This is a genomic window from Scytonema sp. PCC 10023 (assembly GCF_963920835.1).
In the GTDB taxonomy this organism is placed as follows: Bacteria; Cyanobacteriota; Cyanobacteriia; order Cyanobacteriales; family Nostocaceae; genus Kalymmatonema.
In genome coordinates this window covers 1-107,460 of record NZ_CAWUDP010000027.1, presented here as the reverse complement: position 1 = coordinate 107,460, position 107,460 = coordinate 1, and the positions used below count along the sequence as shown (strand labels likewise).

Below are 107,460 nucleotides of genomic sequence, written 5' to 3'. Positions count from 1 at the left end.
TTACGGCGTCTAGTTTCTAAGCAACGAATCGCACCAGCAAGGACCATCCCGCCCACCGCGAGCAGCAAATTCCCACTGTGCTTCTGTCGGCAGCGATTTGCCTGCCCAAGCGGCATAAGCAAGAGCATCTTCATAGGCAATATGCACGACAGGATAATTTTCTCGCCCTTTGATAGAACTTCCAGGTCCTGCTGGATGTCGCCAGTTAGCACCAGGCACATAAACCCACCAGCTACAAGTTTGTAAATTCACTCGATGTTTGGGCTGCTGAAAGACAGCTGAACCTGGTACGAGCAGGTCCGGTATAGCTCCAGGATAATCTTCCGGCTTTGGTGGACGCTCCGCCACTGTCACGTAGCCAGTTGCTTTCACAAAACGTTGGAATTGCTTGTTCGTGACAGCATAGCGATCCATCCAAAAGCCATCGACACGGACGAGATGAGCTGGACCTTCCTCTGGGTAATGATGGTCTGATCCCATCATAAAAGTGCCGCCAGGTATCCAGACCATGTCTCTATCAGGTACTTTACCAGGGCGCTTGGCAGCAATTTGCTTGTCAGATTTACCGGATGATACTTCTTGGCGTAATGTACGTTCCTGCATGAATGATTCCTTAAGGTGGGTAAGGCAGGACTTCTGCATTCCATTCCTCAAAGCGATCGCGCAGCTGCTGCAACACTTTGGGATACGCGTCTTTGAGGTCGGTTTGTTCGGCTTCGTCACTGGCAAGATTAAACAGATATTCGTTCTCTCCTTGCCGCAAGTACTTCCAATCCCCACTCCGGACTGCTACTTGAAGCTGTCCTGAAGGACGCCCAGTGATATTGGATTTATAACGCCAGAACAGCGTTCGAGGGTAAACAGGTTTTTTGCCCACAAGAACAGGAAGCAAATTCTGACCGTCAAGTGGATAGTTTGGATCAGGTTTAGTGCCTGTTGCAGCCAGAATTGTTGCTGTCAAGTCTTGAGTGATAATAGCTTGACTGTTGACTTGCTCTGGTTGAATCACCCCAGGCCAGCGGATAAAACTGGGGACTCGCAAACCGCCTTCATACAAATTGCCTTTTCTGCCTTGGAAAGGTCCAAAATCTGAGTACCTCTCACCCCCGTTATCACTGACAAAAATGACGATGGTATTATCAGCTTGCCCAGACTCATTCAAAGCTTGCAAGACTTTACCAACTCCCTCATCTAGGCTCTTCAGTATTGCAGCATAGGTTTCTTTTGACCCTCCGGCAGTGAAAGGATTTGAATTGTAGAAAGTTCTACTTAACTCTTCATCTTCTGGTCCTTCCCAAGGCCAGTGGGGTGCATTGTAATGAAGGCTGAGATAAAATGGCTTGTTGCGGGGTCTTTTAATGAATTCAACAGCACGCTCAGTGTACAAGTCTGTGGCATAACCTGGTATTTCCACTGCTGACTCACCTTCATAAAAGTCAAGTTTGCCACTTCCATCCTTGTGGGTAAAGTAGTCGATCGCTCCACTGTAGTTGCCAAAGAATTCGTCAAAGCCACTCTTGAGTGGACCGTAGTCGGGAAGAAAGCCAGTGTGCCATTTACCAACCAGCGCTGTCTCATAACCATTGCCTTTCAAAAGAGAAGCGATCGTTGGGTGTTCCGGCGGTAATCCTACAGTCTCGCCCCCAGCTAAGGGTTCCTGAAGACCAACTGGCAATCTTGCTGGATAACGACCTGTAAAGAAGCTTATCCGTGTTGGGGTGCAAACAGTTTGCGCTGCATAGGCATTGGTGAATCGGGTACCTTCCCTTGCCAACAGGTCTAAATTGGGCGTTTGATAGGTGTTTCCATAAATACTAAGATCGCCCCAGCCCAAATCATCCGTCAAAATGAACAGTACATTCGGCCGCTTTCGTTTGGCAGCAACAGCGGAAAAAAAGCTTGAGCCTCCTAATGTCAAGGCTGTACTAGCAACTGCAGCCCCTACAAACTGGCGACGACCAAGTGCTTGCAGTTTGCGTTTATTCATGTCTCTGACTCCTCACTTACTGTTTTGATCGCGTTGGATATAGCCATCCAAGCCTGAGTGATGAAACTTCAGATTAGTTGGACACTTCTGACGTGTTGGCTAAAAATTGATGTGATATCTCCTTCATCAACTACGGCAAATCGGTAAGTTTACAGTATTTACTTGGGAAATGAAGACATAATTGCATATATAGGACGCATGAAGCAAGTGTTTTTTCCAACAAATTGTGTAGGCGATGCCCGTGTGGGGCTATGGAGTTTAGGTGGGCGATTGGCGTAAGCGCAAAGCGCAGGCTCCGCCAACGGGTAGCGTGTCCCTAGGACTCAGCCACTGCCCCGAATCGCGATTGGGTACGAGGGCACTGCGCTCCGCGCAATCGCCTTTCATCGCACCTATAATATCCAAGCTTAAAGCTCTAACTTTGATACTGGACAAAATCCTGACTTACAACAGGTGTACTTCCTACAAATAAAAATTGCCGTAACGACAAAATCGTCAGCGTAGTCCTCCCTGCAATATAAAATCTGCTATTGCTTTTTTCTCTTTAGGTTGTGTCTCATCGGGCGGACTGAGCAAGACAGAACGCTGAGTGAATTTTTCACCCTTGAGGCGACGGGCAACGCGGCTAGGGATACCATAGCCATAAATGATATGTCCCTGTCCAGCTAACACGATAACTTGATAATTTGGGCGAGTTTTAACAAATTTGGCAATTCCTTCTGCCATTGTTTCATCCCACAAAACTTGCGCCTGGAAAAACTTTTCCACGTCTACACTGTTACCATGATTACCAGCTTGATGTTGTTGAAAGGCTGCTTGCAACTGTTGGCGATATTCCTCGTTATCTGTACGAATTTCTGACAAGGGTGGAATCAATTTTTGTTCAGATAATGTTAGACTTTCTAAACCTTCTCGGGCAACTTTGCGGGTAATTTCTGAAGGTGTGTTTAAAGCTATAATGGAAAGTTGTTTTTCTTTAGCAAACTTAATAATTGGCGCGTAATTTTCCCAAGGAAAACCCCAGCGTTTTGCATATTCACTTTTCTCTATGAGTTCTTTTTCAGTAATTTTTCCTGCCAGATATTGATTGATAACCTCTTGATAAGGTCGTTGAAACATTTCCATGGCAATACCAATTTTCGGATTGCGTTTGTAGAGTTCTTGAATTATTTTTAGCTGGTTTTTGTGGTCTTCTGCATTATCATGATTTTCTCCTAAATAGACAACATTTACTGGTTTTAATTCCAAAAGCATCTGTTCAAAGCTAGAGATATAATTTTTCGGGTTTCCACAAGTTTTATCCCAGTCTTTAAAGGTAAAATCTCTATTACTAGGAGTGGTGAAAACCAATTTAGGTGGGCAGGCATTGTTTATTGTTTCAGCATAAGTAGGCAAGGTGGTTAAGAGAAAGTAAAAGGTAAAAGGCAAAACGTAAAAGAATAGTGTTTTCCTTTTTCCTTCTTTGTTTTTCGTTCTTAAATTTCTCTGTTTATGGGCTACTATTTGTACGGATGCCTGTAACTTATTTTTTATATACTTTGTCATTTTTCTGTGTCACGCTGACTTTAAGGATAATAATAAACATCAAATTGCACCACACTGAAGATGTAATATGCAAGGACTCTGGCTCGAAAACAATCAACTGCAACTACGTACCGACATAACTATTCCCGAACCGCCACCAGGAGAAGCTTTGGTGCGTGTTCTCTGTGCTGGTATCTGTAACACTGACTTAGAACTGAAGAGAGGTTATTATCCGTACACTGGCATTTTAGGACATGAGTTTGTCGGTGTTGTCGAACAAGGACCAGAACACCTAGTTAACCAGCGAGTTGTTGGAGAAATCAATGCTGTTTGCGGGCGATGTAGGTTCTGTCGTAGCGGACAACCAACTCATTGCGAAAATCGCACTGTCCTTGGCATTGTCAACCGCAATGGAGCTTTTGCTGAATATCTCTGTTTGCCAATAGAGAATTTGCATCCTGTACCTAACAATATTCCCACAGAAGTCGCAACTTTTACCGAACCTTTAGCAGCGGCGCTGGAAATTCAGCAGCAGCTTAAGTTCCATCCAGATGACCGGGTGCTTGTTATTGGAGATGGTAAGCTGGGAATACTGGTAGCGCAAACAATAGCTTTAACAGGCTGCGACCTTTTGGTTGTGGGGCGTCATCGAGACAAACTCGCTCATTTAGAGGCACGAGGTATCAAAACTGGCTTTGCTGATACAGTGACAGATAGAGCTTTTGATATTTCTGTAGAGTGTACTGGTAACTCAGAAGGCTTTGCACTTGCTCGCCGCGCTTTGCGTCCACGCGGTACTCTGGTGCTTAAAAGTACCTACGCTGGCAACCTCAGCCTTGATGCTTCTTCTTTAGTTGTGGATGAAATTACTCTCATTGGCTCCCGTTGTGGTCCCTTTGCGCCTGCACTAGATCTCCTACAACAAGAAAAGGTGGATGTAAAATCCCTGATTAATGCCCGCTATCCTCTCGCTGATGGGCTTACTGCTTTTGAACGCGCTCAGACAAAGGGGGTTTTAAAGGTATTGTTAGAAATTGGTTATTGAGTTCTTCAGATCCCCGACTTCTTAAAGAAGTCGGGGATCTTGTTTTTTCACAAATCCTCAACGGATTGCTATACTAACAATTCCTAGTAAAGTAAAGGATTCGTCTTTGGTTGATAATCCATACAATTTATCGCTTCTTCTGTATTGGCAATACAGGGACGAACGGTGCATTTAAGATGGTAATCATTGGTAAAATACTGGCAGCCTGTACAAGGTATTTGATGCATTTGCTGCGCTGTAGTGACACTATCTCGTGCTGCCGTCCACATACTCCAGGCAACGAGAATAATGAGTGCCCAAGCAGAGAAAAAGCAAATAGGGATTATCAAAGGCTGAATCAAATGAATGAAATGAAACAGATAATACAGTAGTTGTAACACGGTAAGTCCTGACAAAAGTTACGAGTCTTAATTTTTAAGTTAGGAGTTAGGAGCTTTTCATTTAGACTCCTCACCCAACGGGAGAGCCAGTTGTCTGCGTCGGGAAAGCCCTCATTAGCACTGGTCTCAGTCTTAACTGTTACTTTTTTCCTTACTCCTAACTTCTCACTTTAGAGGTATAAGGTGAAGTACCCATGCTTAGCTATGCCTGACGGCACGCTGCACGAACGCTTGAAGCATGGGCTAAGCGCTAAGGCGCACGCTTCGCGAACGCGTCTCATTCGCCGTTGCTCTGTTGGGTACACTCATTGCTGAATGTTCGTCACTGAAGACGATCTAAGTCTTACACAGCGTCTCTGGTATTACTACCTTTATCCCTGCAGGAGGGAACCCGCGCAGCCGCCCGCCAACCGAGGGCAGTTTGATTTGTGTTCGAGAATTCACATGGAATGTGCTTACGCGTTCCACCGGCAAATTCTTTTCCCCCTTTCTCACGCTAGTTACTTTGGTAAGCGTCGAACCGCTACTTTGACCTGTTGTTTGCAGCCGTGTGGGTGGGTCGCAACCATCTTTATGATAGCATAAATGTGTCTATATTGTGGACATATTTATGAAAACAAAAGAGGTGCACATTCGTATATCCGAAAAGCGTTTCAACAAGTTGAAGAATTATGCCACGTCAAAGGAGAAGACGGTTACTCAATTGATTGAAGATTACATTGACCGACTACCGACCTTGGAAAATCGCAACTCTTCAACCATCCCACTCCCTGTCAATCCTACGGATTGAATTAGTCGGAGATGGTTTCATAGCTGCACAGCACGCCATCCCCACCCTATGAGTACATTGAGGGTGGGGACTTCCGTAATACCGTTAAATACCAGCATGACCAATTGCTAAACCAGCAATGAGCATTCCTATGACTAGGAATGGTTGAGCGCTTGCTTGATATTTGACATCATTTTTCAAGGGATCACGCAGGAAATACATATCTTGGAAGGTGATTTGCGGGATGACGAGTAGTAAGAGAATTGCTGCGTACAAATTCTCGTGAATGTAGATGAGATAAGCAGCGATCGCCACTTGAAACACATCTATCATCACCACACAAATCCATGCCGCAGTGGTGACACCAAACATCACAGGTAATGACTTTAATCCGAACTTGCGATCGCCTTCTACACTCTTGAAGTCATTGACAATGGCAATACCCAAACCAGCCAAACTATAAACCACGGTAAAAACCACAATTTTCCAATTGAGTTCCCCAAACAAAGCATGACCAGTACACCAAGGCAAGGCGATGTAGCTAGCACCAAGGGCATAGCTGCTGAACCAACCGTTCTGTTTTAGCTTCAGAGGTGGTGCCGAATAGATGTATGCTATGAAGGAACCTAGGAAGGCGGTTACCGTAATGGTGGGGAAGTTATGACCTGCCCAAACATCTAGAACAAATGCTAGGACAATACCAGCAACAAGTAATACCCAAATCTGCGTAATTACCTGGGGTAAGGGAATTGCTCCGGAGGGAATTGGGCGATAAGGTTCGTTGATGGCGTCAATTTCGCGATCGTAGTATTCATTCAGGGTTTGCGTGTAACCCGCCAGCAATGGTCCCGACAGCAACATACAAGTTGCTGCCTTCAATACATTTTCCAGCGTCCATGTGTACTCACCAGAGGAAGCCGCACCGCAAACTACCCCCCATATTAGAGGAATCCAGGTAATGGGCTTCATCAGTTGCAGGCGGATTTTCCAAATTGCGGTTTCCCCTGGTGCTGCACCTTTCATTCCTAGGAGTTGCCTAGTTTTGGCACCACGAGTCATAGCAGCTTTGACGGACTCTGTTGGTGCTACCGAGTCTAGTGCTTCAGGTGAATTTGGATCTGGCGTAATCGGAGTTGATTCAGACATAAGGAGTACACGTTAATTGGTCATTGGGAATAAGGAATAGGGAATTGTTAGTTGTACCAGACGTGCCATGGCACGTCTGGTACATTAGTTGTTTGTCAAAAAGTGCCACTCACCCTTCGGGTTCGCCAGTCGCCTGGCTGTCGGGAAACCCTCCTGCAGCGCTGGCTCACCATTAACTATTAACCTTTCCCTATACCCTATTCCTTTCGTAATACCTAAAAGGAGATTATCAAATAATTATTTTGAAACTTTGCTCCAGTGATAGATCTGCCACTTAAGGCAGGAGGTAGGAAGATATTACGCCGTTGGTCTCCTGCTTCCACAGTGACTTCTGGACCATACTGAGTCAGTTTGACCTGCTTTTTGTCAAATCCAGGCAAAAATAGGCGTACCTGACGCGTCTGAACGTCTACTTCTATAGGCTTGGGAGCTTGTACCGCTTGCGCCACAAAGTTAGGTAGGGCATCGATCAGGGGTTGCCAGTCACCCAGTTTTGCGTCTGGAACAACACTCACTGGCAAGGGAGTAAATTCTTCGCCTAGATCAACAGTTGTGTCTTCTGACACAAGGATAACGCCGCCAACAGTGAGACCAACTTGTTGGGCACCACCCCAAAGATAGCGGGTTGTAGCCACTTCCACAGGATCATTGGTAGTGACTAGGAAAGCAGCAATGTGTTTGGGATCAGCAAGGGCGGCTTTTCCCTTGTCCAAAATATTATTAATTTTGTTGGTGGGTTGGGAGAAGTTATCTGATGTCCAGTTGACGTTGAAAAAGGTGCTAATCAGCGGTTGAATCAAGGGCGATTCAGAAATTGTTTTTCCTAAGTCGGAATTGATAAACAATTGGTAAAACCGCCGCACATACCAACTGAGAGACTCTGGCATTCCCAACATCCGCACGGTGGAAGAGTCGCCTGAGCCATCATAGATGATCGCGTCATATTTGCCGCTTTCGTCATACTCTCGAATAGCATTCAAAGCAAGGGCGCTGTCCATCCCCGGCAAGACTGCCAATTCTTGACCATAAATCTCTTTGAGGATAGGCGTGCGGAGGTATTGACTCTCAAGTTTTTTCACTTCCTCCCAGCTGCGTTCTAGCAGCACTGCTGTTTGGAACTGCACAACTTGTAGATTGGGACCAATTTCTTGGGGATCAGGACCAAGAGTTGCTCCCAGCAGGATTGACAATGCTGGTTCTGCTTGTCCAGCCAGGAGAACACGCTTGCCAAGACTAGCCAATAATTTGGCTGCGGCGATCGCAATTTTCGTGCGATCGCTGCCGCCTTTGCCCAAAAATGTCAGTATCAGGGCCATTACTTGATTCCTATGTTTACCGCTGGTTTTTTCAACTCCAACTTAGCACTCGGCTTGTTTTAGTAGCTTCTCCCCTACTGCACGACTTTGAGTTCATCTTCAAAAAACCAAGTGGCAAAATTATCCTCAAACTTGACCACTACGCCAACACCGCTACTATCGGTCATTTTGAAGCCTTCGATGGTGCCGACTTGTCCTAGCTTTTTCACAACAGGAGCAGATACGCGATCGCGCAAACGAACGATTTTAACTTTTTGTCCGATTTCCATGCCAACTTACTACACAACAAACCAAGACTCAGTGTAGCTGAATGTGGGACATGAGAGGGAGTGGGGGATGAGGGAGGGAGGGAGGGAGGGAGTGGGGGAGAATAATTTTTGACTGTTGACTGTTGACTAATGACTAATGACTAATGACTAATGACGACTGACTAGAATGAAATCAATAGGTCAGCAGGTGTAAGCAAATGTTTGTCACAGCGCAACAGCTAGAACAACAGATGCCCGATGCAAGTCGGTTGTTAAGTGATGAGCCAGAAATGGAAAGTTCTTTGCATTATATGCAGCTACTGCTGCTAGTGACTTGTTTGGAGTGGCTGTGGCGAGACCGGAATGATTTCTTTCTCGGCGCGAATCTTACTATATATTTTAGTCGCCAGCAGTTGCGGAATCCCGATTTTAGAGGACCAGACTTTTTCTTAGTGAAGGACACTGAGAAAAGACCCCGTAATTCCTGGGTCGTTTGGCAGGAAGATGGTCGTTATCCAGACTTGATTATTGAATTACTTTCTGAGAGTACAGCTCATGTTGACCGGAATTTGAAGAAAAACCTCTACCAAAATCGGTTTCGTACTCCAGAATATTTTTGGTTTTTGCCGGAAAATTTGGAATTTGTCGGTTTTGAGTTGGTAGGTAATGAATATCAAGAAATTGTAGCGAATGCGCGGGGATGGCGTTGGAGCCAGGTGCTTGGTCTGTATTTGGGTGTCGAGGCAGGTAAACTACGATACTTCACATCAGAAGGGGATTTAGTGCCGACACCAGAGGAGGCGGCGAGAGTTGCACAACAAGCGGCTATTGAGCAAGAGCAACGGGCAACGGAAGCACAGCAACGGGCAACGGAAGCACAGCAACGCGCAACGGATGCAGAATTACTTTTGGAACAAGAACGACAGCGATTGCGCAAAGCGCAGTGCCCTGACGGGCAATCGCAGTTGTTGGCACAGCAGTTGCGATCGTTGGGTATTGATCCAGAAAGTTTGACTTAGTCCATGGATTGAAATTAGAGGTAGCACTTATGTATCAAACTGATCCACCCCGTCCACCCCAGGAAGTCCTACCCACGATGTATGATTTGCCTAGTGAATTAGTGGGAGAACCTGGATTGCCAGATGAATTTCATATTTTTCAACCGAGACTACTCAGCGAAACCTGCCAACCTTCTAACTATTCCGCTGAGGAAATTTTAATTGCTACCGACTTAAATCTTTACTACGACCCCCGTCATCCACTGTGGTACAAGCGCCCTGATTGGTACTTAGTCTTACGGGTTTCTCGTGCCCAACAACAACAAGACTTGCGCTTGAGTTATGTGATTTGGCAAGAGGGAGTTGATCCATTTTTAGTCGTTGAGTTGCTTTCACCTGGTACAGAACAGGAAGACTTAGGACAGACTCTCAGGGAAGTCAACCAGCCCCCAACCAAGTGGCAGGTTTATGAGCAAATTTTACGTATTCCCTATTATGTTGTGTTTGACCGATACAGCAATCGACTGCGAGGTTTTCGCTTAGAGGGGACTCGTTATCAGGAATTGTCTTTACCCAACCAACGTTTGTGGCTTGAAGAGGTGCAGCTAGGCTTAGGAGTTTGGCAAGGTTCCTACGAGAATATAACAGGTTTATGGCTGCGTTGGTACGATGCAAGTCATCAATGGATACCAACACCTGCACAGCAAGTTGAACAAGAACGCCAACGGGCTGAACAAGAACGCCAACGGGCTGAACAAGAACGCCAACGAGCTGAACAAGAACGCCAACGGGCTGAACAAGAACGCCAACGGGCTGAAAGACTGGCGGAATATTTGCGTAATCAGGGAATTGATCCGGATAACTTGCTTTAAACGTGAAGCAATACTTGTTTAATATTTAACACAGAGATTTGCCAACAACCAGCTGTTTGTATAGCAATTGACTTAACAGTGACGATTGTTAGGAATTAATCTTTGAGAGTTTGACTTAGTTCGCCATCTCAGGAAATATCTCAGGAAATAGGAGAGAAAATATGCAGCAAAATATCCAATTAATCGTATAATCTACAAGGTAATTTAAGCGCAATTTTACAAAAAAAATTTATTCTTGCAATACAAGTACGATGGGAACTTTCATAGCTGTTAGACTTCATTGAAACAAATTTGGTGTGTAGGTAGTGAGCGAGGAAGCTGGAATTGTTGCGAACAATGCGAGGAGTTGTCCGAAAGGCAGGGATGCTGAAGCGCATTCTACCAATTAACGAAAATTGGTGGGCAAAGTTCGATTTACTCAGAACTCTAGTGCGACGGGATTTGGATGCACGCTACAAGGGTTCTGTTTTAGGTAATTTATGGCCTTTGTTAAATCAGCTAGCGCAGTTACTGATTTATACTTATGTGTTTTCAATTGTACTAAGGGTAAAGTTGAGCCTTAAAGGTTTACCAGAAAATAATTTTACCTTTGGTTTGTGGCTATTTGCAGGGTTGCTGCCTTGGATCGCATTTAGTGGTGGGTTGATGCAGGCGTCTACTTCGGTGATCGGACAGCCGAATTTAGTCAAGAAGGTTGTGTTTCCTTTAGCTTTGTTACCGCTAGTGCCAATTTTATCAACATTTATTGAGAGTTCCTTTGGTTTGATGGCGTTGATTTTTTTTGTGGCGGTACAAAGTCAGGCTTTACATACAACTTTGGCACTGTTACCGTTGGTTTGGCTACCACAGTTATTGTTGACAGCGGGATTAGGTTATTTAACAGCAGGACTAACGGTATTTCTGCGAGATATACCCCAGACGTTGGGAGTGATCTTACAGCTTTGGTTGTATCTGACACCAATTGTTTATCCAGCATCATCGATCCCACCAGAATTTCGGGATTGGGTGTTTTGGTTAAATCCCTTGACGGCGATCGCCGAAGTTTATCGTGACCTGATTTTAGTCGGGGAAGTGAAACATTGGGGCGAATGGGCAGTGGCTTCCGGAGTTTCTACGATGATCTTTTGTTGTGGTTTCTGGGTTTATAAGCGGTTGAAACCAGCCTTTGCTGATGTATTGTAGCAAAAGACTCCGCTCAATGTCGTAGGATTAATTAGGTATTTAACTTATTAAATTTATAGGAAAAGGAAAGCATGACTCAGCGCAAGCGGGCACTGATTACCGGAATTACAGGGCAAGACGGTTCCTACCTCAGTGAATTCCTTTTGGAAAAAGGTTACGAAGTTCACGGCATCATTCGCCGTACCTCAACCTTCAATACTGACCGCATCGACCACATTTATACTGACCCACACAGTGAGGATGCACGACTATTTTTGCATTATGGCGATTTGACTGATGGAACCACGCTGCGACGAATCCTTGAACAGGTGCAACCGATTGAAATTTATAATCTTGGAGCACAATCTCATGTACGAGTTAGTTTTGACTCGCCTGAGTACACTGTTGACGCCGTAGGTATGGGAACGTTACGGCTATTGGAAGCAGTACGGGATTATCAGCAGCGTACAAAGATTGAAGTACGCTTTTACCAAGCAGGCTCATCTGAGATGTATGGTAAAGCGCAGGCAGTACCGCAGACAGAGACAACCCCATTTTATCCCCGCAGTCCCTATGCTTGTGCAAAAGTATATGCTCACTGGCAGACTGTGAACTATCGCGAATCCTTCCGGTTGTTTGCCTGTAATGGGATTTTGTTCAATCATGAGTCGCCAAGGCGGGGAGAAACTTTTGTTACACGCAAGATTACACAAGCTGTGGCGCGGATTTTAGCAGGCAAGCAGAAAAAGCTCTACATGGGTAACTTGGATGCCAAACGAGATTGGGGATATGCAAAGGATTACGTACAGGCAATGTGGTTGATGTTGCAGCAGAATGAGCCGGATGATTACGTTGTTGCCACAGGCGAAACTCACTCTGTACGCGAGTTTTTAGAGATTGCCTTTGGCTATGTCAATCTCAAGTGGGAAAATTACGTGGAGTTTGATGAGCGGTATTTGCGCCCAGCAGAAGTTGAACTGTTGATTGGAGATGCAAGTAAAGCGAAGCGCAAGCTGGGGTGGGAGCCGACAGTCACATTTGAAGATTTAGTAAAGTTGATGGTTGAGGCAGACTTGCAAGCTTTAGGGCTGACATCTCCCAATGGCAATGGGCACTCTATAGTGCAAGATAACGTTATTACTCGACAAAGCCTGGTGAGTTTTATGGCTTAGTTGATGATTTTTGATTCACAAGATTGTAGAGTTTCGGATGTGCCGAGAGTATGTGTACGTACTATGGGTGAGGAAATTGCAATTTCACTAAAGAATGTCTCGAAGTGCTACAAGCGGTATGCTCGTCCGGTAGATCGGCTCAAGGAAATTTTGCTACCAGGAAAGAGCATCGCTCAAGAGTTTTGGGCATTGCGGGATATTAACCTAGAAATTCCCAAAGGAGAGACTTTGGGAATTATTGGTCAAAATGGCTCTGGCAAAAGTACAATGCTGCAAATTATTGCCAAAACGCTGACACCCACAACAGGGGAAGTACAGGTGAATGGGCGGGTTTCAGCATTGTTGGAGCTTGGTAGTGGATTTAATCCTGAGTTTACAGGGCGGCAAAATGTCTTTTTTAATGGGCGGTTGTTGGGATTAAGCCACGAAGAAATTGAAGACAAATTTGATGAGATTGCTGCGTTTGCAGATATTGGTGATTTTATTGACCAACCTGTAAAAACATACTCTAGTGGTATGTTTGTCCGTTTGGCTTTTGCGGTTGCAGTCAGTGTTAATCCTGACATTCTCATTCTGGATGAAGCATTAGCAGTAGGTGATATTTATTTTCAGCAAAAATGTTTTGAGCAAATTAAAAAACTCAGAGATTTAGGAATAACCTTTTTATTTGTTTCCCACGATTCCATGGCTGTATACAAACTTTGCCATAGAGCCGTGTTAATGGAAGCAGGGCAATTAGTGCTGGATGCAAAACCAAAGCAAGTCATTGATTTATATCAAGCAAAGCTACTGCAAAAAATGGATGTGCAGCCAGAGACATTAGAAATTCAGATGAAATCGAACTCGAATTATGGAATATTACAGGAAAATAAAAAGTTCTCAGTTGCTCAAGAAGAATTAGAAGAAGTTGTTATTAATTTGCCAGAGGTTAGTTTAAAATTTATTAAATTTTTCAATGAAGATGGCCAAGAAACTGAAGCTGTTATTAGTGATAGATCTGTCGAGTTAAGTATAGGACTATTATTTTTAAAATCTTTTGACGATCCACATATCGGTTTTAAAATTAGGGATCGACTTGGAGAGGTTGTGTTTGAAACAAACACTTTCTGTATGGGACAAACAGTAGGTCAAGTGGAAAGCGAGACATTATTGGAGGTTCGCTTTAAGTTTCAAGTTCCTCTTATGGAGGGTGAATACACAATTACGGTAGGTGTTGCTGATAGTGCATTTGGACAAAGTTCGTTCAAGAAAACATTAGTATATGCCCATAATGTGGCTATTTTAAAAGTCCTGAAAAATAAAGAAGCTATACTTTGGTCAGGTATGGTAAATCTTTCTCCTAATATTTTAATTTTACGGCATACTTATGTTTGATTATATAATTCAGCAGGCAAAACAAACAGAATATGATTTTAGAAAAACTGCGAATCCAGATGATCCGCTAGGACACCTGTTTCATGAGTGGGTTGATTACTACAAGTTAAAGTGGGCGATCGCTCATGTCCTAAAACCAGCTTCCATTCTTGAAATAGGAGTACGCTTTGGTTATTCAGCAGCCGCATTTCTCAATGGAAACCCTGCTGCTCACTATGTTGGTATTGATTTAGATACAGACTCCTATGGTGGTGTCAAAGGAGCAATTCATTGGGCAGAAAAAATTACCACTGAATTTTCTAGCGAATTTCTTGTTGCTGACACACAAGCTATGCAACGCTTTCCGGGTGATATCTATGATTTGATTCATGTAGATGGGCAACAAGATGGAGATAGTTCATTTCATGATTTAGAAGTTGCCACTAAGCAGGGACGTTATGTGCTAGTGGATGGGTACTTGTGGACTAGACAAAATTTTATGGCAGTCAGCGATTTTTTATTTCGCTACGCTGACATCCTAGATTGGTATGGGGTAATACCAGGCTATGCTGGAGAGCTATTAATAAAAGTTTCAGAGAATTATTTAAGGCAATATAGTAAAGATAACAACCAGATTGACAACTCTAGTCTAGCGATTCGTCAAACTTACACAACTGAGTATTACACTCAGGATTGTGGCGGCTATGATGTGTACAAAAAAAATCATGGGAAAAAATTAGAAGATCCAAGACTAAAGACTGTTGCCACTATTGCAAGTTTGAAAAAATCAGGACGTGTTCTCGACTTAGGATGTGGTCGGGGTGAACTTAGTTTCTATTTTGCTCGTCAAGGCTTTACAGTGACGGCTATTGACTACTCACAAAATGCAATTGAGTTGGCAAAAAAGTGTTTTGATGGTGAGGCTTCTGTTCAAGCAAACGTAGAATTTATTTGTGATGATGTATGTAATGTATCACTATCACAAAAGTATGATTTAGCAGTTGCATCTGATATAATTGAACACTTATCTAGTCAGGAAGTCGAGAAGTTTTATCACAAAATAGCACAACATTTGAAGTCAGATGGTTTATTTGTTGTCCATACGTTTCCTAACCTTTGGTATTATAAGTACGACTATCAACGTAAGAGAAGGATTGCTGCCTCTGTTGGTGCTTATCTACCAGCACAACCCCGTTCTAGATATGAGATGCTGATGCATATCAATGAACAGTCTCCAAGAGTTTTAAAAAAGCAGTTAAGTCAATATTTTAAGTATGTGTATTTGTGGTTTGGTGATACAGAAAATCCTGGTGGTAGTCTACTGAGAAAATTTTCAATAAGAGAAATTTCGGCTGCTCCCAGCCTGTTTGCAATAGCCTCTCATCGGGAGATAAATCAAGAACAATTGAAAAACACTTTACAAATGTCTCCTGTCCCACCTCTTCCGTCAGGAAAAATCAAAATTTTAGTAGAAGATTGTCCAGCAAAAGTAAGTGTTAATAGTGAATTTGAAATTCAGATAAACCTAGAGAATAATAGCGAATTTAGTTTTCATAGTTATGGTTCTCACCCTGTTCACATTGCTTATCACTGGATGAATCAGCAGGCTAATAATTACATTGTGTTTGATGGAGAACGAACAAAGATATTTCCGCCTTTATATAAAGGTAAGCCTATACTATTGAAATCTTTATTAGGTCAAGTCACAACAGAAACATATACAGCTAAAGTTAAGGCACTACCCGAGAAAGGTAATTACATTTTGAGAGTTACGCTTGTGCAGGAAGGAGTGCGTTGGTTTGATGAAGTGCCAACTCAATTAATGGAGGATGTCTTAATTAGTATGATTTAAGAAAAAGCATAAGATGATGCATATTTATATTCCATAAGCAATTAAGTGTGATTTTTTAGAAATATAAGTAGGCGAAGAAGATGATTAATTCAAGTAATCCTGAAATTAATGTTGATGAATTAATGCAAAGAATCCGGGAAGATGTTGCTAAGCGTTATGGTCAATCTCAATCAAAAAACATAACACCCAAGCCAATAATATCGAGCCCAACTGGAACATTAGATCATATTTTCTACCATATTGAAGCTTTACTTAGGAATGCCGAGACTAGAGCCATTATCCGCACTAAATGGCCAGATAACCTTAATAAATTTCCTTTTAATCTCGGTATCATTAAAATTTTACAAAAAATTGCTTTAAAAATACTTAGTTTTATATTCAAAGACCAACGGGAAGTAAACTTTAATCTGATCCGTGCTTTGAAAGAATCTGTAGGGCTTAATCGACAACTTATAGAACAAATAACAAGTTTAAGAGCGCAGATTGATGAGCGCTTGAATGCTGTGGACACGAGTTTACAAACAATGGATAAGCGCCTAAGCGCTATGGATACTCGCGTGCAAGGAATAGATGAGCGATTGGGTGCTGTATATAGCCACGTTCCAGAGATAGATGACAGTTTGGAAAAGATTCATGCCAACGTAAATAATTGGATGAGTGGAATACAAGAGCGCTTAGATGTTGTAAATAGTCGCAAACAACTGATAGATGAGCATCTAAAGGCGGTTGATACTCATATACAAGGAGTAGATGAGCGCTTAGGTAGTGTGGATACTTGCCTGCAAGCAATTAATCAACGTTTGGGTACTATCAATATTAGGGTGGAAGATCTAGATGAGCGTTATTTGAAAAACGATAGCTACCTCAAAAACGACCTAATACAGCAAAAGCGCCTAATAACCATGTTTTTGGAACAAGCGCAGCGGCAGTTACCAGAACCATTTAGCCAAGAACAGTTGCAAACTTTTGCTGAAGAAGAACAACATTCACTAGATGCCTTTTATGTGGCTTTTGAAGACCAATTTCGGGGTAGCCGTGAAGTTATTTTTAACAGGTTAAAAGTCTACCTACCCATCATTCAAGAAGCAAAGGTAGGTACACCGGATTTACCGATTCTAGATGTGGGCTGTGGGCGCGGCGAATGGTTGGAGTTACTGCGTGAGTCTGGATATACAGCAAGGGGTATAGATATCAATAGGGTGATGTTAGAGAAGTGTAAAGATAGGGGACTGGAGGTGATGGAATCAGATGTCATTGCATATTTGCAGTCTTTACCAGATGCAAGCTTAGGTGTAGTCACTGGATTTCATATTATCGAACATCTGCCATTTTCTATGTTAATAAGATTGGTAGATGAAACAGTCAGGGTACTTCATAGTGGTGGCTTAGCTATCTTTGAAACGCCAAACCCAGAAAACATAGTGGTTGGTGCGTGTAATTTTTACTCAGATCCGACTCATCGTAACCCGCTCTTTCCACCAACTGTTAAGTTTTTATTCAAGCAACGTGGATTTTTGGATGTAGAATTACTACGTCTGAGAGAAGATCGACTCGAAGATCCACTACAGCTGCTTGAAGCTGATAACCCAATAGCATCTCAACTAAATCCCTTAATTGAAATTGCTAAGTCCAACTTTTATGCACCACCAGATTTTGCAGTAGTAGCCAAGAAAGGATGAGTAACATTTCAATTACATTCGTAACTCCCTGGTACGGCACTTTTGCGGGGGGAGCAGAAGTAGCTGCCAGAACCTTAGCAGAACAATTAAGCAAGCGGGGTTTTGATGTCCAAGTTCTCACCACTTGTTGCCGTTCCCCTTTTGATAATTGGTGGCAGAATACGCTGCCTCCTAGTGTTGAGAAGATTAATGGTGTCGTAGTACGTCGGTTTCCTGTGAAACAGGAGAGTGAACACCTATATCATGAAGTGAACTATAGAATTATTCATAACATGGAGGTAGATGAAAATTTTCAACGTCAATTCATTGAAAATAGTATTAATAGTCAGGCACTTGTTGACTATGCCAAAGCCAATACAGATGGACATTTAGTGATTGGTATGCCCTACACACAAGGGCTAATTTATTCGCTCATTCAATCACTAGAAGGTAGAGCCAGTATCATGCCTTGTTTTCATGATGAGCCTCAGTTTAAATGGATGACTACAGCAGAAATGCTGGCTCGTAGCCGCCATATTTTCTTTTTAACAGAAGAAGAAAAAACACTAGCAATCAAATATTATGGGCATACTATTGGTCGTAGACTAGTAGAAAGTTCTGTCATTGGGGTAGGGGTAGAATTACCTATTGATGTTGATAGAATTCAAAAAACAAATTTCTGTCTTTTAAAAGATATTAAGCTGCGTTACAATCTTCCTGACAAATTTTTTGTATCTGTTGGTCGAAAAGATGTTGGAAAGAATGTTCTTACGTTAATAGATTATTTTAAAAATTATCAGTCACATGGTGGTGACGCTACTCTTGTTTTCTTAGGTGGAGGTGATGCGAACCTTGTACCAACGAATAAAGGCTTTTTAGATTTAGGATTTGTTTCAGAAGAAGACAAATATTTAATTATTTCCCAGGCATTGGGGTTAATCAATCTGTCTCAAAATGAAAGCTTCTCGCTAGTACTTATGGAAGCTTGGTTGTGCGAAGTTCCGGTTATTGTTCATCGAAATGGTGAAGTTACTACTGCACATTGTAGAAAAAGTCAGGGAGGTATACCAATTTCATCAAGCGAAGAATTTGAAGCTGCTTTAGAAATTTTAAGTAGCCTAGATAAGGGTAAAATTTTCGCAAAGTCTGGCAAGCGTTACGTGCAGTCTAACTATTCTTGGGATTGTGTCATCAACCATTTTTTGAGAGGTGCTTATTAAAAATGAAAATTTTAATTGATGGTCAAACATTATCGACACCCGAAATAAATCGTGGGATTGGTGTCGTTTTTAAGCAAATTTGTGAAGAGCTACTAGTTAAAGACATTAGCAAAGAATGGTTTATTACGGTTCGTGATAGTTCAGAGTTGAGGCATTTCAGTCCAGCAGTACAAAGATGGCTGATACCGATTACAGTAAATGAGCCATTGAATCAAGATGGCTATACAAACCAGACTAAGCACTACAGTCAAGTATTGAACAAAGTAGTAACTGAGTTGCAAATAGATGCTTACTGGATTCCTAACCCATTGATGCTCAATGTCGTTTTGCCTACGGGTCTATCTAATGTAACTATTTTTGCAACAATATATGATTTAATACCAGTGGTCATGCCTGATTATTACCTTTCAAAATGGCCAGAACACATCAAAGCAGAGTATAAGCGCCGGATTGAAACGCTCCCTAGTTGGGCAGATAAATTAATATTTATTTCGGAAAGCGCAAAAAGCGATTTTGAAAAAATAGACCCTCGTGTTGCTGATAAATCAATAGCAATACCTTTAGCAGTAGATCATACAAAGTTTTGGTCACATATTTCACCCAAAGACAAATCTAAAGAGCCTTATATTTTATTTACAGGTGGCTTCGATCCCAGAAAAAATATGAATGCGGCGCTCGAAGCTTTTTCGTATCTCATCAAAGACAACTATCAAGAATTTGCCAATATTAAGTTTTACGTAGTCTGTGCCTATAGTGATGAAGAGAGGCAAAAATACGAAAACCTAGCAGCAAAACTTGGTGTTTTAGATCAACTTGTCCTTACTGGTTATATCGAAGAAGAGGATCTCATCGCTCTTTATCGAGGAGCGAGCATCTTTTTCTTTCCTTCACGCTATGAAGGCTTCGGGTTACCTGTACTAGAAGCTTTAGCATGCGGATTGCCAGTAGTCACTACCAAAGTTTCATCTATTCCAGAAGTTGTAGGAGATTTAGCCTACTACTGTTCACCAGATGATCCCAGGGATATGGCTGTTGCTTTAAAAGCAGCTCTTCACGATTATGCAAATTATCAAAGCAAGCAAGAAGAGTCAATCAGACGCGCTAGATCATTTACTTGGGCGAAAACTGCAGCAAGCTACTTCAAACTATTTACTAACACTTTGTGTGATACAAATAGTTCAGCAAAGCTACAGCGCCACAAAATTGCATATGTATCACCTTGGCCACCTCAGCGCACAGGTATTGCAAACTATAGTTATGAGATTGTCCGTTACCTAAAAGAGTATGTAGATATTACTCTCTATGTAGAGAATACAAAAGAGTGTAGTGACGATACTTTTGAATTATCAGTCAAGAGTCTTTCTACACTGCCTAAAGACATAGGAAAATATGATTGTATTGTTTACCATATTGGTAACAATAGTAAATTTCATAAAGCAATATATCAGATAGCATGGCAACATCCTGGTATTGTTGTACTTCATGAATTTAATATTCACCCATTTTTAGCAGATTCATTTTTAGGAACAGATAAAGAGTATTTGTATGCAGAGGCTCTGAGCGAGGCATATGGTGAGCAAGGGAAGTCTAGTTATGAAGCAGTGAAATTTAGATGTGATTACCCTGAGATATGGAAATTTCCCATGTCTCATGCTTTAGTAAAACGAAGTCTTGCCACTATTGTTCATAGTCGGTGGGTAAAAGACCAACTGCAAGAGATTGGTAATGTTTCAGTCGTTCCTCTTGGTTGTGTTGTTAATACAGCAGTGGATACGGAAGATGATGGAAGTGCGTTAACAAGACGTTTTGGTATTTCTGACAAGAATTTTCTGATATCCACTTTTGGGTTTGTTAATACACTTAAACGTATACCCACCATTTTAGAAGCTATTAAAATACTGATTGAACAAGGCTATCCCGTTCAATATTTAATAGGCGGTGATTTAATAGAACCGTCACTGAAGATAGAAGAAAAAATTCAATCATTGGGTCTTTCAAAAAACGTAATCATCAGTGGTTATTTGAGTGATGAAGATTTTGAGCGCTGTATCAAGATGAGTGATGTTGTTCTCAATCTTAGATATCCCAGTCTAGGTGAGTCTTCTGCTGCTTTAATGACAGTCTTAAGCTATGGTAAAGCTTGTATTGTTAGTAACTACCAGCAATTTGCAGAGTTGCCAAATTCTGTATGTTGGAAGGTAGATATAGGTGATTTAGAAGTCCCACAACTAGTCGCTTATTTAGAGGAATTGATGCGTAATTCAGCGGCTCGGAAGCAACTAGGTAAGAATGCAGCCTTTTTTGCTGCCAATTATTCTTCATATGAAATGACAGCAAAGCTATATGCTGGCATAATCGAGAAAGCTGTAAATTCCAGTCATTTGATGATGCCAAAGCAAAGACAATTGAAGTAAATTTGTTCAGATCACCTGCGTTATTATTTTCAACTCGACTTTCAAACTTTATGAAAATGCATATCTTGAGTTCAAAGCTAACTGTATAGCTAGTTTAGAAAACTATAGTTGCCTCAGTACTTCCAAAATAATGTAGAAAATTTTTTCATCTCGAAAGCATTTCATAGGAATGTATTTTGTATTCACTTAATATAAAAATAAAAAATAAAAAATTGTAAATAATGACTAAAAAAGCCCTCATTACTGGATTAACCGGACAAGACGGTTCTTATCTTGCCGAACTACTACTAGCCAAAGGGTACCAAGTATTTGGCTTAGTGCGTCGCTCTAGCACAAGTAACTTGGAGCGTGTTAGCCATCTGTTCAATCAGATCCAAATTGTATCCGGCGACCTTTTGGATCAAACTTCCTTAATGGATGTTGTTAGTGAAACACAACCGGATGAAATTTACAACCTCGCCTCCCAAAGCTACGTCCCCCTCTCCTGGACACAACCAGCACTTACCGCAGAATATACAGCTTTGGGCGTCTCTCGCTTACTAGAATCCATCCGTCGCTGCAAACCAGATGCCAAATTCTACCAAGCTTCCAGTAGCGAGGTTTTTGGTCAACCGGACGAATCACCTCAAACCGAACGCACCGCCTTTCGTCCCCGTAACCCCTACGGTGTCGCCAAAGCATACGCTCATTGGATGACAATCAACTATCGCCAACAATACAAGCTTTACGCTTGCTGTGGCATCACTTATACCCACGAATCTGCACGACGTGGTGCAGAATTCGTATTTCGGAAAATCACCCAAGCAGCTGCCAAGATAAAACTTGGTCTAGCTAACGAAATAAAATTAGGCAACCTTGATGCTCGTCGTGACTGGTGCTATGCCAAAGATGCCGTCTATGCTATGTGGATGATGTTGCAGCAAGAGCAACCCGACGATTATATCATCGCCAGTGGTGAAACGCACTCGGTTAGAGAACTGGTTGAATGTGCTTTCAACAGTGTTGGACTCGATTGGCAAAATTATGTTTCAGTTGACCCTGCATTCTACCGCCCTGATGAACCAGTACAATTGGTTGGTTGCATTGATAAAATTAAGACCAATTTGAGTTGGAAACCTCAGTACTCATTTAAGGAATTGGTAGAGTTAATGGTTGACTATGACCTTAAACAACTGAGCGAAAATAAGTAATTGCCTAGTAGGCATTTAAAAGCATGTGTTTATCAAAAATAATTTACGTGGTGTAAAATCGACGATTCATTTAGAATTTTAATTAATATCTAGTGGGAGGTGATGAAAAAACTCATTAATGAGTGTGAGGACAATTTTATGAGTCTACAAGTTTATGAGTCTACAAGAATTTTTTTTACTGCTAATGTCTATTTTGACAAGTGTAGGAGGGCAATTTTTTTTAAAGATGGGCGCGCTTAAGTTAGGAAGAGTGAATGCAGCAAATACGGTTAGTCACATTCTTAGCATTGCTACCACACCTGAATTAATAACTGGGCTAGCCTGCTATGGTTTCGGCGCTCTAGCTTATATACTGCTTTTAACGAGAGTAAACCTGAGCATTGCAGATCCATCCGTTTCGCTAGTTTCTGTTTTCTCAGTCTTGTTAGGTTCGTTTATATTCAAAGAACCTATTCCGGTGACACGTCTTGTAGGCTTGAGTTTAATTATTAGTGGAGTGATATTAGTAGTCTGGCAAAAATAAAATTAAATAATGATAAAAGATATGTATTCAGAAGGCGACGCTTCATCTTCTACTGCAAAATTTTTCTCTGGTGTTAACGTTGCAGGTTATGTAAATAGTGAATTTGGTCTAGGTGAAGGCGTTAGAGCAACTATTAGAGCAATTGAGGCATCTGACATTCCTTTTGTCATTAATAATTGCACTTTTAATACAATTCATAGGAAGTTAGATTCTACTTACACAAATTTTTCTGCAGATAATCCCTATCCAGCCAATATTGTTCATGTAAATGGAGATATGATAAATAATTTCATCTCCTCTGTAGGAATTGAATACTTTAAAAATAAGTATAATATTGGATTTTGGGCATGGGAACTTCCAAATTTTCCCAAAGAATGGCTACCTGCATTTAATCTTTTTAATGAAATATGGACTTATAGCAGTTATTGTGTAGAAGCAATTGCACCTGTATCACCTATACCAGTGATTAAGATAATGCCCTGTATATCGCTTCCACAACCATCAATTAGTAAAGAAGCACTAGGGTTACCAGATAACAAATTTATTTTTCTCTTTGTATTTGATTTTTACAGCGTATTTGAACGCAAAAATCCCATAGCAGTTGTTGAAGCTTTTGAGCGAGCTTTCGGCAAAGATAATGAACAAGTATTACTAGTTCTCAAGTTTTCCAATGCCAACAAATTTCCGGAAAAATATAAACAGTTCAAAGATTTAGTGAAAAACTTTAAGAATATTAAATTCATTGACAAATATTTACTAAAAGACGAGCTTCATGCACTCATTTATCATTGTGACTGCTACGTATCTTTACATCGTTCGGAAGGGTTTGGCTTGACAATTGCTGAGGCAATGTTCTATGAAAAACCCGTCATAGCAACTGCTTACTCAGGAAACACTGACTTTATGAATGTTAATAATAGTTTTCCTGTCAAGTACTCTTTAATTAGCTTAGCAGAAGATTACGCGCATTACAAAAAAGGAAATATATGGGCAGAACCAGATGTTGACCATGCTGCATACCTAATGCAATACGTATTTAATAATTATGAAGAAGCAAAGCAGATAGGAAAAAAAGCTTCTGAACAAATTAAACTGTTGTTAAACCCTAAAATAATTGGACAAAAAATTAAAAATAGATTGGAATATATAACGCAAATAACTAACAAAAATCTAAATAGCTCTCAATTAGAGACAGAATTAAAACATAAAGATGCAGAAATTCAACGATTACAAGCTTTAGTTGAATATATGGAAAAAAGTAGATTCTGGCAACTGAGAAACCAGTGGTTTAAACTCAAAGAAATGTTGCAATCAAAATTTCATTAATGCCTGAATTGGAAAATGTTAAAACTCGCCCACGTTTGCTGATTGTCAGCAATGATGTGGTAGATACTAAAATGGCAGGTCCTGGGATGCGTTACCTGGAATTAGCGCGTGTCCTCAGTCAGGAGTTGGATGTAACTCTCGCTATTCCTTCTGAAACGACTCTCGAAGTCGCAAATATAAAATTAGTGCGTTACTGGGATGAGCGTCCAAAAAGTTTGCAAGTCCTGGTGGAAAACAGCGATATTGCCTTGGTGTCCGGTTACATGGTAGAAAAATTCGCCTTTTTGCACCAGACACAGAAACGCATCGTCGTTGACCTTTACGACCCGTTTATTCTAGAGAATTTACACTACCACCTCAACAAGCCACTCGCCGCACAGGAAAGCTTGAATAACCGTGCAGTAGATGTGACGAATAGCCTAGCGCGTTTAGGTGATTTTTTTATTTGTGGAAGCGATCGCCAGCGAGATTTGTGGATCGGTGTACTAGCTTCCAATGGACGCATTAACCCCCGCAATTTTGCCAAAGATACTAGCCTGCGTTCTTTGATTGACGTAGTAGGAATCGGCTTTCTTAACCGAGAACCTCGTCCAAATCCTACATTACGCGGTATACATCCAGGATTTCCAGAAGATGCTCGTATTGTACTATGGGGCGGCGGCATTTGGGACTGGCTCGATCCTCTCACCCTTGTGAAAGCTTGGACTCAAGTTGTAGCTAATAACCCGCAAGCACGGCTGGTATTTTTAGGAACACGTCATCCTAATCCTCAGGTTCCTCCTCACAAAATGGCAGAACAAGCACAAGCACTTGCTGCTGAAATTGGCGAGAAAGACCGTACCATTTTCTTTTATGAGTGGATACCATACGAACAAAGAGAAGCGCTGTTATGTGAAGCTGATATTGGCGTGACTCTTCATCCCCCACACATAGAAACCCGTTATTCTATTCGCACACGAGTATTAGATTACCTTTGGGCGCGTTTACCAGTCCTTGTGAGTGAAGGCGATGTCACGAGTGAATGGGTAAAACAGTATGGTGTTGGTAGAGCTGTAGCACCATTGGATGTAGAAGCAGTAGCGCAGGCGATCGCCCAAATCTTAGAACGTCCAAAATCATCTTGGGCTTCAGCATTTGAACCGTTGCGAGAATCTTTGAGTTGGTCACAAGTCGTTGAACCTCTCCGACGCTACTGCTTACATGCAGAGTACGCACCTGACCGACAGATACGTAAACTAGTTACACCGACCGTGGTAAAACGTGGCAAATTGGCGCGACTCATTGAAATTTGGCGTACTGAGGGAAGCCGCGAACTTCTGCAACGTATTCGGCAAAAGTTTCGGTAACTATAGACAAGATTGCATAAATATTATTTTGTCTCGCGCTCTACGCTCTAGACGCAAAGAAGAACACTAAGAAAAAGTTCGGGAGTGCAAGAAGTCTAATATATAGCAATCCTAAATCATTTGTGTTGGCGAAGCCTGCGCTTGCGCTTAACTCTCTGTTGTCTCTTTTCTTGGCGTTCTTGGCGTCTTGGCGGTTGGTTTAAAGGTAATTTTCACAAATTAGATAGGACTGGTATATATGAAAATCCTGCACGTTACCCAAGGTTATACTCCAGCAATTGGGGGTACAGAATTGCTCATTCAACGCGTTTCTGAAGAGTTGGTTCGGCAATTTGGCGATGAAGTCACTGTCTTCACCACAAATTGCTTTAATGGTGAAGGTTTTTTCAATCCAAAACTACCACGCTTGCAAGCAGGTGACGAGGAAATCAACGGTGTCAAAGTGCGACGGTTTGCAGTTCACAGCCGAATGAGCCAAATGGTACGATTTCCTCAAAAAGTCGCTTATCGTTTGCGCTTACCATTCAACGAGCATTTAAGGACAATAGCAGGAGGACCGATTATTCCTGGCTTGAAAAAAGCTATCCAAGAATTTCCCGCTGATATTATTGCTGCTTCATCTTTTCCATTACTGCATATGTATGCGGCGCTGAACGGTGCTAAAGAGTCTGGAAGACCTTGTGTTTTACATGGAGGTATACATCCGCAAGATGATTGGGCATTTCAACGTTCCAGAATCTATCGTGCTATTGGGCAATCTACCTACTATTTATCTAATACAAAATACGAAGCAGATTACGTTATTCAACGGGGAGCATCACCTGAACGTGTCGTTGTCGTAGGAGTTGGAGTTGATCCAGAACCATTTGAACAAATTTCCGCAACGCAAGCGAAACAGTATTTCGGTTTTGGAGAGCAACCAGTCGTAGGTTTTATTGGACAGTTGGGGGGACACAAAGGAGTAGACACACTTGTACGAGCAATGCCCCTTGTTTGGCAAATTTTCCCTGATGTGCAGCTCTTTATTGCTGGAGCAAAGACAATGTTTGCAGAGAAAGTGGAAAATATTATCTCTCAATTACCAGAGACATACAAAAAGCAAGTAAAGCTTTACTATAACTTTTCTAATGAGGAAAAACCCTTATTATTTTCTGCCGTAGATGTGTTTGCTTACCCTTCTGGTTTTGAGTCTTTTGGCATTGCATTTCTAGAAGCTTGGGCAGCAGGTAAACCTGTTATTGGTTGTCATTCTGGAGCAATACCTTGGGTTATAGATGAGGGAAGAGATGGGCTGTTAGTTGACTATAAAAACCAGGAAATGCTAGCAGAGGCAATTGTAAAGTTATTGAAAAATACTCATTTGGCTGAGACTCTGGGTAATGCTGGTCGGCAGAAAGTTTTATCAAGATACACTTGGAGTAAAGTTGCTCAAAACTTTAGAAAAGTTTATGTTGAAGCTATTAAACGCAATACGGTTCAGATAAGACCAAAACCCTTGTGAATACGTCAATGTAGAGACGTTGCATCCGAAAGTTTTACACGTGTGCAATGTATAACACATTCGTGCCACCCGCTCGTCCCTAAGTCCTTACAAATGTGTAGTAAGGACTTTAGTCCTCTTCCACGGAAACAAGGACTGAAGTCCTTACTACATACAAGTTTTATTATGGGTAATTTGCCGAACATCATATCAACCGTATTGCTATTAAACGACATGATATCAATTAGATAAAATTAGTATTGTTACATTACGTTAATTGAACATAGCCAAGCAAACTTAAGTTCACAAAAATTTAGATAATTTTGTTTACAATAAATCGACAAAAATATTTACAAAAAATAGGCAAGAATCATAGTTATCTAGACAGATAATTGCAACAAATAACAATAACTACAGGTTAGCATCAGGAGTGGCTTATACTCTAAGTACACATCACCATAAAAGAGGTTCGGAACGGGCTTGAGGGATAATTGACTTCCCTGTTTTGGCATAATCTTTGATTTGGGACCTCTATTTAATAACGGGTAGTACTAAATAATCCGTGTTGGAAACGATTATGACAATTGTATGTAGAAATGGGCACCCAGTTCCAGCAGGGTCAAAATTCTGTAACCAGTGTGGTGAGCCTGTGTCAACAATAGAATCCCAGCCAGTAGGTGCAGTTTCGTCAACAGAAAACGAAGTTGAACCGTTGCAACCTGGGACATACCTCCGTGAACGTTACATCATCCAGCGACAACTGGGGCAAGGGGGATTCGGTAGAACTTATCTAGCAGAAGACACAGGGCGGTTTCGTGAAAAATTTGTCATTAAAGAGTTTATGCCTTTAATGAAGAACACTGCCGCCCTCAAAAAAGCAGAGGAATTATTTCAACGAGAAGCAGCAACCCTGCACCAGCTTGAACACCCACAGATTCCTCGATTCTGGGAGATATTTCGGCAAGAGAAGCGAGTTTTCCTAGTTGTAGATTATATCGAGGGACCAACTTATAAGGAGCTACTTGAGCAACGCTTAAAGCAAGGTCAATGCTTTAGTGAAACAGAAATTTTGGAGCTCTTCCAAAGCCTGTTACCAATTCTTAGTTATCTTCACCACCGAGGGGTAATTCACCGAGATATCTCACCTGACAACATCATACTCCGTACCCAGGATCATCTTCCTGTTTTGATTGACATGGGGGGAGTTAAACAAGTCGCGATCGAAGTCGGTACAGAAACACAAATAGGGCAAGATCCTACCAATGTTTCGTTCACTTGTTTGGGAAAAGTGGGTTATGCGCCAGATGAACAACTCCAGCTGGGATTAGTAGCTCCTCATAGCGATTTGTATGCTTTAGCAGTCACAGCCCTTGTGCTGATGACGGGGAAAAAGCCCCAGCAGTTGCTAAACCAAAATACGCTGCAGTGGAATTGGGAGCAATATCTGAAGCTGAACCCACTGCTGACAAGAACCATTAACCAGATGTTGGCACCAAAGCCTATTTATCGTTTTCAATCAGCAGACGAAATTTTAGAGGTTTTAGACCCTATTTTCCCTATCACTCTTTCAAAGAGATACTCAGGGCAGTCACAGATCGCTTCTCCTGTCTCCAGATCCTTCAGACAACTGGGAATGTCTGCCGCTCCCACCCAACCCCCTAATGGAAGTCAGTCTACTTTCCTGAAACAAAAGTTGCCCGCTATTCCAGGTGCTGTGAAGTTTCTAGTTCCGGCACTTCTAGTTATTCCTGGGGGACTTGTCTATTTGTCCTCGAAAAATGACTTATTTTTAACGTCGCAACCAGTACCAACAGAAATCAGTCGTGTTTCTGATTTGCAACTGCGTGATTCAATGCGGGAGGTGCAAAATGTGCCAGCTGGTCTGTTCAACTACGGCGGAGCTCATACCTTTGCAGCTCTGACTGCTCATGGCATGAACGATGCTATCAGCAAGGCTCACCCAGAATTTCGCCTGCGCTACACTGAGCCGTTTAATGAGCAGCCTGGTTCCGGTACGGGTATCAAAATGCTGCTTGAAGGTGAATTAAGTTTTGCTCAGAGTGCTCGACCCCTTGAAGAAAATGACCACAAAAAAGCTAAACCCCTCGGTTTTTCCTTAGAACAGGTACCAATAGGCATTGACGGAGTGACCTTTTACACTCATCCAGACCTAACTATCCCTGGGCTTTCTATAGACCAACTCCAGGCAATCTTTAGAGGCAAAGTGACCAACTGGCAGCAGGTGGGAGGACCAAACCTGCCGGTTGTACCTGTCGCTTTGGATCCCAAAATTACCAGCGTACTCAAGTTACTGTTGGGCGGTGAGGGCGATGATATCGGTTCCAATGTGCAGATCGTTCGCGATTACACTACAGCTATTCGTAAGGTTGCCGCGACACCAGGCGGAATCTCTTACGGTTCGGCTCCAATCTTTGCTACCCAAAAGTCAATCCGTCCGATTGCGTTGGCTAAAGCCAACACTAAGCAATATGTGTCACCTTATACAGAAAAGAGGCAGGTCAATGCAAAAGCGTTTCTAGATGGCACTTACCCAATGACTCGCCGCCTGTTTATAGTACTCCGCCGCGATCGCTCTGTCGATGAGAAGGCTGCAATTGCCTATTCCAGTATGTTGCTATCGAAAGAAGGTCAGAAAATTGTTGAGCAAGCTGGGTTCGTTCCCATCCGTTAAAGTCAACGCTCAAGATTAACTCTTAACTTTTGACTACCTAAACAAATATTTTTCCTGTATACATTTTAATAATACATAATAATACAGTCTGTATCTTTGACAATTTAGACTTCAGTACCAATTGCCAGTCGCACTCCCCAAAATAAGATTAGAATTGCGATCGCCACCCAATCACCTGTTTTCAGCCGTAAGTCGTGCCATTGCACTCGATGTTCATGAGGACTCGTAAAACCTCGCACCATCATCGCGCTCGCCATTTGCTCTGCTCGAAGTAGCAAATTTTCCAACAGCCGTTGTGCAACCAACAACCAAACCTTGACGGCTCCTTTCAATCCCAGCTTTTTCCAATTAATCGCCCTTGTCATTACAGAACGAATTAAATTCTGGATTTCTTCTAAAACTAGAGGAATAAACCGCAACGATAAAGTTAAAGTCAAAGTCATCTCAGTGACAGGTAATTTAAACCGTCGCAAGGGTTGCATTAAGCTTTCTAGAGCAGCTGTGATTTCCTCTGGTGCGGTTGTCAGCAAATATAGGTTGGTACTGTAAATCAAGGTAAATACCATCGTACTCACACTGATTGCCAAATCCAACGAACGGCGAGTGACTTTAACTGGACCTTTGTCAATCAGTAGGTATCTGTAGTCTTTTTGGTTGTTTGTTGGGGGCGCTGGAGTTGAAGGAGTCGCAGCTGATTTTTCTGTTAAGACTTGTTGGTTGGTTGGCAGGCGCGGTTGATAACTTATACCAAGCCCATCAGGACTGATAGATATAATCACTAGCACAAAAAAGCATAATGTCAACAGCCAGACCATTTGCTGCCGCCAAACTCGCCGGGGAATACGTGCCATTAAGGTAGCAAGAATCAACACGACTACCAACAGCACGCGCCATAAGTTGTTGGCAAAAATATACGTTGTGAGAAAGCTAATCAACCAAACCAACTTGACTCGCGGATCGAGTTTGTGTAGCCAAGTTTGAGGTTGTTCTAAGTAAAGACCAATGGGCAGCGATCGCAGTAAATCCATTTTTTAGAAGAAAGAACAGTGAAGATTGAAGATTCAAGAAAGAAAAAGTTTCACTCTTCTTTCTTTATTCTTCTATCTTCATTTACACGCGGGTGGCGCGATTGGCACTACCACTTTCGACATCACGACTTTTCTTACTCCGCCATAGTATACGGATCGGAGTTCCTTGAAAGCCCAAGTGTTGCCGAAATTGTCTCTCAATATAGCGACGGTAGTTGTCGTTGAAGCGTTTGCCATCATTGACAAACAATGCTATTGTAGGCGGTTGGGCGCTGACTTGCGTACCATAATAAATCCTGCCCTGACGCCCACCGCGAGAGACTGGCGGGGAATGCCGACCAACCGCTTCTTCCAAGACTTCGTTGATCACAGCTGTGCTGACACGGCGTTTGTGCGATTCGGCTGCTGTTTTCACCAACTCCAAAATCTTTTCCACCCGTTGCCCAGTCAAAGCGCTGACAAAAATGGTTTGCGCCCATTCCGTGAAATGCATCCGTTCTTGCAGATGTTTTTCGTAATCATAAATCGTGTGAGAGTCCTTTTCGATAGCATCCCACTTATTGACCACGATAATGCAAGCTCGACCTTCTTCGACAATCCGCCCAGCTAATTTTTGGTCTTGCTCGGTGACACCATCAAGAGCATCTATCACCATTAAAACCACATCAGCGCGACGAATTGCTTTAAAAGCACGGTTGATGCTAAAGAATTCGGGACCATAATCCACGTTCTTCTTTTTGCGAATCCCTGCTGTGTCAATCAAGCGGTAAATTTGCCCATTTCGTTCCACGACAGTATCAATCGCATCGCGGGTGGTACCAGAAATTGGGCTAACAATTGCCCTTGCTTCTCCCACGAAAGCATTCAATAAACTGGATTTTCCGACATTCGGGCGTCCCACAATTGCCACTTTAATTTCATTAGTTTCTGGGATTTCTTCTGTCGGTGGCAGATGTTTAATTAACTCGTCGAGAAAATCTCCTGTGCCGCTTCCATGAATGGCAGAGATGGGGTAAGGTTCACCCAAGCCCAATTCCCAGAATTCGCTAGCTTGCATTAAACCTTGTTCTGGAGATTCACACTTATTGACAGCCAGCAGGACAGGGACAGGTTGTTGTCGCAACCACTCCGCAACTTCTTGATCAGCAGGTGTTGGTCCAGTTTGACCATCTACCACAAAAATTGCGGCACTTGCTTCTGCAAGGGCTGCCATAGCCTGTTGGCGAATCAGTGGTAAAAATTCTGTATCGTCATTAAATACCAAACCACCAGTATCGACAACGAGAAACTCGCGATCATTCCAGTAGGCGGGTAAATATGTGCGATCGCGTGTCATACCTGGTTCGTCATGAACGATAGCAGATTTTTCCCCGGCAAGGCGATTAACCAGGGTAGATTTGCCCACATTCGGGCGACCAATAATAGCAACAATAGGAAGACCCATAACCGGATGCACAATGCTCCAAATCTCTATTGTAGCGGTTTGTAGTGAGTGCTAAGTGCGTAGACCCGTATCCTTCACGGGAGGCTTTACGACTGGGCGACAATAAAATAGCCCTGATAAAAACGAGGAATAATAGGAAGACTATCAAAATAATTGCTACGGTTACAGCAGATCGGAAAATTACAGTGCAGTTACCACCAGATATCCCAGCAGGTAAGCATAAAGTAGTGGTAGTGATAGATGAACAGCCTTTGGTAGAAAAGCAAGTGACCAAGGAAAAGCGATCGCCTTTAAACTTCCCGGTAGATAATTACGGTTCTTGGGGTGAGAATCTTTCTCTAAGACGTGAGGATATGTACGATGATTGGGGACGGTAACGCCATATTTTACGAGAAATGAGATGAAAGCGATTACGACAATTGCTACAGTTACAACAGATGGAAAAATTACACTCCAGTTACCATCAGATATCCCCGCAGGTGAGCATCAAGTTGTGGTGGTAATTAATGAAAAGCCTTTGGTAGAAAAACCGCAGATAAAGGAGAAGCGTACACCGCTAAAATTTTCCGCTTATCCTGTAGGATTAGTTTCGGAAACCGTTACTTTCCGTAGAGAAGACTGATTGCTGAACTGCTAAACAAACAAAGTGGTCGTACATAGAATAAAATAGCTTTGATAAAAACGAGGAATAATATGAAAACTATTGAAACAATTGCCACCGTTACAGCAGACGGCAAAATCACAGTACAGTTACCACCCGATATTCCAGCAGGTGAGCATAGAGTTGTGGTGATGATTGATGAACAGCCTTTACCCAAAAAAACAGAGACAAAGGAAAAGCGATCGCCGCTAGATTTTCCTGTCCATAATTGTGGTCCTTGGCCTGAAAATCTTTCTCTAAGACGTGAGGATATGTATGATGATTGGGGACGGTAATCCTGTTTTCCTAGACACGAATATCTTGGTATACGCTAGTCAAATTCAATCTCCGTTTCACCAAGCTGCTATGCAGGCTATCCAAGATTTTTTTGATGGAGGAGTTGAATTGTGGATTAACCGACAAGTGTTACGGGAATATTTGACTACCCTCACCCGTCCTCAACAATTTACTGCTGCATTGCCCATTGCGGTAGTAATTCAGGATATCCGCTATTTCCAAAACCGCTTTCGAGTAGCTGAAGATGGTTCTCAGGTGACTGAAAGGTTGTTGACGTTGATGGAAGAAATTACCATCGGTGGCAAGCAGGTGCATGATGCGAATATTGTTGCCACAATGTTAGTTTACGGTATTCCTCAGCTATTAACTCATAACACAGGTGATTTTGCTAGATTTTCTGAGTTGATTACTGTGTTGCCTTTACAACATTAGGTCATAGTAAAAGTACTTTGATAGATTTGTAGTAAGCACTTTAGTGCTTTGGAAAGGGCTAGAACCCTTACTACAAGCCTTCAAAGTAGTAAGCACTTTAGTGCTTTGGAAAGGGCTAAAGCCCTTACTACAAGCCTTCAAAGTTACTGAAACTCGCTTAGGGGGTTTTGGGAGAGTGTAGCCGCGACTTGCAGTCGCCAGATTTTATAACTTACCAGAATCTTCCCCCTCCGTTTCCTCTGGTTCCATCAATTCCCAAACTAAGAATAAAAAATCAATCGCAATTCCCAAACCAGGCATTATCAAGTCTGCAACAAGGGGAATCACAAACACCAAAACTGTCACCAACTTCTTATGATTCTTTGATTTCGCTACCTTCATTTGTTGTTCCTCAACTCTTGAGGCAACGGTAAATTTGGGGTAGTATTTGACAGCAAAACCTCTTTTCTATCTGCTGGAATCGGGTCAAATCAGGAATTTGGAGTTTGGGGTTGGTAGATTAAGATTGGGGAATCCCCAAACTTTGTCGCAAACTTTCTCAAGGTGACTGATGGCGCGTGCTTCCTACGGTGATGATGTCAAAGCGCGGGTAAGGCTGCTTTTAGAGAAGTTTTTGGCTTATGCTAATGACGAGTTAGAGGACTGCCAACGCTATAAAATTGACCTCAACTGGCAAACGCCAAATCAGGTGATTGTCAGAACAAATTTGAGAGAATTGGCAAAACTCGCTGCTTTAGACAAAGAGCAAGTCCGCGAAGCACTAAAGCGACTGCAAGATTTTTTGGGTATTTTGAAAGATGAGCGTGAACATCCGCGCGGTTCGGAGAACTGGCACTTTCAGTTGACGCTGTGGCACAACAAAGACGACAAACAAGCAAATCTGAATAAGTTTGATCAAGAATGGCAACGCCGTCGAGACAATTTACCAGGTGTACAGCGTACTGAAAAAAGAAAACCAAAACCCACTCCTACCCGTTACGATAATCTTCGCCCGAGTGGGGCGACGAACTTCGTTGGACGTGAAAAAGAACTGCAAGACCTCCATCAACTCTTGCAGGAAAATGACCGTGTGGCAATAGCGGCAATTGCTGGTATGGGTGGCGTGGGGAAAACAGAACTGGCGCTGCAATATGCGATCGCACACCGCGAAAGTTACCAAGGTGGAATTTGCTGGTTGCTGGCGTTACAGGATGTAGGGTTAAATTTAGTGAAGTTTGCCCGTACTCACCTTGATTTAAACCCACCAGAAATATCGCCGGATTTTGATTTACTGGCGCAAGTGCAATATTGCTGGCGAAACTGGCGTGAAGGTGAAGTGCTGTTAGTGTTAGATAACGTCACCGACTACAAACAAGTCAAGCCGTACCTACCAACCTCATCGTCTCGGTTTAAAGTTTTGATGACAACGCGCCAACGTTTAGGCGTATCAATAGCGAAATTATCTTTAGATGTGCTGCAACCAGAAGCGGCGCTGGAGTTATTGCAGTCACTGGTTGGGGTAGAAAGGATTGAAAAGGAGAATGACCTAACCCCCCTACCCCCTTCCCTCGTAGGGAAGGGGGAGTTAAATTCCCCTCTCCTACAAGGAGAGGGGTTAGGGGAGAGGTCAAACGGTGAATTGGTGGCGTTGCAACTTTGTGAATGGCTGGGATATTTGCCTTTGGGGTTAGAGTTAGTCGGGCGGTATTTGGCACGAAAAGAGGATTTATCTTTAGCAGAAATGTTGCGGCGGTTGGAGAAAAAGCGACTAGAACAACCAGCCCTTGTTAAGCCAGAAGACGACATGACAGCACAGCAGGGTGTGCAAGCAGCCTTTGAGTTGAGTTGGCAAGAATTAAACGACACCGATAAGCAACTGGCGTGTTTGCTGAGTTTATTTGCCCCTGCGCCGATACCTTGGGAGTTGGTACAATTTTGCTTACCCGATGTAGATGCAGAAGAGTTAGAAGAAAGTCGGGATGATAAGCTGATCAATTTGCATTTGCTACAGCGTAAGGAAAAGGGAATTTATCAACTGCATCCACTCCTGCGGGAATTTTTTCAAGCAAAGTTGACAGAGTTAGATCCCCCCAACCTCCCTTATCAAGGGGGACAGTTAGATTCCCCCCTTTTTAAGGCAGGGCAAGGGGGGGATCTCAAACAAGCTTTTGCCACAGCAATGGTAGCAGTTGCTAAGAAAATTCCTGACAACCCCATCCTTGAGTTAATCACTGCTGTTTCCCCAGGCATACCTCATCTGGCAGAAGTCGCCAACAATCTTATTCAATATGTCAGCGATAAAGATTTTATCTGGGCTTTCGTCGGTAACGCTCGATTTTATGCAGGTCAGGGGTTGTACAATCAGGCAGCACTTTGGTATGAGCAGTGTCTAGAAGTCACTAAAAAGCGCTTGGGAGAAGAACATTTCCATGTCGCACAAAGCCGCAACAACCTGGCAGAGCTCTACCGTTCCCAAGGAAGATACACAGAAGCCGAACCCCTGTACCAAAAAGCATTGGAACTTATGCGACGCCTGCTGGGAGAGGAACATCTCCTTGTTACACTTAGCCTCAACAACCTGGCGTTACTCTACGAATCCCAAGGAAAATACACAGAAGCCGAACCCCTGTACCAAAAAGTATTGGAACTTATGCGAGGCTTGCTGGGAGAGGAACATCTCCATGTTGCACTTAGCCTCAACAACCTGGCGGGACTCTACCGTTCCCAAGGACGGTACACAGAAGCCGAACCCCTGTATCAACAAGCCTTGGAACTTAGGCGACACCACTTGGGAGAGGAACATCCCGATGTCGCCACTAGCCTCAACAACTTAGCGTTACTCTACCACTCCCAAGGACGGTACACAGAAGCCGAACCCCTGTGTCAACAAGCTTTGCAATTAAGGCGATGCCTCTTGGGAGAGGAACATCCCGATGTCGCCATTAGCCTCAACAATCTAGCGTTACTCTACGAGTCCCAAGGGCGGTACACAGAAGCCGAAGCACTGCATCAACAAGCTTTGCTACTAACGCGACGCCTCTTGGGAGAGGAACATCCTGATGTTGCCATTAGCCTTAACAACCTGGCGTTAGTCTACGAGTCCCAGGGACGGTATACAGAAGCCGAAGCGCTGCATCAACAAGCTTTGCTACTAACGCGACGCCTCTTGGGAGAGGAACATCCTTACGTCGCACAAAGCCTCAACAACCTGGCGAAACTCTACCGTTGCCAAGGACGGTACTCACAAGCCGAACTTCTGTGTCAACAAGCTTTGCAACTAAGGCGACGCCTCTTAGGAGAGGAACATCCCGATGTCGCCATTACCCTCAACAACCTAGCGTTACTCTACCGTTGCCAAGGACGGTACTCACAAGCCGAACCCCTCTACCTGCAAGCTTTGGAGATTTCTGAGCGACGGTTAGGGGTGGGACATCCGTTCACAATAACGGTTCGGAGAAATTATGCAATTTGCTTGAGGCGGGGAGATTTTTGATACTACAATAATTAAAATATTACTACATAAATGAACTTCTGAGCCTCAACGATGAAGTTGCAAGCTCGAAGTTTCGAGTTCCAAGCACGAAGTTCCGAGTTCCAAGCTTGAATGATGGTGTTACACAGGCGATGCTCCAAAGGAGCCGCCCTTTGGAGCATCGCTCACCTAAAACTATCAAACCATCAAAGGCGATCGCTCTATTAATGCTATTGATGTTACGCGATCGCCTTCTCAATATCTGTGCATCTTAATTTCTTGGCGTTCTAGCCTTCGGCACGCCGCTTTGCGTCTAAGGCGTCTTGGCGGTTCAAATCTTCACCTTCTCCACAAACGGAGTAAAAATCGGAATCAATTCTTTCCGACTGACAACTAAAGTCGGGAAAGAACGAGTCGTATAATCTTCCCCTGGTATTAAAGGAAAGGGTTCCGACTTTAACGATACCCAGCTTCCCCCAGCAGCTTGGACAATCACCCAAGCAGCCGCTATATCCCAAACTTTTGGTGTAGCTTCAATACCACCTAATGTTGCGCCAGCAGCTACTGTCAAGAAGTTGTAGCTAGCAACACCCAGCATCCGAATTTTGCAGGGAAAGTCTTTCTCTATCGCTGCGGTGCTGCGGGAACAGAGGTTGAAGAAGTGGTTCCCACTTGGATCGTCATTACTGGTATAAATAGGACGGCGATCAAGAAAAGCCCCAGTTGGTGCTTCTAACTCAGGTATACCTCCCCAGTAGCCGTGAAAAGCTTGATTCAATGGCGGCACGTAGACATAGCCAAAAACTGGTGTGCCTTGATACAGCAAACCAAGGGAAATCGACCAAATGGGAATCCCACGAGTAAAGTTAGTTGTACCGTCCAAGGGGTCAATGACCCAGCACCATTCGGTACCAGGAAAAACCTTGTCGCCTTCTTCACTCAAGATACCGTAACCAGCAAAAGTAGATGCTATGGCGTCCCGTATTTCCTGATCCGCCCATTTATCTGCTTGCGTTACCAAACTGCCATCAGCTTTTTGTAACGCTTGCACTTGCCCAAAATCTTGCATTAACTGGTTTCCCACTCTTACGGTAGTGGTTTGGGCAAAATCCAGAATTGTTGTCCAAAATTCAGTCATATTTTTATTTTCGCGCTAAGGACGCCAAGACGCAAAAAGTTTTTGGTGTCTTGGCGCGAAACAAAATTAATCAAGTTCGCTTTGCAAAATAGAGGCGATCGCCTGTTTGGCGTTTGTCTGAAATTCTCTCACATTCAGACGGTTTAGAAACCAAAGAGCAAGCAGCATTAATGCGGCTTCTAAGGCAAACACGAGTCCATAGGCTAGCACTAAGTTGGGCAGCACCTTACGTCCTACATCCAAAATGGCACCACCTGCAGCTACAGCCGTTCCTCTCGCCAGAGATTGCGCTAGTCCCCAAGCACCAATGAACGTTCCTGAGGTTTCAGGCGCTGTCAAATCCAGCATCAAGGTGACTGCGGCAGTCGTTAGAATACCAGTTGCTAAACCGAACAATACCAAAGCGAGCTTGAGTAACGCTGGATTCGCAGAAAATCCTGATATCCCAAGTAATCCTGCACACAGTGCCACTAACATACAACCAAGGCGTATAGTTCTTTGCTTACCTAAACGCGGCACAATCAAAAAGCCCCCGACACCATAGGCAATCAGTATACCTGTGCCGTAGAAAACATTCAGCTTAGTACTTTCTGCTAGAGGCATCCGAAAGACCTGACCCGCATAAGGTTCTAAAATCGGGTCTTGCATAAATAAGCCCAGTGTCATCACCACTAAAAAGGTGAAAAATAGACCTGTTTGCGGACTAGCTGTTAGTATTCGCCAAGCTGCGCCAAGGGTAATGCTGTCTTCTCGGTTGATGACTGTGGAACGAGTGGTGTACTGAGAATACTTTTTTTCAACGCCAAAGGTCGCTATAATCCCCAACGCAAAGACAATTGCCGGAACAACGATAAACAGCTTGTTAACTGATGCCTGTAATGTCGCTGTTGTTGCCTCGGGTGTTAATTGCTTGAGCAAACTGGAACTGATAATTGCCCCGACAATAATCCCCACCATCAGCATCGACCAAACAACACCGACAACTTTGGAACGGTTGTCTTCTTCAGAGATATCCACCAACAAAGCGGCAAAGGCAGTACTGCTTGCACAAATTGCCAGACCGTATAAAGCGAAAACTAAAGCCAGAAGAGCAATCCAGCTGATTGTTTGAGTTGTCCATGTCCAGCCACCAGCACTGCTGACGACACTGTTCAGTTGCCATAACACCTGCACAGCTAAAAATGAGGCGACAGCAAATATTGCCGCTCCCACCCAGACATAAGCTGTGCGGTGATAGCCCCATATCGGCTTGGCATCAGACATTTGCCCAAACCAAATCCGAGAAGGAGAAACAAATAATTGTATTGCTAGCACTGCTCCTACCAGCGTCGCCGGAATGGCTATTTCCTGAATCATGACTCTGTTGAGCACCCCCAGAGTCAGGATAGACATCATGCTTAGCCCCATCTGAAATAAGCCAAGCCGAAACATGGTCAACACATTAACCTTTGGCATCGCCAGGGAATTTCCCTGGGAATCAATCAAATCGCCGCTTGCCATAGCTACTTTCTTACAGGGAATATATAATTTTATTTTTCATCGGTTTTATAACCAAGATAAATCAGGACTTACGCAACTGTCATAAGCGATTGCCCAAGGCTTCGCCGTGAGGCACTGGCAAAGCTTGGGTATTTTAGTGGTTTTTTTGTAGCAGCGTTTCCTAGACAAACGTAAAGACGACTGCTATTATTTATCCTTTCATAAGAAAACCCCAGATTCCTGGGGCTTATTGAACGTTTTCTCTTGTCATATAACCACCCTAGTGACCGTTAGGGAATAGGGAATCTCGCCAAGAAAATGAGTAAAAATTAACCCCAGTTCACCTGGGGTTAATTTTTAGATATCACCCTCAACGCTTGCAAACATTGGATGTAGTGGCATATGTGGGCAAACATATTCGGTGTATCAATATTCTTTTAGTGACTTTAAATAAATTCTTAACATAAAGAATGACAAGTACTAGCATCTTGTGGATGAAGAAAGGTAGACGAAACCCTGATGATCTGTTAATGAAGGGGGTAGATACTCCTTGGTTTTGCGGGTGCTTTGTTATAGAAAACCGCGTTTGCTATCGCAGCAGGTGCGATGGCAAAGGTTTTCCCCTCCATAAAAGTAAAATATAGCCTGTTAGTAAACGGTTGGTAAATATAGAGTTAAGTTTCAGTAGCTGAGCATTCCGGAAAGGTCACTGCACAGAAAGCGATGCGAGGGTGATGGGAGGCGTGTGAGTAGCGATCGCCCAAAAAATAAACCCCTTCCTTATGGAAGAGGTGCAACCAACGGTGTTGTATAGCTTGCAGCCAGACAATAGTTATTAATTGCAGGCAAAGTTGACTTATGCAGTTGGGGCGGTAACTGCGTGTTTAGTCGCCAACCTTTTCCAGATACTGAGAATGAATCCAACCAGGACTAGAAGCAAGCTTTACCCACTCGCGAGAAGATTTGCTAACCCTGACGTTGACATCGTGTTGATAAGGGATGGCACCGATTTTTTCGTAATTAGAACCAGGACCAGAGCGGATGGCAACTCCAATTGGAGCAGTTACCAACACTGTGCAAACAGGTTTAATTCCTTGTCGCAGTTGACATAGCTGTTCTGCTGGGGTTTGATTTTGAGTAGCACCGGCTGGTACGGTTCCGCCAGTTACAATTAGTGTTAAAAAAGCTAAGGCAGCCACTTGTTTGTTGAATTTAAACATAATCTTACTTTTTAAATTTTCAGCTTGTAAGCGTCGTTTCTAATCTTTTATAAGTGTTGGTAAAATCAACTTATGCAACTGCGTGTTGAGAGAGTTTATTAGTTGCTACAAGCGCTGAAGACACAGGGGTAAGGAGAACTACTTTTCACTAGAATTCTTGCCCCAAATCACGCAATGCATTCTTGTCTTAGAACGGTTCAAAACAATCATATGTTCTTTGGCGAACTATTTTCCCATCTTCAAATTCAATGAACTGAGCAAAATAGGCTTTAATCTGTCCTCCAGATGGGGTTTTTCCAATTGTAAGTGCAATTTTTGCCGTCCATATTGTTTCTAAAATTACTGTATCGCCTACAACATAATATTTTTGAATATCATAAATCTGGCTGATTAGCACTTTTTTACCTCTTAATGAGGCTTCCTTTAAATCGTTTAGATTTCTCTTTGCTCCATTAGGTATTAAGAGATTGGGATATTCTACTTGCTCTACTGATTCAGAATAATAAACAGCAAGTTCATCCGCTGTTTTACCTTCTTCTATGGCTTGAAGATAATTTTTTGTAATTGTTAAAATGTCTTGTTTTTCAGTTGCCATAGCTATTTTTGTGAGTTCGTGGTTGGTATTAGTTCAATAATTACTTGAGCCTTTTGACGCTATGCTTAGGGGCTTTTGATGATAAGGACTACAAGGTGATTTGCCAACATTCCGAAAAGCTCACCGCCTTTCGCCCGCCTATTCGTCTTTCAGTACCCCCTACTTAATATCTGGATACCCAAAATTTGTACCAATCAATGTGTACCCAGCTAGCGGTATGATGCTTCCATCTCTATTGAGGGAAGATTATGCCAATCATCTCTCTAAGCTCGTTTAACTGGGCTTTAGACTAAAGCTGGCGACTGCTGGACGGTCACGGCACACAAAAAGCTTGATAAAAAAATAGAGAGACATAAACAACAAGATACCCGACTTCTTAAAGAAGTCGGGTATCTGAGGATGGGTGATTTATGCGCTTAGCGCAGGCACTTTCACACAAATCAAATAGGATTGCTATATGGCATTATTGCTCATAAGGATTTGAAAATTAAAACAGTGAACAGTACCAGCCGCAGTGACGCTTTCTCGGGCTGGTGGGGGATTTAAACCCGCCACCAACGCTTTCGGTCCAATTGGTGGGGGACTTAAACCCTGCGGATGAAACTGATAACTGATAACTGATAACTGGTAACTGTTAAAGGCTAGCGCATCATTTGTCTACATTCTGAGAGATATCTTGAGAAAGATTTTACAATACACTGAAAAGTAAAGAAGTGTAAAGAAATTTAATGTTGTAAACGTGGAAACCATTACAGAAACTATCACACTGGGGCAAAATGGTCCGGCTGTTACACCCCTTTGCATTGGGACTTGGGCATGGGGTGATAAGCTTTTTTGGAATTATGGCAATAACTACGGTGCAGATCAATTGCAAGCAGCTTTTACAGCAGCTTTGGAGGTTGGTGTCACCTTCTTTGATACGGCTGAAATTTACGGATTTGGGCTTTCTGAGGAATTTTTGGGGCAATTCTTGCAGAAAACCGACAAACAGGTGCAGATTGCAACCAAATACGGCCCAGTTCCCTGGCGATTTCTGGGTCAGTCTGTCGCCGATGCCCTCACAGATAGTCTCAAACGCCTACAATTAGAGCGAGTTGCTTTGTATCAAGTGCATTGGCCCTTTACGTTCTTTATGAGCCAAGAAACCTTGATGAATGCTCTTGCAGATGAGGTGAAGCGCGGCAGAATTGAAGCAGTAGGTGTTAGTAATTACTCGGCACAGCAAATGCGGGAAGCGCACCAAATACTAGCTGCGCGTGGAGTCCCTTTGGCTGTGAATCAAGTGCGTTACTCTTTGCTGACTCGCCACATTGAAAGTAATGGTATTCTCCAAACAGCCCGTGAATTAGGTGTAACAATCTTGGCATATAGTCCTTTGGCGCAGGGTTTACTGACTGGCAAATACACTGCTAATAGCGACAACACTCCTAAAGATGGCAGAAGGATAGATTCCCGTTTTAGTAAAGAAGGCTTGCAGAAACTTGAGCCTGTGATCTCTTTGCTACGCCAGTTAGGAGACAAGCACGATCGCACTCCAGCGCAAGTTGCCTTGAGGTGGTTAATTGATCAAGGAAACGTCATTCCTATTGCTGGGGCGAAAACAGCCGAACAGGTACAACAAAATGCAGGCGCTTTGGGTTGGAAATTGGGCGATGATGAGATTAAGCAGTTAGACGAAGTGAGCCGTCGTTATAAGTAAAAAGAACCAAGTAAAAAGTTAAAAAAATTATTTCTTTGTTTTAACTTTTTACTTTTCACTTACAGCGGTTTTCAGCTAAGGTGGGCATTGCTCATCAAAATGTCAAATGTGGATCACATAAGGTTTTATAGGCAATGCCCACCCTACGATTTCTGGTCTTTGTTTTAACTTTTAACTTTTCACTTGATTTACGAGTTGTCCTGACCTGCTAACATTTGTAAAATTTTTTCTACATTATCCAAATCCCCAGCAATTCTCCGTATAGGGTGAGGCCAAACTTTAACGAGGGTGGGAGTTGCAGAAACTTGATCCAATTCTGCTTGTTCTGGATTCGTTAATACGTCAATGACTTTCAGAGTATAAGGGTTGCCAAGATATTTTTCTAAAAGTTCGTGTAAATTCTTTAAAATGCGTTCAGTGGCAGCACTATGTCCTGCAACAAATAAGCGGAGAACATAGCCCTTTGTTTTTGATTGAGGTTGTTGTGCGGATGTGACTGGTTGATAGTACGAAGGAGTTGGCTCACTAAGATCGAGCTGCATAACCAAGTCGTGGTCTTCCCAAAGCTGGGGAAATGTCGAACGATATGTTGTTAATACCAGGCGATCGCACAACCCCTCCTGCCAAGGTGCAGATTGCCATGCTAGCTCCCCTGTACCAAAAATAGCGTTAAGGACTGCTTGATGTCGCATAACTGCCGGATAAGCTTCGGCAAAAGTCTGGATTTGTTGGGTGCGCGGATCTAACCAATGGTCTATGGTCGCTGTGTAACATGGTACTAAAAAGTGAGGCGGTTCTGGTAAGTCCAGGATTTCCTGCAATACAGCGCACAAATGTAAATGCCATCGACCTTGCTTACTGGGGTCGATGCAGTAAATTAAATCTCCTCCAGGTGTAAACAGCGCAATGCCTTTAAACAGTTGGGGTAGAGGTGGTTTGTCGAGTGTCAAGGGCGTGTTCGGAGAAAAATCATGAATTATATATTATGAATTATGAAATTTTTTATCATTCATAATTCATAATTTACAATTCTCAACACTTAAACTCTAGTGTGTCAATATGGTTGTCCAGGGTTTTGGAGAAGGACAATGTGCGTGCGAACTAGCCGTCCGACTCGTTACCGCAAGGTGTTATTGAACCTTTCAATATAGCTTGTCTTACCACTATCTTTGCTCACTGGTTGATGTTGTTTGTTGGGTAAAACCTGTTCGTAGGCTTGCCAAAAAATATGTGTAACAAATTGCACATTTGCGAGAGACAGGTGGTAGAGATTGCCATAACTGTTTTGGCGATCGCGATCATTTGCGATCGCACACTATCCCCACCGCATGGCGGATGGAAAATTCTACGATCATAGGTTAAAATTAAAATAAATATAAAATCATAAAATCTCTATCTCCCCGCTAGGCATACTTGCAGAGTAAACTACCTACCACTGAGAGCCGTACCGTTTCACTGGTAGTCACCTCGAGGTTTTAGATGATTCATTCAGTTGTCATCAATCTGGGATATGGTGATTTATACGAGGGATTTCCTGTTGTGACTGCTGGGTTGTGGACATTAAATAATCCTCGTCCGCAGCAGTTTATCGGTAGTTTACCACCAGCGCCGAATTTAGTAGAGTTGTATCGAAATTGGCAATCGATGTATCAGAGTTTGTGCGCTCGCCTAGCAAGTGGGTCGATTAGGAATTTGGCGAATGATGATGATGAACTAGAAATTGATGAAGGTAATATCACGAATGTCTCTGTAGTAGATTTTAATGATTTGTGTCAACAGTTACAGCTAAGTATTAATAATTGGCTGGAATCACCAGGGATTATCAGTATTAGCCGACAGGTTCGCGCTGCACTTCATCCCGCAGATGAAATACGGGTAATCATCGAAACTCAAGATATTATTATCCGAAAATTACCTTGGCATTGTTGCAGTTTTTTTCAAGATTATCCGCGTTCAGAACTTTCTTTTTCGAGAACTGAATATAAACGCACTCCTGGGTTGCAATTGTCGCAAATTAAGAGAAATCACGTGAGAATTTTGGCAATTTTAGGCAATTCTCAAGGTATTGATTTAGAAAGAGAACAGAGGTTTTTACAAAGTTTACCAGATGCAGAGATACAGTTAGTTGTCAAGCCTTCACGGAAAGAATTTAACGATAAACTTTGGGATTCTCAAGGTTGGGATATGCTCTTTTTTGCTGGGCATAGTCAAACTGAGGAGGAAACAGGAATAATTTATATTAATGAAAATCCGACCAATAATAGTTTGACGATTGAACAATTAGCAGAAGCGTTAAAAGCGGCGATTGAGAACGGTTTGCAACTAGCAATTTTTAATTCTTGCAATGGTTTAGGGTTGGCTCATGGCTTGGAAAAATTAAACCTGCCGACGACAATTGTTATGCGCGAACCAGTGCCAAATTGCGTTGCAGAAGAATTTTTTAATTATTTTTTACAAGCGTTTGCGTTTGAACAAAAATCCTTGTATACGTCAGTACAGCAAGCACGACGCAGACTACAAGGATTAGAAGATGATTTTCCCGGTGCGAGTTGGCTACCTATAATTTTTATTAATCCCGCTGAAGAACCACCAAGTTGGGTGAATCTCAAGGAAAAATTTGCATCTCAAGCTATATTTAATCACACTCAAGTAGAAAGTAAAAAAAAGCGCCAGGATTGGGGAGAGGCGATTGATGTTTCGATATTTTACGGGCGTAATGACGAAATTAACATATTAAAAAAATGGATTGTAACGGATAATTGCCGATTAATTACAATAATTGGCATGGGTGGAATTGGAAAAACAGCTTTATCTGTCAAGTTAGCACAACTGGTGGAAAATGAATTCGATTGTTTAATTTGGCGAAGCTTACGAAACGCGCCACCAGTACAAGAATTATTGAACGATTTAATCAGTTTTTTATCTCAAGAACATCAAATAGTTGTAGCAAATTCGTTAGATAAACAAATATATCAATTAATCGAATGTCTGCGTGCTTCTCGCTGTTTAGTTGTGTTGGATAATCTCGAATCGATTTTACACAGCGATAAACAAGCCGAAAATTACCTTGAAGGATATGCAGGATACAGACAACTTTTGCAATGTGTGGCAGATACTCGCCATCAAAGTTGTGTTTTAGTTACCAGTCGAGAAAAACCTAGAGGACTTGGCGCGAGGGAAGGCGATAATTTCCCAGTGCGATCGCTGACATTAAAAGGGTTAAATTATCGAGAAGGGGAATTAATTTTAGTACAAAAAGGTTTATCGCCGTCAGCAACTCAAATAAACAGCTTAGTTGAGTCTTATGCTGGTAATCCGCTGGCGCTAAAGATTGCAGCAACGACGATTGAAGAATTATTTGCTGGTAGTATTACTGATTTTTTACAAGCAGGTACAATTATCTTCGGCGATATTTTCGATTTACTCAGCCAGCAGTTTCACCGTCTTTCGATTTTAGAAAAGCAAGTCATGTATTGGTTGGCGATTCATCGAGAGTGGGTATCTTTAAAAGAGTTACAAAGCGATATCATTGACATTGTAAAAACGCGAGATTTACTGACAGCTTTAGAGTCTTTACAATCGCGCTGCTTAATTGAAAATAAAGCAGGTAAGTTTAGTCAGCAACCAGTGGTAATGGAGTATGTCATTGAAGAATTAATCGAACAAGTTACCGAAGAGATTTATACGGGAGAAATTCAAAACCTGAATAAATATGCTTTAATTCAAGCCCAAATGCAAGATTACCTCAGAAATGCTCAATTCCAATTTATTCTCAAACCCATTGCTGATAAATTATTAAATTTTTGGGTACAAAAGGAAACTATTCAAAAGCATTTAAATCAAATTTTATCGCAACTCAAATCCTCTACAACCCCAAAACCGGGATATGCTGCAGGTAATATAATTAATCTCTTGCGACAACTTGATATAGAACTAAATAACTATGACTTTTCTAATCTAAATATTTGGCAAGCTTACCTGCAAGGAATCAACTTACAACAAACAAACTTTGCTAATTCCGATTTAAGTAAATCAGTATTTACCCAAACTTTAGGTAGTATCTTAGCAGCCAAATTCAGCCCCACAGGTAAATTATTAGCAACAGCGATTGAGAATGAAATATATCTATGGGAACTTGACAACATCAGACAATTAGTTAAAATTGACGGTCATACAGCTTGGGTGCGATCGCTTGCATTCAGCCAGGATGGTAAAATCCTAGCGAGCGGTAGTCGCGATCGCACTATCAGGTTATGGAACGTCGAAAGCGGACAATGCTTGCAAATACTAACAGGTCATACATCAGATGTACAATCCGTTGCTTTTAGCCACGACGGTAACACTTTAGCTAGTGGTAGCAACGATAAAACTATCAGATTATGGAATATCTCAACCGGACAATGTTTGCAGGTTTTCCGAGGACATACAAATAATCTCACCTTTGTCACTTTCCATCCCCACAAGCAAATATTAATTACTGCAAGTGTCGATAAAACCGTTAGATTGTGGGATATCCCAACTGGGGAATGTTTACAAATCTTCAATATTCCGATTAATTGGGAACTTGCTGTTGCTTTAAGTCACGACGGACAAACATTAGTTACCGGAAGCGATGGTCATACGGTAAAATTCTGGGATATATCCAGTGGTAAATGCATCAAAACTCTACCAGATTACAACAGCTTTGTCTGGACTGTAACTTTTAGTCAGGACGATAAAACCATAGTTACTGGCAGCGAAGATAACACAATCAAAATTTGGGATATAGAGACAGGAGAATGTCTGCAAACCTTACAGGAAGATAACCAGCGGGTTTGGTTAGTTGATTTGCATCCAGACAATCAAACTTTACTGAGTATCAGCGAAGACCAAACTATCAAACTTTGGGATGTGCGATCGCAACGCTGCTTAAAAACATTAAAAGGGTATTGTAACTGGATATTATCTCTCGCTTTTAGTCCAGATGGTCAAACATTAGCCAGCAGTTCCCAAGACCAGAAAATTAGACTATGGGATATAAAAACGGGAAAATGCCACTCTATATTACAAGGACACAATAACTTAATATCTTCAGTCACCTTTGCTCCTCAACATATTAAAGATTGTCTACTAGCTAGCGGTAGTGATGACAACACCATAAAACTGTGGAATCATCAAAGCCAATGCTTGAAAACACTCCGGGGACACGAGGCTTGGGTACATTCGGTTGCTTTTAGTCCCCAGGGGAAAATTTTAGCTAGTGGTAGTCGTGACAGTACTGTAAAACTTTGGGATTGGCGGACTGGTGAATGTTTGTACACTTTAGTCGGACATCAAAATAGAGTCAAATCAGTTGCCTTTAATCCTTTCAGTAACATATTAGCAAGCGCTAGTGATGACACAACCATCAAAATATGGGATGTCAATAATCGAACTTGCTTGCAGACACTAGTAGGACATCAAGATAGGGTTGATTGCGTAGTTTTCAGTCCCAATGCAAACATAATTGCCAGTGCTAGTTGCGACAAAACCATCAAACTATGGGATGTGAATACCGGGGAGTGTCTCCACACATTACAAGCACATACCCACCGTATCCGCATGGTAGCATTTAGTTCAGATGGTCAGATTTTAGCTAGTTGTAGCGACGACCAAACAGTAAAACTATGGGATGCCAGTACAGGTAAACATACTAGAACATTGTCAGGACATGATAAAGCAGTATGGACGGTTGCAATTAGCCCCGATAATTGCATATTAGCCAGCGGTAGCGAAGACCAAACCATCAAACTTTGGCATCTACAAACAGGTGAATGCTGGCAAACCTTAAGATGCAGTAGACCATATGAAGGTATGAATATTAACAATACTACTGGTTTAACAACTGCTCAGAAAACTATCTTAAAATCCTTGGGGGCAGTTGGAGAATAAAACTTTAAAAGACTTTGAGCTTATAAGTATCCGTACAATCCTCAAGCAACTTTTGTTGCCATTACTATTACCATCATGGCTAATATCATATTCGGCTTCCCCATCTCCAAAGCCAAATTAACTCTTAGGAGGGATATGAATGTTGTTAAAAACCATCCAAAATGTGGCTTGGTGTACTGAAAAATATATATAATATTTTCCTTCCAGTATGAATACAGAAAATCAAAAACCAAAAAAATCTGACGCAGAAGACCAAACATCTGATGATTCTCGTTCTCCTGGAGTTACAGACAGAGACCCGAATACTTCAGAAAATACATCTAAAAATAATGAGGCGAAGGAGCCTGAAGAGGAAAGTAAAACAAAGAAAAATTAGGCTTAGTACATAATTGCATAAGTTCATAGTGAAAACTAGAACGATAACTCTGCTTACCTTTGCGTTTACCTCAGCGCTCCTTTGCGTTTAAAAACGTTACGAATTAATGAAATGCTGTACTTAGTCTGATGACTATAGAGTTTCTTGTTCGCCTTTTTGTAACTACTTGTTTACATTGTCACACAGATGGCGATCGCTCGATAATTAATACAGTGGCTACCGAAAAATTAGCTAAATAGCATCCTATTGTGATATAAATCTTCTTTAGTGCAATTGTTTACAAAAGATAACGCTTCTTTTGCTGAATCTCTGATGTGTGTTAGCCTAGTCAAATCATAAATTTTGCTCATAAATAACCATTGCTTCCGCTAAGACTTGCTCACGAAAATAACGGCTTAAATCTGCTGATGTTCTTAAATCTATCTGACAATTTATTATAGTTGACAACTCATCTTCCATAATTATTCAAGATTTCTCTCACTTCAAGTGAAAAGCTAGAAGTGCTACTGTGCAACGTTCAATTTTTTATCTTCAAAGCTGGAAAATTTCTTGGAGGCATTGCCGCTATTTTTTGTCAAACTTAAAGTCTTTTAAAGCAACATAGCCACCCGAACGCTTATGTTCATCACCAGTTAGAACGTATGAAGTAGGTACATTTTTAGAGTAGGCATCCAAAATCTCTCTATAGATAGAGAAGTTAAATACATTCCCGACTACAACAATTCCTAATTTTGATTGCCCAGGAACGTTTCCATATTCTCCACGTACCCACCTACCTCTAGGTACGTCACAAGAGTACTCTAAGTCTATGGCGAATTCAATGTAATAGACTCCTGGCTCTTTTGGTGCAGTTAAGTAAGTCGGCGCTAATATTTCAAGCTATGTTAAGAAATTTAAATGTACGGTGTGTTGTCGCGCAGCGCAACGCACCGTCAAGAATTCAAGGTGCGCAATTCCTACGGCATAACACACCCTACGGACAATTTATATTTCTTCATATACATTGAATTTTTCTCACCGACTTACTTATATTGAAACGCTTTCCCTTTTCGGATTTTTCCCCATCTGGAAGTTGACGAACATCTATGCAATCTTGTGTATTTTTGGGGATACCGAACACAATTTGGTGATTTACGCCTGAACCAAAGGCTCTTTGAGTGGAAGGATTATACGAGAATGTATAGTCTGTAGTTCCTTGAATCTCTTGCCCAGGAGAAGCAAATATGACATTTGGTTTGTTTGTCAAGTTAGACCATACTGTCCCTACAAATGTCGCTGCGGATGCAACAAATGTTGTGATGACTAGCGACACAGTGATCCCAATGCCCCAACGCGAACAGGTATCTCTGTGTTTTTGCCTAATGCTTTGTTGCACAAACTCAGTTTATAACTGGTTGAACCAGTTGTTGTTCTGTGAGTTAAGTACCTCTTTTTGCAACACTCACAAGATACCTCTGATTTCAAGTAATTTTATATACTATTTCTCGTTGGTGCGTGGCGCTACATAGATTATTGATTTGAGATAATATATTTTCGTTGCGTCACACACCCTACATTCTTTATTAGAAGAAACAGCTACGATATCATTGGCTTTCTCTTAGATTCCCATCAACACAGTAGCAAGTGCGGTTAATCCTTCTTGATCGCTGAAGTAACTGATGTGATCGCAACCAACTTGATGAATTTGAGGTTGGGGAATGCGATCGCGTTTCAGCCCCACGAGAGCCAGCTTGTAATCAAGCTTCTGCTAAGCGCAAGTAGAACGACCAAGAATGTCGAGATTGACCAGCGTCAGAGCGATTCTTCTTGCTCTGTTTCATGGTGTCTCGGCATCCTTCTAAGTCCTCAATAGCTACATCAGCTTCGTGGAACTGAGCGAAACGAACGATACGACGGGAGATGGTATGATTAACCGCTTCCATCCATCGCTGTTCTTTCTTGTTCCATTTTTTAAGCGCTCTAAACTTTCTGGCTTCTTGAAGTTGCTTGCGACGTTTTTGGAAGTATCTGCGACGATGCATGACTTCCTTGCCGCTATGAAACGTGCGTTAGCGAAGCGGGACGTAGTCCGGGGGAAATTTTCATCCCCATACCTCTCATGCGAGGGACATTCAATTTCCCCCTCGCGCTCCCCCGATTTTGGTAAGTTATTTCTCTGTACCGAATCAGTAAGTTTTTGTAGTCTTAATAAAGAGTTACTCTATTTTAGATAAGTTAATATTGACATTTAAAAAATCAATTATTTATTTTATTTATAAGTTATCCAGTTTTGCAATTCTTCTACATAATTTTGAGATGCTCATTAATTTTTGTTAGGAAATAAAATGCGTTCCCCCTAGGATCCCCACGTAAGCGCAAAGCGCACACTGAGCGCAGAGGGTGCCGCAGGCATACGTGTTGGCGCAGCCTGTCCGTAAGCCCTGCGGGCAGGCTCCTTCATGTGCGCAGCCTGCCCGCAGGGCTTAGGACATAGTGGGGATTAGGGGCGGGGAAGAAAGAGGTTTGTCGAACTCACGTCTGTTCAAGAGCATTGGTGAATTATGAGAAACGCCCTAGAGTTTGCAAAGAAATGTTAAGCATACGAGAAGTAAACTTGTTGAAATAAACCTTAAGAGTGATTGCTTTTAGCTTATATACCTGAAGGTAGATGCGAGAAACAAGTTTTCTATCAGAATATTCACTAGATTGAATCCCATAATTGCGAAAGATTAACTGTAAAGTTTATTAAATAAATGCTCATCTTCTCAGTTGGTTTTTATATACTGAACTACTAATCGTTGATCCCGCTCATGATGAGCTAGACATTTCTGAATTTAAGTTTTTGTTTCGTTTGTTTTGTATTTGGAGAATTGGAGAAAAAGTTATGGCTTTGTCTCAAACGTCTAATCTAGGGAAGACCTACTCATTGTTGATGATCAAAAGTTTTTTAATATGGACTTTTACATTGGCAGTATGCTTACTGGTTGTCGGTTTTCCTTTAGTTGTTTTGATGGCTACGGTCGGATGTCTGTTGTCAATTGTTTTGGAATCGGTGATGCCTGTTAGTGCGGTTTTGCTTGTTGCAGGTGGTTTAATCATGTTTAATGTGATGGCAGTTGTGATGGCTGCCGGAGTGCTAACTCTTAAAGGAGTCCATCCCAAGGAAGTCCAATGGTTGAGTTGGCTGCATGGAGAAGCAGAAAATATGAAAACGACTACCGTTTACGCTGCTTGTCCGTTAACTTGTGAAATTGAACCGTAACCATCCTGCTTAATTCGACAAACAGTACATCTGCCCGGTTAAGCCGGGTTTTTTCATGCTTTATGAGTCAAGAGTCTAAAATCCATAGTCAAAAGTTTCAGGCTATTGACCATTGACTATGAATTATTAATTGTTAACTATTGACTATTGACCCTTGACTAATGACTCATGACTAAAAAGCAAATTTACATTATATTGGGTACGCGTCCGGAAGCAATCAAACTAGCTCCGGTCATTCAGGTTTTCCAAAACTCCTCAAGTCTTGACACTCAAGTGATTCTCACAGGACAGCATCGCGAGATGGTTGAGCAAGTGATGCGGCTGTTCAACCTCAAAGCTGATCATGACTTGGAGATTATGCAGCCAAAGCAATCTCTTAGTGATATTACCTGCCGCAGTTTACGAGGTTTGGAAGAATTATTCCAACAGAGTCAGCCAGATTTAGTGCTCGTGCAGGGAGATACAACAACGGCTTTTGCCGCGACTTTGGCTGCATTTTACCAAAAAATTCCTGTAGGACATGTAGAAGCTGGATTAAGAACAGATGACCTATTTAATCCTTATCCAGAAGAAGCCAACAGACGGCTGATTTCTCAACTCACTCAATTGCACTTTGCGCCAACTGCTTTAGCGGTGGAAAATCTACAACGTTCTGGCGTTTTGGGTGAAATTCACCTGACAGGTAACACAGTGATTGATGCCTTGTTAACTGTGGCTGCAAGCGTTCCTGTTTGTGATATACCTGGGTTGGAATGGGGGAAATATCGTGTCTTGCTGGCAACAGTTCACCGTCGTGAAAATTGGGGAGAACCGCTGCATGATATTGCCCAAGCCTTTTTGCGCGTGTTGGATAAATTTCCTGATACAGCGTTGCTTTTACCATTGCACCGTAATCCCACAGTGCGAGAACCGTTGCAAGCACTATTGGGGAATCATCCTCGAATTTTTTTAACCGAACCATTAGATTATGCTCAACTGGTGGGAGCAATTATGCGATCGCACCTTTTGCTGACTGACTCCGGTGGCTTGCAGGAAGAAGCACCCAGCCTGGGAAAACCAGTTTTGGTCTTGAGAGAAACCACAGAAAGACCCGAAGCAGTAAATGCGGGTACAGCTCAACTTGTGGGAACTCAACCAGAGAAAATATTCACGACTACTGAGAAATTGCTATCTGACTTAACTGCTTATGAAACGATGGCAAACGCAATTAATCCCTTTGGGGATGGTCATGCAGCAAAGCGAATTTTGCAAATTGTGCAAAATTACTTTGGGCTTTGCTTATAAAACTCATACGGCTTCAGGTAAAACTTTTGGCAGTTTGTCCACTAATTTAATTAAGACATGAGCTACTGAACAAAAAAACAAGGAGGAGCATGAGCAGAAACACAGCAATAAAGTTGGAAGGAACAACAAGAAAAACAAAATAATCCCTTTAATTGTTGAAGCGTAAGGTATAGTACAAGCCCCGATGGTCAAATCTATTTTGTTGCTCATGCACCTGTTGCTACTCCATCATCTCAACCTACCGCTTCTCCTTGTCCTAGCCAAAATTAGGGGATAGGGTTTATAGTTCTGTTACATACTAAAATTAGTAGAAAAAGCCTATAAATGAAAATAGTTTGTATAGATTTTTAGTGAAGTATCCATCTTTTCAAACTCCTACCTTGTAAGCTTTTTGCACTTTTCTAGTGGTCGAAGGAACATCGTTGGTAACAGTTTTCGCTTCTTCAAAAGCTTCTCGACCTGTAATCAATCTAGAGCGACGACTACGAGTGAGATAATTCCATGCCCACTGAAATACTACTAGTAATTTAGTATCGAACTCGATTAAGAAGTAGATATGAACGACTAACCAAAATATCCAAGCAAGGAAACCTTGGAGTTTGATAAAGCTTAAATCTACAACAGCTAAATTTTTGCCAATCATCGCCAAACTACCTACGTCATTGTAACGAAATTGTGGTAGTGTTTGACCTTGAAGGCGTTTTTTAATGAGTTTAGCTACATACTCTCCTTCTTGTTTGGCTACGGGTGCAACACCAGGTAAGGGTTTTCCATCTTGATGAGAGAAGTTGCCTAAATCTCCGATGACAAAGATGTTTTTATAACCCTTAATCGTCAAGTCTGGTTCTACAATTACACGTCCGGAGCGATCGCACTCTACACCTGTGCGGTTTGCTAAAACTTGCCCCAAAGAGGAACCTTTCACACCTGCTGCCCATAATATAGTTTTTGAGGCAATTTCTTGAACTTGATCACCTTGCTTGAAAGTAACGATATCATTTTCAATATTTGTCACTCTGGTATTAGTTTGGGTATCCACACCCAACTTTTGCAAAGATTGTTTTGCTACTTCTGATAACTGTGGTGCCATATGAGGGAGGATGCGATCGCCACCTTGCAATAATAAAATCTTAGTTTCTGTGGTGTCGATGTTGCGGAAATCTTCGTTGAGAGTTTTGTATGCCAATTCTGAGATCGCACCTGCTAACTCTACACCAGTGGGACCCGCTCCGACAATCACAAAAGTCAACCAAGCACGGCGTAGTTCGGGATCAGTTTCTTTTTCTGCTGCTTCAAATGCCGAAAATATCCGGCGACGTATTTCTATGGCGTCTTCAACAATTTTCAAGCCTGGAGCCAATGGTCTCCAGTTATCGTGACCATAATAAGAATGGTTAGCACCTGTAGCAACAACTAATGTATCGTAGGGTATTGTTCTATCACGCAGAATAACTTCTTTGCTTTCTGGATCAATATCATTTACTTCTCCCAACAACACTTTTGTATTCTTACTTTTTCTGAATACAGCTCGTAATGGTGAAGAGATATCAGCAGGTGATAGCGTACCTGTCGCAACTTGATATAAAAGCGGCTGAAATAAATGAAAGTTACGTTTATCGATGAGAGTAACATTGACATTCGCTTTGGCAAGAGTCTTTGCTGTATACAGTCCACCAAAGCCTCCACCAATGATTACAACGTGATGTAATGCATTATTCTCATGTACAACTACCATAATAACTATTTCCTTTCGTTAAGGGATTGTAAACTTTCTTAACAAAGATCTAGCAAAATTAGAATAAAGGCTGCTGTTTATTTGTGGCATTTGAAGAAATACTAAAAGTAGTCTAAAGTACAGCAATTAAAGCAGAAAGTTGATAAACGCGGGCGTGTAAATCTGAGACAGATCTGACTTTTCATGGGATGTGGAAAAGAGAAAGTGGTTCGCGAATTATGTTCGCGAATCAAGGATTATTGTTTTTTGGAAAAATTGGAACCATAATCTTGCCGTCAACCAAAAATGGAATCATAAGCTTGCCATTACGGCAAGCTTATGATTCCACCGACATTTAACTATACGGTTTAGTTTGCCCCTAGTGACAGCCTCGCTAGTTCTATGCCAGATAGGAGGATGTGCGATCGCTCTTTGCGTGCCCTGCATAGCATTGGCACGGAGTGGGAGCCGGAAAGCTCCCGACTTTTTTAGGACTTACGCAGTAATAACGGAAAAACGTAGACGCGTACCCGAAGGGAACGCTGGCGCAAGAGCGACATGCCGCAGGCTACCGCAATTGACTTAGATTTTTTGATCATAGACATACCAAAATTGCTGTCTTCTATGAATGTAGGAGCCGATCGCATACGCGAAATTGTTCGTTAAAACGCAAAATTTCTCCCGTCATGACCAAGCCCAAATGAAGGCGGTGGATATTCATGAGGGACGTGTTGCCATTAGCATTGCTGATAATGGACCTGGAATGAAGCCAGAAGTAAAAGAGCGGCTCTTTGAACCGTTTTTTACTACCAAACCCGCTGGTGTCGGAACAGGCTTAGGATTATTAATTAGTTATCAAATTGTTGTTGAAAAACATGGTGGTCAACTGCTCTGTTTTAGCGAATTGGGTCAAAGTACTGAATTTGTCATTGAAATTCCAATATGTCACTTCAAGAGCTTCTTGGCAATTAACGACCACCAACACTAATACCAGAATACCCAGGATAATCTCGATAATACGATCTGGTAGTCATATTTTCCAATCCCAGATAACTCAGCGTTTGGGGTCCAGCGACTCCATTTGCAGGCAACCCGAGACTTGCTTGGAAGTTTCTGACTGCTCTTTCTGTAGCCGTATTATAGTATCCAGTCACCCGTACGTTACCTAAAGCTCTCTGAAGTTCTGCCACAGCCTCACCTCTAGAACCTCTTCTGAGAGTGAGGGTACCGCTATTGCCATAATTAGCAGAAGGATACTGAGGATCATATACAGATGGACGGGTGGCAAAAGTCCCTAACCCCAGAGAACTGAGAGTTTCTGAATCAGCAACTCCAGTTGGACGCAAGCCTCTTCTTGCCTGGAAGTTTCTCACTGCTCTTTCTGTCGCTGTATCATAGTATCCAGTTACCCGTACATTACCCAAAACTCTCTGAAGTTGTCTGACAGCCTCGCCTCGAGAAGCTGGTCTGAGAGTTATGTCGTCATAATAAGCAGTAGGATATGGAGTATATTCTACTGGTGGTCTGGTAGCAAAATCCCCCAACCCCAGATAACTAAGAGTTTGCGGTCCAGCCACTCCATCAGCAAGCAAGCCGTTTCTTCCTTGGACATTTCTGACTGCTGTTTCAGTTAACGAACCATAGTATCCAGTTACTGGTACATTACCCAAAACTCTCTGAAGTTGTCTGACAGCCTCACCTCGAGAACCTCTTCTTAAAGTGACGCTACCACCAATGCCATTATCAGCAGTAGATCTTGTTGGAGTCAGGCGATTGCGCGGAGCGCAGTGCCCTAAAGCGCAATCGCCAATACCGCGATCATTCGTATATCCCCCATCGGAACTCGTGTTAATCCAATTGGCAGCAACGTAATTACCTGTAGACAACCGAGCAAATCCATTTCTATATCCTACAACCCGTGGCAACTGTGAGCCATTAGAGTAACATCTCACAGAGCGATAGTAGGTGCTTGGACCTGTACGGACATTCAGACAGTTGCCGTTTGTCCTAACAAAGTACCTACCTGCACCAGAGTAAGCTGCCCATCCTGCTTGGGTTTGAGCTATAATTGCCAACGAGGAACTGATGATAGCGAAAGTTAACTTAGCAGATTTAAAATATTTGTGCCAATTGAATCTCAGCTTAAACTCAGGAAGAGAGAATTCGGTATCTGCAGTTACTTTTGCGTAGCTGCTATCCATGAGAGAATAAGCAAGATATTCCACAATATCCTCCTTGTTGTTAACTTTAATTTATTTCTTATCGTGTAGACTTCACATGGCTAGTTCCGCATTCCGGAAAATAGCAAAGATATTGAGATGGGGATTAAAATCCCCATAGCCCTGACGGGACGCTCTTGCAACGGGTTTCATCCCCATCCATAAATGGAGGGGCTTTCACCCTTTGACTTTCGGTAAGGTTTTTCTTTGCTTTTCCCTAAATTTTGTCTAAGAGGATGTTTGAGAAGTATCAAATATTTTAGTTGATCCCCCCTAGCCCCCCTTTTTAACAGTGAACAGTGAACAGTAAACAGTTATCAGTTAAATACGAGTGGTCGCGGGTCCCCCACCAAGAGCACCTCAGGCGTTGGTGGCGCTTCTTTATCCCCCACCATACGCCTGGCTGACTGATAACTGATAACTGATAACTGATAACTGATTTAAGGGGGATTTAGGGGGAGCATCAATAAATTTTGGTACAATACGACACTTTCCAAACATCCTCTAAAATATATCTTTTTTTTAGTGTTCTCTAAGAAATTTTGACAGGCTCTAGAGCCAAATCAAAAATTAAAAAAAATTTCATTTTTTTTTCAAAAACAAAAATCCCTGCCTATTTTTTGCCCCAAACAGACAGGGAAAAACCATTTATCCAGAGAAATAACAGTGCCGCTAACAGCTTCTAGCCCTTCATTCCTTATGTTCAATGCTGCATTACCATCACGATCATGATGAGTATTACATGATGGGCAATACCATTCACGTACGTCGAGCGTTAACTTATCAAGAACATGACTGCAACATGAACACGTTTTGGAGCTAGGGAAGAACCTACCTATTTCTACTAGTTGACCGTCTTTTTGTTTCAACTTGTAGTCCAGGAAGTTAACAAACATTCCCCAACCCACATCGGATATTGACTAAGCTCGTGCTTTCGGTTCCGTACCAGTTCCTTCACAATTTCTGAGTGAAAGCTTACCTATTAATAAAGTCCCAAAGCACCTTGCGTTTCTGGTCCAGCGATTCCATCCACACGTAAACCATTTCTTAGCTGGTAGTTCCGGACTGCACTTCGCGTCCCCGAACCGTAATATCCAGTAGGTGCGACTCCCAGAATTCTTTGAAGTCTTGCAACAGCCGAACCTTCAGAACCCAAACCTAAAGTGGTAGGACCGCCAACACCAGGACCAGGAGTGTACCCTGTCCCTGGTCTGTTGCTAATCCAATTGGCAGCAACGTAATAACCATTGGATAGCCTAGCAAATCCATTCCTGTATCCTACGACTCGTGGAAGCCGTGAGCCATTACGGTAAGCTGTAACAGGAGCATAATTTGCGCTAGGACCTGTGCGAACAGTGAGATCACTGCCGTTTGTCCTGACATAATAGTTGCTTCCTGGACCGTAGTATGCTGCTGAGGCTGTTTGAGCCTGAGCTAAAATTGCAACCAACGCACCGATGCTCGCAAAAGTTAACCAAGCAGATTTGAAATTTCTGTTCCAGTTAAGTTTCAGTTTAATTTCTGGAAGGCTAAACTCCGTATCTTTAGTTGCCTCTGCGTAGGCACTATCCATGAGAGAATAAGCAAGATATTCCACAGTAAGCTCCTTTATACTGGAAAATTCACCAATATCAAAGGGCAGAAGCCCCCAAATTCTATTTATGCGGATCAAGCCCTTAGGGAAATTTATTTCCCTTCTGGCTTATCCGAAAACCCCGTTGCCGGGAACTCCTAAGAGTAATGTTTGCCTCTCCCAAGGGGAGACGCTCTTGCAACGACTTTGTTTAGATCCGGTACTTTCCGAACGACACTGGTTTATTCCCTGTAACCCTGTTTAATCGGCCAGTTTTAGAGCTTGGAACGCTCAAGCATTGTCCTCGGTAAGAACTTAAACGCTTAATCTAAACGATTAGTCTGGTCAGGTAGCAGTATCCTGCAAGCCCCTAGCTTCTAGCTATGGGCTTTGCTCTCAACTAGAAAACCCTGACGAATGCAGAGTTTTACTTCGTTTTTCTCTGAATTTGGTCTAATGTAACTTAGACTACCCTTAATCGTAAAGGATTTTTACCTAGAACATGATTAAGAAAAAATAATTTTTCAAAAAAAATCCGGATAAACACGATTGCTGTTGAAAATACAAGGGCTGAACTTACGGCGATCGCTTCCAGCGGGGCTTTGCCCCGGAGCGTCTTGACCGGGCTTCCCCCATCGCCGAGGGGGTACTCTGTGTCATTGCATAAAGCGCCGCGCCCTTACGGAAATTACATTTGTAGTATTCGTAAGGGCAGATAGCCAACTTTACTGTTGAAACTGCTTTGAAGTGGAAAAAGTATCAGAACGCACTTGCTGACCATTGCGCCAAACTTCCACCTTGTCAGGGCTAACGAGGTAGGAGAAACTACCATTCTCTGCACGATACTGAGAACTGCCAACACTCCAAGCTGGGACACGTACAGGCTGGTTTGGGTCTTGCTTTAATTGTCCGATGTAAAACAGCTGACCATTTTCCTGACAAACTTTGACCAAGACATTTGCTGTTTCACCTTCAATCACTGTAGTGCCATTGCATTTAGTATCAGTTATTACAGAGCCGCCGACAGCCACTGGAATTGGTTGCGAAGGTGAAACTTGCTGCTGTTTCTCTGCTGGCGAGACTTGGCTGATTGATTGACTTGCAAGGGAAGCCACAGAAGCAGGGCTTGTCATCTGGTGTTGTGGGATTTTTCCTGCAATTAAAGACGGTAATGCAGTCATCGGATCAACGGCAAAACGATGATTTTTACGAACTTCAAAGTGTAGGTGAGGTGCCGTACTATTACCTGTAGACCCCATGGAAGAAATAACTTGACCTTGGCTCACCTGTTGACCCTGTTTCACCAACAAGCGACTATTATGACCGTAAACTGTGATACTGCCATCGGTATGCTTAATAACTACGACATTGCCTAATCCCCATTCGTTCCAACCTGCTTTGACTACTGTACCGGATGCGGCAGCAATAATAGGAGTCCCAGATGCTCCTGCGATATCAATTCCTTCATGTTGATATCTGCGAAAACCTTGAGAAAGCATCCCTTGAGTGGGCCAAATCAAGTTAGAAGGAAGAGATTTTTGTGGAGTATTGGACTTTTGTGCTGTCTGAGTCAAAACCTGCGTACTTGTACTTATCACAGCAGTTAAAGACGTTAACCCTATTAAGCCATACGTACATATTTGAGAAACAGTAACTTTTTTCATCAGTTAAAGCCCATTAGAAAAATGGTTTAGGATGTCTTTGGTTATTTGCTGTTACAGTGTTAAGCCTGGAATATCAGGAGTGTCATCTGGATAAATTCGCAACTATGCCTACTATTGGATAACGAAGAGGAAATTTTCTGTAAAAGTACCAGAAGACTGAAATCGCTTGCACTCTCGTAACAGTTTCAGTTCTTGTGCCTTTTGTCAATCAGTTAATGTACTTAAATAGCTCTAGATATCATGGTGTGCTCAAAGCACTACAAAAGTCTCTCCCCAAGCTCGATTTCTCGCCTTTTCCCACTCCCCATTTGACAACAGTGTAGTTTTCTTAACCTGTCACCAGTAAACTCTAATACGCTTCTTTTTTTGAAGAGAATCCTTAGTTAATTTGTTTGAAAAATGATTTCATCAAAAGTTTATAATCTTTTGTCAAAAGTCTACAAAGATTTTACAAAGATTTTGATTATTACTTATAAAGTAAGGGTAATAGACTGTTTACATAGCTATTAAGGCGAACTCGTTAAAATGTAAATCATTTTTGTACATCATGTTTACAATAACAGACTCTAAAAACTGGCTCCAAGAAAGCCGTTATAGTAGTCGGGGAAGTGTGTATTTATTCGCTCCGATGGTCAACTTCAATGTTATGGCTGAAGTTGGCGATACTCCACCCTGATGTACTTGTCATGAGTTGGGAATAATACGAGAAATTCAATAATTATATCTTGATGAAAGTAAGGAAATTTCACTTCTCGATTGGAATAGGTGAAAGAGATATAATTTATTGAAATAACTGTTGGCACAACTTCATAAAATAGGCAGTTAAACCATCTGCTCATCGATAGTTATATTTTGCTCGATGACGTGGCGGAGTCATGGTATTTAGTTGTGAATCAGTTCCGAAGATGGAAGTAGTATCTCGGATTTCCAACAAATGTGAATTTTCAATCTTGAATATTGAATACTAACCACAATATTTGCTTGTGAGCAAATCAATATGGCTCAGATAAAGTTAAATCTCCTTTAACTTTGCCTTGCAAAGGGGGAAAATGTAGCCCCTTTGAAAAGTGTGTTAGGGAATTTTTAAAGATTAATATCACTAACTGAACCGTATTGGTGAGCAATAGCATATTGTTGCGAACAAGACATCTGTTGTACAGCTAAAATTAGCAATTAAATAACATCTGCATTGAATATTTCCTCTGATTAGATCTATTTCCTAATTTGAGAAAATATGCATGATCCATCTGATTTTGTGTTATGAATCTGCTATAAAAAATACAGATTTATAAATTTAGCTGGCACGAGCAGAATGCCGAAAGTTTTTGTAAATCTTTCAGACAAGTATTGCTCTATATAGCTATGAATAACCAACTTTTGTTTCCGAAATAAAGGGAATTTCTGAATTTTTATGGACTAATTTCTTAAGAGCTATGTTGCTGTGGCTGTTTTTACATGAGTCATCATAAACCGGAACATAAAGGAACTTGTGAGGTCTACATAATCTTATGACTGAATTCCATAAAGCCATATGGAATCTATTTACTAGAATGGTGTAGAAAATGTTAAGAAATTATTATAAATGAGGATGGTTAATTATTACTTAAACTTCAATACTACTGCTAAAAAAAGCACAAAATATCTTAAGTAAAAACAGTAGGAAAGAACCTAATGACTAAAGAAATAACAAAAGCTTATGATAAGAAACCCCATCTTCGCTACTTAGATGGGTTACGTGGAATTGCAGCTCTATATGTGGTACTTGTTCACATTGAACCATCGATAGGAGAGCAAGTACCTGCATTGTTGGAATTATTTACGAAAACACTGAAATATGGTCGCATTAGTGTTGTCATTTTCATTGTACTTTCTGGCTATGTTTTGATGTTGCCGGTAGTCCGTAGCGGTTATGTTTCAGGAGGTTTACTTGGTTACATTAAGCGGCGATCGCGACGAATTTTGCCCCCTTTTTATGCTGCTCTTTTTTTCTGCCTGTTTCTAGCGGCAATAATATTTGCACTAGAGCAATTTACCAGTTTCCAGTGGGATAAAGTTGCAGGCGCAGGTCCATTTTCTCCAAAATTTTCCTTGATTGATGTCTTGTGTCACCTGCTACTCATTCACAATCTCAGCCCTCAGACATATATGTCTATTAATCCACCAATGTGGACTGTTGCAACGGAGTGGCAGTTATACTTTTTTCTTCCATTGTTATTGCTACCTATTTGGCGGCGTTTCGGACTGGCTTCAGTTGTCATCGCTGCATTTTTAATTGGAATAGCACCCTTGTATCTCCTGAATGGATTGTTTGAAACAGCTAGTCCTTGGTTTCTCGGCTTATTTGCCTTAGGGATGGCAGCAGCAGATATTGGATTCTCTGAAAAACGCAATCTTATCGCAATGAGGAAATCGTTACCGTGGCGTGCGCTTGCCATTGCATTTACTTGTGTTGGTTTTTTAACAGAATGGCGAAAACTGGGATTAGATATATGGATTAATGAAAGTTTTTTTGGTCTTGCAGCTGCTTGTCTATTTATTGACAGCACTGAGTCTGTAATTAATGGTAAAAAGCCACGATTTATTGTGCGCCTATTTGAGCATCCTTGGGCGATCGCACTTGGAACATTTTCTTACAGTCTGTATCTGATTCACGGACCAGTGTTAGTCCTCGTGCGTTACTTCCTTTTTAGCCTGCGATTGTCTCCAGCGATGTTTGCGGTGATGTCTTACGTGGCGGGTGTGACAATTTCTGTACTAGTTGCCTATCTGTTTTACTTAGTTTTTGAGCGACCATTCATGTCGGGTTTCTTAAAAGCGCGCAAAGTCAAAGACCCTGTAATGTAACAGAAAACAAGGTATAACCTAACTTTTTATGACAAATTTTAATACTTAGAGTTTATTTGCTGCACGGTTGATCTGGTATTTTGTTGTCAGACTATTCACCTTCATCTTCATCCCATAACCCCTATTCCTTAGGTGAACAAAGGAAAAGGGAAACTCGTGAACAGGTATCTACCATTAGGAGGTTGTATTGTGGTCAATTCCGAGGTGCAGAAAAATACTTCCGAAGCGCGATTGCCTGTCCTCGGCTTGCTAGATTTTTGTAAAGGTTTGGCAATTGTTTGGATAGTTCTGATTCATTGGAGACCAGAATGGTTTGGTTGGCAAGGGGTTCATGTCTTTATTGTGTTAAGTGGATTTGGACTCACCTATTCCTCTCTCAAAAGAGATTCAGACATCTCGTGGAAGAAATGGTATGTGAAGCGGTTCAGAAAAGTTCTACCCCCATATTGGATGGTTTGCCTTTGGGGATACCTGATCCTGGCTTGTGTTTACCTGTTTGAAGGTCGCAATCTGCTTCAGGCACTTTCATTACCCTTGGATGTCTTACTCAAGAATGCCCTACTCCTTGACTTGACTTTGTTGAACCCCACTGTCGAAGTTGAGCCTAATGGGTCATTGTGGTTTATTCCTTTCATTGTTAGTTTTTACCTAGCCTTTCCCTGGTTGTATCAGCTGATCGCTAAACACAAAACCGTGAGAGTTGTGCTGTTTGCCCTTTTGGTGGCAATCATAGTTGAGTTTGTCTATAGAGGTATTGCACTTTACTGGTTAGATGGTCGTCCTATCGGATACGCACATTATTCCAAACTGTTTCCAGTGCTAGGTGTACCACTCGATAAACTTCCAACCGAGTTTCGATTCCAGCACGAATATGCCTTTAACTTTTTTCCATCAAGACTCGGTGAGTTTGCGATTGGTATGGTAGCAGCTGTTGCTCTGGTGCGAAACTCTTCCATCTTTCATAAAGTACTCTTAAATCCTTGGATGGGTGTTGTGGGATTCCTCATCTGGCTAGCTGGTAATGCCTTGATATATCAAGGCTTTTGGGGGTGGGTTTTTGCTGATTTTGTAATTGCCGTGGGTATTATTATGTGGTTTGTCAACCTTGGTTCACTTCTCCAGAAAAAGTTGCCTGCCTTTTTTTCCAAAATGAGTCAGTTAGGTGTCTGGTCTTATTACATTTTTTTGACTCACTATCTCTTAGTTTTTATCACCCAAAAGATGGATGACATCTTGACACCTTTGTTCAACAATTCACCGATTGGGATTAAAGTTTTGCGGGTTTCTCTTTTCGGAGCCATCATAGTCGGAACCTGGATAACTTCCAGAATACTACAACGGTTTGATCGCTCTCAATTTTCAGATTTGATGATTCAACAAACTTTTGCAAAAGTTTTGAGGTGATGTGTTTGATAACAAATTATTTCTCTTGCTAGCAAATTGATGTCGTTAAGGTATTAAATAGGTGTTTTTTTTAGCTAATGTCTTTTACGTACTTACGTGGTTCAAGGATAGTTGAAGTCATTTTATAAACTAATCCTTCCGTTTTACTTGGCAGACATCACCAGAGTAAAATTTATTTTTTCCGAAAAACAAATAATGTGTTATGAATAAAGCTTTAAAGTCCGATGATTTACGAATGAATAGGATGGAGCTTATGTCTGTTCAGTCTGATATTCAACCAATTGTTCTTGTCTGTGCTGCAGATAATAACTATGCAATGCCACTTGCTGTTACAGTTTCTTCAGCAGTTGCAAACCTGAGCAAAAATCGCAAAATAGCCTTATTCGTTCTAGATGGGGGAATTAGCGAGTTTAATAAAGGTAAGATTACAAAATCGCTTAACCCAGAACAAATTAGTGTTTCCTGGGTCAAACCAGATAACGCACTCTTTGACAATCTTGTATTAACTAGACATCTAACAGTTACTTGCTATTATCGACTTCTCATTACTGAATTTGTACCGAAAGAATTTGATAAGGCAATTTATCTAGATACCGATATGGTAGTGACAGGAGATTTAGCAGAGTTATGGGACATTGACATTGAAGATAATTATGTATTAGCAGTTCAGGATGACGTAGAGTTAAATATAGGGATGTCCGAGGGTTTAAGAAACTATAAAGAGCTAGGTATTTCTCCAGATGAGAAATACTTTAATTCCGGGCTTTTAGTCATTAATATGAAAAAATGGCGAGATGAGAATATAGGTCAAAAAGTCATCGAATATGTAAAACAAAATAGAGAATATGTGCGTAACGATCAGGATGGTCTCAACGCAGTGCTTGCAGGGAAATGGGGAGAGCTTCACCCGAAATGGAATATAATGCCAAAAATCTATGAGTATAAATCATGGCAAGATAGTCCCTTAGCACCAGAAGTCTATAATGAACTGCTTCAGAATCCTTGCGTTATTCACTATACGAATTCTCCTAAACCCTGGTATGCAGGATTGAAAGAGGAATGTAAACACCCTAAAAAACATTTGTTCTTTCAATATCTTGACATCACAGCTTGGTCAGGATGGCGGGATACTTACTGGAGACGGCTTTGGAGAAAATTTATGAAAGTCACTTCACTAACTACAGCCAAGCTTTAACAGTTACCAGTTATCAGTTACCAGTTACCAGTTATCAGTTTTATCGTTGGGGGAAACACCACACCAAGAGCACCGAAAGCGTTGGTGCGCTGTAACACCACACCATACGCACTGCGGCTGGTACTGTTCACTGTTCACTGATTTAAAAAGGTCGCGTAAATAGATTTTCTGTCGTGTGGTTTCGTGTGTTCTGAATTGAACTGAAGCGGAGGATGATTTGAATACAAAAGTTTTGCAGCGAGAGTGGTTTTCCAATATCAAAGCAGACATATTGTCAGGTACGTTAGTCGCGTTAGCACTCATTCCGGAAGCGATCGCCTTTTCTATCATTGCAGGTGTTGATCCGAAAGTTGGGCTGTACGCTTCTTTCTCTATCGCTGTGATCACAGCCTTTGTAGGTGGACGACCGGCTTTAATCTCAGCTGCTACGGGTGCAATGGCGCTGTTGATGATCACATTAGTTAAACAACACGGACTGGAATATCTATTTGCAGCGACGGTTTTAACTGGTATCTTCCAAGTTATCTTTGGCTGGCTCAAGTTTGATCAAAAGATGAAGTATGTCCCGCGCGCCGTGATGATTGGCTTTGTCAACGCCCTGGCAATTCTCATCTTCATGGCGCAGTTACCTCAGCTTGTAAACGTTCCCTGGCAAGTGTATCCAATGCTTGCGGCAGCTCTTGCCATCATTTATATATTGCCTCGCTTTACCAAAGCCGTACCATCGCCATTGGTTGCCATTGTTGTACTGACAGCTATTTCCATCATCGGTGGTATCGATGTTCCGACTGTAGGTGACATGGGTGAGTTGCCTACAACCCCGCCCTTTTTCAGAATTCCGCAAGTCCCCCTGAACTTAGAGACACTCCAGATTATCTTTCCCTACGCAATCACTTTGTCTATTGTAGGTTTGCTGGAATCATTGCTGACAGCATCACTCGTTGACGAACTCACGGATACTCCTAGTGATAAGAATAGAGAAGCTCGAGGTCAGGGAATTGCCAATATCGTCACGGGATTCTTTGGCGGAATGGCGGGTTGTGCCATGATTGGTCAGTCGGTGATTAATGTTAACTCTGGTGGACGCACCCGTCTTTCAACCTTGTGCGCGGGAGTTCTTTTACTGTTTTTTATCCTAGCATTGGGCAACTGGGTGAAGCAAATCCCAATGGCATCCCTGGTGGCGGTGATGATTATGGTTTCCATCGGCACTTTTAGTTGGGCTTCACTGAAGTCTTTACACTTAGTGCCGAGAAGTGAAACTGCTGTGATGGTGACAACGGTTTTCGTCACTGTATTTAGTCACAACTTAGCACTGGGAGTTGTGGTTGGTATAGTTCTCAGCACAGTCTTCTTTTCACGCAAAATTGCGAAAGTTGTCTTTATTGACTCAGTTCTTAGTGCCGATAGGACTTACCGCATCTATAGCATTGCCGGGCAATTGTTCTTTTTATCAATAGACGACTTTCTGGCGGCGTTTGATTTTCAGGAAGACTTGGAACGGGTCAAGATTGATTTAACCCATGCCCACATTTGGGATCAAGCAGCAGTTGCAGCGATCGATAAAGTCGTGATTAAGTTTCGCCGCCACGGTGCAGAGGTAAACCTGGTGGGACTCAATGAAGCTAGTGCCACTTTGCTAAATAAACTGGGGGTTCACAACAAATCAGAAGCTTTGGACAAGTTAGCTAGTCACTAACTGAGTCAAACAACGCACCGCTGATACAAATGATACAAATCAGTTGGTGCGTGATAGCAAAGTCGTAACTGGAATATCTATTTGCAGCGACCGTTTTAACTCAATAGCGTTCAGTTATAGCGGTTTTCAGCTAAAGTGGGCATTGCTCAGCAATATCTCAAATGTGCACCACATGGGCTTTTATCGGCAATGCCCACCCGAAGATTTGTGGTCTAATTATAAGAATAAGCGCTGTAAGGATTTTTTGTGATAGCGAATCGCGCCGGGCGCGGGCAGGGAGTGCGATCGCATCTTTAACGCAGCAATACATTGACATTGCACGTATAAAAATTATATAAAACTTGCGTAAGAAAAAATACACAGATAACAGACGGCTGGGGTAACTACTGCTTCTAGGGAGGAATGCAATGTTTGCCATGAGTACTCGTTGGGGCTGGATCTTAGGTATCACGATGGGTGGCGCGTATATTTGGAGTGCAAATTGTGCCCTGGCTCAAATCGCCCCAGATAGCACTCTTCCAAATAATTCCATCGTCAATATAAATGGGAACACCTTCAACATCACAGGCGGAACTCAAGCAGGCGGTAATCTGTTCCACAGTTTCCAGCAGTTCTCTGTTTCCACTGGTAACACAGCTTTCTTTAACAATACGGTTGACATTCAAAACATCATTAGTCGCGTAACAGGTGGGTCAGTTGGCGCTGTTGCGGGAGATATTACGCTCAATGCCACAGGGGAAATAAAAGTTGTAGGCACCAGTGGTGCTTTGAACGTTGTGGCACCAACAAGTGTAGGAAAAGCCGGAGAAATCCGTATTACCACTGCTGAACTCTCTCTGACAAATGGCGCTCAACTAGACGCCAGTACTTTTGGACGAGGAGATGCAGGCAAGTTGATTATCGATGCCCGCTCGCGCCTCTCCTTAGATGGAGATAATACTGCCATCTTCAGCAATGTGACAGAAACGGGTATAGGAAAAGGCGGTGAAATCCGTATTACCACTGCTGAACTCTCTCTGACAAATGGCGCTCAATTAGAAGTCAGCACCTTAGGCAAGGGAGATGCAGGTAATGTGGTAATTGTTGCGACGCAGCCTATCATCGTTGCAGGCACAGGGGACAATGCACGCTCCAGCGCTATTTTCTCCACCACAGGTGACAACCCCACTATTCCTGGAACTGGACGCACGATTGTTGGCACTGGCAAAGGCGGTAATATCACGATTACTGCGCCAGCATTGAAGGTCAGTGAGGGTGCTGTGATTGATGCTCGAACCTTTAATGATCAGCGTGGCGGCGACATCAACCTCACCCTCGGCACATTACAACTGCTTAATGGTGGACAAATCTTCACAACCAGCGAAAGCAGTGGGTCTGCTGGTACGGTCACCATCAACGCCAATCAAGGAGTTACAATCGCGGGCAATGATGTTACTTACTCCAGTCGCCTAAGCCAGTTTCCTAACCGCATTGTTCAAATTTCACCGAATAGCAGTCTCTCGGTTCGCTCTAGCGCAACGGGTCCGGCTGGTAATATCATCCTGAATACGCCTCGCCTGACGCTCGACAACCAAGGCACGATTAATGCTCAGTCCAACGCAGTCGATGGCGGCAACATTACCCTCAACTCGGATCTACTCCTGCTGCGTCGCAATAGTTCAATCTCTGCCAGTCCGGGTCTTGCTCAAGGTGCAGGCAATGGCGGCAACATTACGATTAATGCTCCCAATGGATTCATTGTTGCCGTTCCTAATGAAAACAGTGACATCACCGCGAATGCATTCAGTGGCGGAGGTGGTCAAATCGAGATTAACACATCTGGTCTGTTTGGAATCGAGCCTAGCTTTAAGTTCACGCCAAACAATGACATCACTGCTTTTTCTCAAAGTGGAATCAGTGGCGAGATAACAATTAATAGACCAGATGTAGACCAGAGTTTGGGATTGGTGGAACTGCCCATAGTGTTAGCAGATACATCAGAGCTAATAGGAGAGACTAGCTGTGCTGGCATTGCTAGCACAGATGCTGACACAGAAAAAAGCAAATTTACTATCACCGGACGCGGCGGTTTACCTCCCAACCCTTACGACTTTCTTAGCAGTGATGTGATTTGGACAGATAATCGCATACCAACTATCACTACACAACAGCAAGCTTCTGAGAAACCTGCTGCAAAACCACCGTCTAAAGCTGATGCTATGAAGATTGTGCCTGCTACGGGATGGGTGTTCGACGGCAAGGGGCAAGTTACCCTCATTTCCCATACTTCCAATGGCAATAATTTGGGTTCTACTCCTGCTAGTTGTTTGCAACAGTGAGGGGGAAAGGGCGCAGCTTCGCTGATCGCACAACGTTATTTAAAACCTCACAAGAATCATGCCTTGAATTTTTTGGGCGCTCAGGATGCCATACGTGTCAACTTAAGGTGAAAAGCAGTATAGAACAAGCTTTTAGAGATTGCCTCGTTCCCAGCCTCTGGCTGGGGATGCCTATTGGGAGGCTCTGCCTTGCTTAAGAGCGGCAAAGCCGCTTCAAGGGCATTTCCAGGTGGAACCTGGAAACGAGATTTTAGAAGGGTTTTAGCTTAAGTTGACACCAATGGCAGGATGCCTACCCCACAAGAATCATCCCTGGATTCAGCAACGCCAAATTTATTTAGGCTGGTAATTGTTCAATCTCGTCAGCAGTGTGAGTTGCTACTGACTCACTTACTTGCGTTTCCTGCTGTGGCGGTTGCTCTTCTTCCTCAGGCAAGCCATAAATTGACCGATACAGCTTCACGTACTGCTTGGCAGATTGATACCAACTGAAGTCTTGACTCATACCACGTTGCTGTACTGCCTGCCAGTAATCTTTGTAACGGAAACCTTCCCAAGCCCGGATCATACAGGTAAACAGATCCAGTGGTTCATAACGGTCAAAGCAATAACCAGTGCCTGCATGGTTTGTTGGATCATGGTGGGATACGGTGTCAACTAATCCCCCAGTGCGGCGGACAATTGGCACGGAACCGTAGCGCAAAGCCATCATTTGGCTGATACCGCAAGGTTCAAAACGGCTAGGCATAAGGAACGCATCGGTACCTGCGTAGATGCGGCGAGCTAGAGCATCGTTATATAGTAGGTAAGTTGCCATGCGTCCAGGATAGCGCGATGCCAATTGCCACATTTGGCTTTCGTAGTAGCGATCGCCTGTCCCCAACAGCACAAACTGTGCATCTGTATACGCCATAAAGCGATCCAGAATATTCAACACCAAATCAATGCCTTTTTGTTCCACCAACCGCGTCACCATACCAATAAAAAAGGCATTGGAGTTCACTTCTAACCCGACTTCTTCTTGCAAAGCAATTTTGTTAGCTTTGCGTTTGTCCAAACTATCAGCCGTGAAGGTTTGGGCAATGTATTTGTCGGTGGTTGGGTCGTAAACTTCTGTATCGATGCCATTGATAATACCCGACAACTTGCCGCTGATGAAAGACAATAAACCTTCTAAAGTTTCACCATAAGCAGCTGTCTTGATTTGCTCGGCATAAGTTGGGGAAACTGTATTCACCTTGTTGGCAAACTGCACCGCAGCTGCCATCGTGTTGTGTCCTTGCATATACCAAGGACACCAAGTAATTTTCTCTAAGTACCAGCGCCACGGACCTTGATATGCCAAGTTGTGTATCGTAAAAACACTGGTGATATCAGGAGATTGATGCATCCATACAGGAATCATTCCTGTGTGCCAATCGTGACAGTGGACAATTTCCGGCTTCCAATAATTCCAGCAAAACTCAGCTGCTCCGTTGGCGAATAATGTAAACCGCCACTCTTCATCTTCTCCTGAGTAAATTCGACGAGGCGAAAAAGCCGGATGTCCAAATAAGTACAAGGGAACATCAGTACCAGGCAGAACGCTTTCGTAAACTGCAAAGTCTTGGAACATGGCATATCCCCTCCATACTGGTTCTTTGGGAATTTCCATTTTGTCTGGTAGGAAGCCGTAGTAAGGCAAGAATATCCGCACATCATGCCCCATGTTTCTCAAGATTTTGGGTAGTGCTCCGACAACATCACCCATTCCACCAACTTTCGCAACGGGAGCTGCTTCTGCTGCAACAAATAAAATCCGCATGATAGTCTGTGTGTCCCTCGATTCTGCCTAGGTTAGAAGTCTACTAACAGAAAAGACGCGAATTGCATCTTTTCACATTCTGTGCCACAGAAATCAGTAGACGGCTTGCAATAATCCAAGTCTTTGTAACATTTAAAACCACAGAACAACACAGATAAAGCATCTGTGTTTATCTGTGTTTATCTGTGGTTTCATTTAAAAGAAACCGAATGATTGCAAGAGATCTCATTCTTATCTAATCACATCTGTTTGCAGAACAGCTCAGGAACCCCGTTGAATCTGGGTGAAGATTTCATCCAAAATTTCCTGCGCTCCTTGTTTCCGCAAGATTTGTGCTAGTTCTTTGCCTAGCTGTTCAGCATCTTGAGCCGCACCAGTGACTGTGTCTTTGGCAAGCTTTTGACCATCCACGCTTGCAACTATGCCCGTTAAAGTTAAATTATCACCTTTCATTTCAGTATTTACACCTATGGGAACTTGACAACCTCCCTCTAGCTCACGTAAAAAGGAGCGCTCAGCAAGACAGCGATCGCGTGTTTCGGGATGTTCAATCGCTTTGAGGAGTGATAGCAGTTCGGCATCATCAGCACGGCATTCAATCCCTAAAGCTCCTTGCCCAACAGCATGGAGGGAAATTTCTTTTGGTAAGATTTGGTGGACGCGATCGCCCATTCCCAATCGCTCCAAACCAGCAACAGCCAAAATCAGCGCATCGTACTCACCTGCATCCAGCTTTGACATACGGGTGTTTAAATTTCCCCGCACATCTTTAAATTGTAGGTGTGGGAAATGATGCCGCAACTGTGCTAAGCGTCGTAGGGAAGACGTACCGATGACAGCGCCTTCTGAAAGTGTATCAATTTGTTTCCCTTTGTGTTTTTCATGCAACACTAAAGCATCAGCTGGGTTTTCCCGTTCTGTAATTGCTGCGAGGACTAACCCTTCTGGTAAGCGAGTCGGCAAATCCTTGAGGGAGTGAACGGCAAAATCAATCTCCTGATTCAGCATCCCCACTTCGAGTTCTTTAGTGAATAATCCCTTATCGCCAATCTTGGCTAAGGCAACATCGAGGATTTTGTCGCCCTGGGTGGACATGGTGTGGACTTCAAAAGACATCTCTGGAAAGCTTTTCTGGAGTTGTTCTTGTACCCAGTAAGTTTGAACGAGAGCCAGTTGACTTTTGCGAGAACCTATGCGAATTGTGCGAGCAGGACTGGAAATAACTGATGTCATAAAGAAATATGTCAAGCCAAGAGATAAATTCACTTTATCTAGACTACCGCAGTGGGTGACTTATCAGCTTTGTGTCCAATTTGAGTTCAAGATTATTCTTAGTTCTCTTTACATATCTTCACTAAATTTCGTGAACTTCAGTAGTAAGTAGCAATTCAAATTAAAAGTCAAAATTAAAAAGTTACAAAATATTTCTTTTGTTTGACTTTTGACTTTCTGAAGTAGTTTTACAAGGATCATATTAGGCAGATATTTTTGCGGAATAGGGAGTGGTTGAAGGGTAGTACAACTTATACACTATAAAAAGTTTGAGGCTAGTAGACTGTCGCATAAAAGTTCAACAGGGATGGCTAGATTCTTTGAGCCTTTTGCAAAGGCAATACATAGAAAAAATGAATCCCTTAAACTAAAATTGACAGACTACTAGTTGCAGCATGGGATGATTGTAGGTACCGCAGTTTCAATTGCGAGGGAGCGATCGCATGAGAAATAATGAAAAGATGCGTCCTTTTGAAAGCAGGCATGACACGGAGATAAAAAAGTGCAAATCATTAAGCGCAATGTCGAGTTGAGAGTAGATGACAGTTTGATGCGTGTCTATGTAGCGGCTCCCAAAACAGCAGGACTTTACCCAGGTATTGTGTTCTATAGTGATATTTATCAGTTAGGTGGTCCCATGATTCGTCTGGCTAACTACTTAGCAGGATATGGCTATGTAGTGGCAGCCCCAGAAATTTTTCATCGCATTGAGCCAATTGGTTTAGTTATTGAACCAGACGATCTAGGTCGGATGCGGGGCAATGACGATGCTCGTCGAACTGCGATCGCTGATTATGATGCCGATTGCCGTGCTGTGATTGAATTTCTCAAAGCAGAAAGTTCGGTTTCTCCAGGTCAAATAGGCACTCTAGGCTTTTGTATTGGTGGGCACTTAGCTTTCCGTGCAGCATTCATGAGCGAAATTAAGGCTTCCGTGTGCTGCTACCCGACTGGCATTCCCAGTGGCAAGTTGGGGCAGGGGGTAGCTGATACAATCCATCGGGTGAGTGAAATCAAAGGCGAGATGCTAATAGTGTTCGGTACACTCGACCCTCACATCCCAGACTCGGATCGGCAAACCATAATTACAGCTCTCTCGAATGCTAATATACCTCACAAAGTTCTCTTTTATGAAGCAGAACATACTTTTATGCGTGACGATGGTTATCGCTACGATTCTGCTGCTACGACCTCTGCTTGGGCTGAAATAAAAGCTTTCTTGGAACGTATATTTGCAAACTGAAGAAATATAGTTCTGGAAAGATAAAATCTGCTTTTATGCCTACACCTACAAAGTAGAGAGGTGTAGGAGTATCACGTCAAAGCATTTGCCAAGCAATTGAGCTGAGCAAACAGCCCCTTTAGGAACTACCTCTTTAAGGAATCACACATAATTTCAGCGAGCTAGTTTACCTGGAAGCTTAAATGATTGACACTTAATACAATACATAATACATATCAATCACTGGCTAAATGCCTATCAGGTAGAAGGAATCATTGTATGGGCTTGAGCAATGGAAGTAAAATTCCAGAGGTTCTTGAAAAATATGAAGCACAACTGTTGGCAGAGTGGATTCAAGCGCTAGTGGCTAACAATGCCAGCAAAGGTTTGATCAAAGAAACACAGTTGCGGGAGGAGTGTCAGGAATTCCTAAGTTTGCTGAGGACATCTGTCCATAACGGCAACTTAACTAACGTGCAATCCTCCGAGTGGCGTTCTGTGCGAGAAATGCTCACCAGTGTTTCTCGTACTCGTTCGCAAAAAGGCTTTACACCGTCGGAAACTGCCACATTTATCTTATCGTTTAAGCAACCGCTATTTGCTCGGTTGCGCGAGGAACTCGCTGGTGATGCAAACGCCTTACTGGACGATACCTGGTTAGCGACCACTCTCATAGACCAGCTGGGACTGTTGACGATTGAAGCTTATCAAAAGTCGCGTGAAGAAGTCATCATTCGCCAGCAAGAAGAGTTGATGGAACTTTCAACACCCGTTGTTAAGCTGTGGGATGGTATCTTAGCTCTGCCAATTATTGGCACTTTAGACAGTAGCCGCACCCAGGTGATGATGGAGTCTTTGTTGCAAAAAATTGTGGAGACGGGTTCAGAAGTCGCCATCATCGACATCACCGGAGTGCCAACAGTAGATACACTCACAGCTCAGCACTTACTCAAGACAGTCACCGCAGCTCGGTTAATGGGTGCAGATTGCATTATCAGTGGAATTCGCCCCCAAATTGCTCAAACAATTGTTTACCTAGGCGTGGATCTGGCAGACATAATCACAAAGGCATCAATAGCCGATGCTTTTCTGCTGGCTCTAAAACGCGTTGGGCTGACAATCAACCGTCCCCAACCCAAGTAAGGAGTCAGGAGTTTTTTATGGAACGCATTCCCATACTTCAGATGGGCGAATTCCTTATAGTAAGCATTCAAGTTGATATGCACGATCGCCTGGCGATGGCTTTGCAAGATGACTTGACAAATCGCATCACCGAGACACAAGCTCATGGGGTACTGATTGATATTTCGTGTTTAGAAATTGTGGATTCCTTTATTGGCAGAATTCTGGGGAACATTGCTAAGATGTCACAGATTCTTGATGCTCAAACGGTTGTGGTCGGAATGCAACCAGCAGTTGCGATCACCTTAGTAGAGCTAGGACTTTCTTTAACAGGTATTCGCACCGCGTTAAACGTTGAGAAGGGCATGGCACTTCTGCGAGCATCGCTGAAGGCGACTGCTGGAGGAAATGCAGATGGATACACCCGGGTATGAAACCATGAGTATCCAGTCCTCACAAGACGTGGTTTTGGTGCGGCAGGCGGTGCGCCAGTTTGCCGTCAAACTAGGGTTTAGTTTGGTAGAGCAGACCAAAATTGTCACAGCAGCCAGCGAGATCGCCCGTAATACTTTAGACTACGGAGGTGGTGGTACTGTGAAACTCCAAGCACTCCAGGAAGGGATGCGTCGGGGGCTGCGGCTCATTTTTGAAGACTCCGGACCAGGGATTCCAGATATTGACTTGGCACTCAAAGATGGTTACACCACAGGTGGTGGGTTGGGCATGGGGCTAAGCGGTGCAAAGCGACTGGTGAATGAATTTAATATCGTTTCTCATGTAGGTGAGGGCACCTGCGTCACAATTACAAAGTGGAAGTAAGTATATTAATAATTATGAGAATTTATGAGAGAAACCCTCGCCCTACCAATTTTAGAGCAAAGTCAGGCAGGTGAAGCACGACGCAGCGCCATCGCCCTAGCGAGTCATCTCGGTTTCAACGAAACTGAGCGGGGAAAGGTCGCCATTGTGGTGACTGAGATTGCAAATAACCTGGTGCGACACGCTAGGGATGGGCTACTGCTGCTACAGCCAATTGAAAAGTACAACATTCACGGTCTACAAATCCTGGCGTTGGACACTGGACCAGGCATAGGCAATATCAGCGAGTCTATGCATGATGGGTTTTCGACAGCCGGAGGTCCCGGAAATGGCTTAGGAGCTATTAGCCGTCTTTCTGGTTTTGTGGATATTTATTCGATGCCGAATACAGGGACAGCCATCCTTAGTCAGCTTTGGGCTAGCCCCTTAAGCGCAAGTCAACCCACAGACAATCTGGAGTTGGGAGTCGTGTGTCTGCCAAAAACGGGAGAGGAGGTTTGCGGCGATTCCTGGGCATACGAAATCAGTCAAGAGCGCAGTTTGCTGTTAGTTGCCGATGGATTAGGTCACGGACCACAAGCCGCTCAAGCCTCAACAGAAGCTGTGAGAGTTTTTCACGAAAATGTCAACCGTAATCCTCAAGAAATTGTGGCATTAATTCATCAAGCGTTGCGGAGTACACGGGGAGCAGCGCTGGCGATCGCCCAAATTAACTTTGAAGACCAATCTGTTCGCTTCGCTGGGGTCGGCAATATTGCTGGTACCATCATTTCAGATGCAGGACACCAAAACCTGGTTTCCTATAATGGAACAGTCGGGCATGAAGTCCGCAAAATTCAAGAGTTTACTTACCAATGGCATCCAGGGGCAATCTTGCTGTTACATTCCGATGGCTTGGGAACTCAATGGCGATTAGAGCGCTATCCTGGTCTCATGTACAAACATCCCAGCTTGATTGCAGGCGTTTTATATCGAGATTTTAAGCGAGTCCGCGATGATGTCACTGTGCTGGTTGCCCGTGAAAATGTATCGCCATGAGTACAACTATCCTCACTTTAGAAATTCGCTACGAGCAAGATGTGGTGCTGACTCGTCAAATGGCACGCCAGATTGCCCAAGCTTTGGGATTTGATGCCCAAGACCAAGCACGCCTTGCCACAGCTGTCTCAGAAATCGCTCGGAATGCTTTTATCTATGCTAGGGGCGGAACCGTTGAATTTTCGGTCGATGACGAATCCCCGCAGAACCTTTGGATTAGCATTCGCGATCAAGGTCCGGGTATTCCTAACTTGCAGGCGATTTTGGATGGGCGATACACTTCCACAACTGGGATGGGGTTGGGGATTATCGGCACTCGTCGGCTGATGGATCAGTTTCAAATTGAGTCGGTTGCAAACCAGGGAACTACAGTATTGATGGGGAAAACCCTGCCAAAGCGATCGCCTCAGCTGACAACAGAGCGCTTGCACCTTCTTAGGGATCAGTTGGATAATCGAGAACCGCAAAATCCGTTTGAGGAAATTCAACGGCAGAATCAGGAACTGCTACGTGCAATGCAGGAGTTACGCCAGCGCGAGGAAGAGTTAACTCAGCTCAACCGCGAACTAGAAGATACCAATCGCGGTGTCGTGGCTTTGTATGCCGAATTAGACGAAAAAGCAGATTCTCTACAGAAGGCAAATGAACTGAAAACTCGATTCCTCTCGAATATGAGCCATGAGTTTCGCACACCGCTGAACTCAATTATGTCTCTGTCTCGGATTTTGATAGACCGAATGGATGGTCCATTAACAACAGAGCAGGAAAAGCAAGTCAATTTCATTCAAAAAGCTGCAGAAGGTCTGTCGGAGTTGGTCAACGACCTCTTAGACTTAGCAAAGGTAGAAGCTGGAAAAATTGTCGTCCATCCCAGCCAGTTTGAAGTGAGCGAGCTATTTGGGGCTTTGAGAGGAATGTTGCGTCCCCTGCTTGATCATAACTCTTCGGTTGCTCTTGTCTTTGAGGAACCTGTTGACATTCCGCCTCTGTATACAGATGAAGGTAAGGTCGCCCAAATTCTGAGAAACTTCATCTCTAATGCACTAAAGTATACTGAGCAGGGAGAGATTCGGGTGGCGGCACTCATGAGTGCCAACACCATCACTTTCTCCGTCGCCGATACAGGTATTGGAATTGCACCGCAGGATCAAGAGCGGATTTTTGAGGATTTTGTTCAGATAGAGTCTAAACTCCAAAAAAAAGTCAAAGGAACAGGTTTGGGACTGCCACTGTCGCGCAAGTTGACAGAATTGTTGGGAGGAAGAGTCTGGGTTCATAGTGAATTAGGCAAGGGATCAACATTTTTTGCTTGTATCCCATCGGTCTTTCCTGGTTCTGCCGAAGTCTCCTCAATCGGACAAGTTACTTGGCAAATTGACCCCAATCGCCTTCCTATATTGGTTGTGGAAGACAATCCTGAAACTATTTTTGCTTACGAGAAGTATTTTCAAGAATCGAATTATCAGATGATTTCGGCACGAACGCTCAACGCAGCAAAGCAGGCGCTTGTCGCGTTTCAGCCAATCGCCATTATGTTAGATATTTTACTTGAAAAGGAAAACACTTGGGCGTTTCTCTTGGAAACCAACAGCAATGAAACAACCCGAAATATTCCGATTCTTGTGATCTCCGTCGTAGATAACGAGAAGCAAGTGATGGCTAGAGGAGCCGAGGGGTTCCTGATTAAGCCTGTAGATAGATTTTCACTGTTAAACAAACTCAGTACGCTTGTCAAGCAGGGTAGGCAACAAAAGCTTTTGCTGATTGATGACGATAAGACATGGCGGTACGTGTTAAAGCAACTTCTAGTCCATATTCCCCTAGATATTCTAGAAGCAGCAGATGGACGTGAGGGGATTCGTTTAGCTCAAGTCGAAAATCCTGACTGTATTGTGTTGGATTTTAATATGCCAGAATTGAGTGGCATTGAAGTTTTGAACCAGCTGAAAAGCAACAGCGCAACTAGCACGATTCCCGTAATTGTCAACACATCAAAACAGCTAGAACCCGAAGAGCAAAAGTTTCTAGCCCAACACACTGTGGCAATTCTTTCTAAAGAAAGTCTTTCTCAAGAAGTTGCTCTTGCTCAATTACGGGAAGCCCTGAGAAAAGCTGGGCTATTTTTAGATACCTAAGAGAAAAACTATGTCAGAACCGTTAGTCACAATCTTGCATGTTGACGACAACGAAACCAACCGTTATGTTGTCGCTCGCGTCTTGCGAAATGCTGGCTTTGCGGTGATGGAGGCGAGTACAGGGGAGGCGGGGTTGCAGGCGATCGCTCAAGCTGGACCGGGATTGGTGATTTTGGATGTCCAGCTTCCTGATACTAACGGCTTTGAAGTTTGTCGTCAGATTAAATCCAACCCAGTGACTGCCAATCTTCCCGTGCTTCATCTGTCTGCCCATTTTACTGAAAGTCGGGACAAAGCTCAAGGGTTAGACAGCGGTGCAGATGCTTACCTGGCGCAACCTGTCGAGCCGATTGAATTAATTGCGACGGTGAAAGCGTTACTGAGGATGCGGCGGGCTGAGGAGTTAGCTTCAGCTATGGCGCGGGAGTGGCAAACAACTTTCGACTCGATTAGTGATGGAGTTGGCTTACTCGACAAGGAAGGTAAATTCCTGCGTTGTAACAAAGCCATGACAAAGCTTTTGAACAAACCGTCTAGCGAAATCATCGGCAGGCGGCATCAGGATCTGATGCAAATGGCACTCGGCTGCGATGTCACTCCCTTCCTTCGTGTTCAGGAAACTCGACATCGTCAAAGCTTGGTCATTCACACTCGGGGACAGTGGTTTTCTGTCACAGTCGATCCGGCGCTGGATGAGTTTGGAGGGTTTACTGGTGCTGTTTACAACCTCGCTGATATCACGGCTCAAAGGCAGGCAGAAATAGCATTGCGTTCCAGCGAAGAACGGTTCCGCTTACTGCTGGAGAACGTCAAGGACTACGCAATTTTCTTCTTAGACCCACAAGGGCGGATTAACGGTTGGAGTTTGGGAGCCGAGTATATTTTGGGCTATCAGGAGGCAGAGATTTTAGGACAGCCTAGCGGCATTATCTTTATACCAGAAGACTTGCAGCAGGGGGAAGACAAGAAAGAACTGGAACAGGCAGTCACAGAAGGGCGGGGTGAGGATGAACGCTGGCATGTGCGGAAAGACGGCAGCCGTTTTTGGGGAAGTGGCTTCGTCACACCGTTACGAGATGAAGCTGGACAGCTACGAGGCTTCTGTAAAATTATGCGTGATCTCACTGAGCGAAAGCGAGCCGAAGATGAACGCGCCCAGCTCCTTGAGCGCGAGCAACAAGCACGAAGTGCAGCAGAAGCAGCCAATCGCATGAAGGATGAATTCTTGGCGACTCTTTCCCACGAATTACGCTCTCCCCTGAATGCGATGCTGGGGTGGACGCGCTTACTCAATACTCGCAAGTTTGACGAAGCCACAACTGCACGCGCAATGGAAACGATTGAGCGCAGCGCCAAGTCACAAGCGCAACTGGTTGAAGATTTACTCGATGTCTCGCGTATTATTCAGGGTAAGCTCCGGTTGAATGTTCGTCCCATAGAATTGGTGCCGGTGATTGAAGCAGCGCTGGAAACAGTGCGTCCGGCTGCTGATGCCAAAGAAATACAACTCCAATCAGCGCTTGACCGAACAGCAGGTCCAGTTGCGGGCGACTCTGACCGTTTACAACAAGTTGTCTGGAATTTATTATCTAATGCAATTAAGTTCACTCCTAAAGGAGGACTGGTGCAGATCCTGCTGGAGTGTGTTAACTCTTATGTTGAAATTACGGTTACAGATACAGGCAAAGGGATCAGCCGTGAGTTTGTCCCTTATGTGTTCGAGCGATTTCGGCAGGCTGATAGTTCCACGACTCGCACGTACAGTGGATTAGGACTGGGGCTGGCGATCGTCCGTCACCTGGTAGAGTTGCATGGAGGCACAGTTCATGCAGAAAGTCAAGGTGAGGGCAAAGGAGCAACTTTTAAAGTTAAGTTGCCACTTGTGAAAGAAAGCAGAACCAGGGAACAGCAAGCCAGGAAAGAAAATATGCCTCCTGTGCTTTTGTGTAGTTCTACACCTCTGCCCATACTTGATGGCTTGCAAATACTAGTGGTTGACGATGAAGCGGATACACGAGAATTTCTCGTCGCCGCAGTAGAGATGTGTGGGGCGGAAGTTATTGCAGTTTCATCGGCAATTGAGGCAATTGAAGTCATCTCGCAACACAGATTCGATGTCCTTCTCAGCGATGTTGGTATGCCAGAAGAAGACGGCTACAGCTTAATTCGCAAGGTACGGAAGCTGCCGAAAGAGCAAGGAGGAGATATTCCAGCAGTAGCATTAACAGCTTATGCTAGGGAAGAAGACCGGATGCGATCGCTCTCCCAAGGGTTTCAAATGCACTTGTCTAAACCTGTGGAGCCAGATAAATTGGCAACTATGATTGCAAGTTTGGTAAAAAAAACTGCAAAAAGTTAAGACAGTTATGGAGCATGACAGCTCAACACCCTCTCGAATTCTCCTTGTGGATGATGACGCCCTGATGCGAGATTCATTGAAACTCCTGCTAGGTCAGCATTATCAGGTGATGGTAGTGGATGGATCTGCTGCGGTAACTGCAATTCAACAGCAGGTTCCCGACCTCATTTTGGCGGATGTCCTAATGCCAAAATTGGACGTGTTGGCATTATTGCAAGTACTTCGGGCCGATCCTCAAACTCAAGAAGTACCCGTTATCTTGCTGTCTACTCCTGGTGACGAAGAGGCGTGCATTGAAGGGCTGGAAGCAGGAGCCGATGATTATATCATCAAACCTTTCTCTGAGCGTGAGTTGTTGGCGCGTATTAAAACAAAGCTGAGGATGACTCGGTTGCATCGCACAGCGGCGCATTGTGAACAGGAGTTGCACATTCAGGCAGAAGCGGCAGAAGCAAACCTAAGCAGTATCCTATCTTGCATTAAAGACCAGTTTTTGTTTCTAGACCGGGAGTGGCGCTACACCTATGTCAACGATCGCGTGATGGAAGTTGTTGGTCTGTCCAGAGAACAACTGTTGGGCAAAAGCATCTGGGAAGTGTTTCCAGACACAATCGGCAGCCAGTTTTACACCCAAGCGCATCGGGCAGTAGCAGAGCAAACCGCAGTTCAGTTCCAGTACTACTATGCCCCTTTACAGCGCTGGTTTGAAAACCACATTTACCCTAGCGAAAATGGTGTATCTATTTTAGTTACGGATATTACCGAGCGCCAGCTTGCTGAAATTGCTTTGCGCTCAAGCGAGGAGTTCAATCGGCAAATTTTTGAAAGTATTGCGGACTGCGTGAAAGTTCTCGATACGGACGGGCGATTGCTGACGATGAATACCCCAGGACTATGCCTGGTGGAAATTGACGATCTCACTCCCTTCATCGGGTGCCAGTGGGTCGAGTGGTGGGAGGGCGAGTACAGTGAGCCTGCCCACGCTGCGATGGCAACTGCCTTAGCAGGAGGCACAGGACGTTTTCAGGGGTATTGCTGCACCGCAAAGGGGACACCGAAGTGGTGGGATGTGCTTGTCACACCAATCTTAGACGTGCAGGGCAAGGTCGTGCGTCTGCTTTCTGTTTCACGGGACATCACCGAGCAAAAACGGAATGAGGCGGAATTAGGGGCACTGAAGGAGCAATTGACTGCCGAACTCGCTGACATGACCCGACTGCACTCCTTGAGTACGCAGTTGCTTCAAGACCGGGAACTGGAGCCACTTTTGCAAGAAATTCTGGAAGCGGCAGTTGTCCTGTTGCATGCGGATATGGGCAATCTACAAATTTACAACCCGCAGGAACAAAGTCTAAAGATTGTCGCTCAGTTCGGCTTCAAACAGGAATTTCTCGACTTTTTCCGCACCGTTACCGCAGAAGAAGGAGCGTGTGGCACATCAATAGGAGAACGCCGCCGGGTGATCGTCGAGGATATACAGACCGATCCGCGCTTTGAGTATTTACGTATTATCGCTGATAAAGCCGGATACCGCGCTGTGCAATCAACACCGCTATTTAGTCATAGCGGTGAGATTTTGGGAGTACTGTCCACCCATTTTCGACATCCGCATCGTCCGTCGGAACGCGAGTTGCGCCTGCTCGACTTATACGCGCGGCAAGCAGCACAATTGATCGAGCGCAAACAAGCAGAGCAACGTCTGCAACTCTATGTTGATGTTGTCCGCAATACTCAGGTTGGAATTGTCGTTTGGCAACTGGAAAATCTCAACGATCCTGGCTCGTTCCGCCTGTTAGTTGCCAATCCCGCCGCCTTAGAAGCCACTGGTATCAATTTTGAGCAATTAATTGGAACAACAATGGCTGAAAGTTTTCCCATGCTGCTACAAACGCCACTTGTGCAGCAGTATGCGGAGGTCATTCGTACAGGACTTGCCCTCGATTTAGGAGAAGTTCCGTACAGTGAGGACGGCATTACCGCAGGCATTTATAGCTTGAAAGCGTTTCCATTACCGAATCATTGTTTAGGATTGGCGTTTGAGAATATCACAGCGCGAAAACAGACCGAAGCACAGTTACAACAGAGTCAGCGCTTTGTTGAACAAATCGCTGAAACCGTGCCCGGAGTTTTATTTGTGTATGATTTGATTGAACAGCGAAATATTTACATCAATTGTCAGATTACGGACTTGTTGGGCTATACGCCCAAGCAAATTCAAGCAATGGGTTCAGATGTTGTTCCAACGCTGACTTACCCAGACGATTTAGCAGATTTATCCGCTTACTTACAGGAATTTCAGTCAGCACCGGAAGGAGCAGTTCGCGCAATTGAGTATCGCAATCGCCATGCCAATGGTGAATGGCGTTGGCTATATATTCAAAGCCTTGTATTTAATCGAACGGCAAATGGTATACCCCGGCAAATTTTGGGCGTTGCCATTAACATTACCAAGCGCAAACAAGCTGAACAAGCCTTGCGGGATGCACACGTGCAGTTAGAATCTGCTTTGGTGGCGGGAGCCGTTTACACGTGGAGGTGGCAAATTCCTGGCGATCGCGTCATCGTCAATGCAGCCTTCGCTCACTTGTTCGCAGTCGATCCAGTGGCTGCGGCAACAGAAGGGTTACCGCTTGAGATGTTTTTGCGTGCCATCCACGAAGAAGACCGCCCACGCATCGTAGCAGCGATTTCCCGGGCGATTGAGACGGGTGAGGAGTATATCGCCGAGTACCGCGTTCATACTGCCACTGGCGATGAGCGCTGGGTTGTCGCACGGGGTCGTGTTGAGTATGATGCTGCTGGCAAACCTCTGGCTTTCCCTGGCGCACTTGCAGACATCACTGAGCGCAAACGGGCACAAGAAGATTGCGATCGCTTCTTTCAACTTTCCCGCGATATGTTGGCAATCATCAATACGGATGGGTACTTCCTACAGGCGAGCCCGGCTTGGACAGAAACACTGGGATACACTTCAGAAGAGCTAACGACACAGCCTTATATCGAATTTGTTCATCCAGATGATCAAGCAAAGACGCGCTTTGAAGCGCAAAAGCTTGCCCAAGGCATACCAAGCGTTGCGTTTGAAAACCGTTACCGATGCCGAGATGGCTCTTACCGCTGGATTTTGTGGAGTGTTGCCCCCTTTGTCGAGCAAAAGCTCCTCTATTGTGTAGCGCGTGATATTACCGAACGCAAATCCGCAGAGGCAGAGATGGAACGGCTTTTGGCACGGGAACAAGCAGCACGAGAGACAGCCGAGGCAGCGAATCGCGTCAAAGATGAGTTTTTGGCAGTGCTGTCCCATGAACTTCGCACCCCCCTCAACCCGATTTTGGGTTGGTCGCAACTGCTGCAAAACCGCAAGCTGGATGAAAAGCGAACAAGTTATGCGTTGGAGACGATTGAGCGTAATGCTAAACTTCAGGTGCAACTGATTGATGACCTACTCGATGTCTCCCGAATCCTTCAAGGGAAGCTCAGCTTAAATGTCACTCCTGTTAATCTTACCACGACCATTACAGCGGCGCTTGAAACTGTGCGGCTGGCAGCTCAAGCAAAGTCGATTCAAATTCAAACGGCACTGGAGCCAAATATCGGGCAAGTGTTAGGCGATTCAGGTCGCTTGCAGCAAGTCATCTGGAACCTGGTTTCTAATGCCGTTAAGTTTACTCCCCAAGGGGGACGGGTGGATATCTGCTTGCAGCGCCTTGAGGCTGAAGCTCAAATCATAGTTAACGACACTGGCAAAGGCATTCATCCCGATTTCCTCCCTCATGTGTTCGAGTACTTTCGTCAAGCTGATAACGCCACGACTAGACAATTTGGCGGATTGGGATTGGGTTTAGCAATCGTCCGGCAAATTGTGGAACTGCACGGCGGTACTGTCTTTGCAGAAAGCAAAGGTGTTGATCAGGGAGCAACCTTTACCGTAAGACTACCCCTGATGCAGCATCAAAGCGAGATGCCTCAACATCTGAAACCGTCTGAACCATCTTTAGGGTTGCAGGGCATTAAAGTGTTAGTGGTGGAAGATACTGCTGATATGCGGGAGTATGTGACGTTTGTTTTGGAGCACTCAGGAGCAAAGGTGATTGCCGTAGCTTCAGCCGCAGAAGCCTTAGCAGTTTTAGCTCAGTTTCAGCCAGCGGTGTTGATCAGTGATATTGGTATGGCAGAGATGGATGGCTATATGCTGATGCGGCAAGTGAGAAGTTTACCACCAGAACAAGGCGGGCGAATTCCGGCGATCGCCCTGACTGCCTATGCAGGGGAGATCAATCAGCAACAGGCGATCGCGGCAGGGTTTGAGAAGCACATTCCCAAGCCCGTAGAACCAGCCGCATTAGTTGCTGTGATTTTAGACTTGATTCAAGGTGCAGATTAATAATACCAATTCAAAAAATGTTTGCGACAGATAACCTCACCCGCCCTATCGGGCACCTTCCCCAAGGCATCGCTTACAAACGTAGGTATTTTGTATTTGGTCATTTTTTGACTATTTCAGCCGATGCTTAAATCCTAAAACGACCAAACGACGTTAAACACTTGAGAATTTTCTCAACTATTTTCGCTCTGCCAAAAAACCTACCCTTGAAAGACCCCCTTTAATCCTATGCGGAATCCAATCCGTATAGGGACTGCATCTCCTGCCACTTGTGCCAAGCCCAGCCAGGTTTGTACTCCAATCTGCGGGCGACTTCCTGCCAATCCCTCAAGCTGAGGTTTAATTCTGGTAAATCTTTTAGTTGATGATAAACCCAGCCCTTTTGATATCCTTTCTCAAGTTGAATGTTGATAATTTTTTGTACCAGCGCCAGTTTTAGGGGGTTGTACTCAATAAGGATTTCTGCAAATTCGGCTGGCAAAACTTCCAAAATTGAGAGTTCTTCTCCTCCCTTTTTATTGCTTGGCTTATTGACAAAGATAAATTTTGTCTGACAAACCGGACAGGTAGCCATATTGCGTTCTCTCTCCCATTGGGTGGGACGAAATACGTGACGACAGTTGGGACATTGCAATACCCCAGGACCCGGCTTAAGGCTAATCGGGTCGAGACTCCAAGGAATGTCGTTATCGGGCCACGGCAGGTTGAGATGAGTGTCCGTGTGGTCGATAATGACGGCGTGAGTTTTATCGGGTGCAGGTCTAAGTGCTCTACCAATTGCCTGAAACCAAATCGTCAGACTTTTCGTGGGGCGGGTAAATTGAATTGCTTCTATAAGCGGAATATCCACGCCTTCGGTGACAATAGAATGCTGACACAGGACTAACACCCGACCTGCGGCAAATTCCGCCAGAATCTCTTGCCGTTTTGATGTGGGTGTGTCCCCATCCAAGTGTGCAGCTCTTATTCCTGCTTCTTGAAAAGCTAGGGCTAATTCCTTAGAATGGTCTACGGATACAGCAAACAACACCGTCCGGCGTCCAGAGGCGTGTTTTTTCCAGGTCTCAATCACATCGCCAACAAGCAAAGTCTTTTTGACGAACTTTTCCAGTTGGGCTTTGTTATAGTCCCCGGCTGTGGTTTTTAACCCAGCACCACTGGCACGAATGATATGTGCAGGTGCATAAAGTTTAAAAGGTGCTAAATAATCAGCGGCAATAAGTTGGTTAACAGACGGTCCACAAATTAACGATTCAAACCCTGGTGTAGCGCCATACAACCAACGCAACCCCCGACCATCTGTCCGCATGGGAGTGGCAGTACAGCCGATGATATAAGAACCTTTATCTGCATAGTGTTTAAAGACAGTTGCATAGGTGCGGCTGTGACAGTGATGTGCTTCGTCAAAGATGACAAGCGATGCTGGTGGCGGCTGACGGCGAATGAGAGTTTGGATGGACGCCACCTGTAGCAATGCATCGGGATTAGGTTTGTATCCAGCTTTAATAATCCCTACTGGGACACCGGCAACGGCTTCTAGTTTGCTAGCGGCTTGGGTGATTAATTCTTGCCGGTGGGCAATCACAAGTACCGGCTCTGATTGTTTAATGAACGAGTTAGCGATGGCACAGAAGATAATCGTTTTCCCGCCACCTGTTGGTAGCTGCACCATCACACGCTGTTCTCCCGCTCCCCAATGACAAAAGACTTGTTGGATGAGTGAGAGTTGGTACTCGCGTAACTGGATTGGTTCGGGAGAACTTAATGTCATTGCTAAGTTGCTAAAAATGAATCAACACGTGCAATCTTGATAGCTAGTAGCTAATAATGTGCGTGTACTAGTTTTGAGTTGCCTGAAAGTGACAACAGAGTTTCTTAAAATACTGATTATACTGCTATAGAAATCATACAGTCCAGGACACAACTGTTGTACGAACAAGCTATCAAAGCATATTGGGAGGGTGAGAACCCCTACCTTTTAAGGAGGGGATGAAACCCGACCCATAGGGCTTTAGCCCTTTGTTTCTCTTTCAATGAATTGTCTAACAGCTTCTCGGATTAAATCCCAATCGTGAACGCTCTGTTTTTTGAGAAAGTTTTGTTAAGTCTTGATGCTCTTTGTCTGAAAACCTAACAGTTAATTTTTCCATGACCTCGTTTTGGTGTTATAATAAGGTCATGCTAACACAGGATGAAAAACTCCAAAAACAAACGTGTTGGTAGTCTGAACCATGACAATTGAAGATATGGGGTTGTGTTGAAAAGTCTTTTTAGAGCCATCAACACGTAAAATCTTCATGGTTGGAAGATACCGAAGTAGCCGTACAGCCGTTGAATTGGTCGAGGCGGGTAGGGCTGTCTTACCCTCGTCAACATGTTTTACCAAAAACATGAGACAAAGTTGCGGTGAGACAGCGCTGCAGGAGGGTTTCCCTCCGCAGGCGACTGCGAACCCGAAGGGAGATGGGCTTTTAGCCCTCGGAGCAACAACAGTCTAGAATCCACGTTTTTCAAAGCGTGGAGAGTTCAAAAGAGTTAATTGAACGACTCCAACCTCTAAACATAGTCTAGGTTGGGGTTGTTCATTCGCTCACATCTTCTCATGAAAAATTGAGTATTATTAAACCACTAAGTATTAAGCACAAAGTGCTTTTTTTCGATAAAATGGCAACTTTGAAGGCTTTCGCGCCTTCCTGTATAGCAACGGCAGGCTGCAAGATCTCAACAGCCTAATCCCCCCCGATTCTGGTATTACCCTAAATTTTGTAAATGCCATCAATGACAAAGGGCAAATCGTGGGTATTGGCCTTCTTAATGGTCAACAACATGGTTTTCTTCTGACGCCGACCAAATAAAGATAAAGCGGTTGATTTCTAAAAGACCAAGCATTGCTGTCGTAGTCAGGATAATATTGCCGTTTTGGCACGCTTATGGTTCCATTTTTGACTTTCGGCAATCCGCATGGTTCCAATCCTTAGAGTTTTCTCTCGACAAATTGGTTTAATTTGAACTATATCTGTATCTGTCCAATAAGATATGGAAAGAAGTTTTTTCCGTGAACTGAGAAGCAGAACAATGGTAGGTTACGGCGCACCTTAGTTATCTAGAACACCTCAACTGTCGTGCGCCTAACCCACCCTAGATAATGGATAATTTATTTTTTGGTACTCCCTTTATTCATTTGACGAAGCTAAAAAACCCAGTCAATTCAAAACCAGACAAACCTGTCACTAGACAGAAGCTGGGATTGTGTAAACAAATTACTATAATAGACATTCGTATATTTGTTCTTAGACTATAATTGCACCCTATGAATCGTTCCGCCTGCCTTATCTTTAATCCGGTCGCGGGTCAGGGTGACTCAGAACAAGACTTGGCAATGATTCGGGCAATCCTAGAGCCGGAAATCGACCTGGATATTCAACTGACAACTGAAGAAATCAGCGCTGAAGAACTAGCGCATGAAGCGGTTAGGCGGGGTGTAGATACCATTATTGTGTCGGGGGGAGATGGTACTCTCTCTGCTGTTGCGGCTGCTGTAGTAAGTACCGATATTTCCTTGGGGATTATTTCACGGGGAACGGCAAACGCTTTTGCCACAGCTTTAGGAATTCCAGACACAATCGATGCAGCTTGTCAAGTCATTTTGCAAGGAGTGACTCGGACTGTGGATGCAGCTGATTGTAACGATCATCGAATGGTACTGCTGGTAGGAATTGGCTTTGAAGCTGAAGCCGTAGAAAGAGCAGACCGGGAAGCGAAAAATCGGTTTGGTGTTCTGGCATATATTCTTGCAGGGCTGCAAGAACTGCGGAATTTACATAATTTTGATGTAGAAATTGAAACAGAAGAAAAAATCATTAAAACTTCCGCAGCTTCAGTCACAGTAGCAAATGCAGCCCCTCCCTCTTCAATCTTGGCTCAGGGACCAGCGGGAATCATTGTGGATGATGGGTTACTAGATTTAACAATCGTGGCTCCGCTGAACAGAGCAGGAGCGATCGCCGCAGCGTTTCATCTGTTTCAAACTGCTTCTAGTGGCAATGGTGCAGAGCGAAATGACATTGGTTATTTGCGAGCAAAACAATTTAAAATCACAACTGACCCTCCGCAAAAAATTGTTGTTGATGGAGAAATTTTAGGGACAACTCCTGTAGAGATTCGCTGCATTCCGGCGGGTTTGAAAGTCTTTGTCCCTTCTATTGAAGAAGAGGAACCCGTAGAAAAACTGGAGGGACTGCCAAATTTGACGATTGAGGAGAAACCAAGCGCAGAAAACTCTCCTGATTAATGTCAGATGTGTATTTAGGAGAAAGTTGCGTTGAAACTCGTATCCGATCCGGCGATCGCCGACAAAATTCGCAAGATGAACCAGCGGGTGCGCTGGCAAGACCCCGTAATTCTCGAACGGGGGATTGACCAAACTCAGTTGGTGCTGGACGATGGAAGCTCTGACAATCCAGAGTTTTCATTTTTGGTTGTGGGTGACAGTGGTTCGGGAGGGCACCGGGGACACAATCCTCAGCGACAAGTTGCCGAACTGATGCAACCCCATCAGCAAGAATGCCGTTTCATGTTGCATACAGGCGATGTGATCTATCTGGTGGGGTCAAAGGAGTACTATCAAGAAAACTTTATCAAACCTTATCGAGAGTTTCTCGTAGGGGGAGAGCATCACAAGCGCATTGCCTATGACCGGATGATTTTCAAACGACCAATCCTACCTGTACCAGGAAATCACGATTACTACGATTTGCCACTTGTGTTTGGCTTGGTATCGTTTGCAACAATGCCGCTGCGTCGTCTCCTCCAGTCGGGGCTAGACTTAGATGTTGGCGCTCATGGTTCATGGCAAGGTGACGCTTATGCAAAGGCGTTCCTGGATTACCTGAAGGCGTTTATGCTTCCAGGGGATTTGGCTCGTCACCTAGAGGAACATTACACGGCAAAAACAGATACTGGTCGCTGTTTGCGCTACGAGCCGGGGCGTTTTACCCGCCTTCCCAATCGTTACTACAGTTTCCGCTACGGTGGAATAGACTTCTTTGCACTCGATTCTAATACATTTAACGATCCGCCGCCGTTACCTGCAACAAAACAAGGAGATGCTGAACGCAAGCAATTGGAGGTGCGCCGCGATGAACTCGAACAGCAGAAGATGCAGTTTATGGAGCAATCAGCAAACCTCAATCCAGATAACCCCCATGAAGCTGAGCAACTCGATGATATGCAGCAACGGGTATCACAAATTGAGGAAATAATTGTTGATATAGATAAGCAATTAGCCACTGACGAAAAAACAGTGACTGATATCGACCAGCTCGAATGGCTCAAGCAAAGACTGATTGAATCTTGGTATACCGCAGATGTTCGGGGAAGAGTGATTTATTTCCACCATCCTCCCTACGTGACTGAGGCGACGAAATGGCAACAGGCGCAAACTCTAGCAGTTCGTAACCGTTTACGGGAAGTGCTGAATGCAGTCGCTAAGGTAGTAGGTTCTAAGACTGGTGGTCGTCCTCTGGTTGATTTGGTCTTAAACGGTCATGCTCATTGCTTGGAACATCTTGAGACAATGGACACCGGAGGTGCTGATTCTCACATTCACTCGATTGTCTGCGGCGGGAGTGGCTATAGTCTGCGACGACAGCGGACGGAGGGAGCAGATTTGATGGAAAATCAGAAGTTAGTGGCGCGATCGCACCTTTTTATCGGTCGCAACGGTCAGGGTTCTCAAAAGCGGCGACCTTACTCGTGTCTGCGTATTGATGTTAAAGGCGATCGCAACCCCAAGTTCATCATCCGCCCCTTGGTTGCTGAATGGTATCAACGGCAGTGGCATAATTATGAAGTTGAGCCGTTTACAATTTGAGTTTGACTTAATCACCTGTTAGACTCACTTCTGTTTGGCAAGCAAGGCTCTTCACCACCGAGGTTAACTCGTCTAAGTCAAAGGGCTTGGAGAGGTGTCTGTCAAAACCTGCTGACAATGCACGTGTGCGATCCTCCTCCATCGCATGTGCCGTCAGAGCAATGGCAGGAATCTGTCCTCCTTGCGATGCATCCAATTTTCTCACTCTCCGGAGCAGTGAATAGCCGTCTTCATCTGGCAAACTGATGTCACTGATCAACATGTCCAGTTGAAAACAAGACAGTGCTTCTAGAGCCTCAAGAGCCGAAGCCGCTGCTATAATCTCTGCTCCGTCCCCTGAAAATAAGATTGTCAGCAGTTCTCGCGCATCCGGATCATCATCGACAACGAGCAACCGCAGACCATCAAGCTTTTGCATATGATACATTATAGGAATCAGTATAGTTTTTTGCGCATTCTATAGTATAGACAAGCTTAATATTGGGGTCTGTACGGTCGCGGACACAGCAAACAACTTATCTAGAATCAGATTCAGGCTGATTAGCCAGCAAGCGGGCGAACTCATCAGAAATGACCCGATAGCACTCGCAGGCTGTTGCTTTCAAAGCCTCGCGATTCACGATGGTAATTTTGCCACGGCTGTAGCGGAGCATTCCCGCTTGTTGAAGAGTACCAGCAGCCTCCGTGACGCTGGAGCGTCGCGTACCCAACATCTGGGCGATAAATTCCTGAGTGAGGGCAAACTCGTCTGAGTCTACACTGTCCTGAACTAAAAGCATCCAGCGGGCGAGTCGCTTTTCTATGGTATGAAAGCGGTTACAGGCTACTGATTGTGAGACTTGGGTGAGTAGCGCTTGACAGTAGCGCAGCAGCAGTGTTTGCAGCTCTCCACCCCGATTAAACTCGGTTTTAAGTATATTTGTATCCATCCGCATAGCAGCGCCTGGAATCTGCACATACGCTCGATTGTTCGTCATGTTACCGCCCAAAATCACAGGGATACCCACCATCCCTTCAGAACCTACCAAGCCGACTTCAATGGTCGAGCCGTCTTCCATACTGGTGACTAAAGAAATCAGTGCCTGATCGGCAAAATAGACGTGGGTGATGGGTTCATTTGGCTCATAGATAATTTGATGGAGTGAGAGTTTGACAAGTTCCAAGTGAGGAACTAGGCGTTGGTATTCATCAGCAGGTAGAGCGGCGAGTAGCCGATTTTGGATTGGGAGACTGGAGTCTATGGATACGGGCATTAGGAGTTTTCTTGAATGTGCTGATATTTATAGCGCTTCTCAATTGAAAAGAACAGTGTTCTTGATTCTTGTGGGATGGGCATCCTGCCCGTCCGCCAAGCCCACCCCACAAAATTTGTATTGCACTCAAACAAGAACCGCTATAAAAAAACATTTAAGATGTGCCAGAAGCCTACACTCACCGCTTGCGGGAGTGTAGGTAGTTCACTCGCAGTTCGGGTTGACAGGTAGCGTAATCACGGCGACCGGGCAAGGTGCCTTGTTAAGGATGGCATCGGCGCGGTGACCAAAGAACGCCCGACCCGATACCGTATGAACATTGCTACCCATAACAATCAAATCTACTTGGCTAGTGCGGGCAAAGTTAAGGATTTCCAACTCTGGAATTCCAGTCAGAATCGTAGTTTTGACAACAGCACCCAGTCCCTGCCCCACCTGGGCTTGCTGATTTAGGAGTTGTTGGGCAATGTCTGTGACTGAGTGTATCGTCTGCTCCTCAAACAGAATGTATTCCCGCTGGCTCCGGTTTACGACATTGACCAGCGTGACGATCGCCCCAGTCTCAGCAGCGATTGTACTAGCGACCTCAACCGCATGTTCGCTGTATTCGCTGTCTGAGGTAGGCACGAGAATATTACCAATTTTGTGATAGCCATTCGGACCGTTCTGCTCGTGTGCCTGAGATAGGTTCGACTTCACCATTATTGTGGCGCAGGAAGCTTCCTGAACGACCCCATCAACCAGCAAATTGAATAAAGCACCTCTGGAACGCTGACGCTCCGTTGCGCCCATCACAATCAGGTCATACCCTTTGCAGGATTCTTTTAGGAGAAATTATCTGAAACTCAGGAAAAACAAGTAATTAAGCGGTCACTGGATTTCTTGCCCTAAAAGTAAGCCCCTTCCATTAGGTAGAGGGGGCAACGAACGGTATTGTAGCTAGCTTGCAGCCAGACGATGATTATTAATTGCAAGCAGAATCGACTTATGCAGTTGGGGCGATCGCCTCCTCCAGGAGCGCTTCAAGGATTTTTGGAATGATTGAAATAGCTGCCACTAATTCAGAGCCATTGCAATAAATGCACTTCCGATTACAGGAGTATGGCATGAGAATCAAACCAGAATCAATTCTTAACAAAACTTTACAATCTGTCCCATTTGCTAACTAGTGTACTGGGGGTTTTGTTTTTATCGCAAAGAATTGGGGATATTTTTGGGAACAACCCACAAGTAAAGAGTATGTTCGCGTTGCTCATCTGGTACCAGGATGGTATAACAGGATTCATCGCGATACAAGAAATTTTCACCTCGTTTCGGACCGAGTACCTTTACTACCCGCATCGGTTTCCATCCGCCCATATCGAATTCATGTGAAACAATGCGAGTTCCTGGTTTAAGCTGGGTCAACAACTTTGGTCGAAGCTTCAAGTTCACCTCAGGTAGCAGGTAAAGAGTCACGACCGTGGCTTTACTAATATTACCCCTATATATAAAAAACCCAAACAGTTTCGGGGTGGGGTGTACGCGCGAATTAGGGGTGTAAGGGTATGAGGGTATAAGGGTGTAGGGGAAAATTTTAGAATATATAAAACACAAAAACAATTCACTCTTGCACCCTACACCCCACAACCCCTTCGGGGAAGTCAAAAATCAAAAATCAAAAGTCAAAAGTATTAATTTTGGCTTCTTACCTTATGGTTTTGACTTGTTTTGCCCCACACCTTACACCCTTCTTACTGTTGTGTCTTTGGTTTTGGCTTTGGCATCTGTTTTGGCTTGCCCTTAAAGTCCCCTTTGGGCTTGCCCTTAAATGTTCGCTCAGCACTCGAGCCTTCGGCAGTTGGTTTACCTCTTGGTGGTCCAAAGTCCTTGCCAGCAGCCTTAAGAGCCGCTTTCTTTTGTGCCATTGCCGTAGCTTTATCATCCTTACTTGCTTTTAGGAACCTTGGTGGCTTCTCCTGTGGCAATTCCAGTAATGAGTCAAATTCAAAAGCGTCCCGATGCGGCACGAACTTTGCTTTAATCTGTATGAATACTGGGCGTCCTTGTTCTTCTTTTGGGGCTTTGGGATTGAACCGGAACGGCGGTACCAGTGCGTCTCTCCAGAACAAAGGTAAATGACTCGCTTTCATGAATTTTACTTTTTTTGCTGGTTCCGACTGTTTAATATAAGAAAGCCGTTCCTTAGTGAAATTCTTGAAAACAGAGATACATGGTGTGCGGCACACAGGAATAAACTGCCACAATCCACAAAGTTTAAACTCCATGTCCTGAAGTTGTTGTGAAATTACCTCGGATTGGCGTCCCTTGTCAAAACCAACCACTTGAAAGCCAACGTTCGGCGGCTGATCTCTTCCAGGGAAATGAGTAAACTTGGGGTAAACAACCAGGCGCTGGGTAGGTTCGCCAGTCGCCTCTATCTCTTTTTTGAGCGCTTCAAAAGCTCTTTGTTTGCGTGAAGCATAGAACAGTGGATATTCTTTGTTACCAATGGTGATAGTACTTCTTTGGTTATCCCCCTCCAGTATGAAATTTACCTTGCCAGTAATTATCCCAATTGCTTGAAATAATGCAGAAGAATCAGAAGTCGTATCTGGCTGATTTTCAGTAACATCCTGCTCTTGGAGTGCAGGTTGCGACTGTTCTTTTGAGGACACTACTCCATCTTTTTCCAAGTTATTTACTTGGTTTTGTGTATCCGAGTCTACTTGTTCTGGCTTAGGTGTTGCTGATTCTAAAGGAACAGCAGTTTTGGTAGGCTTGTTGTTGATAGGTTCTGTAGAAGCCATAATTATTATTTTTTAAAAGTGAGCGCGAATTAAAGGCGCTCACTTCATAATATAAAGCCTTGGCTTTTTGTGGGGTGATGCCGAAAAAATACGCGGCGTACCCCCACTTATCACTTCACATGAAATTTACCACAACTAGGGGGGTAAGGGTGTAAGGGGTTAAGGGTGTGGGGAACAGGAAAATCATGAGCGGGGTGATCCGCATTAGTGTCAACTTAAGCCAAAACTCTTCTAAAATCTCGGGCGCGGTGGTCTAAGCTGGAAATGCGGTTTAAGCGGCTCTTGAGCAAGTAAGGGAGGCTCTGCCTCCCAATGGTATTAGCAGTCTCTGACTGAGAACAAGGCAAAAGTTTTGGTTATAGCCATTTGCGATTCAATGAGGTACATCTGTAAGGGCGCAAGCAAGAGCGCCCTTACATCGGGTGTACTTTATACAGATGAAAACCGCTATAGTTGGCTAAAACCTCAGAAAAACCTCAGAATTTGTTGCAATAGTACCTGGGATAAGATTATCAGGTAGCCCCTGTCCCTCGTGCAGGGGCTTTTTGTTTGTTGCTTTCATCAATGAAAAGGTACGGGTACGAAGTATTTGTTTTAAGGTAGGTCCTGTATTAACGTGAGTTCGACAGGTTGAAAAGGGTGCTCCTAAAGCATTAACTCTGTCATACGGCAAGTATTCTGCTTAAGCGATTGCAACCTTTCCAGTGCTCAGACAGCCCAATCGCGATTTGGGCTGTGGCTTAGGCCAATCGCAAGAAAAAATATTTGAGTGGAATCCGGAATCCTGGAATCTGGTTTTGTAGCTTACTATGTCACTAAAAAACAGTGACGCCTTCTAGGTTATCTATTCAAGGAATGCAATAAATTCTTCTTCACGTTTACGCTCATAACTCTGACCCCATACTTGACCTGTACGGATATCAAATGCGTCTCCATTACTGTTACTCTATCAAAACATAGTGGGAGGGTGAGAACCCCTGTTCGCGTAGCGTCCCGAAGGGAAGATGTAGTTTGACGCACGGAGGAAAACTACATCTGTGTTTTAACCAGGGCCGGGGGTCTTACACGTAAAAAATCAGCCAGCCTTTGTTTTGGTTGATCTGTTTTCCAAGTCGAGTACGCGTTTTATGAAGGCTGGCTGATTTTTCGGGGACAATGCGTCGGATGAAACCGTTCGGCTGATCTCACGGCGAAGCCCGACTCATAGGGCTTTAGCCGTTTGTTTCTTTTTCAATGTATTGCCTTACGGCCTCTCTGATTAACTCATTTATTGACCTCTCTTTTTGTTTACTTAGTTTTGCCAATTCTTCATACTCTTGTTTAGAAAATCTTGCACTAAACCTACTCATGACATAATTTGTATGTTATATTGATGCCATGGTAACACAAGGATGAAAAACTCCAAAAAAACAAACGTGATGCCATACCTACCCTCACAATTGAAGATATGGGGTTGTGTTGAAAAGTCTTTTTAGAGCCATCAACACGTAAAATCTTCTCAGTAGCACCAGACGCTGCTTTGAACATGGTTGGAGCAAGGAAAGTGCCGCACAGCCTTTGAAATTGGTCGAGGCGGGTAGGGCTGTCTTACCCTCGTCAACGTGTTTTACAAAAAACATGAGACAACGTTGCAGAGTGTGGCACCTATCCCAGGTTGCAACAACAGTCTAGAATCCTGGTTTTTCAAAGCCAGGAGAGTTCAATTGAGTACGATAGAAAACCTCTTTGATTCAAGTTAGCCGTGAGAGTATTTCGGTTGCTGAGCTCATTGCTTGAATCTAATAGACATCTGCGAAAGCTAATCTCAAACTCTTGCGCTGTCTGGGTTAATATTTAATTTCTGGAGATGTCTAATGTCTAAACCCATTGCACAGGATCTAGTTGATAGTAGCGTTGCAGTAGCTCATAAAGTGCCGGATGCTGCTTGAGCAATTGCTGCGGTTTTTCAAAGAATGTTTCAGTTGCTACGGCAAAAAATTCTGCGGGATTCGTTGCGCCATAACTATCCATTACAGTCTTTACACCTCGTTGAACCTGATTGCACAGCTGTTGGTATTCTTCTGCCATCACCTGCGCCCAAACGGGATAATCTGATTTTCGTTGCAAAATAGGAACACCCTCAGCTTTGCCATCCTCTTGATCCAACTGGTGGGCAAATTCATGAAGCACAACGTTATGTCCATCCCTCCAGTCGCGAGTGTCTTGTTGTACCTGTTCCCAAGACAATATCACTTGGTCATGAGTCCATGATTCGCCCAGTCTTGCCACACGCCTTTCCTCAACAATATAATTCCCAGTGGCAACAGTTTCATTAACAAAATAAGTGCTCGGATAAATCAGAATTGAACGAAGTTTAGGAAAGTATTCTCCTCGCTCATTAAGCAGGAGCAAACAAGCGACAGCAGCGATCGCCAATTTCATTTCTTCCGTTACCTGCAATCCTCCACAGCCAATAAATTGTTTTTCCGCTAAGAATACTTGAATATGTCCTTGAAGCCGTCGGCGTTCAGCGGGAGAAAGATGGAGATAAACGGGAAGATTATTCTCAATAATCGCATTCCAAAGTGGGGGGAAAGGACGATGTTTAAGACGGTTTCTTCGTTGTTTAATTAAGATGGGACTGACTAAGATGCCAGTGATAATCAGCCCAATAATCACAAAAACAATAATTGTTTGAACCATAAATTAAATTTTTCACCACACCCCAGATAAAGGTGGATGCGCTCAAAGCACAAACGAGTCGATCAGCTTGCGGGCAATACTCAACTTAGGAGGAATTTGCGGTAAGTTGTGCTTACTAAACCAACCTGCCTCTACTAATTCTTGCGGTTCGATGACAATGTCACCACTCGCATAAGTGGCTGTGAATCCAATCATCAGTGAGTTGGGAAACGGCCAGGGTTGCGAGCCAAAATAGCGAATATCTTTGACCTCGATCCCTACTTCCTCACGGACTTCGCGCACCACCGTCTCTTCCAACGATTCTCCCGGTTCCACGAAGCCAGCTAGCACGCTGTACATTCCCGGTGGAAACCGAGGGGCGCGAGCTAACAACAGTTCTTCACCCCGAGAAACGAGAACAATAATCGCAGGCGAGAGGCGAGGATAATTCACGAGTCCACAGTTCGGGCAACGTTTAGCACGTTCATGGGATAATTGGGTTGTTGGAGTTGCGCAGTGCCCGCAGTACTGGTGAGTGCGGTCCCATTCCACGATTTGGATAGCTCGACCGCATAGCGCATACAAGTCTTCATCCAACGTTCCGTACAATTCGCGCAATCCCTGCAAGGTCATGCCATCGGGGGCGATAACATCTGTAGGCAGTTCTGCCGAGTAACAGGGCTGTCCATCCAGGGTGCCTAGGAATTGCGTTCGCACTGGCTCTAAGCCAATTTCTGCCAGAGTGATGAGCTTGGGAATTTCGCTGACCTTTCCTTCGGCGCGAACCAGCAATTTATTGCCAACAAACCCAAACCACCAGGAGGGTTCAGATTGTACTAGGGGTGGAGCAATGCCAGGGATGAAGGTTCGATGCATATCAGTAGAAGGCGATTGCTTTGATCGTATCACCACCGCTATGACATAGCCTTTCCTAAGTAGGAGTGCCTATCAAATAAGTGCTGTCCCTCTGGCAGAGGATTTTGATGAATGAAATCATTAATATTTTTGGTGAATTATCGAAAGTCTGACTTTGCTGCGATCGCCTGCGGCGCTGCGCTCTGCGCCATCGCCATTTGGACTTGCCGAAAGCAATTGCACTTTGTTCACTTTTACCAGGTTAAGTAGTTTGGAGACTCTTGGTTATGCGCTGGGAATTCGGTCGTAGAAGCACCAATGTTGAGGACAGGCGGGGATCTCGGCTTTCAGCTCCTGTGGTGGGGGGTGGCATTGGAGCCATCATTTTGTCAGTGATTGTTACCCTCTTGGGCGGCGATCCCAGTGTCCTCTGGGAGCAACAACAAGCGCCGAGCGATCGCCCTTACCCGGAGTCTCCTCAAACACAACGTTCTGCGACGAGCGATCGCATGGCTGATTTTGTTTCAGTTGTCCTGGCAGATACCGAGGATACGTGGCAGAGTTTGTTTCGGCAAAGGGGACAGACTTATGTAGAGCCTAAGTTAGTTCTGTATTCTGGTGCGGTACAATCTGCCTGTGGCTTTACGCGATCAGCGGTTGGTCCATTCTATTGCCCCGCCGACCAAAAGCTCTACATTGACTTAAGCTTTTATCAGGATCTGAAGAATCGATACCAGGCACCGGGAGACTTTGCCCAAGCGTATGTGATTGCTCACGAGGTTGGGCATCATGTCCAGAATCTCATGGGTATTTCAAATCAAGTTCAGTCAATGCAGCGTCAAGTTGATCGAGTACAGGCAAATCAACTTTCAGTTCGGCAAGAGTTACAGGCAGACTGTTTTGCTGGGATTTGGGCGCATCATGCCAATCGATCACGCCAAATCCTAGAACAAGGCGACGTTGAAGAAGCGCTGAATGCTGCCAGCAGTATTGGCGATGATCGTTTGCAACGTCAGGGAAGAGGGTATGTTACCCCAGAGTCTTTTACGCACGGTAGTTCAGCTCAGCGAGTCCGATGGTTCCAGCGGGGCATTCAGACGGGTAATCCTGCACAATGTAATACTTTTGCGGCAGCAAATCCGTAACATCCTCCCGCACTATAGCAGGGAACAGGGAACAGGGAACAGGCTTGTAAGTCTCGTAGTGTCCGTATTTTCTGATTAATGATAATGATAATACAATAGGGGATGAGGGGAGAGACGTATTACACATTTTGAAAACGTCACAGATGGGCTGGATACTGATTTGTAAGGATTTTTACCCGTAATTTCAATTCCCTTATATTCGCTTTTCTCACTTTTAGTCTAAACGCCAGAAAAGTAGAACAATGGTATAAAGCGCTAGATATTGGTGAGAGTAGGTTTGTGGAAGACGCGATAACTTTCTACTTGCGATATCTAGAAGGAAAGTACCCAGTTGTACCCATAAATTCTGTAATCAGTCCGGTAATTTCTCGGGAAGTTGTACCCATTACACCGTCAACAGCTTCTACAACGATAGAGACTGACGATCCAGAAGAATTTGACGGTGGTATCGAATTATGATTCAAATGAGCTTGATTAATTTTGACGACGAAATAAATTAAGGAGAAAACTCAATAATGGACAACTTCAATAAAAAATCTAAAACTTACGCTCAAAAATACGCTCAAGATTTACTTATTAAATTCTTGAGAGAAGAAGCCAAATTTGTCGGATATGACGCATATGTCAAGAGTGAAGTCTTACCAACTATTACTTGGCGTGTAAACAGAGACGCACCATACTGGGGGATTTTTCCAGATTATCCAATTGCAAAAAGTGAAAACAGCATTATTGAGATAGTTTGGGATGAATATTTATTTAATACTGAGTCAACAAGAAAAGATGCGATTCCAACAATCGATGAACTTTGGAATTTTGGTCTGGTACTTGAAACAGTTTTAGATATTGCTATTCAACATAAAGGAGTTATACACACGGCTGTATTTTTTGACGAAATACCCAATCATGCAATAAATTTTCTGAGGACTGGCGCTATTCCTCAAATAGTCGTAGTCAACTCTTATGACCTTTTGAATCAACCATTATTTTCTACTTTTAACGGTATAAAAATGCCTATCCAAATCTTAGAACCATTTAATCTCTAAAAGCAAAAGACACTGGAATTCCCGGGAGCATGTCACCAATGACCTAGAAATTGCAAATCCCTCAAAGCTTGGTCTAGAGAGGGATTTTAGGTATTGGGTTTTTGACTGCTAGGTTAAATTATTTGCTTTCTCAACTACTTCCTTTAACTCTTCAAAGGTAATACTACCGTCTTCGACTAAACCATACCGTGACAGTAACTCCTGGGGGCTAGTGGTATTTGTTTCTGATAAGATAATTGCACTTAATCCAGGACTTAAAAAAAGCTCATTAATAGAGATTTTGCCGTCTTGATCGCGATCTAAATTATTAAAAAGAGATTGAAGCTCTTGCTCGGTTGCCATAACTTTTTATCTGAATTAATTTTTCAATTTAATATCTTAATATCTCATGAATATCTCATTAATATCTCAAAATTAAATAAACTTATATCCTTAGACGTAGAAACGGGTATCGCTAGTGCTTAGATCAGGTGTAGGCTGTGGATCACAGTGGTTTTGGTCTAGGGATGAAAATCAACAGGCACGGTCGCGCCAAGATTATGACGGGGGACTTACTGCTTTCCAGAACCCACATTAGTTAAAATTTGACCAGGAAGCATTTGACACAAGATAATTGAGCGATCGCTTTCTTTATTTAGGCTGGTGTTCTTTGTAACGTGCCAAAGGCATTCGCCTGATTACCAATCTGAATCTCTGCTCACCTTGAAACTCTTGAACTCCTTGAACACTTGAAGTACTATTCTCAACACCAAGAAGCCTTCCCAATCACTTACCTCAACGATTTGCGAGGAGAAATTCTAGCGTGCCCTTATCTTGGAATCAACAACCTTAACCGCGACTTTGTTGACACCAAAGGGTTTTCTGTGGTATTCCAACGTTCAGAACTTGCAGAAGTGGAACGGCGGTTTCCTTTTTTCAAGCCCTATCTCGACCAAGCGCTACAGCCCACCTGCAACGCTTTCTATCTTAACCCCCTGCTGCTCAAAGAAGGCTCCCGCGTCGATCCTCATATTGATCGTTCGCTGCGATCTTACTGCAAAACGGTTGAGCCTCCCGTGGTCGTGAGTGTTCTTTATGTGCAAGTACCGCCAAACTTGCAAGGCGGAGAACTGGTGTTGCGTCGCCACAAACAGCAAGTCGGGCAGATTAAGCCACAAGCTAACACACTCCTGTATTTCCAGGGCGATTTGATGCATTCTGTGAATGCGGTTAAAACCACCGGCACTCGTCTCAGCTTGGTTTGTGAACAATACAGCCTCAGTGAAACTGAACTGCAAGACATTCCAGCGTTTACAGTGGAGTCTAGGGCAGCAAAGGCAAAACGGAAGTAGCGATTCTCCAAACCAGAGGCTATGCCCGAAGTGCGATCGCTCTGTTTATTCGGGAGCATCCCAATGCATGTAAAAAAGACGGTAGTGCGAGCCGGAAAACTCCTTACTTTATTATCAAGCGGGCAACATGCCAGCACTACAAAGCAATCCTAAATCATAAGCCCTGCGGGCTGCCTTCGGCTACGTGAGAAACAAGATCCCCGACTTCTTTGAGAAGTCGGGGATCTGTGGCTTTCAATTCTTACAAATTAAATAGGATTACTATAGCGACTTGGTACTAAAGTAGTGAAAGCAAGTCCCCTTGGAGGAGTCATGAAAGCTATTGAAATCATGGGAACTGTCGATGAGCAAGGTCAACTTTCCTTAGATGTACCCTTGAGTGTGGACAAGCATACCCGTGTCAGAGTCATTGTACTGCTTCCAGAAGAAGTTGAGAAAGAAAACAACCAAGAGGACGAGGAAATCTCTGAATCTGCCGCAGAAAGTTTTCGTCAGGGTTGGTATGATGCCATGACGGGAAATACTTTACCCGTATCTCAACTGTGGGAAGGAATTGATGCAGAATGACTCACCTTTAATTCAGGTTGAGGTAACTGCTAAATTCAAGCGTAACTTGCGGATTTTAGCGAAGAAGTACCGTAGTATTCGCAATGATATCCAGCCTATTATTGAACAGCTTCAATCTGGAGAGCTACCAGGCGACCAGATATCGGGGCTAGGTTATACAATTTTTAAGCTACGGGTAAAAAATAGCGATATCCAAAAGGGTAAGAGTGGTGGATATCGACTGATATATTATGTTAAAACCAGCACAAAGATTATCTTAATTACTATCTATTCTAAATCTGAACAGGAAGGTATTGCTGCAGAAGAAATTCAGCAGATAGTGGCTGAGTTTGACCAGGGACAAAAAGATAAACAAGTAGATAACGACTGATACTCATCATTGCCAGTTGTATTTTTACGAAGCGATCGCTCTGTTTATTCATGCTTGGGTTCACTGCACTTGTGATCATCTAAATCAGTTCGCAATCCCTTTTGAAATTCTTTAACAGCCTCAATATGATTTTGAGAAGCATTTATATGTGCCTGCACAGATTCCGAAAATATTTCCACCGAACGATCCTCTTTTAATTCCTGCGCCTTTTCCAAAGATTCCTGTGCCTGCTTCTGAATAGTTTTTCCAGACGCTTCAATGCTTTGACCAATTTCCTGTTTGCTTTGGTCGTTGCTTTGCAGCCGCTTACCAAGCTCTTCTACCGATTTACCATGCTCAAGTGATTGCAAGGCGTGTTTCTGTGCCATTTGCACGCTCTGCGGTGAAATTTTATGCATAACAATCTTACTTACTAGCACTTATCAGTGTGATAGCGTTTTTTAAGGGACTTCCTCATCTACCGTAAGCTATGGTTAGAGGTAAAAGCGATCGCTCTGTATCTGAGCAGGAAGATATTGCAGCAGAAGAAATTCAGCAGATATTGGCTGAGTTTGAGCAGGAACAAAAAGACAAATCAGTAGATAAGGACTGATAGTTATTATTGCCACTCGTGTTTTTTACCAATGAGCGATCGCCGACGCACCATTTTGTGCGATCGCACTCACCCAATATCATTTACTGAAGGCTTGCTGCTTTTTTAATCTGTTTGCAGATGTCCACCCAAGCTCGATCTTGCTCTGCCTCACTCAAGCTATTTAAAGGCTTCTTGAGATCGTGCACTGCTTGATACTTTTCAATTTCAGTTTCTTCATAGCTGCTATACTTCAAAGGTATCCAGATGATGGTGAGCCCTTTGGCTTGAGCTGCATTCAGTAGTGGAGGTAACTCATTTTCAGCAATGAAATCTGAAGCCAGAAAGTCAGCACTAACCAACAACACAGCTACTTTTGCCGCTGCCAGAGCATTTGTAATTTCTTGTCGCCACTCAGCACCGGGTTGGATTTTGGTATCGTCCCACACCGCGAGTGTTTGATTGCGAATTATGGGTTTTAAGTGTTTCTGGAGTTTGATAAGCCATTCTTTGTCTTGATGGCTGTAGCTGATGAAAACTTGATTTCTGGTTATAATAGGTTCTGGCATGGATGGTTGCAAATGTTGACGAGTTAATGATTCATCTCTCTCCTGCTCCAGTTGCCGTTGCAACTGTACAGCTTGAGGATTGAGTTTGTGATCTGCACCGAAGGTTTGCTCCATAACATCATCAATCAACTTTCGGACATCAACCATTTGAAAGCTTTTCTGACATTGGATTTCGTACTGACGATTATCTAGAAACCTACGCAGCACGTCCATAGGATAAGAATGAAGTGTTTGACTTCCTTGACAGCTTGCGCAATTGCAGGGAACAAGGGTTTCATACTTCAAACGCTCGAAAGATTGATGGATTTTTTCGAGTTCGTGGGTGACAACTGCTAGCAGTTCTTTCTTGCGGTTTCCTTCGATACGAATTTTAATTTCCTTTTGATTGTAGTTTTCAATAACTTCGGCACGGGTTTGGTCTTTGTTAAGAACAACACCGCTTTTCCAAACAAGTTTTTGCTGTTGTTCAATCCAAAAGTGTGTCTCAACAATGAAGCGGGTGAGGATGCCTTTGGGCATGAATTCGTATTCGTAGCGCAAAATCAGGTTATTGGTGTCGTCCCAGGTGTAGTCGGGTTGGTTAGCGGAAAGTAGTTGAGGTGCAATATAGGTGTTAGGACGACTAGGTATTTCGTAGCAGAGTTTAAATTTCATCATTAGCCGCAACAGTTCTGCCCGCATATCGGTATATTTGTTGTCATGCCAAATTTCTGCTAAATTATTGCGGTCAAATTGACCCAAGTTTTCAATGACTTGTGAGTTATCCAAAACTTTGTAAACGGCATCTGTACCCCAAGTAGGCTTGAGAATCACCGTTTTTCGTAGCAAGTCATCGTCTTGGAAGTGAAGACATACACCTAAATCATGTAGATAGCCGCTAAGTTGGAGTTTGTCCTCTAGTGTAGTAAATCCATGTTTCTGACAAAGAGCGAGATATTCTTCCAAGCTAATATATTCGCGAGAGTCGCTTTCTAAAGCTTTCCGCACTTCAACCCAGGTTTTGGGAAGTTTTGTTCCTACATGGGGTAGGTCTTTAATGTGAAACTTAATTCTATTAAGGATTTCTGGAAGACCACGATTAGTCGCAAGATTTGTAGTGAGTGTTTCTTTCAAATTAGTGAACTGACCCCGTAACCCTGGCTCGTTTATTTCTCGTTTACGCTCATGCTTTTCATTTTTGATAATTAACAAAGGACTATTATCGCTGAGTAACTCTACCACTTTTAGCCAGTAGTAAAAATCTGTATCTTCTTTACGAGTATCTGCGACCACAATATAAAGGGAGCGTTTAGTGAGGAAAAATTGGTGGGTAGTATGATAAATTTCCTGACCGCCAAAATCCCATATATTAACCTGAAACTCTCTGCCAGTTAAGAGTGGAAATTTCCATTGAATAACATCAATACCTTGGGTAGAGATTTCATCCTGTTGTAGCTGATAATTTTGGTCTTGAATTTTTTTTGCTAGCGTAGTTTTGCCCGCTCCAGCTTCTCCCACAATAAGTAATTTGGCTTCGTAGAGGTAATCGGTTTCTTGTTCTAGCTGTTGCCTGCAAAAGTCCAGAATTGCTCTAAGTCCTTTTATTAGGATTTCTGGTGGAGGTGATACTAGCGGATTGTCACCAAGCTCAAGGTCTCTAAGTTTAGTGAGTTGTCCAATTTCCGCTGGCAGTGCGCTCAGTTCATTCCTGCGGAGGTCGAGCGATTGCAGGTTGATGAGTTGGACAATTTCCGGTGGCAGTGC

General features: G+C 43.5%; 89 protein-coding genes and 2 pseudogenes. 52 read left to right on the top strand and 39 right to left on the bottom strand.

Annotated elements, in window-relative coordinates; all coding sequences use genetic code 11:
• Window positions 1-9 precede the first annotated feature (9 nt).
• The 3 genes from ACM0OZ_RS18085 to ACM0OZ_RS18075 all read right to left on the bottom strand — a co-directional run bounded on the left by ACM0OZ_RS18085 (window position 10) and on the right by ACM0OZ_RS18075 (window position 3,382).
• Entirely contained in the window at window positions 10-603 is a 594-nt protein-coding gene (locus ACM0OZ_RS18085; RefSeq protein WP_414584214.1) for an SUMF1/EgtB/PvdO family nonheme iron enzyme, read from the bottom strand.
• Window positions 604-613: 10 nt separating this feature from the next.
• Window positions 614-1,987: a sulfatase-like hydrolase/transferase gene (locus tag ACM0OZ_RS18080; RefSeq protein WP_414584212.1), complete on the bottom strand. Its 1,374-nt coding sequence runs from the start codon at window positions 1,985-1,987 to the stop codon at window positions 614-616.
• 495 nt (window positions 1,988-2,482) lie between these two features.
• Complete coding sequence (locus ACM0OZ_RS18075; protein ID WP_414584211.1) at window positions 2,483-3,382, bottom strand: ChaN family lipoprotein; 900 nt, start codon at window positions 3,380-3,382, stop codon at window positions 2,483-2,485.
• A 217-nt stretch (window positions 3,383-3,599) separates the two neighbouring features.
• On the opposite strand from ACM0OZ_RS18075, the gene ACM0OZ_RS18070 reads away from it, so the two are divergent.
• Window positions 3,600-4,556, top strand: coding sequence for an MDR/zinc-dependent alcohol dehydrogenase-like family protein (locus ACM0OZ_RS18070; RefSeq protein WP_414584210.1), 957 nt, complete (start codon window positions 3,600-3,602; stop codon window positions 4,554-4,556).
• Between the two features lie 83 nt (window positions 4,557-4,639).
• On the opposite strand, the gene ACM0OZ_RS18065 is transcribed toward ACM0OZ_RS18070, so the two are convergent.
• The 4 genes from ACM0OZ_RS18065 to ACM0OZ_RS18050 all read right to left on the bottom strand — a co-directional run bounded on the left by ACM0OZ_RS18065 (window position 4,640) and on the right by ACM0OZ_RS18050 (window position 8,436).
• Window positions 4,640-4,936: a hypothetical protein gene (locus ACM0OZ_RS18065; RefSeq protein WP_414584216.1), complete on the bottom strand. Its 297-nt coding sequence runs from the start codon at window positions 4,934-4,936 to the stop codon at window positions 4,640-4,642.
• Window positions 4,937-5,810: 874 nt separating this feature from the next.
• A complete protein-coding gene (gene chlG, locus ACM0OZ_RS18060) occupies window positions 5,811-6,851 on the bottom strand; it encodes a chlorophyll synthase ChlG (RefSeq protein ID WP_414584209.1) in 1,041 nt (346 codons plus the stop codon).
• Window positions 6,852-7,066: 215 nt separating this feature from the next.
• On the bottom strand, window positions 7,067-8,167 hold the full coding sequence (locus ACM0OZ_RS18055) for an ArsA family ATPase (RefSeq protein ID WP_414584208.1): 1,101 nt from the start codon (window positions 8,165-8,167) through the stop codon (window positions 7,067-7,069).
• 74 nt (window positions 8,168-8,241) lie between these two features.
• Entirely contained in the window at window positions 8,242-8,436 is a 195-nt protein-coding gene (locus tag ACM0OZ_RS18050; RefSeq protein WP_096562892.1) for a DUF2862 domain-containing protein, read from the bottom strand.
• A gap of 197 nt (window positions 8,437-8,633) precedes the next feature.
• Here ACM0OZ_RS18050 and ACM0OZ_RS18045 point away from each other — a divergent pair, with 197 nt between their 5' ends.
• The 15 genes from ACM0OZ_RS18045 (at window position 8,634) to ACM0OZ_RS17975 (ending at window position 29,672) form a co-directional block, all read left to right on the top strand.
• A complete protein-coding gene (locus tag ACM0OZ_RS18045; RefSeq protein ID WP_414584207.1) occupies window positions 8,634-9,434 on the top strand; it encodes a Uma2 family endonuclease in 801 nt (266 codons plus the stop codon).
• A gap of 29 nt (window positions 9,435-9,463) precedes the next feature.
• Window positions 9,464-10,285: a Uma2 family endonuclease gene (locus ACM0OZ_RS18040; RefSeq protein ID WP_414584205.1), complete on the top strand. Its 822-nt coding sequence runs from the start codon at window positions 9,464-9,466 to the stop codon at window positions 10,283-10,285.
• Window positions 10,286-10,621: 336 nt separating this feature from the next.
• Window positions 10,622-11,467: an ABC transporter permease gene (locus ACM0OZ_RS18035; RefSeq protein ID WP_414584204.1), complete on the top strand. Its 846-nt coding sequence runs from the start codon at window positions 10,622-10,624 to the stop codon at window positions 11,465-11,467.
• A gap of 71 nt (window positions 11,468-11,538) precedes the next feature.
• On the top strand, window positions 11,539-12,618 hold the full coding sequence (gene gmd, locus ACM0OZ_RS18030) for a GDP-mannose 4,6-dehydratase (protein ID WP_414584203.1): 1,080 nt from the start codon (window positions 11,539-11,541) through the stop codon (window positions 12,616-12,618).
• Window positions 12,619-12,681: 63 nt separating this feature from the next.
• Entirely contained in the window at window positions 12,682-13,992 is a 1,311-nt protein-coding gene (locus tag ACM0OZ_RS18025; RefSeq protein WP_414584201.1) for an ABC transporter ATP-binding protein, read from the top strand.
• On the top strand, window positions 13,985-15,823 hold the full coding sequence (locus ACM0OZ_RS18020) for a methyltransferase domain-containing protein (protein ID WP_414584200.1): 1,839 nt from the start codon (window positions 13,985-13,987) through the stop codon (window positions 15,821-15,823). The genes ACM0OZ_RS18025 and ACM0OZ_RS18020 overlap by 8 nt, the downstream gene beginning before the upstream one ends.
• An 80-nt stretch (window positions 15,824-15,903) precedes the next feature.
• Entirely contained in the window at window positions 15,904-17,502 is a 1,599-nt protein-coding gene (locus tag ACM0OZ_RS18015; protein WP_414584199.1) for a methyltransferase domain-containing protein, read from the top strand.
• Complete coding sequence (locus ACM0OZ_RS18010; protein ID WP_414584198.1) at window positions 17,499-18,701, top strand: glycosyltransferase family 4 protein; 1,203 nt, start codon at window positions 17,499-17,501, stop codon at window positions 18,699-18,701. Before ACM0OZ_RS18015 ends, ACM0OZ_RS18010 begins: the two co-directional genes overlap by 4 nt.
• 2 nt (window positions 18,702-18,703) lie before the next feature.
• Window positions 18,704-21,115 carry a glycosyltransferase gene (locus tag ACM0OZ_RS18005; protein ID WP_414584197.1) on the top strand — a complete coding sequence of 804 codons (2,412 nt, stop codon included), beginning with the start codon at window positions 18,704-18,706 and terminating at the stop codon, window positions 21,113-21,115.
• A 221-nt stretch (window positions 21,116-21,336) separates the two neighbouring features.
• Window positions 21,337-22,305, top strand: coding sequence for a GDP-mannose 4,6-dehydratase (locus ACM0OZ_RS18000; protein WP_414584196.1), 969 nt, complete (start codon window positions 21,337-21,339; stop codon window positions 22,303-22,305).
• 154 nt (window positions 22,306-22,459) lie between these two features.
• A complete protein-coding gene (locus ACM0OZ_RS17995; RefSeq protein WP_414584195.1) occupies window positions 22,460-22,828 on the top strand; it encodes an EamA family transporter in 369 nt (122 codons plus the stop codon).
• A 9-nt stretch (window positions 22,829-22,837) separates the two neighbouring features.
• Entirely contained in the window at window positions 22,838-24,154 is a 1,317-nt protein-coding gene (locus ACM0OZ_RS17990) for a glycosyltransferase (protein ID WP_414584194.1), read from the top strand.
• The gene (locus ACM0OZ_RS17985) at window positions 24,154-25,500 is read left to right on the top strand and encodes a glycosyltransferase (RefSeq protein WP_414584193.1); all 1,347 of its coding nucleotides are present in this window, start codon (window positions 24,154-24,156) and stop codon (window positions 25,498-25,500) included. The genes ACM0OZ_RS17990 and ACM0OZ_RS17985 overlap by 1 nt, the downstream gene beginning before the upstream one ends.
• Window positions 25,501-25,738: 238 nt before the next feature.
• Window positions 25,739-27,001 carry a glycosyltransferase family 4 protein gene (locus tag ACM0OZ_RS17980; protein ID WP_414584192.1) on the top strand — a complete coding sequence of 421 codons (1,263 nt, stop codon included), beginning with the start codon at window positions 25,739-25,741 and terminating at the stop codon, window positions 26,999-27,001.
• A 628-nt stretch (window positions 27,002-27,629) separates the two neighbouring features.
• Window positions 27,630-29,672 carry a protein kinase domain-containing protein gene (locus tag ACM0OZ_RS17975; RefSeq protein ID WP_414584191.1) on the top strand — a complete coding sequence of 681 codons (2,043 nt, stop codon included), beginning with the start codon at window positions 27,630-27,632 and terminating at the stop codon, window positions 29,670-29,672.
• A 104-nt stretch (window positions 29,673-29,776) separates the two neighbouring features.
• On the opposite strand, the gene ACM0OZ_RS17970 is transcribed toward ACM0OZ_RS17975, so the two are convergent.
• Both ACM0OZ_RS17970 and der read right to left on the bottom strand, forming a co-directional pair.
• On the bottom strand, window positions 29,777-30,700 hold the full coding sequence (locus ACM0OZ_RS17970; protein ID WP_414584190.1) for an energy-coupling factor transporter transmembrane component T family protein: 924 nt from the start codon (window positions 30,698-30,700) through the stop codon (window positions 29,777-29,779).
• Between the two features lie 82 nt (window positions 30,701-30,782).
• Window positions 30,783-32,144, bottom strand: a complete 1,362-nt coding sequence (gene der / locus ACM0OZ_RS17965; RefSeq protein WP_414584189.1) for a ribosome biogenesis GTPase Der — start codon at window positions 32,142-32,144, stop codon at window positions 30,783-30,785.
• 44 nt (window positions 32,145-32,188) lie between these two features.
• Here der and ACM0OZ_RS17960 point away from each other — a divergent pair, with 44 nt between their 5' ends.
• The 4 genes from ACM0OZ_RS17960 to ACM0OZ_RS17945 all read left to right on the top strand — a co-directional run bounded on the left by ACM0OZ_RS17960 (window position 32,189) and on the right by ACM0OZ_RS17945 (window position 33,513).
• On the top strand, window positions 32,189-32,521 hold the full coding sequence (locus ACM0OZ_RS17960) for a hypothetical protein (RefSeq protein WP_414584188.1): 333 nt from the start codon (window positions 32,189-32,191) through the stop codon (window positions 32,519-32,521).
• A gap of 23 nt (window positions 32,522-32,544) precedes the next feature.
• Entirely contained in the window at window positions 32,545-32,766 is a 222-nt protein-coding gene (locus tag ACM0OZ_RS17955; protein WP_414584187.1) for a hypothetical protein, read from the top strand.
• Between the two features lie 71 nt (window positions 32,767-32,837).
• Complete coding sequence (locus ACM0OZ_RS17950; RefSeq protein WP_414584186.1) at window positions 32,838-33,080, top strand: hypothetical protein; 243 nt, start codon at window positions 32,838-32,840, stop codon at window positions 33,078-33,080.
• Entirely contained in the window at window positions 33,061-33,513 is a 453-nt protein-coding gene (locus ACM0OZ_RS17945) for a type II toxin-antitoxin system VapC family toxin (RefSeq protein WP_414584185.1), read from the top strand. The genes ACM0OZ_RS17950 and ACM0OZ_RS17945 overlap by 20 nt, the downstream gene beginning before the upstream one ends.
• A 204-nt stretch (window positions 33,514-33,717) precedes the next feature.
• On the opposite strand, the gene ACM0OZ_RS17940 is transcribed toward ACM0OZ_RS17945, so the two are convergent.
• Entirely contained in the window at window positions 33,718-33,894 is a 177-nt protein-coding gene (locus ACM0OZ_RS17940) for a hypothetical protein (protein ID WP_414584184.1), read from the bottom strand.
• Between the two features lie 169 nt (window positions 33,895-34,063).
• Between ACM0OZ_RS17940 and ACM0OZ_RS17935 the strand changes: the two genes are divergently transcribed.
• Both ACM0OZ_RS17935 and ACM0OZ_RS17930 read left to right on the top strand, forming a co-directional pair.
• Complete coding sequence (locus ACM0OZ_RS17935; RefSeq protein ID WP_414584183.1) at window positions 34,064-36,985, top strand: tetratricopeptide repeat protein; 2,922 nt, start codon at window positions 34,064-34,066, stop codon at window positions 36,983-36,985.
• A gap of 107 nt (window positions 36,986-37,092) precedes the next feature.
• Window positions 37,093-37,239 (top strand): hypothetical protein, encoded by a 147-nt coding sequence (locus tag ACM0OZ_RS17930; protein ID WP_414584182.1) that lies wholly within the window; start codon window positions 37,093-37,095, stop codon window positions 37,237-37,239.
• 56 nt (window positions 37,240-37,295) lie between these two features.
• Here the strand turns inward: ACM0OZ_RS17930 and ACM0OZ_RS17925 are convergent, their stop codons facing one another.
• The 4 genes from ACM0OZ_RS17925 to ACM0OZ_RS17910 form a co-directional block, all read right to left on the bottom strand.
• On the bottom strand, window positions 37,296-38,102 hold the full coding sequence (locus tag ACM0OZ_RS17925; protein ID WP_414584180.1) for an inositol monophosphatase family protein: 807 nt from the start codon (window positions 38,100-38,102) through the stop codon (window positions 37,296-37,298).
• Between the two features lie 66 nt (window positions 38,103-38,168).
• Window positions 38,169-39,602, bottom strand: coding sequence for a BCD family MFS transporter (locus tag ACM0OZ_RS17920; RefSeq protein ID WP_414584179.1), 1,434 nt, complete (start codon window positions 39,600-39,602; stop codon window positions 38,169-38,171).
• Between the two features lie 863 nt (window positions 39,603-40,465).
• Window positions 40,466-40,801 carry an SH3 domain-containing protein gene (locus ACM0OZ_RS17915; protein ID WP_414584178.1) on the bottom strand — a complete coding sequence of 112 codons (336 nt, stop codon included), beginning with the start codon at window positions 40,799-40,801 and terminating at the stop codon, window positions 40,466-40,468.
• A 187-nt stretch (window positions 40,802-40,988) separates the two neighbouring features.
• A complete protein-coding gene (locus ACM0OZ_RS17910; protein WP_414584177.1) occupies window positions 40,989-41,396 on the bottom strand; it encodes a nuclear transport factor 2 family protein in 408 nt (135 codons plus the stop codon).
• Window positions 41,397-42,135: 739 nt separating this feature from the next.
• On the opposite strand from ACM0OZ_RS17910, the gene ACM0OZ_RS17905 reads away from it, so the two are divergent.
• On the top strand, window positions 42,136-43,095 hold the full coding sequence (locus ACM0OZ_RS17905) for an aldo/keto reductase (RefSeq protein ID WP_414584176.1): 960 nt from the start codon (window positions 42,136-42,138) through the stop codon (window positions 43,093-43,095).
• Between the two features lie 188 nt (window positions 43,096-43,283).
• Here ACM0OZ_RS17905 and ACM0OZ_RS17900 read toward each other — a convergent pair whose 3' ends face one another.
• A complete protein-coding gene (locus tag ACM0OZ_RS17900; protein ID WP_414584175.1) occupies window positions 43,284-44,045 on the bottom strand; it encodes a circadian clock KaiB family protein in 762 nt (253 codons plus the stop codon).
• 278 nt (window positions 44,046-44,323) lie between these two features.
• On the opposite strand from ACM0OZ_RS17900, the gene ACM0OZ_RS17895 reads away from it, so the two are divergent.
• From ACM0OZ_RS17895 to ACM0OZ_RS17885, 3 genes are all read left to right on the top strand, one after another.
• Window positions 44,324-44,452, top strand: a complete 129-nt coding sequence (locus ACM0OZ_RS17895; protein ID WP_414584174.1) for a hypothetical protein — start codon at window positions 44,324-44,326, stop codon at window positions 44,450-44,452.
• Window positions 44,453-44,574: 122 nt separating this feature from the next.
• The gene (locus tag ACM0OZ_RS17890) at window positions 44,575-49,005 is read left to right on the top strand and encodes an NB-ARC domain-containing protein (RefSeq protein WP_414584173.1); all 4,431 of its coding nucleotides are present in this window, start codon (window positions 44,575-44,577) and stop codon (window positions 49,003-49,005) included.
• 208 nt (window positions 49,006-49,213) lie between these two features.
• The gene (locus ACM0OZ_RS17885; protein ID WP_414584172.1) at window positions 49,214-49,381 is read left to right on the top strand and encodes a hypothetical protein; all 168 of its coding nucleotides are present in this window, start codon (window positions 49,214-49,216) and stop codon (window positions 49,379-49,381) included.
• A 333-nt stretch (window positions 49,382-49,714) separates the two neighbouring features.
• On the opposite strand, the gene ACM0OZ_RS17880 is transcribed toward ACM0OZ_RS17885, so the two are convergent.
• From ACM0OZ_RS17880 to ACM0OZ_RS17865, 4 genes are all read right to left on the bottom strand, one after another.
• Complete coding sequence (locus ACM0OZ_RS17880; RefSeq protein WP_414584171.1) at window positions 49,715-49,840, bottom strand: hypothetical protein; 126 nt, start codon at window positions 49,838-49,840, stop codon at window positions 49,715-49,717.
• Between the two features lie 535 nt (window positions 49,841-50,375).
• Window positions 50,376-50,756: a hypothetical protein gene (locus ACM0OZ_RS17875; RefSeq protein WP_414584170.1), complete on the bottom strand. Its 381-nt coding sequence runs from the start codon at window positions 50,754-50,756 to the stop codon at window positions 50,376-50,378.
• A gap of 222 nt (window positions 50,757-50,978) precedes the next feature.
• Entirely contained in the window at window positions 50,979-51,101 is a 123-nt protein-coding gene (locus tag ACM0OZ_RS17870) for a hypothetical protein (RefSeq protein WP_414584169.1), read from the bottom strand.
• A 16-nt stretch (window positions 51,102-51,117) separates the two neighbouring features.
• Complete coding sequence (locus ACM0OZ_RS17865) at window positions 51,118-51,402, bottom strand: hypothetical protein (protein WP_414584168.1); 285 nt, start codon at window positions 51,400-51,402, stop codon at window positions 51,118-51,120.
• An 842-nt stretch (window positions 51,403-52,244) separates the two neighbouring features.
• On the opposite strand from ACM0OZ_RS17865, the gene ACM0OZ_RS17860 reads away from it, so the two are divergent.
• Window positions 52,245-52,622 carry a hypothetical protein gene (locus ACM0OZ_RS17860; RefSeq protein WP_414584167.1) on the top strand — a complete coding sequence of 126 codons (378 nt, stop codon included), beginning with the start codon at window positions 52,245-52,247 and terminating at the stop codon, window positions 52,620-52,622.
• Window positions 52,623-52,790: 168 nt separating this feature from the next.
• The gene (gene wecB / locus ACM0OZ_RS17855; protein ID WP_414584166.1) at window positions 52,791-53,906 is read left to right on the top strand and encodes a non-hydrolyzing UDP-N-acetylglucosamine 2-epimerase; all 1,116 of its coding nucleotides are present in this window, start codon (window positions 52,791-52,793) and stop codon (window positions 53,904-53,906) included.
• Between the two features lie 367 nt (window positions 53,907-54,273).
• Here wecB and ACM0OZ_RS17850 read toward each other — a convergent pair whose 3' ends face one another.
• Window positions 54,274-55,641: an NAD(P)/FAD-dependent oxidoreductase gene (locus tag ACM0OZ_RS17850; protein ID WP_414584165.1), complete on the bottom strand. Its 1,368-nt coding sequence runs from the start codon at window positions 55,639-55,641 to the stop codon at window positions 54,274-54,276.
• Window positions 55,642-56,184: 543 nt separating this feature from the next.
• On the opposite strand from ACM0OZ_RS17850, the pseudogene ACM0OZ_RS17845 reads away from it, so the two are divergent.
• Window positions 56,185-56,608 (top strand): annotated as a pseudogene (locus tag ACM0OZ_RS17845) (sensor histidine kinase); the annotation flags it as partial.
• Here ACM0OZ_RS17845 and ACM0OZ_RS17840 read toward each other — a convergent pair.
• The 4 genes from ACM0OZ_RS17840 to ACM0OZ_RS17825 form a co-directional block, all read right to left on the bottom strand.
• Entirely contained in the window at window positions 56,589-57,845 is a 1,257-nt protein-coding gene (locus ACM0OZ_RS17840; RefSeq protein ID WP_414584164.1) for a peptidoglycan-binding protein, read from the bottom strand. The pseudogene ACM0OZ_RS17845 and the gene ACM0OZ_RS17840 overlap by 20 nt on opposite strands.
• Window positions 57,846-58,432: 587 nt before the next feature.
• Entirely contained in the window at window positions 58,433-58,735 is a 303-nt protein-coding gene (locus ACM0OZ_RS17835; RefSeq protein WP_414584163.1) for a zinc ribbon domain-containing protein, read from the bottom strand.
• A gap of 86 nt (window positions 58,736-58,821) precedes the next feature.
• The gene (locus ACM0OZ_RS17830) at window positions 58,822-59,412 is read right to left on the bottom strand and encodes a peptidoglycan-binding protein (RefSeq protein WP_414584162.1); all 591 of its coding nucleotides are present in this window, start codon (window positions 59,410-59,412) and stop codon (window positions 58,822-58,824) included.
• A gap of 725 nt (window positions 59,413-60,137) precedes the next feature.
• Entirely contained in the window at window positions 60,138-61,076 is a 939-nt protein-coding gene (locus tag ACM0OZ_RS17825) for a M23 family metallopeptidase (RefSeq protein WP_414584161.1), read from the bottom strand.
• Between the two features lie 547 nt (window positions 61,077-61,623).
• Between ACM0OZ_RS17825 and ACM0OZ_RS17820 the strand changes: the two genes are divergently transcribed.
• The 6 genes from ACM0OZ_RS17820 to ACM0OZ_RS17795 all read left to right on the top strand — a co-directional run bounded on the left by ACM0OZ_RS17820 (window position 61,624) and on the right by ACM0OZ_RS17795 (window position 70,536).
• Window positions 61,624-61,752 (top strand): hypothetical protein, encoded by a 129-nt coding sequence (locus ACM0OZ_RS17820; RefSeq protein ID WP_414584160.1) that lies wholly within the window; start codon window positions 61,624-61,626, stop codon window positions 61,750-61,752.
• 995 nt (window positions 61,753-62,747) lie between these two features.
• Entirely contained in the window at window positions 62,748-63,920 is a 1,173-nt protein-coding gene (locus ACM0OZ_RS17815; protein WP_414584159.1) for an acyltransferase family protein, read from the top strand.
• A 156-nt stretch (window positions 63,921-64,076) separates the two neighbouring features.
• Complete coding sequence (locus tag ACM0OZ_RS17810; protein WP_414584158.1) at window positions 64,077-65,324, top strand: acyltransferase family protein; 1,248 nt, start codon at window positions 64,077-64,079, stop codon at window positions 65,322-65,324.
• A gap of 202 nt (window positions 65,325-65,526) precedes the next feature.
• On the top strand, window positions 65,527-66,519 hold the full coding sequence (locus tag ACM0OZ_RS17805; protein WP_414584157.1) for a glycosyltransferase family 8 protein: 993 nt from the start codon (window positions 65,527-65,529) through the stop codon (window positions 66,517-66,519).
• Between the two features lie 217 nt (window positions 66,520-66,736).
• A complete protein-coding gene (locus ACM0OZ_RS17800; RefSeq protein WP_414584156.1) occupies window positions 66,737-68,218 on the top strand; it encodes a SulP family inorganic anion transporter in 1,482 nt (493 codons plus the stop codon).
• 416 nt (window positions 68,219-68,634) lie between these two features.
• A complete protein-coding gene (locus tag ACM0OZ_RS17795; protein ID WP_414584155.1) occupies window positions 68,635-70,536 on the top strand; it encodes a filamentous hemagglutinin N-terminal domain-containing protein in 1,902 nt (633 codons plus the stop codon).
• A gap of 337 nt (window positions 70,537-70,873) precedes the next feature.
• Here ACM0OZ_RS17795 and glgA read toward each other — a convergent pair whose 3' ends face one another.
• Complete coding sequence (gene glgA / locus ACM0OZ_RS17790) at window positions 70,874-72,340, bottom strand: glycogen synthase GlgA (RefSeq protein ID WP_414584154.1); 1,467 nt, start codon at window positions 72,338-72,340, stop codon at window positions 70,874-70,876.
• 261 nt (window positions 72,341-72,601) lie between these two features.
• A complete protein-coding gene (hemC, locus tag ACM0OZ_RS17785) occupies window positions 72,602-73,573 on the bottom strand; it encodes a hydroxymethylbilane synthase (RefSeq protein WP_414584153.1) in 972 nt (323 codons plus the stop codon).
• Window positions 73,574-74,114: 541 nt separating this feature from the next.
• Here hemC and ACM0OZ_RS17780 point away from each other — a divergent pair.
• The 8 genes from ACM0OZ_RS17780 (at window position 74,115) to ACM0OZ_RS17745 (ending at window position 86,691) form a co-directional block, all read left to right on the top strand.
• Entirely contained in the window at window positions 74,115-74,855 is a 741-nt protein-coding gene (locus tag ACM0OZ_RS17780; RefSeq protein WP_414584152.1) for a dienelactone hydrolase family protein, read from the top strand.
• A 258-nt stretch (window positions 74,856-75,113) separates the two neighbouring features.
• Window positions 75,114-75,977 (top strand): STAS domain-containing protein, encoded by an 864-nt coding sequence (locus ACM0OZ_RS17775; protein ID WP_414584151.1) that lies wholly within the window; start codon window positions 75,114-75,116, stop codon window positions 75,975-75,977.
• A gap of 17 nt (window positions 75,978-75,994) precedes the next feature.
• Entirely contained in the window at window positions 75,995-76,390 is a 396-nt protein-coding gene (locus ACM0OZ_RS17770) for an STAS domain-containing protein (protein ID WP_414584150.1), read from the top strand.
• Window positions 76,371-76,775, top strand: coding sequence for an anti-sigma regulatory factor (locus tag ACM0OZ_RS17765; RefSeq protein ID WP_414584149.1), 405 nt, complete (start codon window positions 76,371-76,373; stop codon window positions 76,773-76,775). The genes ACM0OZ_RS17770 and ACM0OZ_RS17765 overlap by 20 nt, the downstream gene beginning before the upstream one ends.
• 24 nt (window positions 76,776-76,799) lie before the next feature.
• Window positions 76,800-77,813 (top strand): SpoIIE family protein phosphatase, encoded by a 1,014-nt coding sequence (locus ACM0OZ_RS17760; protein ID WP_414584148.1) that lies wholly within the window; start codon window positions 76,800-76,802, stop codon window positions 77,811-77,813.
• Window positions 77,810-79,948: an ATP-binding protein gene (locus ACM0OZ_RS17755; RefSeq protein WP_414584146.1), complete on the top strand. Its 2,139-nt coding sequence runs from the start codon at window positions 77,810-77,812 to the stop codon at window positions 79,946-79,948. The genes ACM0OZ_RS17760 and ACM0OZ_RS17755 overlap by 4 nt, the downstream gene beginning before the upstream one ends.
• Window positions 79,949-79,958: 10 nt before the next feature.
• Complete coding sequence (locus ACM0OZ_RS17750; RefSeq protein ID WP_414584145.1) at window positions 79,959-82,307, top strand: response regulator; 2,349 nt, start codon at window positions 79,959-79,961, stop codon at window positions 82,305-82,307.
• A gap of 7 nt (window positions 82,308-82,314) precedes the next feature.
• Entirely contained in the window at window positions 82,315-86,691 is a 4,377-nt protein-coding gene (locus ACM0OZ_RS17745; RefSeq protein ID WP_414584144.1) for a PAS domain S-box protein, read from the top strand.
• A gap of 226 nt (window positions 86,692-86,917) precedes the next feature.
• On the opposite strand, the gene ACM0OZ_RS17740 is transcribed toward ACM0OZ_RS17745, so the two are convergent.
• Window positions 86,918-88,462, bottom strand: coding sequence for a DEAD/DEAH box helicase family protein (locus tag ACM0OZ_RS17740; protein ID WP_414584143.1), 1,545 nt, complete (start codon window positions 88,460-88,462; stop codon window positions 86,918-86,920).
• Between the two features lie 1,539 nt (window positions 88,463-90,001).
• Between ACM0OZ_RS17740 and ACM0OZ_RS17735 the strand changes: the two genes are divergently transcribed.
• Together ACM0OZ_RS17735 and ACM0OZ_RS17730 are read left to right on the top strand one after the other, a co-directional pair.
• Window positions 90,002-90,982 (top strand): YegS/Rv2252/BmrU family lipid kinase, encoded by a 981-nt coding sequence (locus ACM0OZ_RS17735; protein WP_414584142.1) that lies wholly within the window; start codon window positions 90,002-90,004, stop codon window positions 90,980-90,982.
• A 30-nt stretch (window positions 90,983-91,012) separates the two neighbouring features.
• Window positions 91,013-92,563, top strand: coding sequence for a metallophosphoesterase family protein (locus ACM0OZ_RS17730; protein ID WP_414584141.1), 1,551 nt, complete (start codon window positions 91,013-91,015; stop codon window positions 92,561-92,563).
• 7 nt (window positions 92,564-92,570) lie between these two features.
• On the opposite strand, the gene ACM0OZ_RS17725 is transcribed toward ACM0OZ_RS17730, so the two are convergent.
• The 9 genes and pseudogenes from ACM0OZ_RS17725 to nudC form a co-directional block, all read right to left on the bottom strand.
• Window positions 92,571-92,990 carry a response regulator gene (locus ACM0OZ_RS17725; RefSeq protein ID WP_414584140.1) on the bottom strand — a complete coding sequence of 140 codons (420 nt, stop codon included), beginning with the start codon at window positions 92,988-92,990 and terminating at the stop codon, window positions 92,571-92,573.
• A gap of 88 nt (window positions 92,991-93,078) precedes the next feature.
• A complete protein-coding gene (locus ACM0OZ_RS17720; RefSeq protein WP_414584139.1) occupies window positions 93,079-93,816 on the bottom strand; it encodes a Crp/Fnr family transcriptional regulator in 738 nt (245 codons plus the stop codon).
• Window positions 93,817-94,020: 204 nt separating this feature from the next.
• Entirely contained in the window at window positions 94,021-94,608 is a 588-nt protein-coding gene (locus tag ACM0OZ_RS17715) for a universal stress protein (RefSeq protein WP_414584138.1), read from the bottom strand.
• A 193-nt stretch (window positions 94,609-94,801) separates the two neighbouring features.
• Window positions 94,802-94,924, bottom strand: a complete 123-nt coding sequence (locus ACM0OZ_RS17710) for a hypothetical protein (protein ID WP_414584137.1) — start codon at window positions 94,922-94,924, stop codon at window positions 94,802-94,804.
• 80 nt (window positions 94,925-95,004) lie between these two features.
• Window positions 95,005-95,307, bottom strand: a pseudogene (locus ACM0OZ_RS17705) (hypothetical protein); the annotation flags it as partial.
• A 242-nt stretch (window positions 95,308-95,549) separates the two neighbouring features.
• Window positions 95,550-96,605, bottom strand: coding sequence for a hypothetical protein (locus ACM0OZ_RS17700; RefSeq protein WP_414584136.1), 1,056 nt, complete (start codon window positions 96,603-96,605; stop codon window positions 95,550-95,552).
• Window positions 96,606-97,816: 1,211 nt separating this feature from the next.
• On the bottom strand, window positions 97,817-97,954 hold the full coding sequence (locus tag ACM0OZ_RS17695) for a ribbon-helix-helix protein, CopG family (protein WP_414584135.1): 138 nt from the start codon (window positions 97,952-97,954) through the stop codon (window positions 97,817-97,819).
• Between the two features lie 508 nt (window positions 97,955-98,462).
• Window positions 98,463-99,287, bottom strand: coding sequence for a zinc-dependent peptidase (locus ACM0OZ_RS17690; RefSeq protein ID WP_414584134.1), 825 nt, complete (start codon window positions 99,285-99,287; stop codon window positions 98,463-98,465).
• 42 nt (window positions 99,288-99,329) lie between these two features.
• Window positions 99,330-100,178 (bottom strand): NAD(+) diphosphatase, encoded by an 849-nt coding sequence (gene nudC, locus ACM0OZ_RS17685; protein WP_414584133.1) that lies wholly within the window; start codon window positions 100,176-100,178, stop codon window positions 99,330-99,332.
• Between the two features lie 230 nt (window positions 100,179-100,408).
• On the opposite strand from nudC, the gene ACM0OZ_RS17680 reads away from it, so the two are divergent.
• The 3 genes from ACM0OZ_RS17680 (at window position 100,409) to ACM0OZ_RS17670 (ending at window position 102,309) form a co-directional block, all read left to right on the top strand.
• Window positions 100,409-101,266, top strand: a complete 858-nt coding sequence (locus tag ACM0OZ_RS17680) for a neutral zinc metallopeptidase (RefSeq protein WP_414584215.1) — start codon at window positions 100,409-100,411, stop codon at window positions 101,264-101,266.
• A gap of 279 nt (window positions 101,267-101,545) precedes the next feature.
• Window positions 101,546-101,725 (top strand): hypothetical protein, encoded by a 180-nt coding sequence (locus tag ACM0OZ_RS17675; RefSeq protein ID WP_414584132.1) that lies wholly within the window; start codon window positions 101,546-101,548, stop codon window positions 101,723-101,725.
• 56 nt (window positions 101,726-101,781) lie between these two features.
• Window positions 101,782-102,309 carry a hypothetical protein gene (locus ACM0OZ_RS17670; protein ID WP_414584131.1) on the top strand — a complete coding sequence of 176 codons (528 nt, stop codon included), beginning with the start codon at window positions 101,782-101,784 and terminating at the stop codon, window positions 102,307-102,309.
• A 108-nt stretch (window positions 102,310-102,417) separates the two neighbouring features.
• Here the strand turns inward: ACM0OZ_RS17670 and ACM0OZ_RS17665 are convergent, their stop codons facing one another.
• Window positions 102,418-102,651, bottom strand: coding sequence for an EF-hand domain-containing protein (locus ACM0OZ_RS17665; protein WP_332987909.1), 234 nt, complete (start codon window positions 102,649-102,651; stop codon window positions 102,418-102,420).
• Between the two features lie 386 nt (window positions 102,652-103,037).
• Here ACM0OZ_RS17665 and ACM0OZ_RS17660 point away from each other — a divergent pair, with 386 nt between their 5' ends.
• From ACM0OZ_RS17660 to ACM0OZ_RS17650, 3 genes are all read left to right on the top strand, one after another.
• On the top strand, window positions 103,038-103,640 hold the full coding sequence (locus tag ACM0OZ_RS17660) for a 2OG-Fe(II) oxygenase (RefSeq protein ID WP_414584130.1): 603 nt from the start codon (window positions 103,038-103,040) through the stop codon (window positions 103,638-103,640).
• A 312-nt stretch (window positions 103,641-103,952) separates the two neighbouring features.
• Window positions 103,953-104,207, top strand: coding sequence for a hypothetical protein (locus tag ACM0OZ_RS17655; RefSeq protein ID WP_414584129.1), 255 nt, complete (start codon window positions 103,953-103,955; stop codon window positions 104,205-104,207).
• A complete protein-coding gene (locus ACM0OZ_RS17650; protein ID WP_414584128.1) occupies window positions 104,197-104,577 on the top strand; it encodes a type II toxin-antitoxin system RelE/ParE family toxin in 381 nt (126 codons plus the stop codon). The genes ACM0OZ_RS17655 and ACM0OZ_RS17650 overlap by 11 nt, the downstream gene beginning before the upstream one ends.
• A gap of 44 nt (window positions 104,578-104,621) precedes the next feature.
• Here ACM0OZ_RS17650 and ACM0OZ_RS17645 read toward each other — a convergent pair whose 3' ends face one another.
• Entirely contained in the window at window positions 104,622-104,975 is a 354-nt protein-coding gene (locus ACM0OZ_RS17645) for a hypothetical protein (protein ID WP_414584127.1), read from the bottom strand.
• Between the two features lie 71 nt (window positions 104,976-105,046).
• On the opposite strand from ACM0OZ_RS17645, the gene ACM0OZ_RS17640 reads away from it, so the two are divergent.
• Window positions 105,047-105,169, top strand: a complete 123-nt coding sequence (locus ACM0OZ_RS17640; RefSeq protein WP_414584125.1) for a hypothetical protein — start codon at window positions 105,047-105,049, stop codon at window positions 105,167-105,169.
• 83 nt (window positions 105,170-105,252) lie between these two features.
• Here ACM0OZ_RS17640 and ACM0OZ_RS17635 read toward each other — a convergent pair.
• Window positions 105,253-107,460 (bottom strand): COR domain-containing protein (locus tag ACM0OZ_RS17635; RefSeq protein WP_414584124.1); only part of this gene is annotated, 2,208 nt, incomplete at its 5' end.

Coding starts and splice junctions, on each gene's coding strand:
- ACM0OZ_RS18085 (WP_414584214.1), bottom strand. CDS start 603: ATGCAGGAACGTACATTACGCCAAGAAGTATCATCCGGTAAATCTGAC.
- ACM0OZ_RS18080 (WP_414584212.1), bottom strand. CDS start 1,987: ATGAATAAACGCAAACTGCAAGCACTTGGTCGTCGCCAGTTTGTAGGG.
- ACM0OZ_RS18070 (WP_414584210.1), top strand. CDS start 3,600: ATGCAAGGACTCTGGCTCGAAAACAATCAACTGCAACTACGTACCGAC.
- chlG (WP_414584209.1), bottom strand. CDS start 6,851: ATGTCTGAATCAACTCCGATTACGCCAGATCCAAATTCACCTGAAGCA.
- ACM0OZ_RS18055 (WP_414584208.1), bottom strand. CDS start 8,167: ATGGCCCTGATACTGACATTTTTGGGCAAAGGCGGCAGCGATCGCACG.
- ACM0OZ_RS18050 (WP_096562892.1), bottom strand. CDS start 8,436: ATGGAAATCGGACAAAAAGTTAAAATCGTTCGTTTGCGCGATCGCGTA.
- ACM0OZ_RS18045 (WP_414584207.1), top strand. CDS start 8,634: ATGTTTGTCACAGCGCAACAGCTAGAACAACAGATGCCCGATGCAAGT.
- ACM0OZ_RS18040 (WP_414584205.1), top strand. CDS start 9,464: ATGTATCAAACTGATCCACCCCGTCCACCCCAGGAAGTCCTACCCACG.
- ACM0OZ_RS18035 (WP_414584204.1), top strand. CDS start 10,622: ATGCGAGGAGTTGTCCGAAAGGCAGGGATGCTGAAGCGCATTCTACCA.
- gmd (WP_414584203.1), top strand. CDS start 11,539: ATGACTCAGCGCAAGCGGGCACTGATTACCGGAATTACAGGGCAAGAC.
- ACM0OZ_RS18025 (WP_414584201.1), top strand. CDS start 12,682: ATGGGTGAGGAAATTGCAATTTCACTAAAGAATGTCTCGAAGTGCTAC.
- ACM0OZ_RS18020 (WP_414584200.1), top strand. CDS start 13,985: ATGTTTGATTATATAATTCAGCAGGCAAAACAAACAGAATATGATTTT.
- ACM0OZ_RS18015 (WP_414584199.1), top strand. CDS start 15,904: ATGATTAATTCAAGTAATCCTGAAATTAATGTTGATGAATTAATGCAA.
- ACM0OZ_RS18010 (WP_414584198.1), top strand. CDS start 17,499: ATGAGTAACATTTCAATTACATTCGTAACTCCCTGGTACGGCACTTTT.
- ACM0OZ_RS18005 (WP_414584197.1), top strand. CDS start 18,704: ATGAAAATTTTAATTGATGGTCAAACATTATCGACACCCGAAATAAAT.
- ACM0OZ_RS18000 (WP_414584196.1), top strand. CDS start 21,337: ATGACTAAAAAAGCCCTCATTACTGGATTAACCGGACAAGACGGTTCT.
- ACM0OZ_RS17995 (WP_414584195.1), top strand. CDS start 22,460: ATGAGTCTACAAGAATTTTTTTTACTGCTAATGTCTATTTTGACAAGT.
- ACM0OZ_RS17990 (WP_414584194.1), top strand. CDS start 22,838: ATGATAAAAGATATGTATTCAGAAGGCGACGCTTCATCTTCTACTGCA.
- ACM0OZ_RS17985 (WP_414584193.1), top strand. CDS start 24,154: ATGCCTGAATTGGAAAATGTTAAAACTCGCCCACGTTTGCTGATTGTC.
- ACM0OZ_RS17980 (WP_414584192.1), top strand. CDS start 25,739: ATGAAAATCCTGCACGTTACCCAAGGTTATACTCCAGCAATTGGGGGT.
- ACM0OZ_RS17970 (WP_414584190.1), bottom strand. CDS start 30,700: ATGGATTTACTGCGATCGCTGCCCATTGGTCTTTACTTAGAACAACCT.
- der (WP_414584189.1), bottom strand. CDS start 32,144: ATGGGTCTTCCTATTGTTGCTATTATTGGTCGCCCGAATGTGGGCAAA.
- ACM0OZ_RS17955 (WP_414584187.1), top strand. CDS start 32,545: ATGAAAGCGATTACGACAATTGCTACAGTTACAACAGATGGAAAAATT.
- ACM0OZ_RS17950 (WP_414584186.1), top strand. CDS start 32,838: ATGAAAACTATTGAAACAATTGCCACCGTTACAGCAGACGGCAAAATC.
- ACM0OZ_RS17945 (WP_414584185.1), top strand. CDS start 33,061: ATGATGATTGGGGACGGTAATCCTGTTTTCCTAGACACGAATATCTTG.
- ACM0OZ_RS17940 (WP_414584184.1), bottom strand. CDS start 33,894: ATGAAGGTAGCGAAATCAAAGAATCATAAGAAGTTGGTGACAGTTTTG.
- ACM0OZ_RS17935 (WP_414584183.1), top strand. CDS start 34,064: ATGGCGCGTGCTTCCTACGGTGATGATGTCAAAGCGCGGGTAAGGCTG.
- ACM0OZ_RS17925 (WP_414584180.1), bottom strand. CDS start 38,102: ATGACTGAATTTTGGACAACAATTCTGGATTTTGCCCAAACCACTACC.
- ACM0OZ_RS17920 (WP_414584179.1), bottom strand. CDS start 39,602: ATGGCAAGCGGCGATTTGATTGATTCCCAGGGAAATTCCCTGGCGATG.
- ACM0OZ_RS17915 (WP_414584178.1), bottom strand. CDS start 40,801: ATGTTTAAATTCAACAAACAAGTGGCTGCCTTAGCTTTTTTAACACTA.
- ACM0OZ_RS17910 (WP_414584177.1), bottom strand. CDS start 41,396: ATGGCAACTGAAAAACAAGACATTTTAACAATTACAAAAAATTATCTT.
- ACM0OZ_RS17895 (WP_414584174.1), top strand. CDS start 44,324: ATGTGTAACAAATTGCACATTTGCGAGAGACAGGTGGTAGAGATTGCC.
- ACM0OZ_RS17890 (WP_414584173.1), top strand. CDS start 44,575: ATGATTCATTCAGTTGTCATCAATCTGGGATATGGTGATTTATACGAG.
- ACM0OZ_RS17885 (WP_414584172.1), top strand. CDS start 49,214: ATGAATACAGAAAATCAAAAACCAAAAAAATCTGACGCAGAAGACCAA.
- ACM0OZ_RS17880 (WP_414584171.1), bottom strand. CDS start 49,840: ATGGAAGATGAGTTGTCAACTATAATAAATTGTCAGATAGATTTAAGA.
- ACM0OZ_RS17865 (WP_414584168.1), bottom strand. CDS start 51,402: ATGCATCGTCGCAGATACTTCCAAAAACGTCGCAAGCAACTTCAAGAA.
- ACM0OZ_RS17860 (WP_414584167.1), top strand. CDS start 52,245: ATGGCTTTGTCTCAAACGTCTAATCTAGGGAAGACCTACTCATTGTTG.
- wecB (WP_414584166.1), top strand. CDS start 52,791: ATGACTAAAAAGCAAATTTACATTATATTGGGTACGCGTCCGGAAGCA.
- ACM0OZ_RS17850 (WP_414584165.1), bottom strand. CDS start 55,641: ATGGTAGTTGTACATGAGAATAATGCATTACATCACGTTGTAATCATT.
- ACM0OZ_RS17835 (WP_414584163.1), bottom strand. CDS start 58,735: ATGTTTGTTAACTTCCTGGACTACAAGTTGAAACAAAAAGACGGTCAA.
- ACM0OZ_RS17830 (WP_414584162.1), bottom strand. CDS start 59,412: ATGGATAGTGCCTACGCAGAGGCAACTAAAGATACGGAGTTTAGCCTT.
- ACM0OZ_RS17825 (WP_414584161.1), bottom strand. CDS start 61,076: ATGAAAAAAGTTACTGTTTCTCAAATATGTACGTATGGCTTAATAGGG.
- ACM0OZ_RS17820 (WP_414584160.1), top strand. CDS start 61,624: ATGTTTACAATAACAGACTCTAAAAACTGGCTCCAAGAAAGCCGTTAT.
- ACM0OZ_RS17815 (WP_414584159.1), top strand. CDS start 62,748: ATGACTAAAGAAATAACAAAAGCTTATGATAAGAAACCCCATCTTCGC.
- ACM0OZ_RS17805 (WP_414584157.1), top strand. CDS start 65,527: ATGAATAAAGCTTTAAAGTCCGATGATTTACGAATGAATAGGATGGAG.
- ACM0OZ_RS17795 (WP_414584155.1), top strand. CDS start 68,635: ATGAGTACTCGTTGGGGCTGGATCTTAGGTATCACGATGGGTGGCGCG.
- glgA (WP_414584154.1), bottom strand. CDS start 72,340: ATGCGGATTTTATTTGTTGCAGCAGAAGCAGCTCCCGTTGCGAAAGTT.
- hemC (WP_414584153.1), bottom strand. CDS start 73,573: ATGACATCAGTTATTTCCAGTCCTGCTCGCACAATTCGCATAGGTTCT.
- ACM0OZ_RS17775 (WP_414584151.1), top strand. CDS start 75,114: ATGGGCTTGAGCAATGGAAGTAAAATTCCAGAGGTTCTTGAAAAATAT.
- ACM0OZ_RS17770 (WP_414584150.1), top strand. CDS start 75,995: ATGGAACGCATTCCCATACTTCAGATGGGCGAATTCCTTATAGTAAGC.
- ACM0OZ_RS17765 (WP_414584149.1), top strand. CDS start 76,371: ATGGATACACCCGGGTATGAAACCATGAGTATCCAGTCCTCACAAGAC.
- ACM0OZ_RS17760 (WP_414584148.1), top strand. CDS start 76,800: ATGAGAGAAACCCTCGCCCTACCAATTTTAGAGCAAAGTCAGGCAGGT.
- ACM0OZ_RS17755 (WP_414584146.1), top strand. CDS start 77,810: ATGAGTACAACTATCCTCACTTTAGAAATTCGCTACGAGCAAGATGTG.
- ACM0OZ_RS17750 (WP_414584145.1), top strand. CDS start 79,959: ATGTCAGAACCGTTAGTCACAATCTTGCATGTTGACGACAACGAAACC.
- ACM0OZ_RS17745 (WP_414584144.1), top strand. CDS start 82,315: ATGGAGCATGACAGCTCAACACCCTCTCGAATTCTCCTTGTGGATGAT.
- ACM0OZ_RS17740 (WP_414584143.1), bottom strand. CDS start 88,462: ATGACATTAAGTTCTCCCGAACCAATCCAGTTACGCGAGTACCAACTC.
- ACM0OZ_RS17735 (WP_414584142.1), top strand. CDS start 90,002: ATGAATCGTTCCGCCTGCCTTATCTTTAATCCGGTCGCGGGTCAGGGT.
- ACM0OZ_RS17725 (WP_414584140.1), bottom strand. CDS start 92,990: ATGTATCATATGCAAAAGCTTGATGGTCTGCGGTTGCTCGTTGTCGAT.
- ACM0OZ_RS17720 (WP_414584139.1), bottom strand. CDS start 93,816: ATGCCCGTATCCATAGACTCCAGTCTCCCAATCCAAAATCGGCTACTC.
- ACM0OZ_RS17715 (WP_414584138.1), bottom strand. CDS start 94,608: ATGGGCGCAACGGAGCGTCAGCGTTCCAGAGGTGCTTTATTCAATTTG.
- ACM0OZ_RS17710 (WP_414584137.1), bottom strand. CDS start 94,924: ATGCCATACTCCTGTAATCGGAAGTGCATTTATTGCAATGGCTCTGAA.
- ACM0OZ_RS17700 (WP_414584136.1), bottom strand. CDS start 96,605: ATGGCTTCTACAGAACCTATCAACAACAAGCCTACCAAAACTGCTGTT.
- ACM0OZ_RS17695 (WP_414584135.1), bottom strand. CDS start 97,954: ATGAGTAGGTTTAGTGCAAGATTTTCTAAACAAGAGTATGAAGAATTG.
- ACM0OZ_RS17690 (WP_414584134.1), bottom strand. CDS start 99,287: ATGGTTCAAACAATTATTGTTTTTGTGATTATTGGGCTGATTATCACT.
- ACM0OZ_RS17680 (WP_414584215.1), top strand. CDS start 100,409: ATGCGCTGGGAATTCGGTCGTAGAAGCACCAATGTTGAGGACAGGCGG.
- ACM0OZ_RS17670 (WP_414584131.1), top strand. CDS start 101,782: ATGGACAACTTCAATAAAAAATCTAAAACTTACGCTCAAAAATACGCT.
- ACM0OZ_RS17665 (WP_332987909.1), bottom strand. CDS start 102,651: ATGGCAACCGAGCAAGAGCTTCAATCTCTTTTTAATAATTTAGATCGC.
- ACM0OZ_RS17655 (WP_414584129.1), top strand. CDS start 103,953: ATGAAAGCTATTGAAATCATGGGAACTGTCGATGAGCAAGGTCAACTT.
- ACM0OZ_RS17650 (WP_414584128.1), top strand. CDS start 104,197: ATGCAGAATGACTCACCTTTAATTCAGGTTGAGGTAACTGCTAAATTC.
- ACM0OZ_RS17645 (WP_414584127.1), bottom strand. CDS start 104,975: ATGCATAAAATTTCACCGCAGAGCGTGCAAATGGCACAGAAACACGCC.
- ACM0OZ_RS17640 (WP_414584125.1), top strand. CDS start 105,047: ATGGTTAGAGGTAAAAGCGATCGCTCTGTATCTGAGCAGGAAGATATT.